Source organism: Agrobacterium sp. DE0009 (assembly GCF_007680755.1).
Lineage (GTDB): Bacteria > Pseudomonadota > Alphaproteobacteria > Rhizobiales > Rhizobiaceae > Agrobacterium > Agrobacterium tumefaciens_B.
Genome location: NZ_VEIU01000002.1, coordinates 172,045 through 286,838 on the forward strand (window position 1 = coordinate 172,045; position 114,794 = coordinate 286,838).

At 59.0% G+C, this 114,794-nt stretch carries 104 protein-coding genes and 1 tRNA gene (2 of these 105 only partly in view); 52 read left to right on the forward strand and 53 right to left on the reverse strand.

All coding sequences use genetic code 11. The features are described from left to right. The 3 genes from FS804_RS10250 to FS804_RS10260 all read right to left on the reverse strand — a co-directional run. Window positions 1–171 carry the 5' end (the start) of a CHASE3 domain-containing protein gene (locus FS804_RS10250; RefSeq protein ID WP_144576505.1) on the reverse strand. Its footprint begins 1,284 nt before the window's first position, so the window shows 171 of its 1,455 coding nt (coding positions 1–171); it begins with the start codon at window positions 169–171; its stop codon lies beyond the left edge, outside the window. Between the two features lie 222 nt (window positions 172–393). After that, on the reverse strand, window positions 394–1,419 hold the full coding sequence (locus FS804_RS10255; RefSeq protein WP_144576506.1) for a cyclopropane-fatty-acyl-phospholipid synthase family protein: 1,026 nt from the start codon (window positions 1,417–1,419) through the stop codon (window positions 394–396). Continuing rightward, window positions 1,416–2,171, reverse strand: a complete 756-nt coding sequence (locus tag FS804_RS10260; protein WP_246665869.1) for a DUF1295 domain-containing protein — start codon at window positions 2,169–2,171, stop codon at window positions 1,416–1,418. The genes FS804_RS10255 and FS804_RS10260 overlap by 4 nt, the downstream gene beginning before the upstream one ends. A 225-nt stretch (window positions 2,172–2,396) precedes the next feature. On the opposite strand from FS804_RS10260, the gene FS804_RS10265 reads away from it, so the two are divergent. The 8 genes from FS804_RS10265 to FS804_RS10300 all read left to right on the forward strand — a co-directional run bounded on the left by FS804_RS10265 (window position 2,397) and on the right by FS804_RS10300 (window position 8,610). After that, window positions 2,397–3,770, forward strand: a complete 1,374-nt coding sequence (locus FS804_RS10265) for an NAD(P)/FAD-dependent oxidoreductase (protein ID WP_144576508.1) — start codon at window positions 2,397–2,399, stop codon at window positions 3,768–3,770. Further along, window positions 3,767–4,585 (forward strand): DUF1365 domain-containing protein, encoded by an 819-nt coding sequence (locus FS804_RS10270; RefSeq protein WP_144576509.1) that lies wholly within the window; start codon window positions 3,767–3,769, stop codon window positions 4,583–4,585. The genes FS804_RS10265 and FS804_RS10270 overlap by 4 nt, the downstream gene beginning before the upstream one ends. Then, window positions 4,572–5,804: a cyclopropane-fatty-acyl-phospholipid synthase family protein gene (locus tag FS804_RS10275; RefSeq protein ID WP_144576510.1), complete on the forward strand. Its 1,233-nt coding sequence runs from the start codon at window positions 4,572–4,574 to the stop codon at window positions 5,802–5,804. The genes FS804_RS10270 and FS804_RS10275 overlap by 14 nt, the downstream gene beginning before the upstream one ends. A 25-nt stretch (window positions 5,805–5,829) precedes the next feature. After that, on the forward strand, window positions 5,830–6,207 hold the full coding sequence (locus FS804_RS10280) for a DUF2147 domain-containing protein (RefSeq protein ID WP_144576511.1): 378 nt from the start codon (window positions 5,830–5,832) through the stop codon (window positions 6,205–6,207). 90 nt (window positions 6,208–6,297) lie between these two features. Beyond that, window positions 6,298–6,729 (forward strand): DUF2177 family protein, encoded by a 432-nt coding sequence (locus FS804_RS10285; protein ID WP_063946888.1) that lies wholly within the window; start codon window positions 6,298–6,300, stop codon window positions 6,727–6,729. A 122-nt stretch (window positions 6,730–6,851) separates the two neighbouring features. Next, on the forward strand, window positions 6,852–7,394 hold the full coding sequence (locus tag FS804_RS10290; RefSeq protein WP_144576512.1) for a sigma-70 family RNA polymerase sigma factor: 543 nt from the start codon (window positions 6,852–6,854) through the stop codon (window positions 7,392–7,394). Continuing rightward, the gene (locus FS804_RS10295) at window positions 7,391–8,101 is read left to right on the forward strand and encodes an anti-sigma factor domain-containing protein (protein ID WP_144576513.1); all 711 of its coding nucleotides are present in this window, start codon (window positions 7,391–7,393) and stop codon (window positions 8,099–8,101) included. The genes FS804_RS10290 and FS804_RS10295 overlap by 4 nt, the downstream gene beginning before the upstream one ends. Window positions 8,102–8,277: 176 nt before the next feature. Further along, window positions 8,278–8,610: a hypothetical protein gene (locus FS804_RS10300; protein ID WP_144576514.1), complete on the forward strand. Its 333-nt coding sequence runs from the start codon at window positions 8,278–8,280 to the stop codon at window positions 8,608–8,610. A gap of 25 nt (window positions 8,611–8,635) precedes the next feature. Here FS804_RS10300 and pbpC read toward each other — a convergent pair whose 3' ends face one another. The 6 genes from pbpC to FS804_RS10330 form a co-directional block, all read right to left on the reverse strand. Continuing rightward, window positions 8,636–10,714, reverse strand: coding sequence for a penicillin-binding protein 1C (pbpC, locus tag FS804_RS10305; protein WP_144576515.1), 2,079 nt, complete (start codon window positions 10,712–10,714; stop codon window positions 8,636–8,638). Beyond that, window positions 10,711–16,167 (reverse strand): alpha-2-macroglobulin family protein, encoded by a 5,457-nt coding sequence (locus FS804_RS10310; RefSeq protein ID WP_144576516.1) that lies wholly within the window; start codon window positions 16,165–16,167, stop codon window positions 10,711–10,713. Before FS804_RS10310 ends, pbpC begins: the two co-directional genes overlap by 4 nt. 118 nt (window positions 16,168–16,285) lie before the next feature. Continuing rightward, entirely contained in the window at window positions 16,286–16,474 is a 189-nt protein-coding gene (locus FS804_RS10315) for a Trm112 family protein (protein ID WP_144576517.1), read from the reverse strand. An 11-nt stretch (window positions 16,475–16,485) separates the two neighbouring features. Continuing rightward, window positions 16,486–17,157, reverse strand: coding sequence for an LON peptidase substrate-binding domain-containing protein (locus FS804_RS10320; RefSeq protein ID WP_186376758.1), 672 nt, complete (start codon window positions 17,155–17,157; stop codon window positions 16,486–16,488). A gap of 68 nt (window positions 17,158–17,225) precedes the next feature. Continuing rightward, window positions 17,226–18,194, reverse strand: coding sequence for a thioredoxin (gene trxA, locus FS804_RS10325; RefSeq protein WP_144576518.1), 969 nt, complete (start codon window positions 18,192–18,194; stop codon window positions 17,226–17,228). A gap of 53 nt (window positions 18,195–18,247) precedes the next feature. Beyond that, a complete protein-coding gene (locus FS804_RS10330; protein WP_144576519.1) occupies window positions 18,248–18,757 on the reverse strand; it encodes a prolyl-tRNA synthetase associated domain-containing protein in 510 nt (169 codons plus the stop codon). Window positions 18,758–19,010: 253 nt separating this feature from the next. Here FS804_RS10330 and FS804_RS10335 point away from each other — a divergent pair. Next, window positions 19,011–19,085 (forward strand) — tRNA-Gly (locus FS804_RS10335). A gap of 793 nt (window positions 19,086–19,878) precedes the next feature. Further along, the gene (locus FS804_RS10340; RefSeq protein ID WP_144576520.1) at window positions 19,879–20,394 is read left to right on the forward strand and encodes a disulfide bond formation protein B; all 516 of its coding nucleotides are present in this window, start codon (window positions 19,879–19,881) and stop codon (window positions 20,392–20,394) included. Window positions 20,395–20,423: 29 nt separating this feature from the next. Here FS804_RS10340 and FS804_RS10345 read toward each other — a convergent pair whose 3' ends face one another. After that, entirely contained in the window at window positions 20,424–20,981 is a 558-nt protein-coding gene (locus tag FS804_RS10345) for an HNH endonuclease (RefSeq protein ID WP_063946877.1), read from the reverse strand. Between the two features lie 412 nt (window positions 20,982–21,393). Here FS804_RS10345 and FS804_RS10350 point away from each other — a divergent pair, with 412 nt between their 5' ends. Then, a complete protein-coding gene (locus FS804_RS10350; protein ID WP_144576521.1) occupies window positions 21,394–22,185 on the forward strand; it encodes a metallophosphoesterase family protein in 792 nt (263 codons plus the stop codon). A gap of 45 nt (window positions 22,186–22,230) precedes the next feature. On the opposite strand, the gene greA is transcribed toward FS804_RS10350, so the two are convergent. Next, window positions 22,231–22,713 carry a transcription elongation factor GreA gene (gene greA, locus FS804_RS10355; protein ID WP_144576522.1) on the reverse strand — a complete coding sequence of 161 codons (483 nt, stop codon included), beginning with the start codon at window positions 22,711–22,713 and terminating at the stop codon, window positions 22,231–22,233. 262 nt (window positions 22,714–22,975) lie between these two features. On the opposite strand from greA, the gene FS804_RS10360 reads away from it, so the two are divergent. Further along, complete coding sequence (locus FS804_RS10360) at window positions 22,976–24,373, forward strand: family 16 glycosylhydrolase (RefSeq protein ID WP_144576523.1); 1,398 nt, start codon at window positions 22,976–22,978, stop codon at window positions 24,371–24,373. Between the two features lie 363 nt (window positions 24,374–24,736). On the opposite strand, the gene FS804_RS10365 is transcribed toward FS804_RS10360, so the two are convergent. Together FS804_RS10365 and FS804_RS10370 are read right to left on the reverse strand one after the other, a co-directional pair. Then, entirely contained in the window at window positions 24,737–25,057 is a 321-nt protein-coding gene (locus FS804_RS10365) for a hypothetical protein (RefSeq protein WP_144576524.1), read from the reverse strand. A 146-nt stretch (window positions 25,058–25,203) separates the two neighbouring features. Next, window positions 25,204–25,695, reverse strand: coding sequence for a hypothetical protein (locus FS804_RS10370; protein ID WP_063946872.1), 492 nt, complete (start codon window positions 25,693–25,695; stop codon window positions 25,204–25,206). 207 nt (window positions 25,696–25,902) lie between these two features. Here FS804_RS10370 and FS804_RS10375 point away from each other — a divergent pair, with 207 nt between their 5' ends. The 7 genes from FS804_RS10375 (at window position 25,903) to FS804_RS10405 (ending at window position 32,241) form a co-directional block, all read left to right on the forward strand. Next, on the forward strand, window positions 25,903–27,831 hold the full coding sequence (locus FS804_RS10375) for a BTAD domain-containing putative transcriptional regulator (protein ID WP_144576525.1): 1,929 nt from the start codon (window positions 25,903–25,905) through the stop codon (window positions 27,829–27,831). 8 nt (window positions 27,832–27,839) lie between these two features. Beyond that, window positions 27,840–28,268 (forward strand): hypothetical protein, encoded by a 429-nt coding sequence (locus FS804_RS10380; protein ID WP_144576526.1) that lies wholly within the window; start codon window positions 27,840–27,842, stop codon window positions 28,266–28,268. Between the two features lie 16 nt (window positions 28,269–28,284). After that, window positions 28,285–29,502 (forward strand): YcaO-like family protein, encoded by a 1,218-nt coding sequence (locus FS804_RS10385; RefSeq protein ID WP_246665870.1) that lies wholly within the window; start codon window positions 28,285–28,287, stop codon window positions 29,500–29,502. Then, on the forward strand, window positions 29,502–30,215 hold the full coding sequence (locus FS804_RS10390; RefSeq protein ID WP_144576528.1) for a TfuA-like protein: 714 nt from the start codon (window positions 29,502–29,504) through the stop codon (window positions 30,213–30,215). The genes FS804_RS10385 and FS804_RS10390 overlap by 1 nt, the downstream gene beginning before the upstream one ends. Then, entirely contained in the window at window positions 30,212–31,348 is a 1,137-nt protein-coding gene (locus tag FS804_RS10395; protein WP_144576529.1) for a hypothetical protein, read from the forward strand. The genes FS804_RS10390 and FS804_RS10395 overlap by 4 nt, the downstream gene beginning before the upstream one ends. Window positions 31,349–31,476: 128 nt before the next feature. Further along, entirely contained in the window at window positions 31,477–31,914 is a 438-nt protein-coding gene (locus FS804_RS10400) for a helix-turn-helix domain-containing protein (protein WP_144576530.1), read from the forward strand. Window positions 31,915–32,007: 93 nt separating this feature from the next. Continuing rightward, a complete protein-coding gene (locus FS804_RS10405) occupies window positions 32,008–32,241 on the forward strand; it encodes a hypothetical protein (protein WP_063947040.1) in 234 nt (77 codons plus the stop codon). Between the two features lie 185 nt (window positions 32,242–32,426). Here FS804_RS10405 and FS804_RS10410 read toward each other — a convergent pair whose 3' ends face one another. The 3 genes from FS804_RS10410 to xylF all read right to left on the reverse strand — a co-directional run bounded on the left by FS804_RS10410 (window position 32,427) and on the right by xylF (window position 35,662). Continuing rightward, on the reverse strand, window positions 32,427–33,209 hold the full coding sequence (locus FS804_RS10410; RefSeq protein WP_144576531.1) for an ATP-binding cassette domain-containing protein: 783 nt from the start codon (window positions 33,207–33,209) through the stop codon (window positions 32,427–32,429). 18 nt (window positions 33,210–33,227) lie between these two features. Continuing rightward, a complete protein-coding gene (locus tag FS804_RS10415; RefSeq protein ID WP_063946866.1) occupies window positions 33,228–34,541 on the reverse strand; it encodes a sugar ABC transporter permease in 1,314 nt (437 codons plus the stop codon). A gap of 80 nt (window positions 34,542–34,621) precedes the next feature. After that, a complete protein-coding gene (xylF, locus tag FS804_RS10420) occupies window positions 34,622–35,662 on the reverse strand; it encodes a D-xylose ABC transporter substrate-binding protein (protein ID WP_063946865.1) in 1,041 nt (346 codons plus the stop codon). Window positions 35,663–35,905: 243 nt separating this feature from the next. On the opposite strand from xylF, the gene FS804_RS10425 reads away from it, so the two are divergent. Then, the gene (locus tag FS804_RS10425) at window positions 35,906–37,138 is read left to right on the forward strand and encodes an ROK family transcriptional regulator (RefSeq protein ID WP_186376760.1); all 1,233 of its coding nucleotides are present in this window, start codon (window positions 35,906–35,908) and stop codon (window positions 37,136–37,138) included. A 19-nt stretch (window positions 37,139–37,157) separates the two neighbouring features. Here FS804_RS10425 and FS804_RS10430 read toward each other — a convergent pair whose 3' ends face one another. The 7 genes from FS804_RS10430 to FS804_RS10460 all read right to left on the reverse strand — a co-directional run bounded on the left by FS804_RS10430 (window position 37,158) and on the right by FS804_RS10460 (window position 46,545). Then, complete coding sequence (locus FS804_RS10430; RefSeq protein ID WP_144576533.1) at window positions 37,158–38,702, reverse strand: glycerol-3-phosphate dehydrogenase; 1,545 nt, start codon at window positions 38,700–38,702, stop codon at window positions 37,158–37,160. 166 nt (window positions 38,703–38,868) lie between these two features. Beyond that, on the reverse strand, window positions 38,869–39,285 hold the full coding sequence (gene mce / locus FS804_RS10435; RefSeq protein ID WP_144576534.1) for a methylmalonyl-CoA epimerase: 417 nt from the start codon (window positions 39,283–39,285) through the stop codon (window positions 38,869–38,871). Between the two features lie 13 nt (window positions 39,286–39,298). Further along, window positions 39,299–41,440, reverse strand: a complete 2,142-nt coding sequence (gene scpA / locus FS804_RS10440; RefSeq protein ID WP_144576535.1) for a methylmalonyl-CoA mutase — start codon at window positions 41,438–41,440, stop codon at window positions 39,299–39,301. A gap of 126 nt (window positions 41,441–41,566) precedes the next feature. Then, on the reverse strand, window positions 41,567–43,570 hold the full coding sequence (locus tag FS804_RS10445) for an acetyl/propionyl/methylcrotonyl-CoA carboxylase subunit alpha (protein WP_144576536.1): 2,004 nt from the start codon (window positions 43,568–43,570) through the stop codon (window positions 41,567–41,569). 44 nt (window positions 43,571–43,614) lie between these two features. Next, a complete protein-coding gene (locus FS804_RS10450) occupies window positions 43,615–43,992 on the reverse strand; it encodes a hypothetical protein (RefSeq protein WP_063946859.1) in 378 nt (125 codons plus the stop codon). A 21-nt stretch (window positions 43,993–44,013) separates the two neighbouring features. Beyond that, window positions 44,014–44,910 carry a glutathione-dependent disulfide-bond oxidoreductase gene (gene yghU / locus FS804_RS10455; RefSeq protein ID WP_144576537.1) on the reverse strand — a complete coding sequence of 299 codons (897 nt, stop codon included), beginning with the start codon at window positions 44,908–44,910 and terminating at the stop codon, window positions 44,014–44,016. A gap of 102 nt (window positions 44,911–45,012) precedes the next feature. Further along, window positions 45,013–46,545: an acyl-CoA carboxylase subunit beta gene (locus FS804_RS10460; protein WP_144576538.1), complete on the reverse strand. Its 1,533-nt coding sequence runs from the start codon at window positions 46,543–46,545 to the stop codon at window positions 45,013–45,015. Window positions 46,546–46,663: 118 nt separating this feature from the next. On the opposite strand from FS804_RS10460, the gene FS804_RS10465 reads away from it, so the two are divergent. Beyond that, on the forward strand, window positions 46,664–48,082 hold the full coding sequence (locus FS804_RS10465) for a short-chain fatty acyl-CoA regulator family protein (protein WP_144576539.1): 1,419 nt from the start codon (window positions 46,664–46,666) through the stop codon (window positions 48,080–48,082). 15 nt (window positions 48,083–48,097) lie between these two features. On the opposite strand, the gene FS804_RS10470 is transcribed toward FS804_RS10465, so the two are convergent. After that, window positions 48,098–48,754, reverse strand: a complete 657-nt coding sequence (locus FS804_RS10470; RefSeq protein ID WP_186376761.1) for a DNA-3-methyladenine glycosylase — start codon at window positions 48,752–48,754, stop codon at window positions 48,098–48,100. Between the two features lie 39 nt (window positions 48,755–48,793). Here FS804_RS10470 and gluQRS point away from each other — a divergent pair, with 39 nt between their 5' ends. Beyond that, window positions 48,794–49,693, forward strand: a complete 900-nt coding sequence (gluQRS, locus tag FS804_RS10475) for a tRNA glutamyl-Q(34) synthetase GluQRS (protein WP_144576540.1) — start codon at window positions 48,794–48,796, stop codon at window positions 49,691–49,693. Here the strand turns inward: gluQRS and FS804_RS10480 are convergent. Next, window positions 49,661–50,578: a YihY/virulence factor BrkB family protein gene (locus FS804_RS10480; RefSeq protein ID WP_144576541.1), complete on the reverse strand. Its 918-nt coding sequence runs from the start codon at window positions 50,576–50,578 to the stop codon at window positions 49,661–49,663. The two genes, gluQRS and FS804_RS10480, sit on opposite strands and share 33 nt — an antisense overlap. 176 nt (window positions 50,579–50,754) lie before the next feature. Between FS804_RS10480 and FS804_RS10485 the strand changes: the two genes are divergently transcribed. From FS804_RS10485 to FS804_RS10515, 7 genes are all read left to right on the forward strand, one after another. Beyond that, window positions 50,755–51,588, forward strand: coding sequence for an SDR family oxidoreductase (locus FS804_RS10485; RefSeq protein ID WP_144576542.1), 834 nt, complete (start codon window positions 50,755–50,757; stop codon window positions 51,586–51,588). Between the two features lie 17 nt (window positions 51,589–51,605). Beyond that, a complete protein-coding gene (locus FS804_RS10490; protein ID WP_003497428.1) occupies window positions 51,606–51,803 on the forward strand; it encodes a twin transmembrane helix small protein in 198 nt (65 codons plus the stop codon). 1 nt (window position 51,804) lies between these two features. After that, entirely contained in the window at window positions 51,805–52,383 is a 579-nt protein-coding gene (locus tag FS804_RS10495; RefSeq protein WP_144576543.1) for a cob(I)yrinic acid a,c-diamide adenosyltransferase, read from the forward strand. A gap of 31 nt (window positions 52,384–52,414) precedes the next feature. Further along, window positions 52,415–53,188, forward strand: coding sequence for a rhomboid family intramembrane serine protease (locus tag FS804_RS10500; protein ID WP_144576544.1), 774 nt, complete (start codon window positions 52,415–52,417; stop codon window positions 53,186–53,188). A 182-nt stretch (window positions 53,189–53,370) separates the two neighbouring features. Further along, window positions 53,371–54,117, forward strand: a complete 747-nt coding sequence (locus tag FS804_RS10505; protein ID WP_144576545.1) for an electron transfer flavoprotein subunit beta/FixA family protein — start codon at window positions 53,371–53,373, stop codon at window positions 54,115–54,117. Window positions 54,118–54,141: 24 nt separating this feature from the next. Then, entirely contained in the window at window positions 54,142–55,071 is a 930-nt protein-coding gene (locus FS804_RS10510; RefSeq protein WP_144576546.1) for an electron transfer flavoprotein subunit alpha/FixB family protein, read from the forward strand. Between the two features lie 114 nt (window positions 55,072–55,185). Further along, window positions 55,186–56,067, forward strand: a complete 882-nt coding sequence (locus FS804_RS10515; RefSeq protein ID WP_063949214.1) for a 3-hydroxybutyryl-CoA dehydrogenase — start codon at window positions 55,186–55,188, stop codon at window positions 56,065–56,067. Window positions 56,068–56,112: 45 nt separating this feature from the next. On the opposite strand, the gene FS804_RS10520 is transcribed toward FS804_RS10515, so the two are convergent. After that, a complete protein-coding gene (locus FS804_RS10520; protein ID WP_144576547.1) occupies window positions 56,113–56,781 on the reverse strand; it encodes a TlpA disulfide reductase family protein in 669 nt (222 codons plus the stop codon). A gap of 22 nt (window positions 56,782–56,803) precedes the next feature. Here FS804_RS10520 and argH point away from each other — a divergent pair, with 22 nt between their 5' ends. The 4 genes from argH to FS804_RS10540 all read left to right on the forward strand — a co-directional run bounded on the left by argH (window position 56,804) and on the right by FS804_RS10540 (window position 62,659). Beyond that, a complete protein-coding gene (gene argH, locus FS804_RS10525; protein WP_144576548.1) occupies window positions 56,804–58,204 on the forward strand; it encodes an argininosuccinate lyase in 1,401 nt (466 codons plus the stop codon). Window positions 58,205–58,298: 94 nt separating this feature from the next. Next, the gene (locus FS804_RS10530; protein ID WP_144576549.1) at window positions 58,299–58,502 is read left to right on the forward strand and encodes a lipoprotein; all 204 of its coding nucleotides are present in this window, start codon (window positions 58,299–58,301) and stop codon (window positions 58,500–58,502) included. A 13-nt stretch (window positions 58,503–58,515) separates the two neighbouring features. Continuing rightward, window positions 58,516–59,784, forward strand: coding sequence for a diaminopimelate decarboxylase (gene lysA, locus FS804_RS10535; RefSeq protein ID WP_144576550.1), 1,269 nt, complete (start codon window positions 58,516–58,518; stop codon window positions 59,782–59,784). A gap of 178 nt (window positions 59,785–59,962) precedes the next feature. Further along, window positions 59,963–62,659, forward strand: coding sequence for a TIGR02302 family protein (locus FS804_RS10540; RefSeq protein ID WP_144576551.1), 2,697 nt, complete (start codon window positions 59,963–59,965; stop codon window positions 62,657–62,659). 251 nt (window positions 62,660–62,910) lie between these two features. On the opposite strand, the gene FS804_RS10545 is transcribed toward FS804_RS10540, so the two are convergent. The 3 genes from FS804_RS10545 to FS804_RS10555 all read right to left on the reverse strand — a co-directional run bounded on the left by FS804_RS10545 (window position 62,911) and on the right by FS804_RS10555 (window position 64,694). After that, the gene (locus FS804_RS10545) at window positions 62,911–63,270 is read right to left on the reverse strand and encodes a response regulator (RefSeq protein WP_004445642.1); all 360 of its coding nucleotides are present in this window, start codon (window positions 63,268–63,270) and stop codon (window positions 62,911–62,913) included. Between the two features lie 141 nt (window positions 63,271–63,411). Further along, the gene (hpt, locus tag FS804_RS10550; RefSeq protein WP_063949207.1) at window positions 63,412–63,954 is read right to left on the reverse strand and encodes a hypoxanthine phosphoribosyltransferase; all 543 of its coding nucleotides are present in this window, start codon (window positions 63,952–63,954) and stop codon (window positions 63,412–63,414) included. 68 nt (window positions 63,955–64,022) lie between these two features. Then, the gene (locus FS804_RS10555) at window positions 64,023–64,694 is read right to left on the reverse strand and encodes a DUF3426 domain-containing protein (RefSeq protein ID WP_144576552.1); all 672 of its coding nucleotides are present in this window, start codon (window positions 64,692–64,694) and stop codon (window positions 64,023–64,025) included. Between the two features lie 198 nt (window positions 64,695–64,892). On the opposite strand from FS804_RS10555, the gene ftsE reads away from it, so the two are divergent. The 4 genes from ftsE to FS804_RS10575 all read left to right on the forward strand — a co-directional run bounded on the left by ftsE (window position 64,893) and on the right by FS804_RS10575 (window position 68,308). Next, window positions 64,893–65,552, forward strand: coding sequence for a cell division ATP-binding protein FtsE (gene ftsE, locus FS804_RS10560; protein WP_063949205.1), 660 nt, complete (start codon window positions 64,893–64,895; stop codon window positions 65,550–65,552). After that, a complete protein-coding gene (locus FS804_RS10565) occupies window positions 65,545–66,552 on the forward strand; it encodes an ABC transporter permease (protein ID WP_144576553.1) in 1,008 nt (335 codons plus the stop codon). The genes ftsE and FS804_RS10565 overlap by 8 nt, the downstream gene beginning before the upstream one ends. Before the next feature lie 126 nt (window positions 66,553–66,678). Further along, a complete protein-coding gene (locus tag FS804_RS10570) occupies window positions 66,679–67,395 on the forward strand; it encodes a YdcF family protein (protein WP_186376783.1) in 717 nt (238 codons plus the stop codon). Between the two features lie 115 nt (window positions 67,396–67,510). After that, window positions 67,511–68,308 (forward strand): 1-acyl-sn-glycerol-3-phosphate acyltransferase, encoded by a 798-nt coding sequence (locus FS804_RS10575; protein WP_144576555.1) that lies wholly within the window; start codon window positions 67,511–67,513, stop codon window positions 68,306–68,308. Here the strand turns inward: FS804_RS10575 and FS804_RS10580 are convergent. Beyond that, entirely contained in the window at window positions 68,281–68,832 is a 552-nt protein-coding gene (locus tag FS804_RS10580) for a gamma-glutamylcyclotransferase (RefSeq protein WP_144576556.1), read from the reverse strand. The genes FS804_RS10575 and FS804_RS10580 overlap by 28 nt on opposite strands. 49 nt (window positions 68,833–68,881) lie before the next feature. On the opposite strand from FS804_RS10580, the gene FS804_RS10585 reads away from it, so the two are divergent. Continuing rightward, the gene (locus FS804_RS10585; protein WP_144576557.1) at window positions 68,882–69,883 is read left to right on the forward strand and encodes a DUF2125 domain-containing protein; all 1,002 of its coding nucleotides are present in this window, start codon (window positions 68,882–68,884) and stop codon (window positions 69,881–69,883) included. Window positions 69,884–69,964: 81 nt separating this feature from the next. Here the strand turns inward: FS804_RS10585 and rhaI are convergent, their stop codons facing one another. Together rhaI and FS804_RS10595 are read right to left on the reverse strand one after the other, a co-directional pair. Beyond that, window positions 69,965–71,257 carry an L-rhamnose catabolism isomerase gene (rhaI, locus tag FS804_RS10590; protein ID WP_144576558.1) on the reverse strand — a complete coding sequence of 431 codons (1,293 nt, stop codon included), beginning with the start codon at window positions 71,255–71,257 and terminating at the stop codon, window positions 69,965–69,967. Between the two features lie 189 nt (window positions 71,258–71,446). Continuing rightward, window positions 71,447–73,543, reverse strand: a complete 2,097-nt coding sequence (locus FS804_RS10595) for a bifunctional rhamnulose-1-phosphate aldolase/short-chain dehydrogenase (RefSeq protein ID WP_144576559.1) — start codon at window positions 73,541–73,543, stop codon at window positions 71,447–71,449. Between the two features lie 200 nt (window positions 73,544–73,743). Here FS804_RS10595 and FS804_RS10600 point away from each other — a divergent pair, with 200 nt between their 5' ends. The 7 genes from FS804_RS10600 (at window position 73,744) to FS804_RS10635 (ending at window position 81,115) form a co-directional block, all read left to right on the forward strand. Continuing rightward, a complete protein-coding gene (locus FS804_RS10600) occupies window positions 73,744–74,568 on the forward strand; it encodes a DeoR/GlpR family DNA-binding transcription regulator (protein ID WP_144576560.1) in 825 nt (274 codons plus the stop codon). A 47-nt stretch (window positions 74,569–74,615) separates the two neighbouring features. Then, complete coding sequence (gene rhaS / locus FS804_RS10605; RefSeq protein ID WP_144576561.1) at window positions 74,616–75,626, forward strand: rhamnose ABC transporter substrate-binding protein; 1,011 nt, start codon at window positions 74,616–74,618, stop codon at window positions 75,624–75,626. Window positions 75,627–75,850: 224 nt separating this feature from the next. Further along, window positions 75,851–77,386, forward strand: coding sequence for a sugar ABC transporter ATP-binding protein (locus tag FS804_RS10615; protein ID WP_186376762.1), 1,536 nt, complete (start codon window positions 75,851–75,853; stop codon window positions 77,384–77,386). Between the two features lie 14 nt (window positions 77,387–77,400). Next, window positions 77,401–78,402, forward strand: a complete 1,002-nt coding sequence (locus FS804_RS10620; RefSeq protein ID WP_063949195.1) for an ABC transporter permease — start codon at window positions 77,401–77,403, stop codon at window positions 78,400–78,402. Continuing rightward, window positions 78,399–79,409 (forward strand): ABC transporter permease, encoded by a 1,011-nt coding sequence (locus FS804_RS10625; protein WP_144576563.1) that lies wholly within the window; start codon window positions 78,399–78,401, stop codon window positions 79,407–79,409. Before FS804_RS10620 ends, FS804_RS10625 begins: the two co-directional genes overlap by 4 nt. A 3-nt stretch (window positions 79,410–79,412) precedes the next feature. After that, on the forward strand, window positions 79,413–79,736 hold the full coding sequence (rhaM, locus tag FS804_RS10630; protein ID WP_144576564.1) for an L-rhamnose mutarotase: 324 nt from the start codon (window positions 79,413–79,415) through the stop codon (window positions 79,734–79,736). Beyond that, the gene (locus tag FS804_RS10635; RefSeq protein ID WP_144576565.1) at window positions 79,733–81,115 is read left to right on the forward strand and encodes an FGGY-family carbohydrate kinase; all 1,383 of its coding nucleotides are present in this window, start codon (window positions 79,733–79,735) and stop codon (window positions 81,113–81,115) included. Before rhaM ends, FS804_RS10635 begins: the two co-directional genes overlap by 4 nt. A 53-nt stretch (window positions 81,116–81,168) precedes the next feature. Here FS804_RS10635 and FS804_RS10640 read toward each other — a convergent pair whose 3' ends face one another. The 4 genes from FS804_RS10640 to FS804_RS10655 all read right to left on the reverse strand — a co-directional run bounded on the left by FS804_RS10640 (window position 81,169) and on the right by FS804_RS10655 (window position 85,584). Beyond that, on the reverse strand, window positions 81,169–82,005 hold the full coding sequence (locus tag FS804_RS10640) for an alpha/beta fold hydrolase (RefSeq protein ID WP_144576566.1): 837 nt from the start codon (window positions 82,003–82,005) through the stop codon (window positions 81,169–81,171). A gap of 317 nt (window positions 82,006–82,322) precedes the next feature. After that, window positions 82,323–83,018 (reverse strand): FkbM family methyltransferase, encoded by a 696-nt coding sequence (locus FS804_RS10645; RefSeq protein WP_144576567.1) that lies wholly within the window; start codon window positions 83,016–83,018, stop codon window positions 82,323–82,325. 115 nt (window positions 83,019–83,133) lie between these two features. After that, window positions 83,134–85,056: a bifunctional diguanylate cyclase/phosphodiesterase gene (locus tag FS804_RS10650; protein WP_246665872.1), complete on the reverse strand. Its 1,923-nt coding sequence runs from the start codon at window positions 85,054–85,056 to the stop codon at window positions 83,134–83,136. Window positions 85,057–85,077: 21 nt separating this feature from the next. Continuing rightward, window positions 85,078–85,584, reverse strand: a complete 507-nt coding sequence (locus tag FS804_RS10655) for a molybdopterin-dependent oxidoreductase (RefSeq protein ID WP_063949188.1) — start codon at window positions 85,582–85,584, stop codon at window positions 85,078–85,080. 602 nt (window positions 85,585–86,186) lie between these two features. Between FS804_RS10655 and FS804_RS10660 the strand changes: the two genes are divergently transcribed. Further along, the gene (locus FS804_RS10660; protein WP_144576936.1) at window positions 86,187–87,623 is read left to right on the forward strand and encodes an NAD-dependent succinate-semialdehyde dehydrogenase; all 1,437 of its coding nucleotides are present in this window, start codon (window positions 86,187–86,189) and stop codon (window positions 87,621–87,623) included. Window positions 87,624–87,715: 92 nt separating this feature from the next. Here FS804_RS10660 and queE read toward each other — a convergent pair whose 3' ends face one another. The 11 genes from queE to FS804_RS10715 form a co-directional block, all read right to left on the reverse strand. Next, window positions 87,716–88,471 carry a 7-carboxy-7-deazaguanine synthase QueE gene (gene queE, locus FS804_RS10665; protein ID WP_144576569.1) on the reverse strand — a complete coding sequence of 252 codons (756 nt, stop codon included), beginning with the start codon at window positions 88,469–88,471 and terminating at the stop codon, window positions 87,716–87,718. Then, window positions 88,468–88,824: a 6-carboxytetrahydropterin synthase QueD gene (gene queD / locus FS804_RS10670; RefSeq protein ID WP_144576570.1), complete on the reverse strand. Its 357-nt coding sequence runs from the start codon at window positions 88,822–88,824 to the stop codon at window positions 88,468–88,470. Before queD ends, queE begins: the two co-directional genes overlap by 4 nt. Further along, the gene (gene queC / locus FS804_RS10675; protein WP_144576571.1) at window positions 88,824–89,534 is read right to left on the reverse strand and encodes a 7-cyano-7-deazaguanine synthase QueC; all 711 of its coding nucleotides are present in this window, start codon (window positions 89,532–89,534) and stop codon (window positions 88,824–88,826) included. The genes queD and queC overlap by 1 nt, the downstream gene beginning before the upstream one ends. Window positions 89,535–89,680: 146 nt before the next feature. Next, window positions 89,681–90,814 (reverse strand): Gfo/Idh/MocA family protein, encoded by a 1,134-nt coding sequence (locus FS804_RS10680; protein WP_144576572.1) that lies wholly within the window; start codon window positions 90,812–90,814, stop codon window positions 89,681–89,683. A 22-nt stretch (window positions 90,815–90,836) separates the two neighbouring features. Beyond that, window positions 90,837–91,601, reverse strand: coding sequence for a sugar phosphate isomerase/epimerase (locus FS804_RS10685; protein ID WP_144576573.1), 765 nt, complete (start codon window positions 91,599–91,601; stop codon window positions 90,837–90,839). Window positions 91,602–91,655: 54 nt separating this feature from the next. Beyond that, window positions 91,656–92,744, reverse strand: a complete 1,089-nt coding sequence (locus tag FS804_RS10690) for an ABC transporter ATP-binding protein (protein ID WP_144576574.1) — start codon at window positions 92,742–92,744, stop codon at window positions 91,656–91,658. Window positions 92,745–92,749: 5 nt separating this feature from the next. Continuing rightward, window positions 92,750–93,691: a carbohydrate ABC transporter permease gene (locus FS804_RS10695; protein WP_063949180.1), complete on the reverse strand. Its 942-nt coding sequence runs from the start codon at window positions 93,689–93,691 to the stop codon at window positions 92,750–92,752. Next, window positions 93,684–94,586 carry a carbohydrate ABC transporter permease gene (locus FS804_RS10700; protein WP_063949179.1) on the reverse strand — a complete coding sequence of 301 codons (903 nt, stop codon included), beginning with the start codon at window positions 94,584–94,586 and terminating at the stop codon, window positions 93,684–93,686. Before FS804_RS10700 ends, FS804_RS10695 begins: the two co-directional genes overlap by 8 nt. 141 nt (window positions 94,587–94,727) lie before the next feature. After that, complete coding sequence (locus FS804_RS10705; RefSeq protein WP_144576575.1) at window positions 94,728–95,960, reverse strand: ABC transporter substrate-binding protein; 1,233 nt, start codon at window positions 95,958–95,960, stop codon at window positions 94,728–94,730. A gap of 290 nt (window positions 95,961–96,250) precedes the next feature. Beyond that, entirely contained in the window at window positions 96,251–97,681 is a 1,431-nt protein-coding gene (locus FS804_RS10710; protein WP_144576576.1) for a mannose-1-phosphate guanylyltransferase/mannose-6-phosphate isomerase, read from the reverse strand. A 275-nt stretch (window positions 97,682–97,956) separates the two neighbouring features. Further along, complete coding sequence (locus FS804_RS10715) at window positions 97,957–100,386, reverse strand: glucose/quinate/shikimate family membrane-bound PQQ-dependent dehydrogenase (RefSeq protein WP_186376763.1); 2,430 nt, start codon at window positions 100,384–100,386, stop codon at window positions 97,957–97,959. A 399-nt stretch (window positions 100,387–100,785) separates the two neighbouring features. On the opposite strand from FS804_RS10715, the gene FS804_RS10720 reads away from it, so the two are divergent. Together FS804_RS10720 and FS804_RS10725 are read left to right on the forward strand one after the other, a co-directional pair. Further along, on the forward strand, window positions 100,786–101,685 hold the full coding sequence (locus FS804_RS10720; RefSeq protein WP_144576577.1) for a LysR family transcriptional regulator: 900 nt from the start codon (window positions 100,786–100,788) through the stop codon (window positions 101,683–101,685). Between the two features lie 159 nt (window positions 101,686–101,844). Beyond that, the gene (locus tag FS804_RS10725; protein ID WP_063949173.1) at window positions 101,845–104,133 is read left to right on the forward strand and encodes an NADP-dependent malic enzyme; all 2,289 of its coding nucleotides are present in this window, start codon (window positions 101,845–101,847) and stop codon (window positions 104,131–104,133) included. A 158-nt stretch (window positions 104,134–104,291) separates the two neighbouring features. Here the strand turns inward: FS804_RS10725 and FS804_RS10730 are convergent, their stop codons facing one another. Beyond that, the gene (locus tag FS804_RS10730) at window positions 104,292–106,025 is read right to left on the reverse strand and encodes a PAS domain-containing methyl-accepting chemotaxis protein (protein ID WP_144576578.1); all 1,734 of its coding nucleotides are present in this window, start codon (window positions 106,023–106,025) and stop codon (window positions 104,292–104,294) included. Window positions 106,026–106,312: 287 nt separating this feature from the next. Here FS804_RS10730 and FS804_RS10735 point away from each other — a divergent pair, with 287 nt between their 5' ends. Further along, window positions 106,313–107,566 carry an FAD-binding oxidoreductase gene (locus FS804_RS10735; RefSeq protein WP_144576579.1) on the forward strand — a complete coding sequence of 418 codons (1,254 nt, stop codon included), beginning with the start codon at window positions 106,313–106,315 and terminating at the stop codon, window positions 107,564–107,566. A 12-nt stretch (window positions 107,567–107,578) separates the two neighbouring features. Here FS804_RS10735 and FS804_RS10740 read toward each other — a convergent pair whose 3' ends face one another. Together FS804_RS10740 and FS804_RS10745 are read right to left on the reverse strand one after the other, a co-directional pair. Beyond that, window positions 107,579–108,112 (reverse strand): hypothetical protein, encoded by a 534-nt coding sequence (locus FS804_RS10740; RefSeq protein WP_186376764.1) that lies wholly within the window; start codon window positions 108,110–108,112, stop codon window positions 107,579–107,581. Between the two features lie 66 nt (window positions 108,113–108,178). Then, window positions 108,179–108,403: an aa3-type cytochrome c oxidase subunit IV gene (locus tag FS804_RS10745; RefSeq protein ID WP_063949169.1), complete on the reverse strand. Its 225-nt coding sequence runs from the start codon at window positions 108,401–108,403 to the stop codon at window positions 108,179–108,181. Window positions 108,404–108,794: 391 nt separating this feature from the next. Between FS804_RS10745 and FS804_RS10750 the strand changes: the two genes are divergently transcribed. After that, window positions 108,795–109,334 carry a TRAP transporter small permease subunit gene (locus FS804_RS10750; protein ID WP_144576581.1) on the forward strand — a complete coding sequence of 180 codons (540 nt, stop codon included), beginning with the start codon at window positions 108,795–108,797 and terminating at the stop codon, window positions 109,332–109,334. A 32-nt stretch (window positions 109,335–109,366) separates the two neighbouring features. Continuing rightward, window positions 109,367–110,848 carry a TRAP transporter large permease subunit gene (locus FS804_RS10755; RefSeq protein WP_063949167.1) on the forward strand — a complete coding sequence of 494 codons (1,482 nt, stop codon included), beginning with the start codon at window positions 109,367–109,369 and terminating at the stop codon, window positions 110,846–110,848. Window positions 110,849–111,210: 362 nt separating this feature from the next. Here FS804_RS10755 and FS804_RS10760 read toward each other — a convergent pair whose 3' ends face one another. Continuing rightward, window positions 111,211–112,308, reverse strand: a complete 1,098-nt coding sequence (locus FS804_RS10760) for a TRAP transporter substrate-binding protein (RefSeq protein ID WP_144576582.1) — start codon at window positions 112,306–112,308, stop codon at window positions 111,211–111,213. 290 nt (window positions 112,309–112,598) lie between these two features. Between FS804_RS10760 and FS804_RS10765 the strand changes: the two genes are divergently transcribed. Next, complete coding sequence (locus FS804_RS10765; RefSeq protein WP_144576583.1) at window positions 112,599–113,354, forward strand: gamma-glutamyl-gamma-aminobutyrate hydrolase family protein; 756 nt, start codon at window positions 112,599–112,601, stop codon at window positions 113,352–113,354. 96 nt (window positions 113,355–113,450) lie between these two features. On the opposite strand, the gene FS804_RS10770 is transcribed toward FS804_RS10765, so the two are convergent. Together FS804_RS10770 and FS804_RS10775 are read right to left on the reverse strand one after the other, a co-directional pair. Further along, the gene (locus FS804_RS10770) at window positions 113,451–114,479 is read right to left on the reverse strand and encodes an ABC transporter permease (RefSeq protein WP_063949164.1); all 1,029 of its coding nucleotides are present in this window, start codon (window positions 114,477–114,479) and stop codon (window positions 113,451–113,453) included. A 32-nt stretch (window positions 114,480–114,511) separates the two neighbouring features. Beyond that, window positions 114,512–114,794, reverse strand: the final stretch of a protein-coding gene (locus FS804_RS10775) for a sugar ABC transporter ATP-binding protein (protein WP_144576584.1). 1,259 nt of this gene lie beyond the right edge of the window; 283 of the gene's 1,542 nt are visible here — the last part of the coding sequence; its start codon lies off the right edge, out of view; its stop codon occupies window positions 114,512–114,514.

The following is a 114,794-nucleotide window of genomic DNA, read 5'->3' on the forward strand; positions in this document are numbered from 1 at the left end:
ATATCCGCGCTGCCCGGTTTCGATGTCCTGCATCGTCGTCAGCACGTCCAGAATTGCGGCACGCACACGGCGCAACTGGGCCGTCTCCTGGGAGTAATGATTGTTCACCTGCACGAGCCACAACGATGTGGAGACCATGCCAATCAAAATCGCAACGCCGACAGCAAGCATCAAAAGGCTTCGCTGGGCAAACGGTGAAAAACCAGTCACAGCAACAACATTCCCGGTAGGCAGCTAATTCGCGGGCCAACCTAGAGTACAGGAGCGCTTGAAGCGAACGATTTATTTTTATGCGCTAATGGAACCGACTGACGATCCAGCCATTATTTGACTCCGCCCTCACTCATCAAAGGCGCGCCAAACAGATTCATCAAGCTGACAGCGATACGGTTATCACGCCTTCGCCATCAGATAATGACCTACGCCCCAGATATTTCCATCATCATGGCCGAAAAGCCCTGCGGTTGCCAGAAAGAACAGTCGCCACCGTCGTTCCCAAAGGCGGGCCTCATTGCCATAAACGCGCTTCAGGATGGGTCTGATATTTTCGATTTCGCGGTCGAAGTTGGCTAGCCAATCGAGAGCCGTGCGCCGATAATGCAACCCGGACCAGCGCCACTCGCGCTCAACGGTAAAAACACCATCAAACCGGCGGGGGAGATCGAAAGCGGGCATGATGCCGCCCGTGAAGAAATGCTGCGCAATCCAATCCGCGGAATTATTGTGATCGAAACGATACGACCTGTTGTGATGGTTGAACACATGCAGGAAAAATCTGCCGTCGGGCTTTAGCCAGGAATGCACGCGCGCGAATAATGTGCTCCAGTTCGACATATGCTCGAACATTTCAACCGACACGACACGGTCAAACAGCGCGTCGGCCGCGAAATCATTCATATCCGCCGTTATGACCGACAGGTTGGAAAATCCGCGCTCTTGCGCACGCGCCATGATGTATTCGCGTTGCGATGCGGAATTCGAGACGGACGTGATCCTGGCGCTCGGATAGCGGCCGGCCATGTAAAGCGACAGCGAACCCCAACCGCAGCCGAGTTCGAGAATGTCCATGCCGTCCTCCAGGTCGGCGTGCTCCACGGTTTCAGCCAGAGCGACATCCTCAGCCTCGTCGAGCGTCGTCCTGGCGTTTGGGTAATAGCAGCATGAGTATTTACGCTGCGCGCCGAGGACCAGCGAGAAGAACTCTGCGGGCACCTCATAATGCTGCTTGTTCGCCTCATCGGTATGACTTGCGACCGGAAAATTCGGCATATTCGCCACGAAGTCGAGTTCGGCATTGGTCGGAATTTTCGCAAGCCGTCGCTTGGTTCGCCCACAGAGCATGTCAATCCCAGCGAGCGTGAGGCTATCGGCGAGCGGTGCACGCTCGGCGGCGTTGATGGCGACGGCAAGCATATTCATGGTGTTTCCTCGATTTTGCGTGGGCCGGGGAAGAAAGCGTTGACGCGCTTCTGCAATGCGCGGAATTTTTCGCCGCGAGATTTCAACATGTGGTCTTCAAGTGGCGGAATGCCTGACACGTGAACGAGCAGCCAGTACATCATGGCAGGCGCGGCGAGCGACGCCCATGAGACAGCCTGACCGTGAATGGCGAGGAGCGGGAAACTGCACCAGAAAAGCCACTCGAAGAAGTAATTGGGATGACGGGAGTAACGCCAAAGGCCGGTTTCACAGACGCCGGTCTTGGCTTCGGGACTTTTTCGAAACGCCGAAAGCTGCGCGTCCGAGATCGCCTCACCCAGAAGCGCGCCTAGCGCGATGACGATCGCGAGACAATCGACGAGGCGCGGAAACCCGGTGACGTTACCGGCGGCAAGATAGACCGCAAGGACGAGCACGAAGGCAGCGACTGCTTGAATCTGCAGAAATACGAAGAGCCGAAAAGAAGCGGCGCTGCCCCATTCCTCGATAAGCTTTGCATAACGGGGGTCTTCGCCGCCACCGCGCGTGCGCAAGCCAATGTGTCCCGCCAGCCGTAACGACCAGACGAGGACGAGAGCCGCAACGGCGACACGACGATGAGCATCGCCCGCAGCCAGAATGACGGCTGTAATACCCCCCACGCCGACGCTCGCTGACCAAACGGTATCGATCCAGCCGCTTGAGCCTGTCGCCCTTTGCAATGCCCAGGCACCAGCCATAAGCAAAGACATCAGAACGGCCAGCATGATTATCACAGAAAATGTCACTGCTCCGGTCACCGTGCTTTGAAGGTTGGGGCCAGGTTTGGTGACAGCAAATACGACCGAACCACCGAAAGAGTTTCAGGTTTCAGAAAAAAATTCAAAAAAACATTGGCCGCCTGAAACTTATCAGGCCACTCGCCCGTATCTGCCGGCAGACGCAGACAAATTTTTAAAATGCAACGGCGAGGAAAGATGAGCGGCACTGAAGCAAGACAACAGGTAGGCCAGCGCCGGATCGCCGTGGTGGGCACGGGCATTTCGGGCCTGTCGGCGGCGTGGCTTCTGTCGCAGCGACACGATGTGACGGTTTTCGAAGCATCTGACCGTATTGGCGGCCATACCAATACCGTCACCTTCGACACTGATAATGGACCTGTTCACGTCGATACCGGTTTCATCGTTTATAACGAGGTGACCTACCCCAACCTCACCGCACTTTTCAAAGTCCTCGGCGTGCCAACGGCCGCATCCAACATGTCTTTCGCGGTGTCTCTCGATAATGGCAGCTTCGAGTATTCCGGCGGAACCGGATTTGGCCTTCTCGCACAGAAATCCAATCTCATCAGGCCGCGTTTCTGGTCCATGCTTGCCGACGTCCTGCGATTTTACCGCAACGCCCCTCGCGATCTGCCCACCATGGGCGACATCTCGCTCGATGACTATCTGACCCGCAACCACTATGGCCCGGCGTTCCGTGACGACCACCTCTACCCGATGGCAGCGGCGATCTGGTCAACGCCGGCGATGGAAGTCGGCCGGTACCCGGCGGCACATTTCATAAAGTTCTGCCGCAATCATGGGCTGCTTCTTTTGCGCAACCGACCGATCTGGCGCACGGTTGTTGGTGGCTCGCGGGAATATGTCAAACGCATCACCGCACCTTTCGATGACCGCGTTCACCTTTCCACTCCCGTGACGCGCATCAACCGCCTGCCCGATGGCGTGGAGATAGTGAGTGGAAATGGAAAAGTCGAACGTTACGATGACGTTGTGATCGCGGCCCACGCCGATCAGGCCCTGGATATGCTGGCCGATGCTACGCCCCATGAGCGGCGCATTCTCGGCGCATTTGCCTATACGCAAAACCGAGCTGTTTTACACACCGACAGCAGCTTCATGCCGCGCCGTCGCGCCGCATGGTCCAGTTGGAACTATGTGACAGACACGAAAAGGTATGCCGGACAGCCGAGCATCACCTACTGGATGAACAGGCTTCAGCCTCTCGGAGAGACCGTCGACACTTTCGTAACGCTAAACCCGTTACGCGAGCCGGAGCAGGGAAAGATAATCGCAGAGGAAACCTATCAGCACCCGGTTTTCGACGCCGGCACCGAACAGATGCGCCAGCAGCTCTGGGCGTTGCAGGGTCTTCGAAACACCTGGTTCTGTGGGGCCTATTTCGGCTCCGGCTTTCATGAAGACGGGCTTCAGGCGGGCCTCGCTGTCGCCGAGGACCTCGGTGGTGTCAAACGACCTTGGCAGGTTGCCGACGAAAGCGGCCGGATAGTCCGGCTGGATCTGTCAACGATCGCGAAAGACGAAAAACCGATGGAGGCTGTTGCATGACGCCTCCCCTCGCCTCTGCACTTTTTCCAGGCCATGTGACCCATGCGCGCTTCAAGCCCAAAAGTCACAAGCTGGCCTACCGGATTTACTCTCTGCTTCTCGATCTCGACGAGCTGGACCTTCTCCACCGAAAACTGCGATTTTTCTCCGTGGACCGGTTTAACCTGTTTTCTTTCCATCGCAAGGATCGGGGCAACGGGAGCACGGCAGATCTTCGTCGGCAGATCGAAACAGCAATGATCGCGGCGGGCATCGTCGCGGACGGAGGACCGATTCGACTGCTCACCATGCCGCGTCTGCTCGGCTGGGCCTTCAATCCTCTCAGCGTGTTCTTCTGCTACGGCCGCGACATGTCGTTGAAGGCTATCCTCTGGGAAGTCGATAATACTTTTGGTGAGAGACATTCCTATCTCATCCCGGCCGAAATGTGTGAAGACGATGAGGTCGTCCAGCGGTGCGACAAGGCGTTTTACGTCTCGCCCTTTATGGACATGGAACTGCGCTATGTTTTCCGCGTCGCGCCCCCTGCCGATACGCTGAAGATCGTCATTCAGACTTGCGACAGGGACGGCATCGTCTTGACCGCGCGGCATCTTGCCCGACGCGCGGAGCTCACCGACCGTGCGCTTCTCCAAGCCTTCGTTAGCATACCGTTTCTGACACTCAAGGTCGTCCTGGGCATCCATTGGGAAGCCCTGAAAATCTGGCTGAAAGGCGTCAACCTTCGAAAACGCCCGCCGCCGCCTGCCGAGCCTATCTCCTTCATCCCACCATTATCGTCGCAAATCGAGGCCAAGATACATGACCCCGTTTGACAATCTGTCGGAACTTCCGGTGCAAAATGCCAGCCTGAACCGTGGCCCGCGCTTGGGCATCTGGCTCATCAACCGGCTCTTGAACAATATCGAGCGTGGCCGAATCCGTATCACCCTCCCAGGCGGTACAACGCTGGAACGATCGGGCGAGACCGATGGCACCGAGGCGGTCCTCGTACTGCACAACTGGCGGGCGATCCGCAGGCTTCTCGTCAACGGTGATATCGGCTTTGCCGAGGGCTATATGGAAAATGATTGGTCGACGCCCGACCTGACCGCACTTATCCGTTTTGCCGCGCAAAACCGCGAGGCCTTCGAAAATTCGACGCGGGGAAGTTTGCCGATGCGTTTCGTCAACCGGATCGCACATGCGTTGAACGCCAACACAAAACGCGGCAGCCGTCGCAACATCGAAGCTCATTACGATCTCGGCAACGAGTTCTACCGGCAATGGCTCGATTCCTCGATGCTCTATTCTTCGGCAATCTTCGATGACACGACAAAAACGCTCGAAACTGCGCAGCTCAGGAAACTGGATCGCATTGCCGAAAAGCTGCAACTGACCGGCGGCGAAAGCGTGTTGGAGATCGGCTGCGGCTGGGGAGCGCTGGCAATCCATCTCGCGACACATAGCGGCTCCAACGTCACCGGCATCACGCTCTCTCCCTCACAATTGCAATGGGCGACATCAGCGGTCGTAAAAGCAGAGAAAACAGCTTCCATCGATCTGAGGCTGCAGGATTACCGGGACGTGAATGGACAATTTGATCGTATCGTCTCGATCGAAATGTTCGAGGCTGTCGGAGAGGCCTACTGGCCCAGCTATTTCGAAGCGCTGAAGCGGTGCCTGAAACCTGGCGGCCGCGCAGTCCTCCAGATTATTTCGATCGATGAGGACCGCTTCGATACCTATCGGCGAAAGGCCGATTTCATCCAGAAATATGTTTTCCCGGGTGGCTTCCTTCCGTCCGACAGCGCACTTGAAAAGGCGGTCGGCAAAGCCGGCATGAAGCTCACCGACAAGGAGCTCTTCGGACAGTCCTATGCCCGCACCCTTGCGGATTGGCGACACCGTTTCCATGCGAAGTGGCAGACGATTTCGCTGCTGGGCTTTGACGAGCGCTTCCGCAGGCTCTGGGATTATTACCTGTGTTATTGCGAGGCCGGCTTCATTGAGGGGACCATCAATGTCGGCTTCTACACGATCGAACATCCATGAGGCGCGACGAACTCGGAGATAAGCAATGCGCATCAAAAGGTTGAACATCGCATTCGCGCTGGTCCCTCTGCTCGCCGCATTCAGCGCTACGGCAGCGGATATCGAGGGCAATTGGGCGCGCGGTGACGGCAAGGCGAAAGTGGTCATTGCTCCCTGCGGGCAAAACATGTGCGCCACCAATACCTGGATAAAGCCGGGCACGCCGAAGGAAAAGACTGGCGACCGGCTGATCATGACCATCAAGGAAAGCGGGGCTGGAAGCTATTCCGGCACCGCCTTCGACCCGCAGCGCGACAAGTCCTACAAGCTAACGGTGACGGTGGCGGGTAACAGCATGACCACGAAAGGCTGCATTGTCGCCGGCCTCCTTTGCAAAGGCATCGATTGGACCAGGATCGACTAAGATTCTCCTCGGCTGTCCCATCGATCCGATTGATTAAACCGCTTCAACACCAACCTCGCATTCTCTCATGTCCTGAAAGGGAAAGTACCGATGAAGACCTATATCGCCGCCTATGTCCTGACCCTCGTCGCCTTTCTGGTGATCGATTTCATCTGGCTGAGCACGATGGCATCGCGCCTTTACCGACCCGCCATCGGCGAGCTCCTGGCTGACAATTTCAGGGCTGCGCCGGCGATCATCTTCTATCTCATCTACGCTGCGGGGCTGACGTTCCTCGCGGTCCGGCCTGCCCTGCTCTCGGGAGAATGGACGTCCGCGCTCCTCTATGGCGCAGTTGTTGGCTTCATGGCCTATGCCACCTACGATCTGACCAACCAGGCAACGTTGAAGACCTGGCCAACGACCCTTACCATTGCCGATCTGGTGTGGGGAACATTTGTTTCCGCCGCCGCGGCGACCATTGGTTATCTCGTTACCGTGCGTCTGCTTGGCCCACTTGAAAATTCGGCGGGCGTCTCATGACAGCCTGTTCATTCACCACTCTATCGCCCTCGGTTCTGCCATGGCGCGAACTTCCTGTCTGGCGTCTCTTGTTTTCCTGCGAAAGACAACCCTATAAAGGGCGAGCAGCAAGGAAGGTTCGAATGCAGGGCACAGAGATCGCTACCCTTATCAACCGTGTCGGCATGGGTGATCGTTCAGCATTCGTCTCGCTTTATCAGGCAACCAGCCCGAAGCTTTTCGGCATCTGCATGAAAATCCTGCGCGACAGAACCGACGCCGAAGAGGCCCTGCAGGAAATCTATATCAAGGTCTGGCAGCGAGCCCGGACTTTCGCCACAACCGCCGGCAAGCCGACCACCTGGCTTGCGGCAATCGCCCGCAATCATGCAATCGACACGATCCGGGCACGCAAACCGATTGGCGACGACCTTGATGAGGCCTACGATCTGGCTGACGAGTCCGTCCGCGACCCCGAACAGCAGGTCGTTCTGACAGATGAAGGCCGCAGGATCGACGATTGCATGAAGCAACTGGAGACGGTTCATGCACAGGCGGTCCGCCGGGCCTATGTCGAAGGTTTGAGCTATATCGAACTCGCAGAAGAGCTGCGCGTGCCGTTAAATACCATCAGAACATGGCTGCGGCGCAGTCTTCTCAAACTTAGAGAGTGCATGCAGCGATGACAACGGGCGACCAGAGCGGAGGAAAGCACTCGCGCGATGAAATACTCGCCGGCGAATATGTGCTTGGCGTTTTACCGCTCGAAAAGCGCCGCGAACTGGAACGGCGGATTGAAGACGACACGGCTTTCGCGCAACTCGTGCAGCGCTGGGAAGCCGAGTTTTCCGACTTTAATGCCGAATATGCGGAACAGGTGCCAAGCGCCACTGTTTTTGCCCGTATTGAAGAGCGCCTGTTCGGCGGCAAGGCTGCCAACAACAACGGCAGCCTTTGGAATTCGGCATCGTTCTGGCGCTGGATTTCAGTCGCGACGAGTGCGGCGGCGGTGGCAGCCATTGTCTACGCAGCGCTGCCCGATAACCGGCAGGGCACCGCACCGCTTGTGGCTGAGCTTGCCACCACGGACAGCCAAGTCAATCTGCTCGCATCTTACGATGCGGAATCGGGACGAATGCATATCGTCCCTGTTGCGACCGGCAAGAGCGACGAGAAGTCACTGGAACTGTGGCTTGTGATGGATGGCGGCAAGACGCGTTCGCTGGGCGTATTCCAGCCGGGGGCGACGGGTGACCTGATCATCCCCGCCAACATGCGCCAAGAGATAACGGCGGGCACGACCTTCGCCATCAGTGTGGAACCCTTCGGCGGATCGCCCACCGGTCAAGCGACCGGTCCGGTCATCGCGGTCGGCACGGCGCGGTCTTCATAGCCGCGCTTCGCCGCGCCTCAGGAGAGATTCTCTGGCTGGGAGGGCGGCAAGATCACGTTCGGACACAGAAAATTCAACGCCCGCGCCGGGAACGTTGAAAGCCTGCAATCTCTTCTTATGTCCTGTCAGGATGTATATCCGCGTTTGGAAACGCTGCGGAGAAGGAAGGAGATTTGATGATCGACGAATATGGCCCATACGTGCAGATGTCCACGCTGGGCGAACGGATGGCGGCCTGCTACCAAACGGACAATAATCTGGCGCTCGAACCGCATCTGGCTCACTATATGGACGAGGTGGAGGTTAATATCGCCGCCGATCGCTTCGATCATCTTGGTTTTCTGAACAGGATCAGCAGCCGCTTGCAGGTGACGCTGGCGGCGACGACCAACGGGCGGCGGCGGGAGTTTCTGGAGGCCGTCATCGCGTCATTGAAAGACCGTATCGATAGCCATTCTCTCAAAGCGGCTCAACAAGGGCAGGACGCCACGGATCTGGCGGAGCCTTGAAAACCGGCGCGAATCGCCACTCCGCTCATTCAACGAACACGCGAACACTCGACGCCCGGCCGTCAGCGTCTATGACCGTGAGTGTCGAAAAGCCTTGTCCCTCCGGCCGCCACTCGCTGTTGCGGCGATGAGATGGGTCTGGCAGCGGTCGGCCGTTGGCAAGCCAGCGGAAGGGTGCGCGCCCGCCCTGGAGCTTGAGCACGAGCGGCGAAATGCCAGACTGACTGGAAAGCTCTACCCGCGCGCCCTCCGGCGGGTAGACGATGCGGGGTGCGCTCTCTCGCCTTGACGCCGACAGCAACCCGCTTGCCGTGGTCGTGAAACGGCGCTGGTTGGCTGGAAGGTCCGCCACCGAAAGGCGCGCCACGCCCGATGGCGCCGCAGGCATGGGCGTGATGGCGACGCCGGATTTCGCGAAAGCGTCGAACAGGATCGGGGCTGCCGTCGCATAGCCGGCAATTCCGGGGACGGAACCATTATCGGCGCGGCCAACCCACACACCGATGACATGCCGCCCGTCGTAACCCACCGACCAGGCATCGCGATAGCCATAGCTGGTGCCGGTCTTATAGGCGATGCCCCGCTGCTTCATCCCAAGCGGCGGCAACACGCCGGAGAGCGTGTCAGAGATATTCCAGATGGCGGCATCCGAAAACAGCCGGTCGCCCTCCATCCGTTCAGGCGAGGAACGTATGCCGTCTCCAAGACGAACCGGCTCCCCGCCACCGGCAAGCCCGGCGTAAAGCTGGACCAGATCAACCAGAGAAATCCCTGCGCCACCGAGCGCGATGGCAAGGCCCGGCGCTTCATTGGCGGGAAGCACAAGCTTGACGCCCGCCCGCCGGAACCGGACCATCAGCGCAGCCGGGCTGACCGCATCCAAAAGCTTGACTGCCGGGACGTTGAGCGACAGTTGCAGCGCTTGACGGACGCTGACATCGCCTTGATAATGCATGTCGAAATTGCGTGGCCGGTAACCTGAAAAATCGGCAGGCCGATCTTCAATAATGGTTTCCTGTCCGACAAGGCCGTCTTCAAAGGCGAGCCCGTAGATAAAGGGCTTGAGCGTCGAACCTGGTGAGCGGATGGCGCGGCTCATCTCCACGAAGCCGCGTCTTGCCGTATCGAGATAGTCCGCGGAGCCAACTTCTGCCAGAATATCACCGGTCTGTGCATCCGCCATCACGATGGCAACAGAGACCTTGTCACCGATTTTTTCGGCCGCATGCCGGGCAACAGCTTCCAACTCCCGCTGAATCGTCAAATTTAGCGTCGAACGGACATTGGCAGCATTTGGATACCGGGCGCGGGCGGCGACTGCCATATGTGGCGCAAAGGCGGGCAAGTCCTGCCGGTTCAGAGGCACTGCCGCGGTTGAAGCCCGCTCCGCCTCTCCCTCTCCCACCACGCGCTCCACGGCAAGCCGTTGCAGGACCCGTTCGCGCGCCTGTTTCGCCGCGTCCGGAAAACGGTCCGGGCGGCGTTTTTCCGGCAATTGCGGCAGCGCTACCAGAAGCGCCGCTTGCGCCGTGTCCAGCCGGGTCGGCTCCTTGCCGAACCAGGCGAGGCTTGCAGCTCTAACCCCCTCGAGATTACCGCCATAAGGGGCAATATTCAGATAGAGATCAAGAATCTCGGCCTTATTAAGCCTTCTCTCGATCTGGAGTGCGCGCGCGGCTTGCAGCAATTTCGCCGAAAAAGATCGGTCGGCGCGCGGCTCGATCAGCCGCGCCACCTGCATGGACAGCGTCGAGGCGCCGGAGACGATCCGCCCGTTGCTCGCCAGTTGCCAGGCGGAGCGCAACAATGCCCAGGGGTCGACGCCGTGATGATCGTAAAAGCGCTGGTCTTCGTAGGCGACCAGCATGCGCAGGAATTGCGGATCGACCTCGCCGGCCGTGGTCCTCAACCGCCAGCGGCCATCCGGTGTCGCGAAGGCGCGCAACAGTTTACCGTCGCGGTCCAGCACCTCGAAGGATCGCTGCCGTGCAGCCTCCAGCGGCGGCGGATAGGCCTTGTCGAGCGCATCAAGACCAAAGGCCGCGCCGCCGATAAGCAGCGCGGCCGTAACGATGCCGACGATAACAGCCTTTTTCCGCCTCATGGGGTTGCCGAGCGCACCTCCATGCGGCCGGTTGCCGTGCGGGCGGCGAATTGCGGCCGGTACATATCCTCAACCGAGGCTGCCGGGTGATCATAGGTGCCCGGGGTGACGGCGCGGACCACATAAGCGAAAGCAATCTCCGAACTGTCGCCGGCCGATCGATCAAAGGCCGCGACGAAACGGTCGTAGCGGAATTCGGTATGTGCCGCTTCCGTTTCCGGCAACCAGTCGAAATTCGAAAGCGCCGCCGAATTGACGAGGCTCGGATTGTCGATTTCGAAACCGGACGGCAAAAGATCGGTCACCAGAATACGCGACTGCCAGTTATTTTGCGGCACCACGTTCAGGACCACCACATAACGCTCGTTCTGCGTGACCTCGCTCGGGTTCACCTCTTCACCGTCCATGGAATAATAGGTGCGGGTGATGGTGAAGCCTTCGCCGCCGGCGGCAAGCGGCTGCGCCGGGGGCGCCACGGTGGTGACAACAGCCGTAACCGGATCGGCCGAGGCATTGGCGATCTTCAAGGGAGATGCCAGCAATTCATCGCCGCTCATCCGCTTGCCGAAACCGCCGGTCTGCAGATCGCCGTTCACATCGAGACGGATATCCTTGTCCTCGCCTTTGACGGCGCGGGCGGCCAGCAGCATCCATGCCTGCTCCTGCGTGCTGGTATAGGGCTTCTTTTCCCACTCCTTGGCCACGGCACCTGCAAGCTGCGGCACGACGGCCGGAACAGGACGGCTTTCAGCCGCAAGCGCTAGCGTTGCCGCACCATCACGAAGGGCAGAACCATAATCGGCGCGGGCGAAGCTGACATTGGTTGCACGGCTTGCCATATCGAGCGAAGCGCCGAACACACTCTTCGAACGGGTCTGGTCGCCATAAAGCGAAAGGGCAGCGGCAACCTGCGCCTTGGCAAGCGGCGTCGGGAAATCGGCAAGCGCCGTATCGGCGTAATAACGCAGATCGTTGATCGCCGCCTTGCGGTTGCGCGCCAGCACATAAAGCGAATAGGCGATCTCGTTGCCGCGATCCTTGACATTGCTGTCATAGGAAAGACCATTCTGCAGGTTGTTCAGCGCCTGCACCATGGCCGCTTCGGGAACGTCGTAATTCTGCTCACGCGCCCTTGTCAGGAAGTCGGTGATATAGGCATCGAGCCACAGATCGCCGTACCCTGGCGACCAGAGGCCGAAACTGCCGGAGCTCGACTGGAAGGACAGCACGCGGTAAATCGCCTCCTGCACCCGCTTGCGGGTATCGGGATCCTCAGCCATGCCGCTGTCCTTGGTCAGTTCCGAGACATAGAGCAGCGGCAAAGCGCGGCTCGTCGTCTGCTCGGCGCAGCCATAAGGATATTTATCCAGCATCATCACCAGCGCCGGAATATCGAAGGCGGGTGAGCGCGTGACGTTGATGGCGACGGAGGAACCGAGCAGCATGCTGTCGGCCAGAAGATCACCGTTGATCGTCAGGCTGCTATTCGGCGCGATCTTGATTTCGCGTCGCGTGGTCACCGGCAGAACGGCCGGGCGGACCGGAACATTCAGCACCTGCTCCAGCGAAACGCCTGATGCATTGGAAACCTTGATGGTGATCGCACCGTTGCCGGGCTGTTCACCCGTCAGCGGAACGGTCAGTGAAGACTTGCCGCCTTTTTGAAGCGCCAATGTCTGCGACATCTCGCCCTGATCAACCGTCAAGGCCGTATTGCTCGTCACATCCAGTCGGTAATCACCGGCCTCACCATCTGTATTGGCGATATCGAGCCGCAATTGCGAGACATCGCCGGGGGCGAGGAATTTCGGCGCGCTGGCCGTCACCACGACGGGATCGCGAATGATGGTATCGGAGACCGCATGGCCAACACCCGTCTTCGTCCAGGCCACAGCCATGATGCGCGCTGTGCCGTTGAACTGCGGAATATCGAAACTGACAGTCGCCTTGCCGCTAGCGTCAAGTTCGACCGGGCCGGCAAAGAAGGCCACCAGCTTTTCGGTGGGCGGACTGCCTTGAAGGGCTGCCTGCGCCCCGTCACCACCGGTGCGCAGCCGGCCGGTGGCGCCAAGCGAGCCGTCGATCAGGCGGCCATAGAGGTCGCGGATTTCAAGCCCCAGCCGACGCTGGCCGAAATACCACTCATCCGGCTTCGGCGGCTCATAGCGGGTGAGGTTCAGGATGCCCACATCCACCGCAGCAACGATGGCATAGGCTTTCTCACCGACGCCAGCACCGGCGACGGTGATCGGAATTTCAAGCGGCTGGCGCGGCAGCGTCTTCTGCGGCGCGCCGAGCGTGACAGCAAGCTTGCGCTCGGCCGGATCGACGGCAAGCCACTTGATGCCGATGGCGCGCATCGGCATACGGCTTTCCTGCGCATCGCCGGGCCGGAACAGCGTCGCCGTCACATAAGCGCCCGCCCCCCATTCCTCGGTGACCGGAATGTCGATCTCGCCACCATTCTCACCAATCTCGGCGTTCTGAACGGAAATCAGCTTCTCGGAACCGGACGTGATCATCAGCTCGCCGGCAAAACGCGAGGAAACCTTGAGTTTGGCCGTATCGCCGATCTTGTAGCTCTGCTTATCCAGTGCGATTTCCAGCGCATCCGGCGTTTCGGTCGAGCTTGCCTCGACATAGAAACCTGCATCGAATTCGACGCTCGAAACCGGTGCGCCATTGCCCGCGCCTTCCACTTCCAGCCGGTAGCGGCCCCAGGTGACGGGCACGGAAATCTCGCCGCCGTTGGCATCGACCGAAAGCGTACCCGCTTCCTGCTGCTTGGTGTATTCCACCGGCTCGTAACGCCAGGAATTGCCCTGACGATACCATTGATAGTTCCGCTCGACCTTGATGAGCTTCCAGTTGAGGCCGCTCATCGCCTGTTTGACACCATCGGCGCTGACGCCGATAATATGGAAACGACCGACGGAATTCTGGGCGAGATCGCCGGAAAATTGCGGCTTTATACCGATGAGAGGCGCTTTCGCCTTGATGGGTAGCGTCAGCGAGCGCTCCACGGCACGTCCGCCCGCCTCCTGCATGCGCACGGTAATATTGGCGGAAAGAAGCTGTGTGGTAGAGGGTAGATCGGTCAGATCAACATTGAAGCTCGCCTTGCCCTCTTCATCCAGCACCGGCATATCGGAAAGTGTCGTGCGGTTTTCTTCTTCGCTCTCCTCATCGGCCAGACCGAAGAAATAACCTTCGAAATCGGCGCTGGTGCGTGTCGGCTTGATGGCGATCTCGCCTTCCAGCGTCAGGCCGGCGGCCGGGGCGCCATAGAGATAGCGGCCATCCACATCGATTGCCGTTTCCGCGCCCGGATCGATCTGCTTTGCCTTGCTAGAAAGGTCGAATTCGGTGCGATCAGGCACGAAATCATCGACGAGGAAGCTCTTTTCGCTGATCGCAGCCGTCTTCGGGTCGGTATGGATGCGCAATGTCCAAGTGCCACGCATGGCATTTGCCTGCAACGGCAGATCAACCGCATGGCCGCCCAGTGCCTTGCCGTCGCTGACGAAACGTCGATCCTCGACACCGTCAGGGCGCGAGAAGATGAAGGTGAGCGGCAAATCCTCGATTGCCTTGCCGTCGACATCGCGGGCAAGCGCTGCGGCATGTACGGTCTCTCCGGCGCGGTAGATACCGCGTTCCGTCCAACTGAAAACGTCGATTGCGCCGGGTGCTGCACGTCCCGTCACGCCGCGATCCGAAAGATCGAAGCCGGCGCGGGTCATATCGAGGAACACGTAGTCCTTATCGCCGTTGCGCGCCGTCAAGATAGCGGGCGCCTGCGCCGCCGTGCCGCGCATCAGGCCGGCAGAAAAGACGGCGCGGCCATCCGCATCAGTCTTCGTGGTACCCAACACCTCGTTGTTTTTGGCAAGCAACTGCAAATCCACGTCGGCAAGCGGCTTGGCGCTGCCGAGTGCGCGCACGAACACGTTCAAACCGTCGGTTCCGGCATAGGTGGTGATGCCGGTATCGGATACGAGGAACCATTGCGTGGCGCGGGAATCCCATGTTTCCGGCGCCGTGCCAGGCGGAACGGCGGTCAGTACATAGATGCCGGGTTTGCGCTCCGGCAGGGCTTCATCCACCGGGAAGCTCGTCACCACATCCTTGTTGAGGTCGGGCTGGATATCGATTGATCCCTGCCAGACGAGTTCGCCAATCTCGTTTTCAATACGGTCGGCGTTGTAACCGTCCATCTGTGTCAGGAACTGCGAATTGGTGAGAAGCGCGGTGATGTTGCGGTCGCCAACGCGGTAGAGCTTCAGGTCTGCCTTGTCGGCATTAACGGAAACGATCGGAATCCCACGGCGCGCCATACCCGGCAGCACGAAGTTTTCCCCGGTGAACCGCACAGTTGCGCTCCGGTCACGCACATAGATATCAAGATCAACCTGCTTTTCCAGCGGCTCTTCCACCGAGGACGGCAGGCCGGCGCGCAACGCGATCTTGTAGCGCTGGCCGTGGGTGAGGCCTTCGACGCAGATCTCACTGCCCTTCGCTTCGATGGCCTTGGGAGCGGCGCCGTCCAGCGTGACGAAGGAGGAATAATCGACACCGTTCTTCACCAGCGGTTCGGAAAACTGGACGCAGGCCCGCGGGCTGACGCTATCCGTATCCACTGTGTTGTTGATGACGCGGAAACCCTGACGCGTGCGCAGGTCGGCATAGGCGGCTTTTGTCTGCGCATTATCCGTGAGCGCAAGGCTCTCCTTATAGGCATTGAGCGCCGCGCGATAATTCTGGGTTCTTTCGAAAGCCTTCGCCAGCCGATTCAAGGCCTCAGTGCGCGCCGCCACCGTGCGGCTCAGTTGATAGGCATTGATGGCAGCGGAAGCGGCCTGTCCGGCAATAGAATAATTGTCGGTGACTTGCGCGGCCTTTTCGGAAAGCTCCGCCCAAAGTGCGCCGTCATCAGGTGTGATGGCGAGCGCCTGCTTATAAGTGGTGACGGCATCCGGAATATTGCCAGCGGCAGCCTGTTGCCGTGCCGTTTCGACAAGTATTTCCACGCCCTGCTGCGCCTCAGCCTCATCGACAGCAAGACCCGCTTTTAGCCGGCGCGCTTCCTGCTGCAGGCTGTCAGTGACGAATGACAGGCGCTGCGGCGCGCCGATATCTGGCTCTGTAGCCACTTCGACAATCTTGCCGGCGACAGCGCCCGGGAAGGCGTTCAGCTGATTGAAATCCGATTTGAGGAAGCACCATTTCACCTTTGGATTGTAGGTGAAGGCCTTGCAGGACGCGTCGCCCACGCAAATCTCACCGCACTGCTCCAACGACACGTTCTGCTCGGTTCGCAGATCGAAGCCGAAATAATCGCCATTCTGAGTCGTAACCACCTTCCGCGAAGGTTCTGCTGCCGTGACTGGCGAAAAAATGAGGGCAGTCGAGACCGCAACCAACGAAATCCGGACGAGCGCGCGCAACGACATCAATATCCTCCCGCATCAGATATGTCGGGCGGAACTCTGGTCAAATCCACGCATGGTTGTCAACGCATCTTCGTCAATTAGCGACAGGCGATACGCACGGACGCATACCTTTGCGCCCCTAGTCCTCGATTTTGCGCGCTTCCGAGATCAGCATGATCGGCACCCCGTCACGGATCGGATAAGCAAGCCTTGCGCTTTCGGAGGTGAGTTCGTTTCGAGCGCGATCATAGGAAAGACGACCCTTGGTCAGAGGGCACACCAGAAGCTCCAAAAGCTTCGGGTCGACATTGCTTAACCGGTCGTCCATGGCACCCGATCCTATTGCAGCACCGTTCCGCCTTCGCCGGAGCCCTGAGCAAGGACAATCTCGGTAATGGCAATCAGCGTTTCGGCGCGTGTCTTGAGATCGGGCGCTTCCAGAAGGGCCTGTTTTTCGGCCGGTCCGAACGGAGACATCATGGAAAGCGAATTGACGAGGACGCGGTTTCCCGCCCGCTCAACGCTCTCCCAGTCTGCCTCCAGCTGATTGGCATCGAGGAACGCGCGGAAAACCCGCAGCAGGTTCTCCCGGTCGACAGCCTCCTCGTCATATTCACCCGAAAGATCGGCGATGAAAGGCGCCTGCCGGAAGCTGCGATAGGGCTCAGCCGATGCCACTTCTTCCAAAAGACGGAAGCGGCATACACCCGTCAGCGAGATGATATAACGGCCATCACCTGTTTCAGAAAATGACGTGATGCGACCGAGGCAACCGACCGCGCTCAGCGGCCCACCCTCAAGTCCCGACTCGATAACGTGCAGCGCCGGCTGCACCATGCCTATGAGGCGGTGGGTCGCAAGGGCCGTGTCGATCATGGCAAGATAGCGCGGCTCAAAAATATTGAGCGGAAGATGGCCCTCCGGCAGCAGCAGTGCGCCGGGCAGCGGAAAGACCGGCACGGTTTCCGGGAAGTCATCGTTCTTCACATATCTCGCATTTCCGACATGCATGGGATCAAGCCCCCTGTTCACTGCTGCCCGGACTGCGGCAGAGCCGCCACGTCCGGGATACGTCCGTTTTACGAAAACAGTATCGCCGAAAGCTTCCTGCGGCCTGCAACCGTTGCGGGATCCTTGAAGCCCCAGGCCTCGAAAAACTCCAGGAGCTGGCGGCGCGCGCCGTCATCGTCGAAGGTGCGGTCCTTGCGCATGACGTAGAGCAGATGGTCGGCCGCCTCATCACGCCGTCCCTGTGCGTTCAGGACCTTGGCAAGTTTCACGCGCGCCTCGTGATCATCGGGATTTTGCGCGAGATCACGTTCGAGCGCGACCGGATCGCCAATTTTACGAGCCTCCTCATATTGCGCTATCTTTTTAGAAACGAGCTGAATGGCGGCATCATCATTGAGTTCGGCGGGAAGAGAGGAAAGCAGCTCGCTCGCCCGCTGATATTGCCCGGCGGCGATCATGCATTCGGCGATACCGGCAATCGCTGCGGGGCTTTCCGGGTCGGCCTGCATGACGGCACCGAAGATCTGTGCGGCGCCATTGAAATCACCATCGGCGAGAAGCTGCTTCGCCTCGGTCAGAGCCGCCTCGATTTCAGCCTTCGGATCACCCGCATCCGGACCGGCAAGCTTGTCGATAAACTGCTTGATCTGGCTTTCCGGTACCGCACCCATGAAGCCATCTACCGGCCGACCATCGACAAAAGCAACGATCGCGGGAATGGATTGGATACCGAGCTGGCCGGGAATGGACGGATGATCGTCAATGTTCAGCTTCACAAGCTTCACACGACCGTTAGCCTCATTGACCACCTTTTCGAGGGTCGGCGTCAGTTGCTTGCAAGGTCCACACCAGGGCGCCCAGAAATCCACCAAAACCGGCTGGCGGCGCGATTCTTCCATGACGTCCTTGGAAAACCCAGCCGTCGTGGTGTCCTTGATGTGGCCGGAGGAAGCGCCGTTCAGTTCGCCATTGTGATGGACACTCGCGGTCATCTGCCCGCCATAAGAACCGCCGTAAGGATTATTGTCGCCGCTCATGCCGGCCTCCCGAAAACTCTGTCATCTGTCTTGCTTGAAGCAAAGATCGTATCTCACTCGCTGACTTTCAAGACAAGCGGCGTGTGCCCGGTCGCCTCAAGAAAGCGAATGAGATCCTTTGACGCGATTGTTGTGGTCTGGTCATTGGAAAGGGGATGGCCGTTGACCAACTCGTTTTTCAGTAGATCGCTGTCGAGCACGAAAGTTACCTGCCCGCCCGTGTCGTTTATCGCGCCGAAAACCGTTACCGATCCCGGCACGACCCCCAGATATTCAAGCATTTTTTCCGGCCGACCGAAGGAAACCCGGCTTGCCGCACCAATGACCTTGTGAACGCTTTTGAGATCGACGGCCGCATTTTCCTCCACGGTCAGCACGAAATACTGATCCTTTTTGTCTTTTACGAAGAGGTTCTTCGTGTGGCCGCCGGGAATGAGATCGCGCAACGACTGGGATTCCGCGACAGTAAACACAGGCTCATGCTGCCTGGTGGTGTGGGAAATGCCGAGCCCGTCCAGAAACTCGAACAGCTCCTTCGCAGTTTTCTGAGAATTTTCCGCCATAGTTTATCGCATGCCCCTGCCGATGATGTTGTCACTCCTTTCTGATTAAGGCGGCAACACACCATTGGCAACGCAGGAATATTGGCCAGAATGAAAAAATATCAATCATTTCCGCCGCTTGTCGCATTCACGAGAGAAATTTTCGCGTTTTTGTCATTTCCCTGTTGCATTCCAAAATCGATTGAGCGATATAGCGCCCGTCGCCACTTGGTGGCCCACGGTTCAGCCAACTACCCCGGACCGGCGGATTTGAGCGGGTGTAGCTCAGGGGTAGAGCACAACCTTGCCAAGGTTGGGGTCGAGGGTTCAAATCCCTTCGCCCGCTCCAAATTTCCCTAAACTCTTGGACAGTCCATGCTCTATATTGTGCGATCTTCTTATCGCATGATGTCGCATCATTCCCGGAATGTCCTTTACCGCGCCACTGAAATCTCAAAAATTCTTGGGCAGGCGGAACTTCTGTCCCAGACAGCAGTTATCTCCGCGAGGCTCCTAACCTCAGTTCCCCTCGATTGCCCGCCGTGAGCGGGCATTTTTTTGTGTGAACATCTTGCCGCCCCCGGCAGGATCGGCACGTGAAGAGCTCACGGCGCTACTGCTCGCCAATAGCTCGACAATGGGAGCAGCCCGACGCAACAATACACAGCCTTGATCTTGCCATAATTAATTCAATGTGCTTTTGTGCAGGCGCCCTTGTGGGAGGGGGTAAAGGTTGAGACCCGCTTGTTGCAGTTTTGCAGTGAGCGGGTTTCCCTTTTTCTGGGCCTACGCCAAGTGCGCTTTAGCGAATTGGATTTCCGGCTCTTGCCCCAAACGCGAGGAAGATGACAATGCGTCGGCGGCCTGGGTTTAACCAGTCTACCTGCGTCCCTTTCCATTTCGATGGACTACGGCGTCACAACAGGCGGGCATGGAACTCGGCTACCCCACGGAAACGCGCGCGCGGGTCACATTCATCCCCACTTGAACATTGCCGGACTTTCATTTGCAAGATCAAGCGGACTTGATTAGACGAATCCCTCTATATCGTGAGAACGGCGACTTAATTTCGCCATCACGCCTGCCTTTTTGAAAACCCATCCGGGAAATCTGCTTCTTCATGAAGTTCGAGGAACAACAACATGGCCAACGCGACCACCGCCGACAATAGCCGCACGCTTGCTGCTCTTGGTGTCACGGCGGGAATGATTTTCACCGTGGGCTCTGCCCTCGGCTTTCAGCATATCGGCGGTTACACACCCTGCGCACTCTGCCTGTTGCAGCGGGATCCCTATTATTACGCCATTCCGCTAGGCATACTCGCGATTGCGACCACCGTTTTCAAGTTACCGGTTCAGATTACCCGGCTGCTTCTGGCGCTTATCGGCGTGGCGATGCTGATTGGGGCGGGGCTCGGCGTCTATCATGCCGGCGTGGAATGGGGTTTCTGGGCGGGCCCAGTCACCTGCGCGACCGGCGCCCCCTCCATCACGACCAACGCCGGCGATCTCCTTGGCAATCTGAACGCCATCAAGGCACCTTCCTGCAACGACGCGGCCTTGCGCGTGCTCGGCCTGTCCTTTGCTGGCTGGAACGTCATCGCAAGTGTCGCACTCGCGGCGATCGCTTTTTATGGCGCGAGCCGTAAAAGCCGTTAGGCGGAAAACCGTTTGCAGTCCTGAAAGGATCAGGGCTGCAGCTCGGTGTCCCAGTAAAGATAGTCCATCCAGCTTTCGTGCAGATAGTTAGGCGGGAACAGCCGCCCATTATTGTGCAGATCCTGAACCGTGGGCTGGAAGGGCTTCTGCGACGGGAACATGCCCGCCTGTTTGGGAAGTTTACTGCCTTTTTTCAGATTGCAGGGAGAGCACGCCGCAACGACGTTGTGCCAGGTCGTTTCACCGCCATGCGCGCGGGGAATCACATGATCGAAGGTCAAGTCGTCCCGCGCACCACAATACTGGCACTCAAACTTGTCCCGAAGGAAGACGTTGAAGCGTGTAAAGGCAGGATTGCGGGTGGGCTGCACGTAGGTCTTGAGGCTGACCACACTCGGCAGCCGCATGGAAAAGCTGGGCGATGATACCGCGTGATCATATTCTGCAATGATGTTCACACGGTCTAGAAAGACAGCCTTGATCGCGTCCTGCCAGGACCATAACGACAAGGGATAATAACTCAGCGGCCTATAGTCTGCGTTCAAAACGAGCGCCGGCAGGGCCTGTGGTGAAACTGCAATCGTCAAGGGCTTCTCCTGAGCGATTCGGCATCTGCACTTGTATATTAGGTCCGTTGTTACAGGATTGTGAAGCCTATAAATGCAGCGGCAAAGAGCTTAATTTTCAAGCCCGGAAAAGACCGTTTTATCATCCCTGACGCTCAGACGGCACAGTGGCGCCGCGTGGCGGAAATGACGCCGCTCGCTGACGCGGCCGGGAGGCGCTTCGGCCCGATCAAGGCAGAAAACATTCTCGCACCGGATGCACGATCGGTGATAGGATAATCGCCGACGGACACGGCTACTCTCATGCCAGGGCGCCATGGCAAATGTGCGGCGACATCATCCATTATTATTCAGCCGGAGAGACCTTTGGCCGGGATGCGGAAGCAACCTCCAAAATTCTTGACCTTGTGAAAAGGAGACAGTAACCGCAACTATGCCCAAGGTGCTGAACTGGATTCGCGGTCGTAAACAACCAGCCCTCCGCGACGACCGGAGGCGGCGCAGGATTGATCTTGGCGACAGGCCAATCTCCTTCCCGATCTATGCGATCGGTGACATCCATGGCAGTCTCGACCTCCTGTTGCAGGCGGAACGAAGGATCGTTACCGATATGGGGCCCGCACCCTCCCCGGCGCTAATGGTTCTCCTTGGCGACTATGTCGACCGCGGACGCGATTCACGGGGCGTTCTGGAACACTTGCTGCAACCGCCACCAGCGCCGCTTCGCCGCATCGCACTTTGCGGCAACCACGAGCAGCTTTTCCACGACTTCCTCGATAATCCGCAGGAGAATTTGAAGTGGCTCGACCTCGGTGGCCGAGAAACGCTTTTGTCCTATGGGATCGACATCGGCCACTTCATGCAAAAAGGCCGCCTTCGGCTCCAACCGCTTAAGGATGCACTGTTGGGCGCCATCCCGCAGACCCACCGCCGGCTTCTGGCCAGCCTGCCGGTCTATACACGGATAGGCTCCTATATCTTCGTCCATGCGGGCTTCAGACCGGGTCTGCCGCTGGAGGCGCAGACTGATGAAGACATGCTCTGGATCAGGGAGCCCTTCCTGTCGCAGGGTGCAGGGCTGGACCTCGTTGTCATCCACGGCCACACGCCGGTCACTGAGCCTGAGGCCGGCCCGCAACGCATCGGTATCGACACGCATGCTTTCAAAACGGGCAGGCTGACGGTTCTTAGAGTGTCTGATCAAGGTCTGCACCTGATCGGCTAAGCGATCAGCGCCTAGCGCCTATTGGACACTGTCCTGCATTACCCGTTACTCGACCGCGAGGATTTCGATCTCCCGGCCAGCCACGATAACGACATCACCGGCCGTTTTACCCGTCAACGCCCTTGCGACAGGTGACACGTAGGACATGGTCCCCGCAGCGGGATCCGCTTCGTCTTCTCCGACGATACGAAACCTCTGCGTTCGCCCGTCATCGCGGCTGAATGTCACAAGGCTACCGAAGGCAACGATCCCGTTTGACGGCGGGTCGGGCATCAGCTGCGCAGTGCGAAGGCGTTCGGACAGGTATCGCAGATCACGCAACGGGCTCGCCAGAAGGCGCCGTCTTTCATTGACGTCGTCAGTGGTATTGGCGGCTTCACAGGCCTCACGCGCAAGCCGCAACTCCTCCTCCAGCGACTTCAGCCCCGCCCGCGTCACCAAATTGGGGTGCGGCGAGATTGGTCGGTCCGGCAAAACGGTTTCGGCAGCGGTCTCCGCGCTGTCTTCCTTGGTAAAGGCTACGCTCAATCCAGACACTCCGTTTTCAAGATATCACGCTTGCTCCCGGCCAGATCCGCCATGGCTTTCGGCCCCTAACAATATCAAGCGGCGTTTGTTCAAACCCAACATTTAACAGGTGAAACCGGTTGATGACAACGCTCACCCGCCGGCATTCCTTGCAACCACAGCGGAATATACCCCTTATATCTTAGCCTAACAGCAGGCGTTTTACCCTGTTAGGGTGTGCATCAGGAGGAGCGAGGACACACGAACGGACAGGAGATTGGTCATGGCCCGGACAGTCGTGAATGCGCTTGACGACACACTCTATTACAGCGGCAGCTCAACTGGATTTTTTTCCGCAACCGGCTCCGGTCCGCTGCTCAACGGGACTGCCGGCAATGATTCCATGTGGGGCGACAGCGCCGTCAATGTGACCATGGCAGGGGGGACTGGAGACGATATCTATTATCTCTATTCCGGCATCAACCGCGCGATCGAAAATGCCGGAGAGGGCGTCGACACCATCGATACCTGGATGAGCTATACCCTGCCTGAACATTTTGAAAACCTGCGGGTGACGGGCGATGGGCGATACGCTTTCGGCAACGCGCTCGATAATATCATCACCGGCGGATCGGGCAGCCAGACGATCGACGGCGGGGCGGGAAACGACGTGCTGATCGGGGGTGGCGGGGCCGATACCTTTGTTTTCACGAGCGGCAACGGAACCGATCTTGTCATGGATTTCAGCGCCAATGACACGATCCGTCTCAATGGCTACGGCGTCACATCGTTCGACCAGCTGGTCGCCAGCGCCACCCAGCAGGGTGATAACCTCTGGCTCAATTTTTCGAATGGCGAGGCCGTTGTTCTCGCAGGAACGACCATCAACGACCTTCACGCCGACCAGTTCGAACTCAGCCTCGACCGATCGGCGCTCAGCCAGACTTTCGCCGATGAATTCGATTCGCTATCGTTGCGTAGCGGCGGCCAGGGCAACTGGGACGCCAAATATTGGTGGGCGCCTGAGAAGGGAAGCTCGCTGACGACGAATGGCGAGGCACAATGGTACGTCAACCCCGGCTATGCCGGAACGTCGGCAGTGAACCCCTTCAGCGTCGAAAACGGTATCCTCACCATACATGCCGAAAAAACCGCACAATCGATCGCCGATGAAGTCGAAGGTTACGATTACACATCGGGCATGCTGAACACTTATTCGTCGTTCAGCCAGACCTACGGCTACTTTGAAATCCGCGCCGATATGCCAACCGACCGGGGCGCCTGGCCGGCCTTCTGGCTTCTGCCGACGAATGGATCCTGGCCCCCGGAACTCGACGTCATCGAAATGCGCGGGCAGAACGCCAATACCCTCATCATGTCCACCCACTCCAACGCCGCTGGCGAGCCAACCTCGGTCATCAACAACGTCAGCGTGCCGAGCACAGAGGGCTTTCACACTTACGGCGTCCTGTGGGATGCCGAACACATCACGTGGTACTTCGACGATGTGGCGGTGGCACAGACGGACACCCCTGACGACATGCATGATCCCATGTACATGGTCGTCAACCTTGCGGTCGGTGGAATGGCAGGAACGCCGTCTGACACCGACTTCAGCGACGGGTCGCAGATGATGATCGATTACATCAGAGCCTATTCTCTCTCGGACTGGGCAGCGTAAAAAACCAACCGAGCGGCATATTCAGGTTCCCAGTACCCAGCGAAGCGTTTTCCTGAGGAGAAGGCGGATGACATAAACCCCGGTACGGCCGAAGAAATCATGCACGTGGCGATGGCCGGCAACGCAGCCACGGCTCGAAGCTGGTGACAGACATCAAGCCCGCGGTAGGCCGATCCGAGGTAAGCGTGACTGAAATCGCTCACAGCCACATCAGTGCATGCCTCGCAGCCTTCACCGTTCCTGCGACTTCTGAAGGCGTATGACGATATTGGTGGGTGTCACCCCTTACTTTCAGATGGCCTGCCATGCCGATGTGGTTTCGATGGCATCCCGCTCTTAGCCAAATGCCACACCACGAAATGCCTAGCCGAGATTGTGGACCATGAAATAGATGAGTCCGCAATGTGCGATTGCCAGTACGACCCAGCCCCATTTGGCGAGCCTGATATCGGCATCGATAACTGTATTGCGGATTTCTCTCGTGTTTGCCGCCAGTTCGGGCCCAGCAGACGGGGTCTGCTTGACCACTTCTTCCACAAGGTGGAGCCGGTCATGATGCGGAATTCGGGGCTGAAAATCCCTGGCGCTCGCCCCATCGGAAAGCGCGCCCTCGCCAGCCGTGGCGCTCGCCGCCGCGAACTGCGGCGATATCCCCCTGTTACGCAGATTACCTGAATTCGGCATCGTAATGGTCCACACAATAAATAAAGAAATATGGTCGCAGCAGGCAAGGACGCGCCTTGCCTGCTTGCGGCGTCAGATCCGGCCCCCGCCGCGCGATCCAACGCTTTAACCCCCGTTACTGCGGCGCCCTTGCGACAATGATCGCCTTAAGGAGCCAGTCCCACTGGCAAGCTACGCCTGCCCGTATAAGGTTTTGCTTCCCGCTGGAGCAGAAAGACAGATTTTTCCACCGGCAACGGTTCCACCGTTGTGTATCGCTGGAACCGCTTGGAAAACTCGAACCGGATGAGCCTGCCGTCGAACTTTCCCGCCAGAACACGGTAGCCGTTAACGACTTCATTCATGATTTCGAGCTCTTCGCCCCACGCCCAGCCGCCATAGGACGTGCCTTCATTCGAGCGCAGCACGATCTCGAAAAAATGCCCGCCTGCGACCATCGGCATACGAAAGAGAATATCGAGATTGTCCTCGTCATCCTCATCCCCTCTTTCTGCCGATAACCGCGCATGCGCTACTCTCGCCTGCACCAGGGCCGACACTGGATAAAATGGGCGGCCTTTGAACCACATAAATTCACTGACCGCGTATCCGACGTCGTCGGCTCGCTGGTAGGGTTCGATGCGTGGCTCAAACGCCATGTAGCTTCCGTTAAACGCTATCACTTTCGCAATTCCCGATGCCCGCCTGCCCACACCCGCGTGCCCCATGCCTGCCGTGTTGCACCACTCTTGATGCTTCTGACCACGACAATAGGCATGCCGCGTCACACCAGCGTCAAATGAAGGCTGTGGTGGCTTTCAATTTCGCGGCCACGTTGTTAGATGATAGGGGGACAAGGGGAAAAAATGGCTGGAAACGCTGATTTGATACCGATCCGGCTTTTTGGCACACCGCGCTGTGATGCGGTGCGGGAAGCGTTTTTTCCGTCCAAGGGCTTCGCCCTCACCGCCGCCCTCATCCTGGCGCCGAATCAGTCCCTTTCGCGCCAGCACGCCGCATCACTACTGTGGGAAAACGTCGAGCAGAAAAGAGCGCTTGGTAATCTGCGGCAACTGATCCTGCGCCTGCAGAAGCTTGCCGATGACGATGAAGCCCTCCTTCTCATCGAAGGAAACGATCTAAAGGCGGGCAAGCTTTCGCAGCGTACCGACCTTGCCATTTTCCTTGCCGGCGCAAGGGCAGACGACCTGATGCAGCGCCTCAATGCACTGCTTGAATTTGGCGGCGAATTGCTGGAGGGGCTGGAGGCCGGGCAGGATCATCTCTACCTCTGGCTGCTTTCGGAGCGCCGTCGCCTGAGGGATCTGTTCTTTTCCAGTTACACCCAGCTTCTGGAAGAGTTGACGCGGTTTGGCCGTGCGAGTTCAAACGATATCGCAAGGCTTGCCGAATGCGCTCGCAGGATAGAACCCGAGCGCGAAGAAACCTACCGTGCTGCCATGGCGGCCTATGCGCGCATCGGAAACATCAGCGCCTGCGACAATATTCACGAGTTGCTGCTCGATCAATTGCGTCAGGAGGGTCGCGCGCCCGAGGCTGAAACCGTCGCGCTGAGGCGCAGGATACAAAGCCTCACCGCCACGATAACGGCTCATGCGGAAGCGGAAATCGGGAAGCTTGCAAAATCCGCCACCAAACCGCGGGTCGCTTTCGCCCTCCCCGCAAAGGTCGACGGTCAACCGGTTTCTCCCGTCATGCAGGCCTTTGTCGAGGATGTCGCCAACAGCCTTGTCCGGTATCGGACCTTTACCGTGCTTTCACCGCACAGCACTTTCGCGCTGGCGCATCAGCGGGCTGACGACAGCTATGCCATGCTGCGTGCGGATTACCGGGTCATATCGACAGTGTTTGACGACAGCCGCATGTCCGTCGCGCTGATTGAAGAGGCAAGCGGTGAAATCGTCTGGTCGCTGGAAGCTGTTTTGACCCCGCGGCAAATCCATGCTGCCTTTCGCCTGCTCTCGAAACAGGTCGCGGCAGCACTTGCGCGCGAAATCGAGCGGCTTCAGGTGGAACCCGACCGCAACCATAACGGCGAGGCCTACCGGCAATTGCTCGAGGGTCAACAGCTTCTGCGGGGCAAATGTGATCTGCCGCTGCTGCGAAGAGCCCGCTCCATGTTCCGCAAGGCCGTCGATCTCGACCATAGCCTGGCGGTGGCACGCGCACGCGTGGCGCAGAGCCTGCAACTGGAATGGCTGATGCTCGGCGGCAACGACCCGCACCTGCTGCACCGCGCCAAGGCAGAAGCCGATTCTTCAATCGATATCGATCCGGCGCTTGGCGTCGGCCACTGGATGTGCGCCGTGGTTGCACTCTACCAGCGGGATTTCGACACATCTGCCGAAAAATTCTTCGAGGCTGAGGCGCTGGCGCCCAACTCCGCCGATCTTCTGCTTCAGCATGCGGATGCGCTTGCCCATTTCGGAGATGCGGAAATCGCCTGGGAAAAGTTTCAGCAGGCGATCGATCTCAATCCTTTGGCGCCTGACATCTACTGGTGGGCCGGCGCCAGCATCGCATTCAAGCGCGAGGACTACGGTACCGCGGTCGAATTGTGCGGGCGAATGGAAAATGACGAGCCGGCCCTGCGTGTCCTCACCGCCAGCCATGCGCTGCACGGCGATCTCGTTGCAGCCAGGGAAAGTGGGAGCAGGCTTCAGGAAAACTATCCGGGCATGACGGCAAGGGAGATCAGCAGCCTGTCTCCCGACCGCGACCCGGTAGCGAATGAGAGATTTTATCAAGCGCTTCGATTAGCTGGAATTAAATAGGAGATATTATGTCCTCGCATTTCTTCATTGTTGGAAAAAAGGATTTCGGTGTTCTTTTCATCCGCACCGCACCGCTCCGGGTCGCATCCGTCTCGCACGAGACAATTGCCGCTTATGAAGCCGCTCATCCCGGCGTGGACGGCTATGCCCGCGTCGCTGCCGCCGCAAAGTCCATGCTTGTCCGCCAGAACGGTGAGCCGGATGCGGAGTTGGATCAGGCCCAGATCCAGGGCATCGAAGCCTTGGTCGCCGGCGGCGCCGTGGTCTCTGAGGCCGATTTCGCCTTTATCGGCGAGGTGAATGATGCCGGCTGGGACTTCAACCGCATGGTCCAGGCACCCATCGAAGCAGCCCTGAAGGCTGTCGGTCCTGCCGCGTCCGTCACCGGCGAGCTGTACGATGCCATCCTCTCCGACGACACCGGCGTGTCCCGCTGATCTTGGTTCCGCTGCCTTGACAGACGACGGCGCGTCCAATCCCGCGGCAACAGCGTCAAGGCAAGCCGACGCCTGGTTCTCGGATCCCGGGCTGCTTCGGCGGTTCGGGATTTCCCGCGTCGGCGACGTAACCGGCCTTGATGTTATAGGCGTTCCCGTCTGGTTTGCGGTTCGTCCCAATTCCCGCGGACTGTCTGTCTCGCAGGGAAAGGGACTTATTGTAGAACAGGCTCGGATTTCGGCCGTCATGGAAGCGATCGAGGGCGCCGTTGCCGAAGAAACCCGCCAACACGTCGCGGCTTTCGGGTCGCTGCTGGACATGCGGGATAAAGGCGTTCCCATTATCCCCCTCGAAAGGGTCGGCAGGGTCGACATGGATGTTCTCGATCCGCGAAAAGAACGCGGCTGGGTTAAGGGTTTGTCGATCCGCCAGGAAGGGGACGTTTTTGCACCTTACGAACTTGTCGGCATGGATTTCCGCGTGGATTTCCCATGGGACCGGCAGGCCTTTCGCATGAGCTCCCAGGGGCTAGCAGCGGGTTTCGATTACGACCATGCCGTCCTCCACGCCCTGCTTGAACTCATCGAAAATGACGCCAGTGTCCTCCTCGACACGTTCGAAACCCGCGCGATAGCTCCGCAGCCTGCTTTCATCGCGGCGGGGACCGACCGATACCTCGACAGCCTCGTACAGCGCCTGACGAATATCGGCATGACACCGTCTTTCTTCGACCTTACGAATGGACTTGACGTGCCCGTGGTCATGGCAACCCTGCCCCGCCCTCTTCAGGCGCAGGATGGGCCGACCAGCAGACATGCCGCGGGTGCCGCCTGCCGCCCTGATTTCCACGGCGCGGCACTCGCAGCCCTGCTGGAAGCCATCCAGTCCCGCCTGACGGATATCAGTGGCGCGAGAGACGATCTCGCTCCTCTGCGCTATCAAAGAGACAGAGCAGTTGCGGAACCCTTGAGTCACAGCATGTGGCCGGTGAAAAATGTGCCGTCTGATCTGTATTTCGCCAAAGGCACCGGGTCCGCGCCGCCATGGCGGCAACTCGCAAGCCACCTTTTCGCGCGCGGTATCGATGATATCTTTGTCTTCCCCCTGCAAACGATGGTTTCCGGCCTTTACGTCGTGCGGGTTCTTGCGAGCGGCCTTGCCCCTGCCGGCAGCGGATTGCAAAACATATCGCAGCGCGGCCTGGATCATCTGCTGACGTTGGGAGGGTTTTAATGAAGCCGGTGGTTTTTGCAGGACCATCCATCTACGGCATGGCCAGAGAATCCATCCCGGACCTCGACCTTCGCGGACCGGCGGTCTGCGGCGATATTTTCGACGCCACCCGCAAAGGCGCCAAGGTCATCGGCTTGATCGATGGTCTTTACGGCGATTGTGCCGCCGTTTGGCATAAGGAAATTCTTTACGCTCTATCAAATGGCGTCACCCTCTATGGCGCCGCCAGCATGGGGGCGCTCAGGGCCGCGGAATGCGCTTCCTTTGGCATGATCGGTATTGGCGAGATTTTCGAGGCCTATCGGGACGGACAACGTTTCTCCGACGCGGATGTGGCTGTGAACCACGCACCCGTTGAACTCGACTACCGTCCGCTGACCATCGCCCTGGTCGATGCCGAGGCAACCCTTAAAGCTTGCCGCAACACGATCACGCGTGAGGATTATAACCGACTCATGCGCGCTGCCGCTAATCTGCATTTCAGCCGCAGGACCTGGCGCTCCATAGCAACCGAGGCAGGCTTCGGCTCCCCAATGGCGGATATGCTCGCGGCCAATGCCATCTCGATCAAGCGGAACGATGCGGCGTGCCTATTGGCAGCAGTCACCGGCGATAACGTCAAAACATCACCGCCGCCATCTTGGAAATTCCAAGACACCATGTTCTTTCAGCAGTTGATAGCGCGGCAGACCGCAGCGGGAAAGAAAACGTGAGCGCGGTCCCGCACCCGCAAATGCTCACGGATTGCGGTGGGCTTATCGACACGATAGCCTTTGCCCTGCCTGGATCGTTTTTTGCTGAGAAGGCGGCCTCGGACGACGTTTCTCCGCTCATTCCTATCGGCAACCTACTCTCTGCCCTGCCCGCAGATGTCAACGCTGCTATTGTTGTTGGTCGCGCAAGCCTTACGCCGGCACAAAGCTGGCTGGGCGGACGGCAGCTCAAATGTTCTGCCGCGTTGATCCCTCTCGCCGGTCAGGATGACGTCCCGCATCCATGGGTTCAGGATATGCTCCTTGTGCGCGTTGACGAAGGGGACGCCGTGGCGTCTTTCGTTACCGTCACGGCGAATGCCGTTGGCGCCAGTCTGGCTGCTTTCATCGGAGCGACGGTCACGCCCCCTGATGTCTTACTCCATGGCGGCAACCATCTCGTCGGGCCAAATTTCCGGCTGGTGGGTCAATCCAGCCTGCAGGGGGACCGAGGTGTCGGCACTCATCCGCAACGATGGCAAGAGATCCGGGCTTTCGATACGAAAGACCTCTTCAGCTTCGGATACAGGCCAGACGATCTCGGCAACGGCCATCCTTTACGCGGAGCCGGCGTGACCGAAAGTGGTGGAGCGGATGCTGCCCAAAAAAACATTCACCAATGCGGCTTCCACGTCGACCAGTTCGTCTCCGTGACGGGTATGACCAGAAGTGGTCGACCTTTATTGCTCGTCGCCGATCCGATTGCGCATGGCGGATGTGACCGCGTCGCAAATGATCTGAAACGAAAGCTGGATGCCTCTGTCCTCTCGCTTGCCCGGCAAGGATTTGAGATCGCCCGAAACCCCATTGCCGTGTCACCGGCGATCGACAGCAACAAATGCATGCCAAGGCTCTATAACAACGTCATTCTTGAAAACGTCACACGTCCCGGACAGGAACGGCCATTTGTCTGGGTGCCCTGTTTCGGCGACGCAGAGCCGCTCGCAGAATTCGACGTAATGAACTGCAATATTTGGGAAGAACTGGGCTTCAAGCCTGTCCCTGTCAGTGGATGGAGCCATCTTTCGAGCCGCAACGGTGCGTTGCGTTGCGCGACAAAAATTGTAAAAAGGAGTCCGAATATAAAAGTATGAACAGAAAAACGTCTTATTCCGTCAATAAAGCTTCGCAATACCCGTGGAAATTGTGTTGAATGTATACCTTCAACAATATTAATAGACAATTCTCGGATTAAAAGCCTCACAACTGGAGGAAAGTGGAAATGCAGGCCAAACTACCCAGCCCGATCGATGTGCACGTCGGCGCACAAATCAGAATGCGCCGCAAGTCGCTCGGCATGAGCCAGAGCGCTCTGGCGGGGCGATTGGGCATTACCTTCCAGCAGGTGCAGAAATACGAGAAGGGCGCCAATCGCGTCGGCGCTTCCCGGCTGCAGGCCATTGCGTCGATCCTTGGCGTGGACGTCAGCTCGCTGTTTGCCAACGCCACACCGGACGTCGGCTCCAACAGCGCCGCACTTGGCACGATCAACGCCATGCAGTCGTTCGTGGCATCGAACGAAGGTTTTGCGCTCAATCAGGCCTTCTCCCGCATCAAGAGCGCGACCGTTCGCAGAAGCATTGTTGCGCTTGTGACATCGCTTGCGGTTTCCGAAACGACAGAAAATAACGCCGCATCCATGGATAAGACCGACGATTGACGCGGGTGTGACGCTCGCGTGACGCTCGACATGGAAGATGATGAACAACGCGGGATCAGCGCGTTTCACATCGTCGACTGTCGAGAGGAAATCATGGTGGCGTCTACCACAGCAATACTTGAACAGGACAATGGAGACGAGATACTGGCGCTCGGGCGTATGGTATCCTATCTCTGCCAGCGCTCAAAAGCTCTGGAACTGGGCATGTCGACTTATTTTCTGGAAATGGCACTGCTATCGCTTGCTCAGGACATCAGTCAGCAGGAGCTGCCGCTGGTCAGCGCAGAGCTGAACGCAGCCGCTTTCTCGCAGACCGATCTTCATTGACATGACACTCAGCGAGGGTGCACGACTTGCACCCTTTCAGGCTGGCGCGGTTGCGACATCAGCAGCGTTTGGCAAGGCATGACAACAAAGGCCCGGTCTCACGCCGGGCCTTTGATATTTTAAGATGTCTGGACGACCATCTTATCGGAACAACAACCGTTTCTAAAGGCCCTACCGCGCCGTCGTCAGAACGGCACCGCGCCGGGACCCGCCACAGCACCCGGTGGCACCTTGCCGAGAATGATCATGCCGAGCACTTCGTCCTTGGTAACATCTTCGGTCCGCGCGTGACCCACGACCTTGCCGTTTTTCATGACAAAAACCCGGTCAGCCAGATCGAAGACATCGTGGATATCATGGCTGATGAGGAAGATTCCGATGCCCTGTCGTTTCAGTTCCTTGACGAGGTCGCCCACCTGCGCCGTTTCCTGCGGCCCGAGGGCGGCAGTCGGCTCATCCATGATGAGGATGCGGGCGTCGAACAGAATGGCGCGTGCAATGGCGACTGACTGGCGCTGACCGCCCGAGAGCGCCTTCACCGGTTCCTTGAACCGTCGGAAATTGGGGTTGAGACGCCCCATCACCTCACGGGCCGAGGCTTCCATGGCGACATCATCGAGCGTACCCCATTTCGTTTTCAGCTCGCGTCCGAGATAAAGATTCGCCGCCGCATCGACATTATCCGCCACCGCCAGCGTCTGGTAAATCGTTTCGATGCCGTACTTCTTCGCATCGCGCGGATTGCGGATATCCGCATCCTCGCCATTGATGAGGATTTCACCCCCATCCCGCCGGTATGCACCCGACAATATCTTGATGAGCGTCGATTTGCCTGCGCCATTGTGGCCGAGAAGGGCGACAACCTCGCCGGGGAAAAGATCGACTGAGGCGTTTTCCACCGCGTGGATACCGCCGAAGGAAATGGAAATATTGCGCATTTCCACGAGGGGCGTGACTTGTTCCGTCATTGGGGTTCTCCTCGGTTCTTACTTGGCGCGGGCGCGGTAGATGGTGTCGAGCCAGACGGCGACGACCAGGACCACACCGACGACGATGCGCTGGAAGGGCGTATCGATGCCCACCAGCACCATGCCGGATTGCAGCGATTGCATGACGAGTGCGCCGAGCATCGCACCCGCTATGGTGCCGACGCCGCCGGCAAGCGAGGTGCCGCCTATGACCGCAGCCGCGATGGTGTAAAGCTCGTCGAGTTCACCCTGCGCATTGGTGGCCGCGTTGAGGCGGGCCGTCGAGATTGCCGCCGCGATGGCGCAGAGAACGCCCATCAGCGTAAAAATCTTCACCGTGACCCAGCGCGTCTTGATGCCGGCGAGTTCCGCCGCTTCCGGGTTGCCACCGATGGCGAAGACATAGCGGCCGAAGCGCAGTCTTGTCGCGATGAAGGTCATGACGGCACCGACGGCAAGCGCCATCAGCACCGGGACGGCAATGCCATGCGGAATGAACAGACCGCCATCCGGCCATGCGATACCATTGGCATCGGCATAATTGCGGGCAATATTGACCGGCCAGGGGTAGCTGTTGACGACGGCAACGAAACCGATGACAACAAGGCAGCCGAGCGCCACCAGGAAATATTCCGCCCAGACCGGCCGCAGCGGGAAACCGAAACGGCGGCGCTGATGGCGGGAATTGAGGATAGCAGCAACGATCGCGACACAGGCGATGACGGCAGCGATCCAACTCCACGTCGCGCCGATCGAACCGCTGGTGCCGCCGCCCATCAGGCGGAAGGTGGAATCCATCGGCGCCACGGTGCGGCCGCTGGTGACGAACCAGGTGCCGCCGCGCCAGACCAGCAGGCCGCCAAGCGTGACGATGAAGGACGGCACATTCAGAAAGGCGATGATCGATCCCTGCAGCATGCCGATAGCGCCACCGACGAGGATGCCGACCAGAAGCGTGACGATCCATGTCGCCCAATGTTCGAAACCGAGGATTTGCGGCAGGATTTCCGCCTGCATGACGCCCATGATCATGCCGGAAAAACCAAGAATGGACCCCACTGACAGATCGATATTGCGGGTGACGATGACAAGCACCATGCCCGTCGCCATCACAGCCACTGAGGCGGTCTGCACCGAGAGGTTCCAGAGGTTTCGCGGCGTCAGGAACAGGCCGCCGGACAGGATATGAAATCCGATCCAGATCAGAAGAAGCGCGCCCACCATGCCGAGCAGCCGGGTGTCCAGTTCGGTCGCGCTGATGAAGCGCGAAATCGAGCCCGCCTTTTCAGCCTTGGGGGACGCTGTGGAATTGGATTGTGTCATGTCGGCCATGGACTGCCGGTCCTCCTTACATCTGAAAGGCGCCGCGCCACCTGATCGTGACGCGGCGCCCAAACATCAACCTACCGGTCTCAGTTGCAGGCCTTGACGGATCCGGCCTTCACACCCTGGCAGGCTGTTTCCTTCTTGATCCAGCCGGCGTCGATGACAGTGCCGAGATTGTCCTTGGTGATGGCGATCGGCTTGAGGAAGACCGACTGCATGGTGACCTTCTTCGGCCCGCCATCAAAGGTGGTGACGCCCTTGATCTCGGTCATCTTCTTGCCACCGGCCAGTTCCAGCGCAATGCCCGCCGCTTCCTTGCCCAGTTCACGGCTGTCCTTCCAGACGGATACCGTCTGCGTGCCAAGCGCAACGCGGTTGAGCGCGGCGAAATCGGCGTCCTGACCGGAAACGGGAACCGAACCGGCCATTCCCTGTGCGGCAAGAGCGGCGATGGCGCCGCCAGCCGTGCCGTCATTCGAGGCGACGACCGCATCGACCTTGTTGTTATTTTTGGTCAGGAACTGTTCCATGTTCTTCTGGGCGTTTTCCGGCTTCCAGCCATCGGTATAGGCCTCGCCGACATTCTTGATCTTGCCGCCGTCAATGGCCGCCTTCAGCACTTCCTGCTGACCGGCGAACAGGAAATCCGCATTCGGATCGGAAGACGAGCCCTTGATGAAGACGTAGTTGCCTTCCGGCTTGACCTTGAAGACTTCGGCAGCCTGCAGGCGACCGACTTCCTTGTTGTCGAAGGTGATGTAGAAGGCATTCTTGTTTTCGATCAGACGGTCATAACCGACGACCGGAATACCCTCGGCCACGGCCTTCTCCACAGCCGGGCCAATCGCATCACTGTCCTGCGCCAGGATAATCAGCGCGTTGGCGCCCTGGGAAATCAGCGATTCCACGTCGGTGAGCTGCTTTGCGGCAGAGGACTGCGCGTCGGCGGAAATGTATTTCGCACCGGCCTTGTCGAGCGCTGCCTTGATGGCCGCCTCATCCGTCTTCCAGCGCTCCTCCTGGAAATTCGACCAGGAAACGCCAACGACGAGATCAGCCGCGATGGCGGCGGTGTGCAGGGAAACGAGTACGGCTGTACCCGCCAAGAGCTTGGCAAATGAATTCATGATGTCCTCCCGGTAAGAGCGCTGCCCCACACCTCCATGCGGGGAAAAACGCCCGAAAAAGCTGCCGGTCTCTGTGGTTTCACAATTTTCTCGACAGTCGAGAAAATTAATGTCAGAGATTTCCGATGCTGTCAACAACGGCTGGAGACAGCATCCGGGTGCCTTGATCTTGCTTTCGGCATGCGCCATCAGAGCGAAAAAGCACGACAGGAAAAAAGCCGTTCAGGGAGCATGCCCCAGCCCATGTCCGCCATTGCAAGCACGGAACTGGTGCGCCAGAAAAACAGCCTGTCGGTAATGGCAGCGCTGCGCCTGCACGGCAGTCTGTCCCACACCGACATGTCGACGTTCACCGGGCTTGCCTCCGCAACAGTCTCGGCCATCACCACGGAACTGGAGCGGGCCGGAATCATCCTACGCAAGGAACAGATCGCGGCCGCAGGGCGCGGGCGGCCGCGCATTCTCTTTGCACCTCAAGGTGCCTTTTGTCATGTCGCCATCGTCATCATCTCGTCCGACAGCGTGCAATATTCGCTGGTCGATTATGCCGGGAAGCTGGTGGATCGCTTTACCGAACAGAGAGTGACGACTGAGAAAGGCAGGTTCGGTGGGGCGATCCGTGCTGGCCTCGCAAGGCTTGCCGATCGCTCGCGCATAGACCGACATGATATCCTGCAGGTCTCGATCAGCAGCAAGGGGCTGGTGGATGCAGCGACGGCAACGCTTCTCTGGTCGCCGGTCCTCGGTGATGAAAAGATCGATTTCCAGCAGCTGGTGTCTGCGGATCAGCCTACGCGCGTGACGCTGAACAATGAAACGCTGCTTGCCGCCAAAGCCATCTGGATGCGGGAGCAGGCGAAGGACGGTAGTGCAACAGATTCCCTTGTCACGCTGTCACTCGGTCACAGCATCGGCCTCGGTATTGCCCGCTCCACCGGCGGCGCAATCGAGGTCAGCGCCCCCAATTTCGGCCATATGCTGCATCTCGCCGACGGCGCTTTATGCCGCTGCGGCGCCAGAGGCTGTATCGAAGCCTATTCGGGTTTCTACGCCATCCTGCGCTCGGCCTTCGAAGCACCGCCGCAGGCAGAGCCGGCAAAATTCGTTCCTGTCGCCGAGGTGGACAAGATCGCCGCCTCCGCCCGCGCCGGCGCGCGCATGGCCCGCTTCGCCTTCCGCACCGCCGGCCTTGCGCTCGGCAACGGCCTTTCGCGCCTTTTCAGCCTGCACGGCCATATGCCGGTTTTCATCACCGGACCCGGCACACGCTATTTCGACCTTCTGGAAAGCGGCCTGCGCGACGGCCTTGCGCAATCCCAAGCCGTCCGTTTCGGCGGCATGCCAAAAATGGCCATTGCCCCCAACGAGCCGGAACTGGTGTTCGAGGGCCATATGGAACACGCGCTTTCCGCTGCCGACGATTATATTCTGAGCGCCGAAGGTGCTCAGAAACCGGTGCGTAATTCGGCAGGCTGAGAAGGCAGCCGACGGGTGTTCAGGCCCGCTGCGCCATCGCTTCCGGATTTTCTCTGACGCCTGTCAGCTCGGCCAAGAATTCGTCCAGCGCGGCCGCCTCGTCCTTGCTCAAACGCAGGCCCTGTTTCGTGCGCCGCCAGAGAATGTCCTCGGCCGAAAAAGCCCATTCATTTTCCACCAGCCAACGCACCTCGCACTCATAAAGCGTGCCGCCGAAATGCCGGCCAAGGCCGGAGACATCGGTGGCGGATCCGAGCAGGTCCACTGCCTTCGTGCCGTAGTTTTTGACGAGCCGTTCGGCATGGCGTTCATCCAGGAAGGAATAACGCGAGAGCAGCGTCTTCACCTGCGCGTCAAATCGCTGCGCACCAAAATCGCCGCCCGGCAGGTGGGAGCCGGCCGTCCAAGGCTTGCCCTTTGCACCGATTGCGGCACCGATCTTTTCCAGCGCATGTTCCGCCAGCCGCCGATAGGTGGTCAGCTTGCCGCCGAAGATGTTGAGGAGCGGCGCTTCGCCCTCTGCCTCTTCCACCTTCAGCACGTAATCGCGGGTGGCCTCCTGCGCCTTCGAGGCGCCGTCGTCAAAGAGCGGTCGCACGCCGGAATAGGTCCAGACGATATCTTCCGGGCGCACCGGCTCGCTGAAATAGTCGCTGGCCGCGTTGCAGAGATAGGAAATCTCTTCCTCGGAAATGCGCACCTTGGCCGGATCGCCCTTGTAGTCGCGATCCGTTGTACCGATCAGCGTGAAATCCCGCTCATAGGGAATGGCGAAGATGATGCGATTATCAGGATTCTGGAAGAAATAGGCGCGCGGATCGGAAAACTTTTTGCGCACGATAATATGGCTGCCCTGCACGAGCCTGACATTATGAACATCGTTGCGCCCGAAGACACCGGACAGAACATTGTCCACCCAGGGACCGGCGGCATTGACCAGCATGCGCGCCCTGTATGTGGCCGCCCGGCCGTTTTTTTCGTCCAGCGTCTCGATGAGCCAAAGCCCGCCTTCACGCCGCGCCGAAACGACCCGCGTGCGGTTCATGATCGTTGCGCCGCGATTTGCGGCATCGCGCGCGTTAAGAACCACGAAACGGGCATCATCCACCCAGCCGTCGGAATATTCGAACGCCTTGGCGAAAACGGGCTTCAGCGGCTTTCCGGCCGGGTCCTTGCGAAGATCGAGCGTGCGCGTCGGCGGTAACAGCTTCCGTCCGCCGAGGTTGTCATAAAGAAACAGGCCGAGCCGAACCATCCATGACGGACGCACGCCGCCTTTCTGCATGGGCAGAACGAAACGCATGGGCCAGATGACATGCGGCGCCATGGCCCAAAGGATTTCCCGCTCCATCAGCGCCTCGCGCACAAGGCGGAATTCGTAATGTTCGAGATAACGCAAGCCACCATGAATGAGCTTGGTGGCGGCAGAAGACGTGCCGGAAGCGAAGTCGCCTTTTTCCGCAAGCGCCACGGAATACCCTCTGCCCACCGCATCGCGGGCAATACCGCAGCCATTAACGCCGCCGCCGATGACAAAAAGATCAAAAATGTTTTCGCCGGACATGGAGCCTCCGCGACAATGCAAGGGAAACACCCTTTATGGAAAGACAACCACATAAAAACGAAAACAAAACGAATGTCAAAAGAAAATAAACGAACCAAAGAGGCGCACGTGAAAGCATGCCCGCGAGTGGTGCCTCACAGGGTGAGCCTCCTAGGAGATTTATGTTTCAACCGTGTGTCTGAGAAACCTGCTCGAGTTCGTAAAGCACCCCGCCCATATCCTTCGGATGCAAGAAAAGAACAGGATTGCCGTGCGCGCCGATCTTGGGCGTGCCATCGCCGAGAATACGGACGCCTTTTTGGATAAGGTCGTCGCGCGCCGCCAGAATATCCGGCACCTCGAAGCAGAGATGATGCGTGCCACCCCCCGGATTGCGTTCGAGAAAAGCGGCCATCGGCGAGTTTTCCCCGAGCGGGTGAAGAAGTTCGATCTTGGTATTATCAGCCTGAATGAACACCACCGTCACACCATGTTCCGGCAGCGATTGCGGCTCGGAAACCCGTGCGCCGAGCGCCCTGTATCGCGAAACGGCGGCATTGAGATCAGGCACCGCAAGGGCGACGTGGTTCAATCTTCCGAACATGCTTGCCGTCCCCTCACGCATTTCGCCTGATGCCCTCGAGCAGGTCGAGCACCTTGTTGGCCGCATCCATGACATTGGTGCCGGGGCCGAAGATAGCGGCGACACCGTGATCAAGCAGGAACTGATAATCCTGGCGCGGAATGACGCCGCCGACAACGACGATGATATCTTCCGCCCCCTTCTGTTTCAGCGCCTCGACCAGCTGCGGCGCAAGGGTCTTGTGCCCGGCAGCGAGCGACGACATGCCGACCACATGCACCTTGTTATGAACGGCGAGATCGGCCGCTTCCGCTGGCGTCTGGAACAGCGGTCCAGCCAGCACATCAAACCCGATATCGCCGAAGGCAGAAGCGATGACCTTTGCGCCACGATCATGCCCGTCCTGCCCGAGCTTGGCGACCATGATGCGCGGTTTTGTGCCTATCCGTTCAGCCACACCTGAAAGGCGGGCGGCAAGCGTAGCGAGTTCCGGCTCATCCTTATAAGCCTCGCCGTAGATATCGCTCACCACCTCAGGCACGGCGGCGTGGTCGCCGAAGGCCACGCGCAACGCATCGGAGATCTCGCCGACGGTGGCGCGTGCACGGGCCGCGACAACGGCGGCTTCGAGAATATTTCCCTTGCCGCTGCGGGCCACCTCCGAGAGCGCCTGCAAAGCGGCGGTTACGTCCTTGCCATCGCGACGACGGCGCGTGTCTTCGATGCGGCGGATTTGCGCGGCACGCACGGCGGCGTTGTCGATATCGAGAACATCGATATCCTTTTCCGTTTCCAGCCGGTAACGGTTGACGCCGACGATCACCTCCTCGCCCTTGTCCACCGCCGCCTGCCGGCGTGTCGCCGCCTCTTCGATCAGCCTTTTCGGCAGGCCTTCCGCCACCGCCTTGGTCATGCCGCCAAGCCCCTCGAGCTCCTCGATCAGCGCCCAGGCCTTCTCAGCCAGCTCATTCGTCAGGCTTTCGACATAATAGGAACCGGCCAAGGGATCCACGACCCTTGTGACGCCGGTCTCATGCTGGAGGATCAGCTGGGTATTGCGGGCAATGCGGGCGGAAAACTCCGTGGGCAGGGCAATCGCCTCATCGAAAGAATTGGTGTGCAGCGACTGCGTGCCGCCGAGCACGGCGGACATCGCCTCGAAAGCGGTGCGGACGATGTTGTTATAGGGATCCTGCTCTTGAAGCGACACGCCCGATGTCTGGCAATGGGTGCGCAGCATCAGCGACGAGGCCTTTTGCGGCTTGAACTCCTCCATGATGCGCGACCAGAGCAGGCGCGCGGCGCGCAGCTTGGCCGCCTCCATGAAGAAATTCATGCCGATGGCGAAAAAGAACGACAGACGGCCGGCGAAATCATCGACATTCAGGCCTTTTGCCAAAGCAGCCCGCACATATTCCCGGCCGTCCGCCAGGGTGAAGGCCAGCTCCTGCACCAGCGTCGCGCCGGCCTCCTGCATGTGATAGCCGGATATCGAGATGGAGTTGAATTTCGGCATCTCCTTCGCCGTATATGCGATGATGTCCGCGATGATCCGCATCGAGGGCTCGGGCGGATAGATATAGGTGTTGCGGACCATGAACTCCTTGAGGATGTCGTTCTGGATGGTGCCGGAAAGCGCTGCACGCGGAACGCCCTGCTCCTCCCCCGCAACGATGAAATTGGCGAGCACGGGAACGACCGCGCCGTTCATCGTCATGGACACCGAGACCTTATCGAGCGGAATGCCGTCGAACAGGATTTTCATGTCCTCGACGCTATCGATCGCAACGCCCGCCTTTCCGACATCGCCCTCCACGCGTGGATGGTCGCTGTCATAACCGCGGTGGGTGGCGAGATCGAAAGCGACGGAAACGCCCTGCTGGCCGGCGGCGAGCGCCTTGCGGTAAAAGGCATTGGAGGCTTCCGCGGTGGAGAAACCGGCATATTGACGGATGGTCCAGGGCCGTCCGGCATACATGGTGGCGCGCGGACCGCGGGTAAAAGGGGCAAATCCCGGCAGGCTGTTAAGATGGGAAACATGTTGCAGGTCGTCTGCCGTATAGAGCGGCTTGACCTCGATACCCTCAGGGGTGTGCCAGACGAGTGTGTCCGGTGAGCGCTTCAGCTCCTTTTCAGCAAGGTGAAGCCAATCCCGCACCGTTTTTTCACCCGACATGCATCTCTCCCCTTTTTGCATTTCGCTTCAGCATTCTGGCGGGTGATCATGACGAAAATCGAACGATCTACCCCGTGCCCATAAACCGCTGCGGCCCGCTTGCGTTCCGAAGAAACGGCAGCAGCGTTACTCGAACTCGAGAATGACCTCGTCCACCGCGAGGCTGTCGCCCGGTTTTGCCGCCACTCTCACAACACGGCCGCGTTTTTCCGCGCGCAGTACGTTTTCCATTTTCATGGCCTCCACCGTCGCCAGCGCCTGCCCGGCCTCCACCTCGTCACCCTCACCCACCGAGATACCGGTAATGACACCGGGCATGGGGCAGAGCAGCAGTTTCGAGGTATCCGGCGGCAGTTTTTCCGGCATCAGCAGCGCCAGTTCCGCCACGCGCGGGCTGCGCACGCGGGCGAGAACATCCATGCCGCGCCAGCGCAGGCGAACCGCTGCACCCGCAAGATCGACCTTGGCAGCGATGACCTCGCCTGCCACCGTAAACAGCCCAAGGCTTTGGCCAGGACGCCAGCCGGTATCGATGGTCAGCGCCATCCCATCCTCAAAACGCACCGCCGTACCATCCGCACCGGTTTCGACGCTGATCCCGTAGCGGAACGCGCCAAACGAAACCACCCAGTCACCACCGACAATGCGGCGGTGATTGCCGATGGTGCCGGAGATTTCAACCGCGCGGTTTTGCAGGCGCTGATTGACGATGGCGGCAATGGCGGAAAGCTTGCGCGCGGCGGCATCATCCGCTTCAACGCCGGAAAAGCCTTCCGGAAACTCTTCTGCTATGAAGCCGGTCGTCAGCCTGCCAGAGCGAAAGCGCTCATGCTGCATGACGGCGGAGAGAAACGGCAGATTGTGGCCGATGCCTTCAACCTCAAAACGATCCAATGCCTCTCCCATGGCATCGATGGCTGTCGCCCGATCCTTGCCCCAGCTGCACAGCTTGGCGATCATCGGATCGTAATACATCGAGATTTCGCCGCCTTCGAAGACGCCGGTATCGTTGCGAAGAATGGTGCCGTTCTCCTGCGCACCCTCCTGCGGCGGGCGATATCGCGTCAGTCGGCCAATAGAGGGCAGGAAGTTGCGATAGGGGTCTTCGGCATAAAGCCGGCTTTCAATCGCCCAGCCGTTCAGCTTCACATCCGCCTGCCCGAAGGACAGTTTTTCACCTGATGCCACACGGATCATCTGTTCGACCAGATCGATACCCGTGACCAGTTCCGTCACCGGATGTTCCACCTGCAAACGGGTGTTCATTTCGAGGAAATAAAAGTTGCGGTCGCCATCGACAATGAACTCGACCGTGCCGGCCGAGTGGTAATCGACCGCTCTCGCCAGCGCCACGGCCTGCTCGCCCATGGCCTTCCGCGTTGCCTCGTCCAGAAAGGGCGACGGCGCTTCCTCGATGACTTTCTGGTTGCGGCGCTGGATGGAGCATTCGCGCTCCCCGAGATAAAGGATATTCCCGTGCTTGTCGCCAAGCACCTGAATTTCGATATGGCGCGGCTGGGTGACGAATTTTTCGATGAAAATGCGATCGTCACCAAAGGAGGATTTCGCCTCGTTTTTTGAGGACTGGAAACCCTCGCGCGCCTCGGCGTCGTTGAAGGCAATGCGCATGCCCTTGCCGCCGCCGCCGGCAGAGGCCTTGATCATGACGGGATAACCGATCTGCGAGGCGATCTTCACCGCCTCATCCGCATCCTCGATCAGCCCCATATGGCCGGGAACGGTGGAAACGCCGGCTTTCGCCGCCAGTTTCTTCGAAGTAATCTTGTCACCCATGGCCTCGATCGCGCCAACGGGCGGACCGATAAAAACGACACCCGCCTTTTCCAGCGCCTGCGCGAAGGCGGCGTTTTCCGACAGGAAGCCGTAGCCGGGATGGACAGCATCCGCCCCGGTCTTCTTGATCGCTTCGAGAATCTTCTCAATGACGATATAGGACTGTGACGAGGGAGCAGGGCCAATGTGGACGGCCTCATCCGCTTGTCTCACATGCAGCGCATTGGCATCCGCATCCGAATAAACCGCAACGGTGGCGATGCCCATCTTCTTCGCCGTCTTGATGACCCGGCAGGCAATCTCGCCGCGATTGGCGATAAGGATTTTCTTGATCATGCGGCTATGCCCCTCTTCCCTCAGCACGAACCCTTAAACAGTCCTCAAATCTCGAAGAAATTCTCGAAGGACTCCGGGAAGTTCTGCCGCGCGACGCGTTCGTCTATGACGAGCATCGCCTGGTAGGAAACAGGGTCGAAATTCTTCTCCGCCGGCACCACCTCACGGCCGAAAAGCAGGTTAAGGCGGGCGGCGTCGAGATTGCCGCGCTCGAAGGGCTCAGGACCAAAATGGTGCCAGAGCGAGTGCAGGAAGGCAGCATCGATGCGATGCTCCTTGGTGTCGTTGCGCGCCCGCCGGGGTATCATCTTGATCGGTGTTACCCCTTTGGGATTGGCGCGGCGGATGGTGAACTGGACGCCCGTGCTCGGCATGCCGGAGGGAAAACCCTTGTGTTTGGTCATTTCGGGCAGGTTCGCCATCTCTAATCCTTCTCTTTGTTCTTACGCCTTGCCGATCTTGTCCTGCGTCTTCGTGTCGAAGTCGGAGGCATCGTGGCGTTCATGCAATTGTTCGGACGGATCGCCCGAGGTCTTGTTGACGATCACGCCGCGTTTTACCGCCGGGCGTTCGCCGACTTCAAGCGTCCAGCGCATGACATTCTTGTAGCCATCGGCTTCAAGGAAAGCACCGGCATCGCCATAGGCCTGGCCGAGCGCGATCTTGCCATACCATGGCCAGACGGCCATATCGGCAATCGTGTATTCGGAGCCGGCGAGATATTGGTTTTCAGCAAGGTGGCGGTCGAGCACGTCGAGCTGGCGTTTAACTTCCATGGCGTAACGATCGATCGCATATTTGATCTTGATCGGCGCATAGGCGTAGAAATGACCGAAACCACCGCCGAGGAAGGGCGCGGAGCCCATCTGCCAGAACAGCCAGTTCAGCGCCTGCGTGCGGGCATTGCCCTCCTTCGGCAGGAACGCGCCGAATTTCTCCGCAAGGTAAACGAGGATCGAGCCGCTTTCGAAAACGCGTGTCGGCTGAGGCGTCGAATGATCCATCAGCGCCGGGATTTTGGAATTGGGATTGACACCAACAAACCCGGAACCGAACTGGTCGCCTTCGCCGATCTTGATCAGCCACGCATCATAGTCTGCGCCCTTGTGGCCGGCAGCCAGCAATTCTTCCAGCATGATGGTGACCTTCTGGCCGTTCGGCGTGGCCAGCGAATAAAGCTGCAGCGGATGTTTGCCGACAGGCAACTCCTTGTCATGGGTGGGACCGGCGATCGGGCGGTTGATGTTGGCGAACTGGCCGCCATTGCCCTTTTCCCAGGTCCAGACCTTGGGCACTTCATATCCGGCGGGGAAATTATCAGCAGATGAATTTTCGGCCATGAAAATGGGTCCTTGTGCGTTTTGGGAGGACATCCGGACATCCGGGCGCCTGAACACCCATATAGTAAGGTGGCCGAAGCATTTTTCCAGCCCTGCTGCTCATCAGAGGGGAATGGTATCGTGTTTCTTCCAGCGGGTTTCCACGTTCTTGTTGCGCAGCGACGCAAATGCGCGGGCGATGCGGCGGCGCGAGGAATGCGGCATGATGACCTCATCGATGAAACCGCGTTCCGCCGCAACGAAGGGATTGGCGAAACGCTCCTCATATTCTCTTGTTCGCGCAGCGATCTTTTCTGGATCGGAAAGCTCTGAGCGATAGAGAATTTCCGCCGCCCCCTTCGCTCCCATCACGGCGATTTCCGCGGTCGGCCAGGCATAATTCACATCAGCGCCGATATGTTTGGAGGCCATCACGTCATAAGCGCCGCCATAGGCCTTACGGGTGATCAGCGTCACCATCGGCACCGTCGCCTCCGAATAGGCGAAGAGAAGTTTCGCGCCGTGCTTGATGACGCCGCCATATTCCTGCGCCGTACCGGGCAGGAAACCGGGCACATCCACCAAAGTCAGAAGCGGAATATTGAAGGCGTCGCAGAAGCGCACGAAACGCGCCGCCTTGCGCGAACTGTCGATATCGAGGCAGCCGGCCAGCACCATCGGCTGGTTGGCGACGACGCCGACCGTCTGGCCTTCGAGACGGATGAAGCCGGTGATGATGTTGCGGGCAAAGGCCTCCTGCAACTCGAAGAAATCGCCCTCGTCGGCCAGCGCGTGGATCAGCTCCTTCATGTCATAAGGCTTGTTGGAACTGTCGGGGATCAGCGTGTCGAGCCGCGCTTCCAGCCGTGCGGGATCGTCATGGAACGGCCGCACCGGCGGCTTTTCGCGATTGTTAAGCGGCAGGAAATCGAACAGCAGCCGCACATGTTCCAGCGTCTCGATGTCGTTTTCGTAAGCGCCATCGGCGACAGAGGATTTTTTGGTGTGGGTGGAGGCTCCGCCCAGTTCTTCGGCCGTGACGATCTCGTTTGTCACCGTCTTCACTACATCCGGCCCGGTCACGAACATGTAGGATGTGTCACGCACCATGAAAATGAAATCGGTCATGGCCGGTGAATAGACGGCACCGCCTGCGCAAGGCCCCATGATGACGGAGATTTGCGGCACGACGCCGGAGGCGACGACATTGCGCTTGAAGACATCGGCATAACCGCCAAGCGATGCCACGCCCTCCTGAATGCGCGCGCCGCCGCTGTCGTTGAGGCCGATAACGGGCGCGCCGTTGCGGACCGCCATATCCATGATCTTGCAGATTTTCTGGGCGTGGGTTTCCGAGAGCGAACCACCGAGCACGGTAAAATCCTGCGAAAACACATAGACCTGCCGGCCATTGATGGTGCCCCAGCCGGTCACGACGCCGTCGCCCGCCACCTTCTGCTCCGCCATGCCGAAATCCACCGCCCGGTGGGTGACATACATGTCGTATTCTTCGAAGGAACCTTCATCCAGGAGCACGTCGATGCGCTCGCGCGCCGTCAGCTTGCCCTTGGCATGCTGCGCATCGATGCGCTTGACGCCGCCGCCGAGCCGCGCCTCTTGTCGCCGCGTTTCCAATTGCTCCAGAATGCCGGGCATATTTCCTCCATGCGTTTCCTCAAAATCAATAGCTTAGAAAACATTCGCCTAGAAGCCTTGATCGTGCGCGTATGCGTGCCATAAATCTTTGCAATGTTTAATTTTGCAAAGTTGCAATATGGCGACGGAAAAACTCTTCATCGGCCGCAAGGTGCGGGGCCTTCGCGAAAATGCCCGCGCCACGCAGGCGCAATTTGCCGAACGACTCGGCATCTCCGCGAGTTACCTCAACCAGATCGAAAACAACCAGCGCCCCGTTTCGGCCAGCGTTCTGGTGACGCTGGTGGAAAAATTTCAGCTCGACATGGCGGAACTGGCGACAGGCGAGAGCGACCGGCTGGTTTCAGCCCTGCGCGAGGCGCTGAAGGACCCACTGTTCATGAATTACGAACCGGGGCTTCAGGAGTTGAAGCTGATTGCCCAGAACGCACCGGGTTTTGCCCATGCGCTGCTGCGTGCCCACCAGGCCTATCGGCAAAACAGCGAGCAGCTGGTGCAACTGGATGACCGGCTGGGCCGCGGCACCGCACAGGTTGAAAGAACCCCCTATGAGGAGGTCCGCGATTTCTTTCACTTCGTCGACAATTACGTTGCCGAGATTGATCTTCTGGCCGAGGAACTGGCGCAGGAACTGGAGATCGAGGGAGGCGAGACCGACGGCATTCTGGCAGCGCATCTCAGGAACCGTTACGGCATCCATATCACGAGAACCGCGGCGGCAGGCGGGCTGATCCGGCATTTCGATCCTGTCGGCAAAACGCTCGCCCTCAGCTCCTACATGGCCGCATCCACCCGCTGTTTTCAGCTTGCGTTGCAGATCGCCCAGCTTCACGCCGGCGCGACGGTGGACAGGGTGCTGGCTGGCGCCGGTCTCCGCAACACGGAAGCGGCCGAAATCTGTCGTATCGGACTGCACAATTATTTCGCCGCAGCGCTCATCCTGCCCTATGGGCAATTTCACCGGGCAGCGCAGGAGCTACGCCACGATCTCGAACTTCTCGCCGTGCGTTTCGGCGCAAGCCTTGAGCAGGTGGCCCACCGGCTGAGCACCTTGCAGCGACCCGGCATGAAGGGCGTACCCATCTTTTTCGCCAAGATCGACCGCGCCGGCAACATCACCAAACGCCACAGCGCCACGCGGCTGCAATTCGCCCGCTTCGGCGCGGCCTGTCCGCTGTGGAATATCCATCAGGCTTTCGAAAGCTCCGACAGGATCGTGCGGCAGCTGGCGGAAACGCCTGACGGCGTGCGCTATCTTTCCATTGCTACGCAGATCGAAAAGGCTGGCGCCGGTTTCAATACGGAAAGACCGCGTTACGCCATCGCGCTCGGCTGCGAAATTTCCCACGCGCAAAACTTCGTTTATGCCGATACGCTCGATCTCGGCAATGCGGCGTCCTTCAAACCGATCGGCATTTCCTGTCGCGTGTGCGAAAGGGTGGATTGCGTGCAGCGCGCCGTGCCGCCGCTGAAACGAAAATTGCAGTTCGATGATCTATCCCGCGGAGCTCTACCCTATCGGATCGCGGACTTTTAGGGCTCACGCAGCCGATCACGGCAAAGGTGCCATGGCGCGCCGCATGATGTTGGCATAATAGCCCCAGAATAACCGGGCGGCGACAGAACGCCATGGTGACCAGAGAGTTGCGCGTTCCGCCAGCCACTTCGCTTCCGGCCTTACCTCGAGATCAAGTGCATGCGCCACCGCCGATCGCAGCGCCACATCCCCCACCGGAAAGATATCCGGGAGCCCGCCGCAGAACATCAGATAGACCTCCGCCGTCCACGGGCCTATGCCACGAAGCGCCACGAGTTCGGAGAGGGCGGCACTCCCCTCCTTGCGAACTACGCCATCAAGATCGACCTTTCCTTCGGTGACGGCGCGGGCCAGCCCTTCCAGTGTCGTCGCCTTGGCGCGCGACAGGCCGAAGGTGGCGCGCAATTCCTCGGGCGCGGCCAGATAACTCTGCGCCGTGACCGCGCCGCCGGTGCCGGCGATGATTCGCGCCCAGATGGCATTGGCACTGGCGCGCGACACCATCTGCGACACCACGATATGGGCAAGGCCCGCAAAGCCAGGCTCGTGAATGCGCAGTTCCAGCGGACCGGCTATTTCAATGACGGGGCGAAGCGCCGGATCAAGGAGAGCGAGATGTTCCAGCCCTTCGTTGATGTCGTCCATCCCGGTGATGATTTTCATATCGGTCATTCCATTCGCCGCCAGCCCGCTGGCGGGGAGCATTAAAACATGGCAGAAGAAACCATGCCTTCGCCTCGCCGTCAAAAACCGGTTTACCGTTTCGCACCAAGCTCCAACGGCCGGCTGCACCTCGGCCACGCGCTCTCCGCTTTCCTGAACCATGACATGGCGCGGAATAATGACGGCCGCTTTCTATTGCGCATCGAGGATATCGACCAGACTCGCTGCACCCCGGAGTTGGAACAGGCGATCTATGATGACCTCGGCTGGCTAGGCCTCGACTGGGAAGAACCGGTCCGGCGGCAATCACAGCATTTCGATAAATACCGCGCGTCTCTGGACAGGCTGATCAAGGCCGATCTTGTCTATCCCGCCTTCTTGAGCCGTGGCGAAACCAAAGCCCTCGTCCGCGCCTTCGAAGCGGAGGGCAATTTGTGGCCGCGTGATCCCGATGGCGCACCCCTCTACCCTGATATCGACAGGCAAAGACCAAGAGCCGAGCGGGAAGCTCTGCTAGCCTCTGGCAGGCCGCACGCATGGCGCCTCGACATGGAAAAGGCGATCCGTACCACTGCGATTCCCCTTTTTTGGCAGGAAAGCGGCGATGGAGAGACGGGACTAATCGAGGCTCGGCCCGCGCTCTGGGGCGATGTCGTGCTTTCGCGTTCCGATGCGCCCTCCAGCTATCATCTCTCCGTTGTCGTCGACGATGCGCTACAGGGTATTACCCATGTGGTGCGCGGCATGGATCTCTTCCATTCGACCGCGATCCATCGGCTTCTGCAGCAACTGCTGGATTTGCCGCAGCCTGCCTATCATCATCACAGGCTGATCCTTGGCACGGATGGGCGCAAGCTTTCGAAAAGCGAGGGCAGCACCGGCCTTTCTGCCCTTCGTGCCGATGGGGCAACGCCTTCAGATATCCGCCGGATTGTCGGCCTCGTCTAACGCCCGCTCCCGGCGTAAGCCATTGCTGCCGATATTGCGTCGGATAATTTGACGGACCTTGTATTTCATCAGGGCGGCATTTACCTCTGCGCCCAGCATGAAGATGACGCCGACCATGTAAAGGAAGACCAGAACCACCATCACAGACGCAAGCCCGGCATAGGTGGCGGCATAATTGGCGAAGGTGGAGAGGTAATAGGCGAAGATTGCTGCACCGATGACCCAGAAAAGCAGGGTCAGCAGCACGCCCGGCCAGACATCCCAGATGCGCCGCTTGCCGGCGGGCAGCCACAGGTGAGCCGCCACGAGGCCGGCGGTAAGCACCACGATCGTGCCGTAGAGACCAAGGCTGGAGACCGTGTTCAGCAGATCTGTCAGCCACGGGAACCGCGCTTCGGCAAAGGATGCGGCGACAGGCACCGCAACCAGAACGATGCTGATGCCGGCAAAGACCACGACCGCAATCAAAACATAGAGAAGGCTGAGCAGGCGGGTCACATACCACCAGCGCGTCTCGGTGACACGATAGGCGCGGTTCAGCGAAATTCGCAGCGCCTCAACGCCGTTGGACGCAAAATAAGCGGCCGCCAAAACCGAAATTGTCAACAGCCCGCCACGGGGAATGGTCAGAACCTGCTGCACCTGCGCGGCAAGCGGTCCTGCAATGGCGGCTGGCCATGTATCGAAAATGAGATGTACCGCCGTTTCGGAAAACTGGTCGGCGCCGAGAAAACCGGCGAGCGCCGTGCCGAAGATGAGAAACGGAAACAGGGCCAGTAGAATGGAGAGCGCCATGTGGCTCGCCATCGCCCAGCCGTCATCCTCGGCGAAATGGGAATAGGCATCGAAGGCAACCTTGCCTGCCAGGCGCACTGCGGCAACCATGTCACCTCCATTCATCGGCATTTCATTTGTAACTTCGCGCTGAATATGGGAAATCAGCTTCGTTTTGTACAGCGCGCAAGCCCGGCTTTCGGTTCCGTCACTGAAAAGGATTTTGCGCAATTTAATCTCGCCTGCCCCGGAGATGTCCGGGGCAAAAAACCAGCAGCGGAGCGGCTATGTCTGAAAAACCGGTCATCATCATCACCGGCTGTTCCTCTGGCATCGGCGCCTATTGCGCCAGCGCGCTGCAACGGGACGGCTGGCGGGTCTTCGCCACCGTGCGCCGCATCGGCGATATGGCAGCGCTTGAAAATCAGGGTGTCGAGGCCCTGATCATGGATTACACAAAACCCGAAACCATCGCTGCCTTGGTCGAAACCGTCGCAACCCGAACCGGCGGCCGGATTGATGCGCTCTTCAACAATGGCGCTTATGGCCAGCCGGGGGCGGTGGAGGATTTGCCTGTCGAAGCGTTACGCGCGCAGTTCGATACCAATGTTTTCGGCTGGCACGATCTGACACGGCGGGTCATACCCTTCATGCGCGACAGGGGTGTGGGTCGCATCGTGCATTGTTCTTCTATTCTGGGCCTCGTTCCTTATCGCTATCGGGGCGCTTACACGGCATCGAAATTCGCGATCGAAGGGCTGGGTGTGACGCTGCGCATGGAGCTTCAGGGCAGCGGCATTCATGTGAGCCTGATCGAACCGGGTCCGATTACCTCAAAATTCACGGCGACGGCGCTTGCCCACGTCAGGCAACATATCGATCTCGAAAACTCGGCTCATGCCGCGGAATATAAACGGCAACTCGCCCGCATGGATGGCTCCGGCCCGGTCAACCGCCACAAACTCGGCCCCGATGCTGTCTATGCGGTGCTGAAACATGCCCTGACGGCGGCAAAGCCCAGACCGCATTATCCCGTTACTGTTCCAGCCAAACAGGGTCTTATCCTGAAACGGCTCTTGCCTGCCGGACTTTTCTATCGTCTGTTGCGGAGATTCGATTGAGGAGGAGTATCCCCTAAATGTCCGGCTTCACCACTGTTCTGGCCCTTATCGTCATGGGCCTCGTTGTCATCGTGTTGATACGCGGCCTCTTCAACATGCTGAAAGGGCAGGACGCCAACCGCTCAAACAAGCTGATGCAGCTTCGCCTGTTGTTGCAGGCCATCGCCATCGTGCTGATCATGCTCACCCTCTGGCTGACCGGCGGCGGGCGCTGACATGGTCAAGCTGAACAAGATTTATACCCGCACCGGCGACAAGGGCACGACCGCACTGGTTTCCGGCCCGCGCCGCCTGAAGCACGATCTACGCGTCGAGGCCTATGGCACCGTCGACGAGACCAATTCGGCTATCGGCGTCGCGCGGCTTCACACGGTCGGCATGGATAAGCTCGATGCGATGCTTTTCCGAATTCAGAACGATCTCTTCGATCTCGGCGCCGATCTAGCCACGCCCGACGATGGCGAGCCACTCTCCTATGAGCCGCTGCGCATCGTCGAGAGCCAGGTCACCCGACTGGAGACCGAAATCGACGAACTCAACGCCTCTCTTGAGCCGCTTACCTCCTTTGTCCTGCCGGGCGGCAGCGCGGCAGCAGCCAATCTGCACATGGCGCGGACAATCTGCCGGCGGGCGGAGAGGTTGATGGTGGAGCTTTCCGTCGCCGAGAGTGAAATCGTCAGTCCGGCTGCCATCAAGTACGCAAACCGCCTGTCAGATTTCCTTTTCGTGGCCGCCCGTTACGCCAATGATGCGGGCCGGGCCGACATTTTGTGGGTTCCAGGCAAGAACCGCTAGATCGCATCAATCGGGCTAATGAGGGCGTTCCATGTTCATACCGCTGCACGATGCGAACTCCCTCAAACATATCCGGCTGCAATATGTGACAATCGGCCTGATCGTGGTGAATATTCTCGTCTGGCTGTTTACTGGCGTTCTTGCGAGCGATACTGAGGCCAATGCGGCGGCGCTCGGCCTCGGCTTCATCCCCGCGGTGGTGTTCGATTATGCCTATCTGGAACCGGCGCTACAGGTGGTGCCTGATGATCTCACCGTCATCACCTATTCGTTTCTTCACCTCGACTTCTGGCATCTTGCCGGAAACATGCTGTTTCTCTGGGTGTTCGGCGACAATGTCGAGGATGCGCTCGGCCATTTCCGCTTCCTGATCTTCTATATCCTCTGCGCGGTCGCGGGAGCGCTGTTTCACGGCCTAGTGGCTCCCACCTCGGAGGGACCGCTGATCGGCGCTTCAGGCGCGGTGTCCGGAGTGGTTGCGGCCTATTTTCTGCTGCATCCCAAGGTTCGCGTGTGGGTGCTCGTCTTCATGCGCATTCCGCTTCCCCTGCCCGCTTTCATTCCGCTGGCGCTGTGGATTGGCCAGCAGTTCCTGATGCTGGCGCTCGGGCTTGAGGAAAACGTTTCCTGGGGTGCGCATGTCGGCGGCATTTTGGCGGGCGCGATCTTGGTGATTTTCATGCGCAGGCGGGGCGTTTCCCTGTTTGACCGAACGATTGTTCCACCGAGGGCGGCGCAGTTCAAGAATACGTCGCAAACGGCGGGGTTGTCGCAAATCGAACGCGGCTATGACGGCGGTAGATGAGCGTTGCGTAGGAGATAGAGTATTTACGTTAACGTCAACGTAAGATATGCCTGACGTGCATGTGATAATGAAGATTGCTCCGTTGTGTTTGCGGGAAAAATGCTTATCCATGTCGCCACCTGTTTTTGGAGGTCCGCGCGGTCAACTGGCCCAAGCGGACAGGAGTTTGAGGAAGACCGCCGATGAAAATCCTTGTCCCCGTTAAACGAGTCGTCGATTACAACGTGAAGATCCGGGTTAAGCCCGATGGTTCTGGCGTTGAGCTTGCCAACGTCAAGATGTCGATGAACCCCTTCGACGAAATCTCGGTGGAAGAGGCCCTTCGCCTGAAGGAAGCCGGCAAGGCCGAAGAGGTCGTGGTCGTTTCCATCGGACCTGCCAAGGCGGAAGAAACGCTGCGCACCGCGCTCGCCATGGGTGCCGACCGCGCCATCCTGATCGAGACCGACGAAACCGTCGAGCCGCTCGCCGTCGCCAAGCTGCTGAAGGGCGTGGCAGAGGCAGAACAGCCGGGCCTCGTCATCGTCGGCAAGCAGGCGATCGACGACGACTCGAACCAGACCGGCCAGATGCTGGCTGCCCTGCTCGGCTGGGGCCAGGGCACCTTCGCATCCAAGGTCGAGCCGTCGGATGGCAAGGTGGCAGTCACCCGTGAAGTTGATGGCGGCCTGCAGACGATCGAGCTGAAGCTTCCCGCCGTCGTCACCACCGATCTTCGCCTGAACGAACCGCGCTATGCATCGCTGCCGAATATCATGAAGGCCAAGAAGAAGCCGCTCGACAAAAAGGCTCCGGCCGATTTCGGCGTCGACGTCTCGCCGCGCCTGAAGGTGCTGAAGACCGAGGAGCCCGCAGGCCGCAAGGCTGGCATCAAGGTCGCTTCGGTTGGCGAGCTCGTCGAAAAGCTCAAAGCTGACGGCATTCTCTAAGTTTCGGAAAAGGGAGATATTCTCATGGCCATTCTTCTTCTGGCAGAACACGACAACGCAACCCTTTCCGACCTGACCGGCAAGACGCTGACGGCGGCAACGCAAATCGGCGGCGACGTGCATGTGCTTGTCGCCGGTTCGGGCGCCAAGGGTGCCGCCGACGCGGCGGCGAAACTTTCCGGCGTCTCCAAGGTGCTGCTTGCCGACGACGCATCCTACGCCAATTCACTGGCCGAGCCGCTGGCAGCGCTGATCGTTTCGCTGGCGCCCTCGTACGACGTCATCATCGCACCTGCCACCGCTTCGGCCAAGAACGTCATGCCACGCGTTGCGGCCCTGCTCGACGTGGCGCAGGTCTCTGAGATTATCGAAGTCGTATCGCCTGATACCTTCAAGCGCCCGATCTATGCCGGCAACGCTATCCAGACCGTGCAGGCGACCGATGCCAGGAAGGTCATCACCGTGCGTCCCACCGCCTTTGCGGCAGCGGCAGAAGGTGGTTCGGCAGCGGTCGAGACGATCGCGGCCGCTGAAAATCCCGGCGTCTCCTCTTTCGTTTCCGACGCGCTTGCCTCGTCCGACCGTCCGGAACTGACCTCCGCAAAGATCATCATCTCCGGTGGCCGTGCACTTGGCTCTTCAGAAAAATTCAAGGAAGTCATCCTTCCGGTCGCAGACAAGCTCGGTGCTGCCGTTGGCGCATCGCGCGCTGCCGTGGATGCCGGTTATGCACCCAACGACTGGCAGGTTGGCCAGACCGGCAAGGTGGTCGCGCCGCAGCTTTACATCGCGGCGGGCATTTCGGGTGCCATCCAGCATCTGGCCGGCATGAAGGATTCGAAGGTCATCGTCGCCATCAACAAGGATGAAGAAGCGCCGATTTTCCAGGTTGCCGATTACGGTCTCGTTGCAGACCTGTTCGAAGCACTGCCGGAACTGCAAAAAGCCCTTTGATTTTAAATACATGATGAAGGCGGCGCGTTTTTTGAACGCGCCGCCTTCTCTTTTTCGGCGATATGCGTAACATCGCCAGCGAACTTGCAGATAAAGCACATGGGAGAACCGCATATGACCGCCCCCTTTAAGAACATCGGTGTCATCGGAGCCGGTCAGATGGGATGCGGCATAGCGCATGTTTCCGCCATTGCCGGCTACAGGGTCCATATCTACGATCTTTCGAAGGAAGGCATCGAAGCCGGCCTTGCCACGATCAACGGCAATCTCGCCCGCCAGGTCACCAACGGCAAGCTTTCCGACGAGGCCCGCAAGCAGGCACTGACACTCATCAGCGGTTCGACCGACGTCAACGATCTGGCGCCGATGGATCTTGTCATCGAAGCCGCCACGGAAAATGAAGAGATCAAGCGCAAGATCTATGCGCAGGTCTGCCCGGTGCTTAAGCCGGAAGCGCTTCTTGCCACCAATACATCTTCGCTCTCCATCACCCGTCTCGCATCGGCGACAGACCGTCCCGAACAGTTCATGGGCATCCACTTCATGAACCCGGTGCCCGTCATGAAGCTGGTAGAACTGGTGCGCGGCATCGCCACCAATGAAAAGACCTTCGATGCGGCCAAGGACTATGTGCGGACGCTTGAAAAGGCGATCACCGTCGCCGAGGATTTCCCGGCCTTCATCGTCAACCGCATCCTGCTGCCGATGATCAACGAGGCGATCTACACGCTTTATGAGGGCGTCGGCTCGGTGGAAGCCATCGACACCGCCATGCGCCTCGGCGCAAACCACCCGATGGGACCGCTGCAACTCGCAGACTTCATCGGTCTCGACACCTGTTTGTCGATCATGCAGGTGCTGCATGACGGCCTCTCCGACAGCAAATACCGTCCCTGCCCGCTGCTGGTCAAATATGTCGAGGCCGGCTGGCTCGGCCGCAAATCCGGCCGCGGCTTCTATGATTACCGTGGCGAGACACCGGTTCCGACGCGATAGAAACACCAGGGGTCGGGAGGGAAGAATCCCTCGCGCAGCCTCAGTTTACTTCGACGCTGCAGCCGTCACCAAGGCCTTCGCATCTTCGCTGTCCCAAGCGGCCGGCCCGTTCATCGCGCCAAGCAGGCAACCATTTTCATCAAGCAGCAGGGTGGCAGGCAAGCCAAAGGCAAGCCCTTCCTTTTTGAGGACATTGAAAACGCCCATGGAGCTATCGCGGTAGTGCTTCAGGGAATCGATTCTGTATTCATCCATGAAGGCTTTCGGCTTTTCATCGCCACCCGTATCGATGTTGACGGCCACGACTTCAAAGCCGTCACCACCCTTGTCCTTCTCGAGCGCATTGAGGGCCGGCATTTCTTCCCGGCAGGGCACGCACCACGTCGCCCAGAGATTGAGCAGCACTGTCCTGCCCTTGAGATCGGCAAGGCTCATGTCTTTCCCCTCTGGCCCCTTGAAGGAGAGCGGAATGACGCGCGGGGTGTCCGCCGCCGACATGGCGGCCACCTGCCCCTTCAGAAACGGTTTCATCGAGGCAATGCGGTTTGCTGCACCCTCACATAAACCGGCCTCTGCCACCGCTGCCCCTTGAACCGGGCTCTCAGACCCAATATGCCTGAACCAGACCGCGCCCGCACCGGCGAGCACACCGGCAACGGCAGCAATTGCAACCAACTTGGCGGAAGGAAGCCTGAACGGCCTTTTTTCTGTCATCGAATACTCCAGGGCACGACATATGGCTGACGGCACAGATCAGAAATCCTCCAACCAGATGTGGGGCGGGCGTTTCGCTTCCGGGCCATCTGCCATCATGGAAGAGATAAATGCCTCCATCGGCTTCGACAAGAAGCTTTACGCCCAGGATATCCGCGGCTCTATGGCGCATGCCACCATGCTGGCATCTAAAGGCATTATTTCGCCTGAAGATAAAGACAAGATCATTGAGGGTCTGAACACGATCCTGTCAGAGATCGAAGCAGGCAGTTTCGAATTCTCCCGCAAGCTCGAAGATATTCACATGAATATCGAGGCGCGGCTTGCAACTCTGATTGGCCCAGCCGCCGGCCGTCTGCACACCGCCCGCTCGCGCAACGACCAGGTCGCTCTCGATTTCCGCCTTTGGGTCAAGGAAGAGTTGCAGAAGACCGAGGGCATGCTGACCGCCCTCATCGCCGCCTTCCTTGATCGCGCGGAGGAAAATGCCGATACGGTCATGCCCGGCTTCACCCACTTGCAGACGGCGCAGCCCGTCACCTTCGGCCATCATTGCATGGCCTATGTGGAAATGTTCGGCCGTGACCGCGCTCGCGTGCGCCATGCCATCGAGCATTTGGACGAAAGCCCGATCGGCGCAGCAGCCCTTGCCGGCACCGGCTACCCCATCGACCGCCACATGACGGCCAAGGCGCTCGGCTTCCGCGAGCCGACCCGCAACTCCATCGACACCGTCTCCGACCGCGATTTCGCGCTGGAGTTCCTGTCGATCGCCTCGATCTGCGCTACGCATCTGTCGCGGCTCGCAGAAGAAATCGTCATCTGGTCGACCCCCCAATTCGGCTTCATCCGCCTGTCGGACGCCTTCTCCACCGGCTCCTCGATCATGCCGCAGAAGAAGAATCCTGACGCCGCCGAGCTGGTTCGCGCCAAGACCGGCCGCATCAACGGCTCGCTGATCGCCCTTCTGACAGTGATGAAGGGCCTGCCGCTCGCCTATTCCAAGGACATGCAGGAAGACAAGGAGCAGGTTTTCGATGCCGCCGAAAGCCTGGAACTGGCGATTGCCGCCATGACCGGCATGATCCGCGACCTCGAAGTGCGCAAGGACCGCATGCGTGCAGCCGCAGGCTCCGGCTTTTCCACCGCGACCGATCTGGCCGACTGGCTGGTGCGAGAAGCAGGCCTGCCCTTCCGCGATGCTCACCATGTGACCGGCAATGCCGTGGCGCTGGCGGAAAAGAAAGGCTGCGATCTTGCCGATCTTTCGCTGGAAGAATTGCAGGCCATCCACCCCGGCATTACCAGCAGCGTTTTCGATGTTCTTTCGGTGGAAGCCTCGGTCGCCAGTCGCACAAGCTTCGGCGGCACGGCTCCTTCGGAAGTGCGCAAACAAATCGCCTGGTGGCGCGGCCGCAACTGATAACTCTGCGTTAAGCCGCGATCACAAGAAACAGGGTGCACAAGCGCCCTGTTTTTCGTTATCAGAGAGGCACATATTTCCTTTGGACAGGCTCATGCTTTCAAAAACCGCGCGCAAACTCATCCTTCCCATCGGCATGGCGCTCGCCGTCAGCCTTGCTCTCAGTGCCTGCGGCCGTAAGGGCGACATCGATCCGCCGAGCACGCCGGTCGAAATGCGCAACAAACGCGCCGCCGATGGAAGCGAACCGAAGCCGGCAACGGCTGAGCGTCCGTTCATTCTCGACAAGCTTCTCTGACGGGTAAAAAGCCGTGAACCATTTTGGCTATATCGACGGCGTGCTGCACGCCGAAAACGTGCCCGTGCCTGAGATCGCCAAGGCGGTCGGCACGCCCTTTTATGTCTATTCGACCGCAACGCTGGAACGCCACTACAAAGTGTTCGCAGGCGCTTTCGCTGATGTGGACGCCATGGTCTGTTACGCCATGAAGGCCAATTCCAACCAGGCGGTGCTGAAAACGCTGGCAAAGCTCGGCGCCGGTATCGACGTCGTCTCCGGCGGCGAATTGCGTCGTGCATTGGCTGCCGGTGTCCCCGCAAGCCGCATCATGTTCTCCGGCGTCGGCAAGACGGTGGCGGAAATGGATTATGCGCTGAATGTGGGCATTTACTGCTTCAACATCGAATCCGAGCCGGAGCTGGAAGTCCTCAATCTGCGCGCCGTGAAGGCCGGCAAGCGGGCGCATGTCTCCTTCCGTATCAATCCGGATGTCGATGCGCGCACCCACGCCAAGATTTCCACTGGCAAGAAGGAAAACAAGTTCGGCATTTCCTATGAGCGCGCCCGCGCCGTCTATGCCCATGCCGCCACCCTGCCCGGCATCGAAGTCACCGGCATCGACATGCATATCGGCAGCCAGATCACCGAGTTGCAGCCTTTCGAGGACGCCTTCCGGCTGCTGCGCGAACTGGTGGAAGCGCTTCGCGGCGACGGCCATGCGATCAGTCACGTCGATATTGGCGGCGGCCTCGGCATTCCCTATCGCGACGACAACAATCCACCGCCGCTGCCGGATGCCTATGCGCATATCGTCAAGAACGAGTTGAAAAGCCTTAACTGCAAGATCGTCACCGAGCCGGGACGCCTGATCGTCGGCAATGCCGGCATTCTGGTGACGGAAGTGATCTATGTGAAGGATGGCGGCGACAAGACTTTTGTGATTGTCGACGGCGCCATGAACGATCTCATCCGCCCCACACTTTACGAGGCCTATCACGGCATCCGCCCGGTCGTGCAGCCTGCCGAGAATGCGCCGCGTATCAAGGCCGATATCGTCGGCCCTGTCTGCGAAACCGGCGACTATCTGGCGTTGGACCGGGAGATGGCCGCGCCGCAGCCGGGTGATCTGATCGCCGTCAGCTCCGCCGGCGCCTATGGCGCGGTGCAGGCGGGCACCTATAATTCGCGCCTGCTTGTGCCGGAAGTGCTCGTCAAGGGTGACAAATTCCACGTCATTCGTCCGCGTGGCACTTATGAGGAGTTAATCGCGCTCGATTCCGTACCTGCGTGGCTCGACTGACCCCACCCAGTATTGGACATTACTGATCACAATTGAGCGAAGCTGCCTAAAAAATGGGGGTGAGGGCTTAGGTGCCCTCGTCTTCGCCACAAAGAATGTTATCCTTGCCCCAGTGATATGAACAGCTCGCCGTTCCGGGAATGGCGTTCGACGTGGCCAGAACCGGGAGAACGGATTGATGACCACAGCCGGAAAGGACAGCACAGGCAGAAAGCGCCCGACGGGCGCATTCGCGCAGCGGCCGGATCTTGCCCGCCGGGTTGCCGCCAAGCGTTTCTTCGCCAAAATTGTGCTGCTCTGCGAGAAAATCGCGCCGAAAACGCTGCGGCCACTCTCCATCGCTGCCGCCTTTCTGGCGCTTGCCTGGTTCGGCCTTTACCGGCAGATGCCGGATTTCCTGCGGCTCGGCATCGTTTTCGTTCTGGTTTTCGGTTTCATCGCCACGCTTTTGCCGATCCTTCGGCTGAAGTGGCCAACGGATCATGAAGCCTCGCGCCTCCTTGAAGATCGCAACGGCCTGGCGCACCAGCCGGTCGGCGTGCAGGAAGATGAGCCCGCTTTCGACACGCCATTCTCGCGCACGCTCTGGAAAGAACACCAGATCCGTATGGCGGAGCGCATTGCTGCGCTGAATGCCGGCCTGCCGAAACCCGATATTGCCCGCTATGACCGTCTGGCGCTGCGCGCCATTCCGGCACTGCTTCTGGTCACCGCTTTCGGTTTTTCCTACTCAAATGGCGCTGGCACAGTTGCCGATGCGTTCCGCAGCCGGCCAGCCGTCGGCCCACTCAATCCCGATATCCGTCTCGATGCCTGGGTTACACCGCCTGCCTATACCGGCCGCGCGCCGATTTTCCTGACCGGACGTGACGCGACCAACCGCGACGCGGTTTCCGTACCGCAATCTTCCAAACTGACAATCCGCATGACCGGCGGCGATGGCGGAGAGGAAGTGACCTTCGAGCCGGAAACGGCGGGCGCATTGCAAAAGCTTTCGCCTGAGGCGGCCAAAGCCGACAGCGCTAGCGGCGATATCGCCGTCCAGGGCTCTGCCCGCTCTGCCGATCAGCCCGTTACCCCGCGCACTTTTGTGATGGATGTCACCGAAAGCGGCATGATTACCGCCAACGGCGAACAATGGGTGTTCAACGTCATTCCCGACCAGCCGCCCACCATCGCCTTCGACAACATGCCGCGCCGCGCCGTCAATGGCGCGCTGGAAATCGGCTTCACGGCCAAAGACGATTATGGTCTGAAGGAAGCCCATGCCATCATCGAACCTGTGGGCGTTGCGGAAGGCGCGACGGCGCTTTACCCGCCGCCGGATTTCAAGCTCGATCTGCCGCGGCAGAACAATCGTGAGATAAAAGCGCTGACCAGCCGCAACCTGACGGAACATCCGATGGCGGGCAAACGCGTGCGCATCACGCTCGTCGCCACTGACGGCGCCGGCCAGACCGGTCGTAGCCCCGCGCATGAAATGGTGCTGCCGGGCCGCAATTTCTCCGAACCGCTGGCTGCTTCCATTGCCGAACAGCGGCAGATTTTCTCGCTCGACACACGCCAGATGCCGAAGGCGATCGCCTATAACGAGGCGGTTGGAATGCGCCCGGAAGAGACCATTCCCAACACGACGCATTATCTCCTACTGCAATCGGCGCAGACCCGCATGCGGCTCGCCTATAATGAGGAGATGCTGAAGGACACGGCCGACTATCTCTGGGAAATCGCACTCGGCATCGAGGACGGCGATCTTTCGCAGGCGGAAAAGCGCCTGCGCGATGCACAGACCGCCCTTTCCGAGGCGCTTCAGCGCAATGCCTCCGACGAGGAAGTTGCCAAGCTGATGCAGGAGCTGCGCGAGGCGATGCAGCAGTTCATGAACGAGCTTGCACAGCGCATGCAGAACGCGCCGCAGGCTAATATGAATCAACAGGCGCAGAACGTGCTGCGCCAGCGCGATCTGGAAAACATGATGAACCAGATCGAGAACCTTGCCCGTTCTGGCAACCGCGATGCGGCACAGGAAATGCTCTCGCAACTGCAGCGCATGATGAACAATCTGCAGGCTGGCCGTCCACAGCGTCAGGGCCAACAGGGGCAGCAGCAGAGCAGCAAGATGCGCCAGCAGATCGACAAGCTCGGCGAAATCCTGCAACAGCAGCAGAAACTGATGGACGAGACCTTCAAGCTCGATCAGGCGCTGCGCGACCGCATGCAGCGCGGCGACCCGCAGCAGGGCGGCGAAAGTGACGACCAGCAGATGGGCGAAAACGGCCAGCAACCGCAGCAGGGTCAACAAGGCCAACAGGGTGGGAATGACCAACAGGGCGGGCAGCAGCAGACTGATCACATGACCGCCGAGCAATTGCGCGAAGCGCTGAAAAACCTGCGGACCCAGCAGGATGCCCTCGGCAAGCAGCTTGGCGAATTGCAGCAGGGCCTTCGCGATCTCGGTATGGAGCCCGGCGAAAACTTCGGCAAGGCGCAGCAGGAAATGCAGGGTGCCGGCGAAGCGCTGGGCAAAAGCCAGGGCGAACAGGCTGTCGAGGGTCAGGGTAATGCGCTGAATGCGTTGCGCCAGGGCGCTCAGGACATGATGGGGCAGATCATGCAGGCCATGCGCCAACAGGGCCAGCAGCCCGGACAGGGGCAGGAAGGCATGGCAGGCCAAGGCGGGCAGAATGGCCGCGACCCGCTCGGCCGCCCGCGCAACGCCACCGGCCCTGACTTTGGCGATCAGGTGAAGGTGCCTGACGAGATCGACGTTCAGCGTGCACGCGAGATTCTCGACGCCATCCGTGAAAAGCTCGGCAATAATCCGCCGGATGAAATCGAGCGGCGGTATCTGGAGCGGTTACTCGATATCAGGTGAGGGTCCGCAGAGGTAATGGCGCGCGTCGTTACATCCTCAACGCCTTAGACTTTCGTCATGCCGGACTTGATCCGGCATCCAGTTGACGCGCGTCTGCGCTGCGAAAAGAATGCTTTCGGTCCAAGGACTTAGACTGGCTGGATACCGGCTCAAGGCCGGTGTGAAGGAGATGGGCAACTGCGCTGAGCCAGAGGCTGACCAACAAAAAAGGCGGCCCGCAGCCGCCCTTTCGATTTCTGCGAATCTGTCGCTCAGGCCGCAAGCGCCCGCGCCACGGCCTTGCGAATATCCGGAAGCGCAAAGGGTTTGGAAACCACGTCCACGATCTTCGTGGCCAAATCATCGGCGCGTTCACGCTGCTCGGCATAACCGGTCATCAACAAAATGCGCATGGCCGGGAAGCTTTCGGCGGCGCGATGCGCCAGCTCGATGCCATCCATGACCGGCATGCGGATATCCGAAAGAAGAAGATCAAAACTGGTTTCCTGGAGCTTCTCCAGCCCCTGCTCGCCGTCTGCCGCCTCATGGGTCTCGTGACCGTCGAGACGCAAGGCCCGCGCCACGAAAGAACGCAGCGCATCCTCGTCTTCGGTAATCAGAATCTTCGCCATTACTCATTGCTCCTGGGCATCATTTCCAGCCGTGAGCAACATCGCAGGCTCCTCTTTTCAAGAGGTAAACACCCAGCCCTTCGCTGGGTGAATGGTTAATGAGGCGTCTCCGCCCTGTGCCGTTCCGGCACGGCAAAGTATTCAGGCGTCGCCGGTCACCACCCCGACGAAGGGCAGTTCGCGGAAGGCATAGGCCACATCCATGCCGTAACCCACGACGAAATAGTCAGGACATTCGAAACCGACATAATCGGCCTCCAGATCTTCCTTGCGCTTGACCTTCTTGTCGAGCAGCACGGCGATGGTGACGTTGCGGGCGCCACGCTCGTAAAGCAGTTCCTTGGCGAAACGCAGCGTGCGGCCAGACTCGAGAATATCATCGATCAGCAGGACATCGCGGTCCTTCACGTCGCTATCGATATCCTTGACGATCCTGACGCCTTGCGAAACCGTGCCGGTGCCATAGCTCGAGAGCGTGATGAACTCGACTTCAGGTGCAAGGCCGCTGTCATGCAGCGCGCGGATAAGATCGGCCGCGAAAATGAACGATCCCTTGAGCACGGCAATGACCAGCAAATCCTTGGTCGGGCCGCTGGCGATATGCTTGGCCATGTCGCGATTGCGCTCGGCGATCTGCTCGGCGCTGTAAAGCGGCTCGATGTTTTTTCCACGGACGACGGGCATTCTTACTCCTGTGCTGCGCCTTGCCGATTTTACCTTTCAGTAAAAATAGAAGACAGGCGTTAGCACAGTCAGCGTCCGGGCGCACCCGCCTCGACAAAGGAAAGCTTGATCTCGGGCGTTTTTCCACCGGGATGGCGCAGTTTTGCCGAAAAACCGTGGCTCAAACCCGGTTGCATCTGCTTGACCGGCGGTTCGATGACCATGCTGGCGACCAGCTGTCCCTTGGCGGCGAAGAGATCGGCGCGAATGGCGGGCACCTCTTCCAAATCCCCACCATTGTTTTCCACGATGCCGTTGATGAGCAAAATATCCATGCCGCCCGCCTCCTGCGGCGTGATGGTGACATGGGAAATGGCAAGCGGGTTAACCGGGGCGGCGACCGCCGTTTTTTCCGGCACCACGACAGACAGGCCGCCGGAGCAGATGAAGACAAAAATGGCGAGGCCTGCCACCAGCGCCGAATAGGCATCGGCGGACAGGCGCGACAACCTGCGATCCAGCCAGCCGATGAGGGCAAGACCAACCGCGCCCACGGTGACGGGCGTTTTTGCTTTATGCTGCGAAGTCGTTCCACGATTGTCGTTTCCCGGCTGCCGCGCCCGGTTTTCCTTGATGGTGACAAATTCCGCGTCTACGACATCGCGGTCGGGACCTGTCGTCCGCGCTGTCCGGCGCGTGGGCGTTTCCGGCATCAGGAGGTCAAAGTCGAATGCCGCTTGCCGGCGAGATGAACGGAACATAGCCATAGAATTCCTTGGGGTGAGGTTTTCCGGCCCGCAAAACTGGGCATTGCAACGAATCCTGCCAAGTTTTAAATTTAAATGGTTAATGCTTCGCAAAAACCGCTCGCCGGGCGTCCCGAACCGGGCTAGACCGCGCCCGCCGGCTTCACCCCAGCGGCTTGCGAACCACCACGAAACGAAGAGACTGGAAGTCCGTTGATCCATTTCGAAAATGTCGGGTTGCGTTACGGCATGGGACCCGAAATCCTGAGGGACATGACCTTCGATATTCCCAAAGGGTCGTTCCAGTTTCTAACCGGCCCGTCGGGTGCGGGCAAAACGACGCTGCTGCGCCTGCTTTTGATGTCGCTTCAGCCAACGCGCGGCCATATCCGTATGTTCAACCGTGACGTTTCGCGCATTCCGCGTGGCGAACTGCCGATGCTGCGCCGCCGCGTTGGGATCGTGTTCCAGGATTTTCGGCTGCTTGACCATCTGACGACCTATGAGAATGTCGCCCTGCCGCTGCGTGTGCGCGGCAAGGAAGAGAGCGCTTATCGCAACGACGTGATAGAACTCCTGAAATGGGTGGGGCTTGGTGAGCGTATCAATGTGCTACCGGCCATTCTTTCTGGCGGGGAAAAGCAGCGCGCCGCCATTGCCCGAGCGCTGATGGACCAGCCCGAAATCCTGCTGGCCGACGAACCGACCGGCAACGTCGACCCGCCGATGGCAAAGCGCCTCCTCAACCTTTTTCTCGAACTCAACAGGCTGGGTACGGCTGTCGTCATCGCCACCCATGATTTTGCACTGATGGACCAGATCGATGCACGCCGGATGATCCTGACCGAAGGGCGGCTCGATATCTATGAATGAGATCACCCGCAAGCAATTGAAGCCCGAAGCTGCCCAGCCGAAGCGCCCGCCCATGCGCATCCGTCCCATGGCGCCCATCCTGCCGCCCTCCAACATTCAGGGAAATGCGCTGATGGTGGTGATCGCCATCATGGCCTTTCTCGCCTGCCTGACGCTTGGTGCCGTCTCCATGGTGCGCGCCACCGCCGCCACCTGGCAAAGCCAGATTTCCCGGGAAATCACCATCCAGATCAAGCCGGAAGACGGTTTGGACATGAACGCGGCGTTGAACAAGGCGCGCACGCTGGCGCTGACCTTCGTCGGCACGCGCGACGGCACGATCCTTGATGATGCGGCGACGTCACGTTTGCTGGAGCCATGGCTCGGCAGCGGCCTCGACCTTTCCGAACTGCCGGTGCCGCGCCTCGTTGTCATCACCATCGATGAGAGCAATCCGCCCGATTTCCAGGCCATGCGGGATATGCTGAAGACGGAAATCCCGCAGGCCTTTCTGGACGACCACCGCACCTGGGTAGACAGGCTGGTTTCCATGGCCAGAACCACCGTGATGATCGGTGTCGGCGTGCTCATTCTCGTCTTCACCGCCATGGTGCTGACCGTCGTATTCGCCACCCGCGGCGCGCTTTCCGGCAACCGCCATATTGTGGAGGTTCTGCATTTCGTCGGCGCCGAAAGCAGTTTCGTGGCCCGGGAATTTCAGAAACACTTCCTGAAGATCAGCCTCAAGGGGGCCGCCGCCGGCAGCGCGTTGGCAGCAGCGGTGTTTCTCGTGGCCGGCTTCTGGCAGTCAAGCACTGTTGCCACGCCGCAAAGCGATCAGGCGAGCGCGCTTTTCGGTTCATTCTCGGTTGGTTTGGGTGGTTATCTAGGCATTGCCATGACCATGATCATCATCGCCTTGCTCACCACCCTGACGGCACGTGTAACTGTCATCCGCACCATCGACGATATCGACCGCGTTCGTTCGGATCCGTCAAAAAGCGACGGGCTGGCGTCCTGAAATGATCCCGTCATTTTGGGGCAATCCGAACATGTCACAAGCCGCATGTAACCTGCAGGCGGTGGACAAAAACGCCTGTTCCTTGCCTTAATCGGCGAGTATTCAGGAGGAATGTTTGTGAGTCGGATGGACCAGGACCAGACAACGATGCGACCGGCCAGAAAGGGCCTGTTGTCGCGGCGTGGTCCCCTGCGCCGCTTTATTCGTGGTTTTATCCTCCTCTGCCTCATTCTTCTCGGCGTTTTCTCAGGCGGCTTTCTGTGGTTTGCTGATTCCGTCGCCTCCATGCGCCCGCCTGAAAGCGCAAGGGGGGACGCCATCATCGTTCTGACCGGTGGTTACCAGCGCATCGAGCAGGCCGTGGGTCTGCTGAGGGATGGCGTCGGAAAGCGGCTGTTGATCTCTGGCGTCAATCCCGCCACCACCCGTTCGCAAATTCGCAAGATGACGCAGGGCTCATCCGACATGTTCTCCTGCTGCGTCGATATGGGGTACAAGGCGATAGATACGATCGGCAACGCCAATGAAGCGGCGAGCTGGATACGCGATCACAACTATTCCTCCATTGTCGTTGTCACCAACAATTATCACATGCACCGCAGCCTGCATGAGTTGCGCAGCGCAAGTCCGCAGACGGAATTCATCGCTTATCCCGTCATCAGTGCCGATCTTGCGCGCACGAACTGGTTCGTTGAACCGGATGTTGTGAGAACGATGCTGTACGAATATCTGAAATTCGTGGCAGCGGCGGCGCGTGACCTTACCGGCTTCGGAAAAGGTGACGGCCTGCGCAAGGCCCCAACCGAGCACACGGCGCCGAAAGTAACGGCAGCCTCCTCGTAAGCTGCCAGAAACACGCTTGCTGCCGCCCCTTGTTTTCGTGTAGGCGTCTGGCATCGGCATCCGGACCGACGCCTTTGCAAGGCGTCTGAACGGCTGCGCCCCGGGAAGGCTGTTGATGCTCAAGCTGCGCTCTTTTCTTTTCAATACGCTGTTTTACCTCAATCTCATCGTCCGCATGATCGTGTTGACGCCGATATATTTCATTCTGCCGCGCAGGATCGCCTACGAAATCCCCAAGAACTGGGCGCGGTCCAACCATTGGCTGATGAAGGCCATCGTTGGCACGACTTTCGAAATCGAGGGTCTTGAACACATCCCCGAAACAGGCTGCATTTTTGCGCCGAAGCATCAGTCTTTTTGGGACACCTATGCGCTGCTCCCCAACCTGCACGACCCGGTCTACATCCTGAAGCGCGAACTGCTCTGGATACCGCTATTCGGCTGGTACGCGATGAAGCAGCGCATGATTCCGGTCAACCGCGCCGCGCGCGGCAAGGTGATGCTGAAGGTTATGGAACGCGCGAAAGAGGAAATGGCCGCCGGCCGAGAGTTGATAATCTATCCCGAGGGGACGCGCCGACCGCCGGGCGCCGTGCCTGAATATCGCTACGGCATCGCAAGGCTTTATCGTGACCTTCAGGTTCCCGTCATTCCCGTTGCCATGCACCCTGGCCTCTTCTGGCCACGACGGTCCACCATGCGTTACCCAGGTCACTTCAAGGTACGTATCCTGCCTGCCATCGAGCCGGGGCTGGACCCTGACGTTTTCTTCAAGCGTCTGATCGAGGTCACGGAGAAGGCGAGCGACGAGTTGCTGCTGGAAACGGCACGCAACAATCCGAGCCTGCCGCTACCACCGAGCGCCGTCAAGCGGATCGCCGAGCTTCAGGGCCGCGAGAACATCGCCGGCTGAGCGGAAAGCGTATCGACATTCTTCGCGATGTTTTCAAGGAGTGAATCGCGAATGCCCATTTCCTGCAGGTGCCGCACGGTGTTGAAGACGTAATCCGTGTTTGGCCCGGAACGCCCGGTTGCTGCGGCAATGATAACAGCTGATTCGGCGACACCAAGACCGCCGATATATTGCTCATGCGCGGGGTCGGCGACATAAGTGACGGCGGTGGCACGGCGACCTCCAGCGAGCGTCACGGTCACCAGCCGCTCCTTGTAAACGTTCGTCACAAGCTCCCGCTCGCGCAGATAATCCATGACGGGGTCACGGTCCGCGCCGCGCACGCGGAACGCAACGCCGAGGCAGGAACCGCCACGCTCGAGCCCGAGAACGAGGCCGGGCCGTTCCTCCGTGCCTCTGTAGAAATTGGAACTGATGCACAGCGAGCGCCGGTACCCGTGAAGCCGGGCCTGCTGCCTCTCCGCAAAGGCGAAGCCGGGGTTCCACATCAACGAACCGTAGCCAAAGACCCAAAAATCGTCCATATCCCAAGCCAAATCAAAATTCCCTGAAGTCTGTTCATCGGAGATCAATATGGCAGCGTCAAGCCAATCCGGCACGGCCAAGAAATTCCTCTGGCTCGCCATCGCCATTCTGGTGGTTATCGGACTTTATACGGCGGGGTGGTTTTACGCCGCCGAGAAATTGAAGCAGACGGTCCTGAACGTCATCTCCCCGTCGCAGGCCCGCAGCGTCAGCGGCGAATGCGGCGATATCGCCTTCAAGGGTTACCCCTTCCGCATCGGCCTCTTCTGCTCCAAGGTGACGGTGGATGACAGCCAGAATGGCGTGTCGGCGTCCTTCGGCGAACTGCGCTCGGCAGCGCAGGTCTATAATCCCGGCCAGATCGTCTGGGAACTCGATTCGCCGGCTGAAATCCGCTCCGCGCATGGCATGACGGTCTCGGCCGAATGGAAAAACATGCAGTCCAGCATCGTCACCAAACTGAAAGGCATCGACCGCAGCTCGCTCGTGATCGACGGGCTGAAGGCACAGGCGGTTTCTTCCGTCACCGGTCAGACGATCGACTTTGACGCCGTCAAGACGGAGATGCACCTGCGCCAGAACGGCGCAGACCTCGACGGCGCGATCACGCTCACGGATTCGGCCACCGTCATCAAGGATTGGCCGCAGGTGCTTCCGCGACTGGACGCCATTCTTGATGTCACGCTCGCCGGTAAGGCAGGCATGGTGGATGGCACCGACAAATCCGGCCTATACGGCACCAGCGGGGAGCTTCGCCGCCTCGTTGCCGATATCGGCGAAGGCCGCACGATGCGGATCACCGGCCCCTTCTCCTTCGACAACGAAGGTTACCTGTCGGGCCAGTTTAAGCTGGAGATCGAAAAGCTCGGAGCCTGGTCGGACAATGCGAAGCAGGCTTTCCCGCAGTTGCAGTCCACCATCGAAACCGCCCGCAAACTGCTACGCGCGCTCGCCAGTGGCGCCGACCGCGCCTCCGTCGATCTGGTTGTCGACCACGGACGCGCAACGATCAGCGGCTTCATCCCTCTCGGCAAAATCCCCCCGATCTGAGGAGATACGGAGGCAAGGCGATCACATCTAGGTTTCATAAGCCCTGCCCTCCGGCGCTCCTCCACCTAAAGCGCAAGAGGACTACACAATGCCGCCGCTGCCGCCAATGGATGGCGGGCGTTCTGCAGCCACCCGCTTTCGGTAGCCGCTGGCACGATAGGTGGCAATCGGATCAATTGCGCCGCCGGCCTTATGTCGCGCCATGGCGAGAATAGGCTCGACATCGGTACGATAAGCCCGTTTCAACGTATCTGAGGCCATCATCGCATCATTCTCCTGCTGATAGCCATCGAGCGCCATGCGATCCACCAGCAAGGCCTGCGCATAAGCGCGGCGAATTTCATTGGCGCTGGAGATCAGGCTCTCGATCGGGTCCGTCACATTATGCGACTGGTCGATCATATGGGCGGGATGGAAACCCTTCACGCCGCGATGTTCGGCGTCCACCAGTTCGTTAAAGACAAGGAACAGCCGGTAGGGCTCGATCGAGCCGGCATCCAGATCGTCATCGCCATATTTGCTGTCGTTGAAATGGAAACCGCCGAGTTTTCCGAACTGGATGAGCCTGGCGACGATCATCTCGATATTGGTGTTCGGCGCATGATGGCCGAGATCGACGAGGCAGAAGGCCTTTTCGCCGAGCGTATTGGCGATGAGGTAATTGGTGCCCCAGTCCTGCACCACGGTGGAATAGAAGGCCGGCTCGTACATCTTGTGTTCGGAAAAGATGCGCCAGTCATCTGGCAGCGCCTTGTAGATATCCGCCATGGCCGCGAGATAACGCTCGAAACTCCTGGTGAAATTGCTCTGGCCGGGGAAGTTGGATCCATCGCCCACCCACACCGTTAGCGCCTTGGAACCGATGGCATTGCCGATTTCGATGCATTCGATGTTGTGCTCGACGGCCTGCCGGCGCGTGGTGGCATCCGTGTGGCTCAGCGACCCGTATTTGTAGGAATGGCTCTGGCCCGGCGCGTCGGAAAACGTGTTGGAATTCATGGCGTCGAAACCGAGGCCCAGCGCATCGGCATGCGCCTTCAATCGCTTCGGGTCTTCCTTATCCCACGGGATATGCAGGGAAACGTTGGGCGTCGCCCGTGTCAGCTGGTTGATGACGGCGCAATCATCGAGCTTGTCGAAAATGCCGCGCGGCTCGCCCGTGCCGGGAAAACGGGCAAAACGGGTGCCACCGGTACCAACGCCCCAGGAGGGCACGGCGACGAAAAACTCCGCCACCTTGGCGGCGATGGCATCTATATCAATTTTGCGGCGGCCAAGCTGGTTGCCAAGCGCATCGTAATCTTGCGTCAGCGCGACAATGCGTTTTTCGTTTTCAGCCGCGATAACATCAGCGGCGATTTTTGTCTCGGTCATTTCTTCCTCCCCGGAATTGGTCCCGTGCATGCTTAGCTTATAGACCTTATCTCCGTCATACCGGCATTGTGCCGGTGTCAGGTCGACGCGCGTCTGCGCGGCGGGATAAGTTCCTTCAGCCCAAGGACTTGGACTGGCTGGATTCCGGCACAAGGCCGGAATGACGGAAATAAGAAGGCGCCAAACGCCTTATCGCGTAAAACTTTGCGCATTACCGGCATCGACATTGATGATGTTGCCGGTGGACTTTGCGGAAGCGTCGGACGCCAAGAAGTAGATCGCCTCAGCGATATCTTCCGGAAAGACGTTCAGCTTCAGCATCGACCGCTTGCGGTAATGTTCCTCCAGGTCGGTCACCTCGATCTTGGAAGACGCCGCGCGCTGCTCGCGCCATTCGCCGCTCCAGATCTTCGAACCGCGCAGGACGGCATCGGGATTGACAGTGTTGACGCGAATGCCGGCTTCCGCCCCTTCGAGCGCAAGGCAACGGGCGAGATGAATTTCAGCGGCCTTTGCCGTGCAATAGGCCGACGCATTGGGAGAAGAGGCAAGGCCATTCTTGGAAGCGACAAAAACGACGTTGCCGCCGAGATTCTGTCGCCGCAGCAGCCGGAATGCTTCTCGCGAAACGAGGAAATAGCCTGTCGCGAGAATGTCGATATTCTTGTTCCACATGGCAAGCGTCGTCTCTTCCACCGGGGCGGAAGAAGCGATGCCGGCATTGGAAACGAGGATATCCACGCCGCCGAATTCCACGCTCGCTTGCGCAAAGGCCGAAATGACCGCGTCTTCCTGCGTCACATCAAGCTTGACGGTACGGACCGCATCGCCACTGTAACGCTTGGCTAAATCAGCCTTGGCGGCCTCCAGCGCCGCTTCGTCAATATCCGCCAGCACAACGCAGGCGCCCTCGCCTGCCAGCCGTTCCGCGGTTGCCCGGCCGATGCCGCCGGCACCGCCGGTGACGAAGGCGACGCGGCCGGCAAGACTTTTCGGCTTCGGCATGCGTTGCAGCTTTGCTTCTTCCAGCAGCCAATATTCGATATCGAAGGCTTCCTGCTCGGGAAGACCCTGATATTCCGATACGGTGGACGCGCCGCGCATGACGTTGATGGCGTTGACATAAAACTCGCCGGCGATGCGGGCGGTCGCCTTATCTTTCGCGAAAGACAACATACCGACGCCGGGGATCAGGAAAATCACCGGGTTCGGATCGCGCATCTTTGGCGAATTATCGCGGCGGCAGGCTTCGTAATAGCGCGTGTAATCCGCGCGGTAAGCCTCAAGCGCCGCGTCGAGACCGGCGGTAAGCGCGTCCACATCCGGGTTCGCCGTATCTAGATCGAGAATCAGCGGACGGATTTTCGTGCGCAGGAAATGGTCCGGGCAGGATGTCCCGAGGTTCCCAAGCGGCTTCAGGTCTTTCGAATTGACGAATTCCAGAACCGCATCCTGATCATCGAAATGGCCGAGCTTGCGTTCCTCGCGGCCGATGCGGCCACGGATTTCCGGCATCAGCCGGGCGGCAATGGCGCGACGTTCGGCTACCGGCAGGCTCTTGGCCACGGCACCGCCGAAAATCACTTTGCCTTCGGTCTTTTCCGCAAACCACTCGATCGCCTTGTTGATGATGGCGAGCGTCAGTTCGTAGCAAGCCTTGGCGTCGTTATCCCAGGTAAAGAGGCCATGGCTTTCAAGCACCACGCCCTTGGCCCCAGGATTGGCCTTGACGAAAGCCTCCAGATCGAGACCCAACTGGAAACCGGGCCGACGCCAGGGTAGCCAGCCGATTTCATCGCCAAAGATCTGCTGCGTCAGTTCTTTCGAATTCTTCGAGGCGGCAATCGCAATGATCGCATCCGGATGCATATGATCGACATGATCGTAGGGCACGAAACCATGCAGCGTCGTATCGATGGAGGCGGCGCGCGGGTTGAGGTTGAAGGTGCAGTGCGGCAGGAAACCGACCATGCGGTCCTCGTCTTCAACGCCCTTATAAATGCCCTTCAGCGCTTCCAGCTTCTCGAGATAAAGCGTTGCGAAACCGTCAAGCTTGATGGTGCCGACATCGCCGCCGGAGCCTTTGACCCACATAACACGGACCTTTTCGCCGGTCAGCGGATCAGTCTCAAGAACCTTCGCAGACGTATTGCCGCCACCATAATTGGTGATGCGCTTGTCGGCCCCTAAGAGATTGGAGCGATAAAGCAGCTTGCCGGGCTCATCGAGCGTCTTCGCATAGGCGTCGTCCCAACGGCTTTCGAGAAGGCGGGATGTTCCCGTCATGTCTTCCTCCCAATATCTGTCTGCATTCGCGGAGCCGATATCGGCCCGCCTCCTTTGATCGCAGGTATCGCGCATCCAAAAGCACAATGTCAATCAAAAACGATCATAAATTCTCATGCTGCAGCGCGATATTGATTAATTTGATCGTTCTTGATTGACAACGTAAAGAGATTGCGAATAATCACGGTCAGGAGGACCCCATGCACGAACGCGAACGCCATCGCATCATCTTGAGCGCCACACAGGAAAAAGCTGTCGTGACGGTGCAGGATATTGCCGAACTGACGGATGCGTCGGAAGCGACGATCCGCCGGGATATCGCGTCTCTGCATGTTCAGGGCAAGTTGCGCCGCGTGCGCGGCGGGGCGGAAGCGGTGCATCCGCCGCAGCTCGGCAATCTGGCCGCAAGGCCGTTCCGGGTTTCCGAATCGGTCAATATCGACAAGAAACGCGCAATTGCGCGCAAGGCGGTTGATCTCTGCAATGATGGCGACGCAATCATCCTGAATGGCGGCACCACGACATTCCAGATGGTGCATTACATGGCGGCGCGCCGCCTGCAGGTGATGACCAATTCTTTCGCCATTGCCGAGCATCTGGTCAAACATTCCAAATGCAGTGTCAGCGTGCCGGGCGGTGCGATCTATCGCGATCAGAGCCTTATCCTGTCACCTTTCGAGAATGATGCGATCCGCAATTTTTATGCGCGGCGGATATTTCTCGGTGCGCAGGGCGTGGGCGCGCTCGGCATCATGGAATCCGACGCGCTGGTGATCCAGAGCGAACAGAAGCTGATGCGGCAGGCGGAAGAGCTGATCGTGATGGTCGATTCCTCGAAATTCAGAAAACGGTCCAGCCTGATTTTATGCCCGCTCGAAAACGTCACGACCATCATCACCGATGACGGGATTTCGGACGAGGCGGCAAGGATGGTGGGAAATGCCGGCGTCGAATTGCTGATTGCCGGTGCCGTCGGAAAAACATCCGGCCCGCCGGATGAGGAGAATTCTTCTTCGGTCGCATGAGGAGCGCCGGGGAGAAAAACAAGGTTCAAAACGGGAGGAAAAGGGACATGAAACTTACACGCAGAACATTGACCAGCGTCTTGGCACTGAGCGCGGCGCTTTCCGTCGCGGGGCTGGGCGGCGTCGCCCAAGCCGCCGATGTGAAGATCGCGCTCGTCGTCAAATCGCTCGGCAACGGCTTTTTCGAAGCCGCCAACAAGGGCGCACAGGAAGCCGCAAAAGACCTCGGCGGCGTCGAGATCATCTATACCGGCCCGACCAGCACCACGGCGGAAGGCCAGATCGAAGTCATCAATTCGTTGATCGCGCAGGGCGTTGACGCCATCGCGATTTCCGCAAACGATCCTGATGCCGTTGTTCCTGCACTGAAAAAGGCAGCACAGCGCGGTATCAAGGTCATTTCCTGGGATTCCGGCGTAGCACCTGAAGGCCGCATTCTCCAGCTCAACCCCTCGTCCAACGCGCTGATCGGCAAGATGTGCCTGCAGCTGGCTGCGGCACATTTGGAAGGCGGCAAGGGCGATTTCGCCATTCTCTCCGCCACCACCACCTCCACGAACCAGAATGTCTGGATCGGCGAGATGAAAAAGCAGCTGAAGGATTTCCCCGGGCTCAACCTCGTCACCACGGTTTACGGTGACGACCTTGCCGACAAGAGCTATCGCGAAGCGCAGGGACTGCTCTCCTCGCAGCCGAATGTGAAGGTCATCGTCGCACCGACGACGGTTGGCGTTCTCGCCGCTTCGCAGGCCGTGAAGGATGCGGGCAAGATCGGTCAGGTCTTCGTCACCGGCCTTGGCCTGCCGTCCGAAATGGCGGGCGCCATCAAGTCCGGCGCGACAAAGGAATTCGCCATCTGGAACCCGATCGACCTCGGTTATTCCGCCACCCAGATCGCCTATCGCCTGGTGAAGGGCGAAACCGACGGCAAGCCGGGCTCGGAAATCGAAGCTGGGCGCATGGGCAAGATTAAGGTTGGCGAAAACAGCGAAGCGGCGATGGCTGACCCGTTCATCTATGACGCGAAGAATATCGATCAGTTCTCGAAGATTTTCTGATCTGAGAAGCGACGGCAGTGCGTGGAGGGCACCACCCTCTGCCCTGCCGGACATCTCCCCCTCAAGGGGGAAGATCGATATGCGGCGGCCTCTCGGCCATCTCCAACGTTGCGAGTGAGCGACCGTTTTCTTCTGGCCGATCTCCCTCCTTGTGGGGGAGATGCCCGGCAGGGCAGAGGGGGGCATCCCTCGCCGCTCCACTCAAAACTGACCGGTAAGACGGAATGATGCGTGCTGAAACCCAAACCATCAACATGACAGAAGCCCCCAGCCCCACGCCCATTCTCGAAATGCGCGGCATCAGCCAGATATTCCCTGGCGTGAAAGCGCTCGATAGCGTCGATATCGCGCTATACCCCGGCAAGGTTACCGCGCTGATCGGCGAGAACGGCGCGGGCAAATCCACGCTCGTCAAGATCCTCACTGGCATCTATCGCCCGAACGAAGGCGAAATCCTGCTGGATGGCAAGACTGTCCACTTTCACAGCGCACAGGATGCCATCGATGCAGGCGTTACCGCCATTCATCAGGAAACCGTGCTGTTCGATGAGCTTTCGGTCGGCGAAAACATCTTCCTCGGCCATGCGCCAAAAGGCCGTTTCGGCCTGATCGACTGGAAGACCATCAACACGCGCGCCAGAATTTTGCTGGAACAGCTGGAAAGCACCATCGATCCTTCCATTCGGCTGAAAGACCTGTCGATTGCGCAGCGCCATCTGGTCGCAATCGCCAGAGCGCTGTCCGTCGAGGCGCGTATCGTTATCATGGACGAACCGACCGCCGCTCTTTCGCGCAAGGAGATCGATGACCTCTTTCGCATCGTCGAAAACCTCAAGCGGCAGGGCAAGGCGATCCTCTTCATCAGCCACAAGTTCGATGAAGTCTATGAAATCGCCGAGAATTATGCCGTGTTCCGTGACGGAAAAATGGTTGGCGCCGGCGTGCTTGCCACCACCCCGCAAGATGAAATCGTGCGACTGATGGTTGGCCGCGACGTGACGAATGCCTTTCCCAAACAGGCCGTCCCCCTTGGCCCAACGGTTCTTTCAGTCCGCGATTATTCACATCAGACCGAATTCCGCGATATTTGCCTCGATTTGCGCAAGGGTGAAATCCTCGGTCTTTACGGGCTGATCGGCGCCGGGCGCTCTGAACTCTGCCAGTCGCTGTTCGGCATCACCCGCCCGGCTTCGGGAGAGGTGACGCTGAACGGCCAGCCGCTCGCCATCCGCTCGCCAGAAGATGCTATCCGCGCCGGCATCGTTTATGTGCCGGAAGAGCGCGGTCGTCATGGGCTGGCGCTCGATATGCCGATCTACCAGAACATGTCGCTGCCCTCCCTCACGCGCACCTCGCGCAAAGGGTTTCTCGCCGCCGCCAATGAATTCGCGCTGGCGCGCAAATATGCTGCACGGCTCGATCTGCGCGCCGCCGCTCTCTCGGTGCCGGTCGGTACGCTTTCGGGCGGCAACCAGCAGAAGGTGGTGATCGGCAAGTGGCTCGCCACCCAGCCGAAGGTCATCATTCTCGATGAACCGACCAAGGGCATCGATATCGGCTCCAAGGCCGCCGTGCATGCCTTTATCAGCGAGCTTGCCGCCGAAGGCCTGTCCATCATCATGATTTCATCCGAACTTCCCGAAATCCTCGGCATGTCCGACCGCGCCATCGTGATGCGAGAAGGCCTGATGGCGGGCCAGTTCGAACGCGCCGATTTTTCTCCGGAAAAGCTGGTGCGCGCCGCCACCGGCAATGCCTGAGAGGGGCCACGAACATGCAACGTCTACTCAAAAATCGCGAATGGCTGCTGGCGGGCATCATAATCGTCATGATTGCGGGCTTTGCCCTGCGCGCACCCGGCTTCGGCCGGCCCGGCAATCTCGTCAATATATTCAATGATACGTCCATCCTCATCATTCTGGCGCTTGGCCAGATGGCGGTCATTCTCACCAAATCCATCGACCTCTCCGTCGCCGCCAATCTCGCCTTTACCGGCATGGCCGTGGCGATGACCAATGCCGCCTTTCCGGGCATTCCGCTGCCGCTTCTCATTGCCATGGCGGTCGGTATCGGCGCGTTTCTGGGTTCCATCAACGGCATACTCGTCTGGTGGCTCGGCATTCCGCCCATCGTCGTGACGCTCGGCACGCTTACCATCTATCGCGGCATGGCTTTCGTGCTTTCGGGCGGCGGCTGGGTGAATGCGCATCAGTTTTCGCCGACCTTCCTCAATGTGCCGCGCACCATGATCCTCGGCATGCCGGTGCTTTCATGGGTGGCGATCCTCATCATCGCCGGCGCGTGGCTGGTGCTCACGCGCAGCTCCTTCGGTCGCTCTGCTTACGCCGCCGGCGGCAATCCTGGTGCGGCGGTCTATGCCGGCATCGATGTCGGCCGCACCCGCTTCTTCGCCTTCGTGCTCTCGGGCGCGCTCGCCGGTCTCGCCAGCTATCTCTGGGTGTCGCGTTACGCCGTCGCCTATGTGGATATCGCCGCCGGTTTCGAACTGGATAGTGTGGCGGCCAATGTGATCGGCGGCATCTCGATTGCCGGCGGCATCGGCTCGGTGGCCGGAGCGGTGCTTGGCGCGCTGTTCCTCGGCGTCATCAAGAACGCGCTGCCCGTCATCGGCATCTCGCCCTTCGCGCAGATGGCGATATCAGGCGTGGTCATCGTGCTCGCTGTTGTCTTCAACGCCCGCGCTGAGGCCAGGAAGGGCCGCATCATCCTGCGTGACAGGGCCGCCGCAGACCATGGCAAGGAAGCATCCGCATGAGCACGAATTCCCAACCATCGCAGGCGCCGCGCGTCATTCCCGACAAACTCGGCACGCCGCTCAGCCGTATCATGGCCAGTTGGGAAGTGTTGCTGCTTGGCGTCGCGATCCTGATCTTCATCGCCAATTCGCTCGCCTCGCCCTATTTCCTCAATGCCTGGAACCTCTCCGATGCCACCTTCAACTTCACGGAAAAGGCCATCATCGCCTTTGCCATGGCGCTTTTGATCATCGCCGGTGAAATCGACCTGTCGGTCGCCGCGATCATCGCGCTCGCCTCCACCGCCATGGGAGCGGCGGTGCAGATGGGTGTCGGCACGCCCGGCCTCGTCGCCATCGGCATTGGCACCGGGCTTTTCTGCGGCGCCTTCAACGGCTTTCTGGTCGCGGGGCTGAAACTGCCCTCTATCGTCGTCACCATCGGCACCATGAGCCTGTTTCGCGGCATTTCCTACATGGTGCTGGGGGATCAGGCCTATGGCAAATACCCGGCGGACTTTGGCTATTTCGGTCAAGGCTATGTGTTCTGGGTGATCTCCTTCGAATTCGTGCTGTTCATCGTCATGGCCGTCCTCTTCGCCATTTTGCTGCACGCCACCAATTTCGGCCGACAGGTCTATGTCATCGGCACGAACCCCTTCGCCGCCCGTTTTTCCGGCATTCCCGTCGAGCGCGTGAAGTTCATCCTCTTCCTGCTCACCGGCCTGATGAGCGGCATCGCCGCCGTCTGCCTCACCTCGCGGCTCGGCTCTACCCGCCCGTCGATCGCTCAAGGCTGGGAGCTTGAGGTGGTGACCATGGTGGTGCTGGGTGGCGTCTCCATTCTCGGCGGTTCCGGCACAATTGCAGGCGTCGTCATCGCCGCCTTCGTCATGGGCCTCGTCACCTTCGGTCTCGGTCTTTTGAATGTGCCCGGTATCGTCATGTCGATCTTTGTCGGTCTGCTGCTGATCATCACCATCGCCATCCCCATCGTCGTCCGCCGCCTTCGAGCCATGAAAGGCTGAGCCATGCCGGAACTCGAAAAACACGCCTTCAAGATGAAACTCTTCGCCGGTAAGGAGGCCGAATACAAAAAGCGCCACGACGAGATATGGCCTGAACTGGTGGCGCTGCTGCACGAGGCAGGTGTCAGCGACTACTCCATCCATCTCGACCCGGAAACCAACACTCTCTTCGGCGTGCTGACGCGGCCGAAGACCCACGGCATGGCGGCTTTGCCCGATCATCCCGTGATGAAAAAGTGGTGGGCGCATATGGCCGACATCATGGACAGCAATCCCGATAATTCGCCGGTCGCAACAGACCTGGTGACGGTGTTCCATCTGCCATGAGCGAGAGCACCAGACCGAGCCGGGTCGCGGTCATCGATATCGGCAAGACCAATGCCAAAGTGGTCGTCATCGACACCGGCAGCGGCGAGGAAATTGCCGGCGAGAAGCGGACGAACCCCGTTCTTCGCGATGGCCCCTACCCGCATTATGATGTGGAGATGCTCTGGCACTTCATTCTTTCCGCGCTTCAGCGGTTTGGCCGCGAGCCGGGTTTCGACGCGATTTCCATTACCACCCATGGCGCTTCAGCAGCGCTTCTCGATGGAAACGGCAACCTTGCCATGCCGGTGCTCGATTACGAGCATAGCTACCCCAAACCCGTTCAGGAGGCCTATCGCGAGATCAGGCCCGATTTCGCAGAGACCGGCTCGCCGCAGCTTCCTGCAGGACTGAACCTCGGTGCACAAATCCATTTCCAGAAAACCGCCTTTCCGGACGATTTCGCCAAGGTGCGCGACATCGTCACTTACCCGCAATATTGGGCAGGGCGGCTGACCGGCGTTCAGGCAACCGAAACGACCTCGCTTGGTTGCCACACGGACCTTTGGAACCCGCGCCGGAAGAGCTTTTCCTCGCTGGTGGAGCGTCTCGGCATCCAGCATCTGATGGCGCCTGTCCGTTCCGCTTTCGATGTGCTGGGAACGATCCACCCATCGCTGGCGCAGGAAACCGGGCTGTCTGCGACTATGCCGGTCTATTGCGGCATCCATGATTCCAATGCCTCGCTCCTGCCGCACCTTCTTCGCCGCAACGGAGATTTTTCTGTCGTTTCCACCGGCACCTGGGTGGTGAATTTCGCCATTGGCGGCAAGGCGGATGCATTGGATCCCAGCCGCGATACGCTTTTGAATGTCGATGCCCTCGGGCGACCGGTTCCTTCCTCTCGCTTCATGGGCGGCAGGGAATATGAGATGTTGGCGGCGCAATTCGGACCAGCGACGATCCACGAGATTGAAGCCGCGCTCGGGGCGGTTATCGAAAAAGGAATGATGCTGCTGCCGAGCGTTGTCAGCGGCTCCGGCCCCTTTCCGGAAAAGGCGGCACGCTGGATCGCCGATGGCGATGCGACAGGGGCGGAGCGACATGCCACTGCCTCGCTCTATCTCGCCCTGATGACGGAATTCTGCCTTTCGCTTGTTGAACGAAGAGGACCTGTGGTCGTTGAAGGACCCTTCGCCGGAAACACGCTCTATTTGAAGGCACTGGCCGCTTTTGCAGCAACCGACGTCGTTGCCATGGAAGGTTCGACGGGAACCAGTGCGGGTGCTGCGCTCCTTACCGGGATTAAGCCGGTTGCAGGGCGAGAGCGTCATTTCACGGCGGGGGATATCCCCGAGCTGACTTCCTATCGCACCGCCTGGCGAGGCCATTTAACCTAGCCCAAATAAAATGCGGCCGAATGATCGGTCGCATTTTGATAATGGGAAGAGCATTAGCCCTTGATGAAGGCCAGCAGGTCGGCGTTCAGCACATCGGCATTGACGGTCAGCATGCCGTGCGAGAAGCCGGGATAGGTCTTCAGGGTGCCGTTTTTCAGCAGCTTGATCGATTTGTGAGCCGAGTCGGCGATCGGAACGATCTGGTCGTCTTCGCCGTGCAGCACCAGCGTCGGAACGCTGATATTCTTCAGGTCTTCGGTCTGGTCGGTTTCAGAAAAGGCCTTGATGCCGTCGTAGTGGGCCTTTGCGCTGCCCATCATGCCCTGACGCCACCAGTTCTGGATCACGCCTTCATGCACGGTCGCGCCATCGCGGTTGAAACCATAGAACGGGCCAGCCGGCACGTCGCGGAAGAACTGCGCACGGTTTGCGGCAAGCGCCGAGCGGAAGCCGTCAAAAACCTCCATCGGCAGGCCTTCCGGATTGCCTTCGGTCTTGACCATGATCGGCGGTACAGCGGAAACGAGAACGGCCTTGGCAACACGGCCGGCGGGCTCACCATGCTTTGCGACATAACGTGCAACCTCGCCGCCGCCGGTGGAGTGGCCGATATGGACTGCGTTCTTCAGGTCCAGCGCCTCAACGACCGCAAAGGCGTCGGAAGCATAATGATCCATGTCGTGCCCCTCCGAGACCTGCGCCGAGCGGCCGTGGCCACGGCGGTCATGGGCGACGACGCGATATCCCTTGGAGAGGAAGAACAGCATCTGCGCATCCCAGTCATCGGAAGAGAGCGGCCAGCCGTGGTGGAAAACGATCGGCTGGGCATCCTTCGGGCCCCAGTCCTTGTAGAAGATTTCGGTTCCGTCTGTCGTCTTAACAAAGCCCATAATCGTTTCTCCTTCGGTTGCGTTGGCATCTCCGGTGCATCCTGTTGTGCGCCGGTTTGATGGAGGGATAATGACGCAGGAAAACGGCCTCAACAATTACAATAATAATTCGGAATGAATTGCGTTTTTGGCAATAATAATGGAGCCGCCCGCTACCAGATGAATTGTGACACGGGCACTAAACGGCATGAAGCTCCAAAGGTTGCGCCGGATGGCGCAAGCGGCTGGTAAAATGATTGCGGGCAAAACGCTAAGCGCCCTGCCCGCAGTTTAAAACAAACTTTCCAACGTCGCTCTCGGCGTGAGATGCCCGGCTTTCAATCCACCTCGGGATCGTATTCCCTCGGGCCGTCATCCCGGGAAAACAGCACGCAGGGACCGCGAGAGCCGCGCGGATCATAGGCATAACCTTTGGCGGTGAGTGCCTGCATGATGTCGCGGACGCCGGCGAGACCGTAAAGGTGGTCGTGCAGTTCAACGAATATCCGCTCCACGCCGGCAAGCTCGGCCTTGCCGAGCAGATCGCGCTCCGCGCCTTCTATATCCATAACGAGCGCGGTAATGCCCTGCTCCGCAACAAATTCATCGATATTCGCGGAGGAGATTTCGATGCGTTTTTCATAAGGGCCCTGATTTTCGTCCATGGACGACATCCAGAGATCCTTGCGAACATAAAAGGCATAGGAGCTCGGCTCGTCGGCGGTAAGAAGTCCCTGCGAAAACACGACATTGCCGCGGCAATTGGCCTTGATGACCCGCTCCGCGAGCGCGGCCGTGGAGGGATTGGCCTCGAAAGCCCAGACGGATACATCCTCAATGCCGGCGATGATCGAGGTGATGATGCCGATGCCTGATCCCAGCTCGAGAACACGATCGCCTGGTTTGATGGCTTTCAGGACGCTCCGCGCTTCTTTTGCCTCATAGCTGCCGTCGGTCAGCGCCTGCCAGATGACGGGCGAGACCTCATCGGAAGAAAGAGGAAGGGCCACCCCATGCACGTCCAGTATTTCCATTAGTTCATGCCTTTTCATAAAGTCAGCAACGTCAGCGAAGCGGATGCTGCGGTTTGGCAATCAACGATAAATCAAGTAAAAAAGCCATCGCTTTCGCCAGAGAACGGGCATTCGTTCACACAGTACTCCAAGCCACCAGTTCTTTCGCCGGCAGGGGTCTGCTGATGAGATATCCCTGAACCTGATCGCAGCCGAGGCGCCTCACGCACTCATATTGCTCTTCCGTCTCGATACCCTCGGCAATCGTCGTCATCCGCAGACTGCGACCGACGCCAACCACAAACTCTACGATCGCAAGCGCATCGCGGTCGGTGGTTATATCTCGCAGGAAAGAACGATCGATCTTGATCTTGTCGAAGGGGACGCCGCGCAGGTTGGCGAGCGACGAATAGCCGGTACCGAAATCATCCATCGCGATTTTGATGCCGACCGCCTTCAGCCGTGACAGCGTATTGATCGTCTGGTCGCTCTTGTTGAGAAGGATAGATTCCGTAATCTCAAGCTCCAGACGGCTCGGCTCAAGTCCGCTTTTTTCAAGCGCGCCCATGACATTCTGGATGAGACTGGTGCTGTGGAACTGAACGGGCGAAAGATTGACCGCCACCTTCATGTCCTCGTCCCACTGCATGGCCTCCCGGCACGCGGTTTCCATCACCCATTTACCGAGCGAATGAATGAGGCCAGTCCTTTCTGCGACGGGAATGAACACGCTGGGCGGCACGTCACCGCGGATAGGATGTTTCCAGCGCAATAACGCTTCGAAGCCACAGAGCTTGCGGGTCTGGGTTGCCACCTGCGGCTGGTAATACACTTCCAGCTCGTCATTCTGCAGCGCAGTCTGCAGGTCAGCCTCGAAGGACTTTTTTTCGGTCAACTGCTTCTGCATGCGAACCTTGAACACACTCGCCCGGCCGGGGCCGATCGCCTTGGCCTCGTAAAGCGCGAGATCCGCACGCTTGAACAACTCGTCCGCATCGACGGCGCCATGCGAAATGGCGATGCCGATACAGGTCCCGATTTTGACCTCCTGCTCACCCAGCTGGTAGGTGCGGCTGATCTGGTCGATGAGCTTGGAGGCGAGGCGTCGCGCGGCATCTTCGTTGAGATCGTCGGACACCACCGCGAATTCGTCGCCGCCCAGACGGCAGACCATGTCGTAATCACCGCCGATTGCCGAAAGACGCTGCGCCACCGCCTGAAGCAGCGCATCGCCCGCATCGTGGCCAAGCGTATCGTTGACGTCCTTGAACCCGTCGAGATCGAGAAGCAGGATTGCGGTCGTGCCGGTTCCGCCAAAGGATCGGCGTAATCTCTCGATCAATTCCTGCCGGAACAGTGCGCGGTTCGGTAGCCCCGTCAGCGCGTCATGATAGGCGTCATGTTCGAGCCTCACATTTTTCGCCTGCAATTCCAGCGTGGCCGCCCGCAGATCGTCGGTCAGACCACGCATGCTTTTCTGCGCCCGGTTCAGCAGATCGTTCTGGCGAAGCAGCAAGATCACCAGCGCGATGCCGCACAGGATCAGGCCGCCTGCAAGCGCGGTATAGACGATGTGAAGCTTGCGAACATCCTCGTGTGCGGTATCGATGAGATTGACGTCAAAGGCAACCGAGGACGAGGCAAGCGTCGTCATCGGCGCATCCAGCGCGCTCATCGCCGCAATCAGATCCGGAACCTCTGCTGGTTCGAGACTGTTGATCCGCTGCTCCAGCTTGGCCAAAACATCATCGATCTTGGCGACGAGTTCCCGCCACTGCTGCTGTTCGTTGATGAAGGCGCCAAGTTTTCCCTGTTTGAGAAGCTCGAGACGGCTTAGCATGATGTCCAGACGCAGCTGCAACTCATCCCGGTCTACCTTACTGGGAGAGAGCGCAAACATCGCCAGTCTGTTTTGGAGACGCAGGAATTCCGCGACCGTCTGGCTGACGGCCCAGGAATCATTATAACGGGCAAATTTCTGCAGAGCGGTCTGCCGCTCGGCAATGACGAAAGCGATATAGCCCGTTGCCAGGACGAAGCAACAGATAATGACCGCCACAAGTTTTCGCAAACGGCACCTTTATTCCACTATCAATTTGGCAACTTGCCATGCGGACCGTGTGTAATAGGTCTGCTTTTGCAATTCCGGATCGCTGTCATAGGGATATATGACGAACAAAGGGCCCTTTTCGCGAACGGTCATATAATTGCCATTCAGTTTGATCGCCAGGATAACCTTGTATTTCTTAAAGTCGTCGATGGGTATGGTGCTGACGTAATCGTTAAGCGCGACTGCCGTGACGTTGGTGCCCTTTGCACCCACGATATCCATCAATTTAGAGAGCGGGACACCCTCGAAACGAACGCGGCCATCGTGCCAGGGGGTCGTCGTTTCCACCGCCTCCATGCCGAGCGCTTCCAGCATGTCGCGATCAAACTGCGCAGCGCCGTCGGCATTCGTATTGGTGATGTTGCCGGAAATGGTTAATATCGGCTTGCCCTGCGGTTTGGCTATGTCCCCCGCCTCGGCACAGGAAAGCCATATGAGCGACAAGAACGCGCTGAGCAGTACCCGGGCGAAACTCATGGTTTTTCTCCATCGATAGGTTCAGGTCGAGGGTTTTCGCCAACCGTTAAAGGTCAAGGGAACCGACGGTATCAATATATATCAGGAAATGATGTTATATCCTCACTGAGTTTTTGTCCGTATTTTCTCTAGGTTTTGAGTAAACTCTTTTGATAAGTTTTTCGCGCTAATGTAGTTTTTTGATCCCGACGCCCGGTTATGGGTCAAGCAGGAGGCTTTTCCAAGGCGCAGGCCACGGGGGAAAGCCTATATAGCGGCGAGACTGCTCAACGACCTCCTCGGCGGATGCCCTGTGATTCGCGGTAAAATACGGGCCAATCAAACGCCATTCGAAAGGCAAACCGGGAGCATGAGCGCGGGCTGCTTCAGCGAAAAATCCTCACGATTGCCAAAGCGAACGGTTGAAACACCCATCGCAAAACTTAATATAAAGGCTGTCGATTTCGTTTCCGGCGGTTCCTGAACCTCTGCTGGAAATATCCAGACACCTGTCCCGCGCAGCGAAAGCCGCGATGCCGGATATCGTCCGGTCAGGAAAATCTGTTCACGTCTCCGGGTCGGACGGCTACCGCCGTATCGGCCGCATCATGAAGGTAGTCCCTATGCACACCTATCCCGACATCAAACTTCTCATTGATGGCGAATGGCGAGACGCCGTTTCCGGCAAGACGATCGCCGTGTCCGATCCCGCGACCGACGAAATCATCGGCGCGATCGCCCATGCCGAGAAGGAAGACCTTGATCTGGCGCTTGCCGCAGCCGAGCGCGGTTTCAAGCTGTGGCGCGACACCTCGCCCTTTGAGCGTTCGAAGATCATGCGCAAGGCTGCCGATATCCTGCGCGAGCGCAAGGACAAGATCGCCTATATCATGACCCGCGAGCAAGGTAAGCCGCTGGCGCAATCCGCCACCGAGATCATGGGTGCTGCCGACACAATCGACTGGTTTGCCGAAGAAGCCCGCCGCACCTATGGCCAGGTTATCCCTGCCCGCGCGACCGGCGTTTCGCAGCTTGCCATCAAGCTTCCGGTCGGTCCCGTGGCAGCATTCACGCCTTGGAATTTCCCGATCAACCAGATCGTCCGCAAGCTCTCCGCGGCGCTTTCCACCGGTTGCTCCATCATCGTCAAGGCGCCCGAGGAAACCCCGGCATCTCCGGCAGAACTCATCCGCGCCTTCGTCGACGCCGGTGTGCCTGCCGGCGTCATCGGCCTTGTCTATGGTGTTCCTTCGGAAATTTCCGAATACCTGATCCCGCATCCGGTCATCCGCAAGATTTCCTTCACCGGCTCAACCCCGGTCGGCAAACATCTGGCAGCGCTTGCGGGCAAGCATATGAAGCGCGCGACGATGGAACTTGGCGGTCACGCGCCGGTCATGATCTTTGACGATGCCGATATCGACAAGGCGATCGAGGTCACCTCGCTTGCCAAGTTCCGCAATGCCGGTCAGGTCTGCGTCGCGCCCACCCGCTTCCTCGTGCAGGACGGCGTGGCGGATCGTTTCCTCGAAGGTTTCGTGGAAGCCACGAAGGCAATCAAGGTGGGCAATGGTCTGGAAGACGGCGTGGTCATGGGGCCGCTCGCCAATGAGCGCCGCATTCCCGCACTGGAAGGCCTCATCAACGATGCCGTTTCGCACGGCGCCGAACTGAAAACCGGCGGCCGCCGCATCGGCAACAAGGGCAATTTTTTCGAGCCGACGGTTCTCGCCAATGTGCCCACGTCTGCGAAGATCATGAACGACGAGCCCTTTGGCCCGGTCGCGATCATCAACCGCTTCTCGACGTTTGACGATGCCATCACCGAAGCGAACCGCCTGCCCTTCGGCCTTGCATCCTATGCCTTCACCGGCTCGGTCAAGACCGCGCACGCGCTCGGCCAGCAGGTCGAGGCCGGCATGCTGACCATCAACCACAACGGCCTTGCGCTCCCCGAAGTCCCCTTCGGCGGCATCAAGGACTCCGGTTACGGCACGGAAGGCGGCTCGGAAGCAGTTCAAGCCTATCTGGAGACAAAGTTCGTCAGCCAGATGAGCTGAGGCTCAGAAAAGTCGGTTCTGGGCGGAATTCGCCCAGAACTTCCATCGCGACCCCCGATATCCTGGCGCACGGGCACCTGAACGGCAGCCAGTTAAACGCCCCGCTTGTTTCCCCACAAGAGCACATGAAGCTGCGGCAGCACGCGGGCGGAAAACCAGCGGTCTTCACTCACCTTGTCCACCAGCCATAACATCCGGTCCATCACCCCATCGATATCGACACGCGCGTCGTCATCATCCGGGGGCGGCGGGGTGTGGTTGCCGGGTTGAAGATAGACCGCCAGATGCGGAAACCGCGCTGACGCGGCTTTGGCGTAGGCGTAATCAACATCATCGAAAACAACAACCTTCAAGGCCACCTGCGGTCGGGTGCCAGCGACACCGAGACAGTCTGCGAAAGCCGACCAGTCCGTCTCCATGCCGCTCGATGGCGGTTTCGGGCTCAGAACCAGGTAGTCGAGAGAGCCGAACCAGCCCTTGGCGATGCTGCCTTGCGTCTCAAGCGCGAAGCGATAACCTTCGGACTGCCCTTTTGCGATTAATTCGCCAAGTGGCTGGATGGCAGGGTTGCCGCCAGACAACGAGACCGTCAGCGGAACACCCGCGGACAGCCGCCGCACCTCCTGCCAGATTGCGTCGACCGACATGGGTTTCCACGTGTCGCGATAATCGCTATCGACCGCGTGCAGCGTATCGCACCAGGAGCAGCGGTAGTCACAGCCCCCGGTTCGCACAAAAACCGTCGGCGAACCGATCAGCAGACCTTCGCCCTGAATGGTCGGCCCGAAGATTTCGCTGATGCGGATCGTGGTGTCCTTCGCTGCAGTGTTTTGTGCAGCCGCCATCATGGCCGGTATTCCGCCCACGTCTTGGCGGTTTCGCTAACCCGCACGGCGCTGGTTTCCGGCAGACGCTCCTTGCACCAGTCATAAAAATGTTTCGCCAGGCATTCCGCCGTCACCCGGTCATGGCCGAGAACATCATTCAGGTGGCGATGGTCAAACTTGTCGTCAATGTAGTACTTCAGCGGCGCAAGCTCATGGTAATCGCGCACGAAACCGTGCTCGTTGAGCTCTTCGCCTGCAAGCTCGACCTCAACGATATAATTATGGCCATGCAGACGGCTGCACTGGTGGTCGGCGGGCAGGCTTTTCAACTGGTGCGAGGCGGAGAAGTGAAATTCCTTGGTGATGCGGAACATCAACGCACCTCCTGCGCCGCAAAGGCATGGGTGGCCGCCACCCAGAAGTCTGGGTCCTCATAGTCAGTCGGGTCGGTCACGCCAGCCAGATGAAAGGCCTCACGCCGTTCCACGCATGTGCCGCAGCGGCCGCAGTGCGTAAGGCCACCTTTGTAACAGGACCATGTTTCGCCAAACGGCGTACCGTATTTTACGCCATCGGTCACGATGGCCGCCTTGGAAACGGTGACATAGGGCGCGAAAAGTTTCACATCAGCATAGCCTTCAAGCGCGTGCGCCTGCATGGCATTGAAGCTGTCGATGAAGCCCGGCCGGCAGTCGGGGTAGATGAAATGATCGCCCCCGTGAACGGCAATCGCCACTGCATCCGCCTGCTGTGCGGCAGCCAGCCCGAACGCGATGGTGAGCATGATGGCATTGCGGTTCGGCACCACGGTGGAACGCATCGTCTCCTCCGCATAATGCCCGTCCGGCACCTCCACATCATCGGTCAGTGCGGAACCGGTGAGGTAGGCGCCGATGGCTCTGATATCGATGATATGATGCGGCACGCCGAGCCGTCTGGCGCAATCGGCGGCAAAATCCAGTTCCTTCCTGTGGCGCTGGCCATAATCGAAGGATACGAGAGCGAGAAGTTCATGTTCCGCGGCGATTTTATGCGCAAGCGAAACGGAGTCCAATCCGCCGGAGCAGATGACGATGGTTTTCATAGTTCAGGATCCCTTGTTTTGACCGGGTGGGCTGCGACCGGATAAGGCGCGGCTTTAAAGCAAAGCGAGGGGATTGTGAAGAGGTACCGCGAAGAACGGAAAGCGGCGAAGTTTCCTCCGCCGCTTTCCAAGCTATAGTAAAAACCTTAGCGCAGCAGCGCCTGTGCCTCCTCAATGCCGAGAGCTGCCGGCTGCGTGCATGTCGTTGTCATCTCGATGAAGCGGCCTTCTTCACCCGATTTCAGGATCGAGGTCATCACGTCGATACCGTGCAGCGAACGATCCAGCGAGCAGCGGGCGTCGCGACCTTCCAGAATGGCAATCGCCATATCGGCAAGCCCGGCCGTGCGATAGTTGGCGCGAGGGCCGTTCGGGCTTTCCTGATTGGCGATACCGAAGGGATGCGCCCAGTCTTCCAGCGGCTGGATGTTCTTGTCACGGCCGCTCGCCTCCACAACGCCCCCGAAGAAATTCGGGTCTGGCACAAAGATCGAGCCGTCCGTGCCGTAAAGTTCCATGTTCGCGTGGCGATGCGACCAGACATCCCAGCTGGCCGAAAGCGTAATCGTCGCACCATTCACGAATTCCAGCAGGGCGTGGATATTGGTCGGTGTTTCGACGGGGATGATCTCGCCGTTAAGCGGCTGGCTGGTTACGGTGCGGGTGGGGCTTGCCATCGAGGTGAGCGCGCCAACGCGCTTGACCGGGCCGATGAGGTTGATGAGATTGGCGACGTAGTACGGCCCCAGATCGAGGATCGGCCCGCCGCCCTGCAGGAAAAAGAAACCCGGATTGGGGTGCCACATTTCCATGCCGGGGCTCATCACATGGCAGGTGCCCGAGGTGATGCGTCCGACCTTGCCCTCGTCGATATATTTGCGGGCAAGCTGATGCGCGCCGCCGAGGAAGGTATCGGGGGCGCAGCCGACGGAAAGTTTCTTCTCCCGCGAAATGCGCCGCAACTCCTCGCCCTCTTCCAGCGAAAGCACCAGCGGCTTTTCCGAATAGACGTGCTTTCCCGCCTCAAGGGCCGCCTTCGAAACCGGATAATGTGCGGCGGGGATGGTGAGGTTCACCACCACGTCAATTTCCGGGTTGGCGAGCAGATCGTCGATGGACTGCGCGACAACACCGAACTCTTCCGCCCTCAGTTCCGCTGCATTGCGGTTGAGGTCGGCACAGGCCAGCACCTTGATGCCCTTGAAGAGCGGTGCCAGCGAAAAATATGCAGACGAGATATTGCCGCATCCGATGATGCCGACGCCAAGATCTCTGGCCATGATGAAACTCCGAAATTGAGACTTAGTAGGTTTTGAACGATGCGATCGAACGGGTGATCAGCCGGTCGATATCCTTGGGATTGTCATGCTCGACCACGAAATGTTTCGTGGAGGACTTTGCTTTCAATGCGGCGATAAGACTCTTCCAGTCCACCGTGCCATGACCAACATCCGCCCAACCGTCTTCATCCGCGTTTTCGCCCGATGGTGCGATATCCTTCACATGCACGGCAGTGATGCGTTTGCCGTAGCTTTCGATCCAGGCGAGCGGATCGGCATTGCCTCTGACAATCCAGGCGATATCCGCTTCCCACTTCAGGTCCGGGCCACCGGCAAATATTTGTTCCTGCGGCGTGGAGCCATCGGCGAGCGCCTTGAACTCGAAATCATGGTTGTGCCAACCGAAGGTCAGGCCAGCGTCGACAAAAGGTTTGCCAGCCTCCTGCAGACGCTTGCCGAAGGCAAACCAGCCAGCGGCATCTGTCGGGCGCTGGTCGGGCATCAGGTAAGGGCAATAAATCGCCTCCACGCCCAAAACTTTCGCGATGTTCAGCGCCCTGCCCGGATCGCCCTCGAGGAGATCGAGGCCGAAATGGCCGGTGGGCATGGTCAGACCGTTGGCATCAAGTTCAGCGCGCAGGCCCTTCAGGCCGGGCTCATCGAGAGAGGCGTACATGGCGCCATACCCTTCGACTTGGCTGTAGCCCGCCGCTGATAGCTTCTTCAAAATATCGGAAAAGGGCTGAAAATTACGGGCGCTGTAAAGCTGAAAACCGAGTTCTGTCATTGTCTCCTCCATAGAGATCTGGGTCTTGGGATTGTGTGGAACGTGGAAAACGCCTTAAAGCCTGTCCTCGCTCTCAGCGTCGAAAAGGGAGGCCATTGTCATATCAAGACCGAGGCGAACCTTCGTGCCCGGCGAGAACCGTCTATGACCGCCGACGCGCACGGAGAGCGTATGCCCCGCATGTTTCAGCCAGATCAGATTGTCGGCACCCATCGGCTCTTCGATATCGACAACAGCCTCATGCACTTCGCCACTCAGGATATCGGCATCGACGCGCACATGCTCCGGCCGCACGCCAAGGACCACGGCACGCCCTGCGGCAAGCGGTGTTTCGGCATGGTAGCCATCAAGTGAGAACGTAACCCCATTGGTCGTGAAGACGACCTTACCGTCCTTTTCGATCAGCTCACCGCGCAAAAAGTTCATCGATGGCGAACCGATGAAACCGGCAACGAAGAGGTTTCGCGGCTTGTTGTAAATGGTGACGGGATCGGCCAGCTGCTGGATGACCCCGCTCTTCATGATGGCGATGCGGTCCGCCAACGTCAGCGCCTCGATCTGGTCGTGCGTCACGTAGATCATGGTGTTCTTCAACGACTGGTGCAGCCGCTTGATTTCGACACGCAGTTCCGAACGCAGCTTGGCATCGAGGTTGGACAGCGGCTCGTCGAAAAGAAAGACATCCACGTCCCGCACCAGCGCCCGGCCGATCGCCACGCGCTGACGCTGGCCGCCGGAAAGCTCTGCCGGCTTGCGCTTCAGCAAAGGCTCGATCTGCAGGATGCCGGCTGCTCTTTTGACGCGACGGTCAATTTCATCCTTTGGAACCTTGGCGACCTGGAGGCCGAATGACAGGTTCTTCTCCACCGTCATCTGCGGATAAAGCGCATAGGACTGGAACACCATGCCGATGCCGCGATCCTTCGGCTCCTCCCAGGTGACGTTGCGGTCCTTGATGAAGATTTGTCCGTCGGTCGGTTCCAGAAGCCCGGCAATGCAGTTGAGCAGGGTCGACTTGCCGCAACCGGACGAGCCAAGCAGAACGAGAAATTCGCCGTCGTAAATATCGAGATTGAGGTCTTTCAGAACGGTGACGGCACCGAATGACAGAGAAAGATCACGGATGGAAACGCTTTTGTTCATATAACTCAACCTTTCACTGCGCCGGCGGCAATGCCGCGCACGAATAGCCTGCCGGAGATGAAATAAACGATCAGCGGCACGGCACCGGTCAGAAGCGTGGCGGCCATGTTGACGTTGTATTCCTTCACGCCCTGTACGGAGTTGACGATATTATTGAGCTGCACGGTCATCGGGTAATATTCCGGCCGCGTGAACACCACGCCGAACAGGAAGTCGTTCCAGATGCCCGTCACCTGCAGGATCATCGCCACGACGAAGATCGGCAGCGACATCGGCAGCATGATGCGGAAATAAATCTGCCAGAAATTGGCGCCATCGATACGCGCTGCCTTGAAGAGTTCCTCCGGCAGCGAGGCGAAGTAGTTCCGGAACAGCAGCGTCAGGATCGGCATGCCGAAGATGGTGTGGACGATGACGAGACCGGTCAGCGTGCCGTAAATTCCCAGTTCGCGCAGCACGATGACGATCGGATAGATCATCACCTGATAGGGGATGAAGGCGCCGATGATCAGGATCGAGAAAAACAGTTCCGATCCCTTGAACTTCCAGTTCGCCATGGCGTAGCCGCTAACGGAGGCGACGACGATGGAAATGACCACCGATGGCACGAGAATGCGTACGGAGTTCCAGAAACCACGCGAAAGCCCGTCGCAATTGAGGCCGGTGCAAGCATTGGCCCACGCCTTCACCCACGGCTCGAAGGTGATCTCCACCGGTGGCGCGAAGATGTTGCCGAGGCGGATTTCCGGCATGCCCTTCAGCGAGGTGACGACCATCACGTAGAGCGGCAGGAGGTAATAGGCGGCGGCCACGAAGAGCGTGCCGTAGAGGATGATGTTGCGGCGGGAAAAGGTCTTCCTCGGCTTCTTGCCGCGCGGGCCGGAAAGCTTGTCGGCAACCGCGTCGCTGGCGGCAACAACGGTATTCAAGGTGCTGATATTAGCCACGCTTTTTGCCTCCGAATTCGAGGTAGGCCCATGGAATGATGATGATCGCGACGGTGATGAGCATCATGGTGGAGGCGGCAAAACCTTGCCCCAGGTTCTGCGCCTGGAACATGTAGTCGTAGACGTACTTCGCCGGCACTTCAGACGCGATGCCCGGTCCGCCGCTGGTCTGCGCCACGACCAGATCATAGACCTTGACGATGCCACTGGCGATGATGACGAGCGTGGTGATGAAGACGGGGCGCATCATGGGAATGATGATGAGGATATAGGTCTTCCACATCGGGATGCCATCCACGCGCGTCGCCTTCCAGATATCCTCGTCGATGCCACGAAGACCCGCGAGCATCAGGCACATGACAAGCCCGGTTCCCTGCCAGAGCGCCGCAATCAGGATGCCGTAGATGACAATCTGAGAATTATAGAGCGGATCGAATGTAAAGCTTTCCCAGCCGAGCGAGCGGACCACGGACTGGATCCCGAATTCCGGGTTCAACAGCCATTGCCAGACAAGACCTGTCACGATGAAGGACAGGGCGAAGGGATAAAGGAAGATCGTGCGAAAGGTGTTTTCGAAACGAATTTTCTGGTCCATCAGTGCCGCCAGCACGAAGCCGATGACGAGGCTGAAGATCAGCGACAGCACGCCGTAAATCGCCAGGTTCTGGATCGAGACGATCCAGCGTGGCGCGGCCCATAGCCGCTCGTATTGATCGAAACCGACAAAGCTCGCCCGCGGCAGAAGCTTGGAATTGGTGAAGGAATAAACGACCGTCCAGATCGTCCCGCCGAGGAAGATCACCACTGCGGTCAATATCATGGGTATGGAAGCAATCTTGGAATTCAGATTGCGAAAGAGCTGGTTGGGGCGCCCGGAGCGCGCTTGACCCGCCATGTTACCTCCTCCTGTAACGTTACAGTCAACAGCCGAGAAAAATTCTCCGCTGCACGGAACCCCGACAAACAAGATTGTTTTTGTTGTGAGCCGGACGTTGGAAGGGGGAGCGAGCCGCTCCCCCAACCGGAGAAATCACGATCAGTCAGCCGAGCCGATGATATCCGCAAAGCGCTTCTGCGCATCCTCTGCCGACATCGAGCCAGCAAAGAATTCTGCCATCAGGTCTTCCTTCTGCTTCTGCGAGTCCGCGGAAATCAGCTGGTCAACGCTGGTCAGCGCATTGCCCTTGGCCAGAATGGCCAGTCCCTTTTTCATGCAGTCATTCGCTGCATTGAGGTCTACGTCACCGCGGATAGGCAGCGAGCCCTTCTTCAGGTTGAAGGCAACCTGCGTCTTTGGATCGACGATGGTTGCTGCCAGCACGTCCTGCGCCTTGGTTTTTTCCTCGTCTTTAAGAACCGGGAAATAGAAGGCATCCCCGCCCGTGGTCAGATATTCACTCAGGCCGAGACCAGGAAGGCAGGAATAGTCGGTGCCGGCTTTTTGGTTGGCAAGCTGAAATTCACCCTGCGCCCAGTCACCCATGATCTGGCCGCCGGCCTTGCCGGTGATGACCATGTTGGTGGCCTGGTTCCAGTCCTGAACATTGGTGCCCTTTGCCATGTCGCGCGCCTCGACGGCAGCCGCGAAAATCTTCGCCATGTCGGGACCCGCGGCCGCTTCTTCATCCTTGTCGCCATAGACCTTCTGGTACAGATCCTTGCCGCCGATCGAAAGCGTCAGCGTATCGAACAAGCCGTTTGCCTGCCAGGCCTGCCCGCCGAGCGCGAGCGGCTGGATGCCGGCCTTTTTCAGCGCCGGTGCGGCCGCAACAAACTCCGTCCAGTTCTTCGGAACTTCAACGCCTGCCTTTTTGAAGGCCGCATTGGACAGCCAGAGCCATTGCCAGGAATGAATATTGACCGGCGCGCAATAGATCTTCCCATCAATCGTGCAGCTGTCCAGTAGACTGGAGGGCTTGATGACCTCTTTCCAGTTCCCTTTTGCGGCGACATCCGACAGGTCACGCATCAGGCCGGCCTGAACGAGTTCTTCCGCCTGACGGCCGTGGTTGAACTGGGTCGCGCCCATCGGGTCGCCGCCGGTGATGCGGCTGATCATGATCGGCCGGGCCGTACCGCCCGAACCGGCAATCGCGCCGTCCACCCACTTATTGCCGGTCGCATCGAAAGCCTTGGCCAGTTCGGCCACGGCGGCGGCTTCACCACCCGACGTCCACCAATGGGTCACTTCAAGATCGGTGGCACCAGCCACACCCGCCGGAATCATCACACTGGCCAAAAAGGCCGCAGAAATAAGACGCATTCGCATGAGCTCCTCCCTCACTGAAACGTTACAGTTGGAACCTATGCGAAGAATTTTGATTAGGCAACCGCTTAAAATGCGAATCTCGATGTGGCTATTTTAGACACCCTTCTCGACCTGAAATCCGGCAAAATCCGCGCGGGGCTGCATGCTACGTACCGCCGTTCCCACCATTTTTGAAAAGAAGGCCGCTGCTGCATCCGTATTTGAGTAGCAGGTGCTCGCCGTTAAAAACATAAAGGCGAAGCGGAATACCTCCAACTTCGCCCTATCGCGCTATCTTAGAAGGCAATCTACTATTCGCGCTTATAATCATCCTCTATGCGGATCACATCATCCTCGCCGAGATATGCCCCGGTCTGTATTTCAACCAGCTCGAGCGGAATCTGCCCCTCATTGGCGAGACGGTGCGGCTGGCCAATCGGAATATAGACAGACTGGTTCTCCGTCAGCAGCCGGGTTTCCTCGCCGATCGTCACGGTCGCAGTGCCCTTGACGATGATCCAGTGCTCTGAGCGATGATAGTGTCTTTGGAACGAAATGCGGTGGCCGGGATCGACCGTGATGTGGCCGACCCGGTAACGCTCGTCCACGTACATGTGTTCGATATAGCCCCAGGGTCGGTAGACCCGCTTGTGAGTTTCGGTTTGCGGCGCATGTTTGCTGTCCTTGAGCGTCTCAACCAGACCCTTCACATCCTGTACCCGGTTCTTTGGGACGACCAGCACCGCATCCTTGGTGGTTACAACCACCATGTCCTTTGCTCCGACAACCGTCGTCAGCAGCTGTGTGGAGTGAATGAGGCAGCCTTCGGAATCGATGAACACGCCGTTGCCTTCAAGCGCGTTCTCATTGTCATGTTTGTCAGCGATTTCCCAGATCGCATCCCAGCTGCCGATGTCCGACCAGCGGAAATGGCCGTGCACCACCGCCATGCGCTTCGTTTTTTCAATAACCGCATAGTCGATGGAGTTTTTGGGAGAGGCTTCAAAGCTATCCTTATCCAGACGCACAAATCCAAGGTCGCTTTCATATTGGTCAACCGCCTGCGTTACCGCCGCTAGGATCTCCGGCGCGAAAGCCTTGAGTTCGGCAATCATCACATCGGAGCGGAACAGGAAGTTACCGGAATTCCAGAGATAACCTTTTTCCAGATAGGAAATCGCCGTCGATACATCCGGTTTTTCCTTGAAGGCATCGACGGTGCTGAGGTCAGCCTCACCATCAATCGGCTCGCCCGGCTTGATATATCCGTAGGAGGTGCGCGGCTCCGTTGGCACCAGGCCAAAAACAACAATACTGCCCTGATCGGCGGCCTTGGCGCCAAGCTTTACGGCGTCGGAAAATTTATCGGGATCGAGAACCACGTGGTCGGCAGCAAGCGCCAGTACGAGGCAGCCCGGTTCGCGGCGTTCGGCAAGCACGGCAGCGGCAGCCATCGCAGCGGCGCTGTCGCGGCGGGCGGGCTCGAGCACAACGGTCGCGGGCAGATCGATTTCTTCCGCCTGGCGACGGGCAAAGAAGCGAAAATCCTCGTTGGTAATGACCAGGGCTTCCGAATAAAGACGTTTATCACCGACACGTTTCAGCGTCTGTTGATATGTCGAAAGATTGCCAACCAGCGGCTGAAACTGCTTTGGCAACTGATCACGCGATACCGGCCAAAGCCGCGAGCCAGCACCACCAGCGAGAAGAACCGGCGTGATCTTTCGAGATTGTTCGTTCACTACAAAACCTTTCTTACTCAAATTCCCCGATGCGCCGGACAATATAGATATTTCACGACACCGCCATCACCAGTTCAAGCTGTGGATAAGCAAGGGCTGATAATTCCGTCCTCTGAACGCCTGGTGCGCGGCGGTGCGTGGCCGGCAGGCTGTTTTTCCTAACGCCAGGATGATGATGAGGTTCCGCACGAACGGGCGGCATGCCGCACGCAGACAAAGAAAAAACCCCGAAATGATCTTCCGGGGTTTCCTTTCAAAAAACTGAACGACAAGGATCAGTTCGGTAAAGCATACGCGATGACGTAATCGCCACGATCCGGAGACTGCCGAGCGCCGCCGGCCGAGATGACGACATATTGCTTGCCGGTCTTTGGCGACTTGTAGCTCATCGGGCCGCCCTGGCTGCCGACGGGAAGGCGGGCCTTCCAGACTTCCTTGCCGGTTGCCGTGTCGAAGGCGCGCAGATAGTAGTCCTGCGTGCCAGCGATGAAGACGAGGCCGCCCTGAGTGGCAAGCGTGCCGCCAAGCGTCGGCATGCCGATCGGGATGGGCAGGCCCATCTTGATGCCGAGCGGACCCGTATCTTCGACCGTGCCGACCGGCACCTGCCATTTGATCTGCTGCGTCTTCATGTCGATTGCAGTCATGGTGCCGTAAGGCGGAGCCTGGCAGGGAATACCAAGCGCCGAGAGGAAACGGTTCTTGTTGACCGCATAGGGCGTGCCCTTCATGGGAACGACGCCCATTCCGGTGTTGACGCTCTCGCCACCGCTGGCGACAGCTTTGGTCGGCGCAGCTTCTTTCATCTGGATCCAGAGGCCAAGGCGCATGTCATTGACGAAAATGGTGTTCGTCGTGGGGTCTGTGGAAATGCCACCCCAGTTCATGCCGCCGAGCGAGCCCGGGAAAGAAAGCGAGAGGTCTGTACCGGGTGCCGTGTAAAGTCCTTCATAACGCATGCCCTTGAAGGCGATACGGCAAAGAAGCTGGTCAAACGGGGTCGCGCCCCACATGTCCGCTTCCGTCAAGGTCTGCGCACCGATCTGTGGCATGCCGACCGAGCGTGGTTGCGTCGGCGCATAAGGCTCGTTCGGAATATTGGCGGGCTTCACCGGAACTTCTTCAACCTTGGTCAGCGGCTGCCCGGTCGCCCGGTCGAGAACATAGATCTGCGCCGCCTTGGTGCCGAAGACCAATGCCGGCACAGTCGTTCCATCCGCTTTCGGGAAATCGATGAAGCTCGGCTGCATCGGCACGTCGAAGTCCCAGAGGTCGTTATGAACGGTCTGGTAGACCCATTTTTCGCGACCGGTCGTGGCGTCGAGCGCCAGCATGGAGGCACCATATTTATGGTCGAGCGGCGTGCGGGTCGCGCCGTACAAGTCCACCGAAGGGCTGCCGACAGGCATGAAGACCGTGTTCAGGTCCGGATCGTAGGACATGGACGCCCAGACGTTCGGCGTGGAACGCGTATAGGTTTGGCCCGGAGGCGGCAGCTTGGTGATGTCAGGATTACCCGGGTCGAACGCCCAGCGAAGCTCGCCCGTCACCACGTCAAAACCGCGCATCACGCCGCCAGGCATATCGACCTGCACGTTGTCGGCGATACGACCGCCAACAACAACGGTTGTGCCAGCGAGCGTGGGAGCCGAGGTCAGGACATATTGCGGGTCGGGGGCATCTCCCATACCGATCTTCAGATCAACGCGCCCATTGGTGCCGAAGTCAGGGCAAAACGCGCCGGTGTCGGCATCAAGCGCGATGAGTTCCGCATTGATGGTGTTCATCAAGATTCGGCGCTGGCAAAGCGCGCCTTCGGCCACCACCGCCGGCGTGACGGGCGTCGAGCCCGGCGCGGTCGGCTGTTTCAGCGGCGCCTTGGCATCGAAATAGGCAAGGCCGCGGCAACGCATCCAGACCGAGGATTTGGCGTTGATTTCCGTCTTCCACTTTTCAGCACCGGTGTCGGCATCAAGCGCGATGACATTATTGTGCGGGGTGCACAGGAAAACGGTGTCGCCCACCTGCAGCGGCGTTTCCTGATCTTCCGCGCCGTTCGCGCCGGGGCTGATCGGAGTATCGCCCGTGTGATAAGTCCAGGCCACCTCGAGGTTCTTGACGTTGTCGCGGGTGATTTGATCAAGCGCGACAAAGCGGCTGCCGCCGGAAGTATTGCCGTAATGTTCCCAGTTCTTCTGCTCCGCTTCCGGCGTTACGGGCGTCAGCGCGGCCGCCTCGCCATTGAAGGCGACGGTCGGGTGCGCAACGAACATGCCGGCAAAACCGGCGCCGGAGGCGATTGCAAGAACCGCCCCAACCGCAAGAGAAGAGCCCAATGCCGGCGTTTTGCCAGCCGCACGTCGCAGCAGCGGGTACGACAGGGCAACAACGGTTGCGCCGACGCCGATTGCCAGCAGGCGGGAAATCAGCGGCCAGAAATCTAGCCCCACTTCCCATACCGCCCAAACGCCGGTGAGGATGAAAGTGAGACCGAAAACAAGCGCACCCGCAGGCTTGCGCAGCAGAATGAGCAGGCCGGAGACGACGAGCGCGATACCTGCGATGATAAAATAGGGGCTGCCGCCAAGGGCGAGGAGTTGGCCGCCGCCAATGGAGAAGAACAGTCCTGCGGCAATGATGACCGCGCCAAGCACCAACAGCCATAATCTGGCCGGGAGCGACAATGAAGTTGCTGGATTACCCATAATATTTGTCCGGTTAGAAGAGCCGCCCAGAAGGCTTAAGGCCCGATGATCGTTCAGTGTCCCGCAAAGCGCGGACAGTTCGTCGCCGATGCGGCGATACGAAGGTGCGCCGGTGGCGGCGCGGCTGAACGGGGAACAATGGTGGGGAAGACTTCCGTTGTGACTGTCATTTGACCCATTCACTGCAGGTTACCGCCGTCCCCTTGGACGGCAGACAATATGCTTGAACAAATCCTCCCCGGTCCGGATCGCCCTCACCTGCACAGGCGGTAAAGACGCTCACGATCCTGAGCTGCGGTATAACGTCGCCTGCGACAAGATGACAATGCGCGAAAAGGACAATTTTGATAAGCTGCACTTATATCACACGAAGCCTGCCACTATAAAGACCTCTCTGCCATGGACACTCGACAACTTACCATATTCGTGGAGGCCGCAAGGGCCAGGAATTTCCGCGCCGCAGCCCTACAGCTAGGAATTGCCCAGCCGGCCGTTACACAGCGCATCCGACAACTGGAGGAAACGCTTGGCTTCAAACTCTTTCATCGCATCAATCGCGGTGTGGAACTCACGCCGGCGGGGCAATCCATGCTCGTGGAGGCGGAAGAAATCCTCGCCCGCACCAAAAGCGCGATGGACAAGGCGCGGCAGATAAGGCGTGGCCAGCTGGGAACGCTGCGCATAGGTTATGGCACCAGCGTCATGGCCGAGCGGAAACTGCCGGCGCTCATCACCCGCTATGGGGATGAGCACAGGGATGTGACTCTGGAGCTCTTGCCTGGCATGACGATGGAACAACTGATCGAGCAAGTGGAAACGCGCAAGACCGATGTCGCCTTCATCCGCACGCCCCTTCCCCCGCTACCCCAAACCTTGAGGGCGATGCCGTTCGACCGCTCGAAACTATGCGTGGCGGTTTCGGAAGATCATCCGCTTGCCTCCCGCTCCAGACTCTCGGCTGGCGATATCGCGCAGGAAAATCTCCTGCTGCCGATCGACGAGATCGGCCTGGGCCTCAGCAACAGCGCACTGACCCTTTTCGAGGATGCCGGTTGCGAGCCGAAGATCGGCATGCGTATCGCCAATATCAATACGATCCTTGCACTTGTGGAAGCAGGTGCGGGAATTTCCATTCTGCCGGAAAGCACCGTGCGTTCCACACGTGGCATTGCCGCTGTGCCGATCGACAGCGCCGAGGCATGGTCTGACTGCGTGCTCGTCGTCAGGCGTGGCCCACTCGCCCTTCATGTGGACGCCTTCGTAAATATGGCGCTCCGGGCTTACCAACGCGGCCCCTAAGGACAGCAAGTGGACTTAATCGATTAAAACGCCTTTAAATTTCTTTACGCTTAAATTTGCTGCACTGAACAACAATGAAGGCTTGGCAGGCGCGCGAAAAATACAATAACAACGGCTGATATTTTTACATTGTTATCGCCAGGAAAGCACGCTCAGCCCATGTCCGACACGACAAAACCCGCAAGCACCAGAACATCGGTTACGGATCAGGAAGCCCTTGATTTCCATGCACAGGGCAGACCGGGCAAGCTGGAAATCACCCCGACGAAACCGATGGCAACCCAGCGGGACTTGTCGCTCGCCTACTCTCCCGGCGTGGCCGTACCGGTAAAAGCCATCGCCGAAAATCCGGCGACCGCTTACGATTACACGACGCGTGGCAACATGGTCGCCGTCATTTCCAACGGAACTGCGATCCTTGGCCTTGGCAATCTCGGCGCGCTCGCCTCCAAGCCAGTGATGGAAGGCAAGTCAGTTCTCTTCAAGCGCTTCGCCGACGTCGATTCCATCGATCTTGAGGTCGATACCGAAGACGCGGACGAATTCATCAATTGCGTGCGTTATCTCGGCCCCTCCTTCGGCGGTATCAATCTCGAAGACATCAAGGCGCCGGAATGTTTCATCATCGAAAGCCGGCTGCGCGAACTGATGGATATTCCCGTTTTCCATGACGACCAGCACGGCACCGCGATCATCGCCGCCGCAGGCCTCATCAACGCCATCGAACTGACAGGGCGCGATTTCAAGACGACAAAGCTCGTTTGCAACGGTGCAGGCGCCGCCGCGATTGCCTGTATGGACCTGATCAAGGCGATGGGCTTCAACCCGGAAAACATCACCCTCTGCGACACCAAGGGGGTAATTTATCAGGGCCGCACGGAGGGTATGAACCAGTGGAAATCCGCGCACGCGGTGAAAACTGAGAACCGTACCCTGGCGGAGGCAATGAAGGGCGCGGACGTCGTCTTCGGCCTGTCGCAGAAGGGCGCCTTCACCGAGGAGATGATCCGTTCCATGGCGCCGAAGCCGATCATCTTCGCGATGGCCAATCCGGATCCCGAAATCACGCCGGAGGAGGTGTCCCGCATTCGCGACGACGCGATCATGGCGACCGGTCGCTCCGATTATCCGAACCAGGTCAATAACGTCCTTGGCTTCCCCTATATCTTCCGCGGCGCGCTTGACGTTCGCGCCCGCCAGATCAACGACGCGATGAAGATTGCTGCTGCGCAGGCCCTGGCCGATCTCGCCCGCGAGGACGTGCCTGACGATGTGGCGGCCGCCTATCAGGGCAACCGCCCGCGTTTCGGGCCGCAATACATCATTCCGGTGCCTTTCGATCCACGCCTGATTTCGGCCATTCCCGTTGCCGTGGCCAAGGCTGCGATAGAGACCGGAGTCGCCCAACGCGAACTGCCTGATCTCGATGCCTATGCCCGCGAGCTTTCCGCACGCCGCGACCCGATGGCCTCGACGACGCAGCGCCTTTACGAGCGCGTTCGGCGCTCGCCAAAGCGGGTGGTCTTTGCCGAAGCGGAAGAAGAACAGGTCATGCGCGCGGCGATTTCGTTCACCGCTCAAGGGCTTGGCACCGCCATCCTGCTCGGCCGCGACGATATCATCAAGGCCAATGCGGAGCGTGCGGGCATCGATCTCGACCGTGCGAATATCGAAATCACCAATGCCCGTCTCTCCAGCCGCGTCGATGCCTATATCGACTATCTTTACGCTCGGCTGCAACGCGGCGGCTTCCTGCTGCGTGACGTGCAACGCCTGATCCACAACGACCGCAACCACTTCGCCGCCTGCATGGTGGCAATGGGCGACGCTGATGCGGTAGTGACGGGCGTTACACGCAATTATTCCACCGCGCTGGAAGACATCCGCCGCTGCATCAACACCAAGCCGGGGCACCGCGTGATCGGGGTTTCTCTTGTTGTCTCGCGCAACCGCACCGTTTTCGTCGCCGATACCGCCGTCCATGACATGCCGAATGCTGAGGACCTCGCCGATATCGCCGAAGAGGCAGCGGGCCTCGCGCGCCGTTTTGGTTACGAGCCCCGCGTTGCCATGCTCGCTTATTCCACCTTCGGCCAGCCGGTCGGTGAACGCTCCGACAAGGTACGCGAAGCGGTGAAAATCCTCGACAGGCGCAACGTCAACTTCGAGGTCGACGGCGAAATGTCGGCCGACGTCGCGCTGAACCACCAACGCATGCAGAGCCAGTATCCCTTTGCGCGGCTGTCTGGCCCGGCCAATGTTCTGGTCATGCCCGCCATCCATTCCGCCTCTATCTCGACCAAGATGCTGCAGGAACTGGGCGGAGCGACCGTCATCGGTCCGCTGCTCGTTGGCCTCGATAAATCGGTACAGATCACCTCGATGGGTGCCAAAGACAGCGATATCGTCAACATGGCGGCGATAGCGGCCTATAACGCCGGACGATAATGGACCGCCTGCACGGATTGATCCCTGCCGACGGAACACGCCCAGCACGAAGTCGAACCGTTCTCTCAGGAACGCCGCCTTCGCTTTAAACAGAAATGCGGTGGCTGTTTTGCAGCCGCCGCATTTTATCTCGTTAGAGCCTGCCTGCCGAAGCCCCCTCAGGCGGCCCGCGCCGGCCGATGGGACTGCCGCCCGGCATTTGGCCGCGCGGTATGGATTGAAGAGCCATCCTCACGCTGCACGGAGCGGCGGTTGAGCTTGAACAGGCTCACGAGCTGAGACAGAGCCTCTGCCCCTTCTGCAAGTGTCGCGCTGATCGCCGTCGTCCTTGCACTCATCGCGGCATTTTCCTGCGTCATACGGTCGAGCTGGCTGACGGCCCTGTTGATTTCGCCGATGCCGAGAGATTGCTCGTCGGCTGCCTTCGCGATCATGTCGACATTGCTGTCGATATGTTTCACGAGCGCATCGATCTGCTTGAGAGCTTCGCCGGTTTCGCCCACGAGCCGTACCCCTTCCAGCACTTCGGTGCCGGAATTATTGATCAGCGCCTTGATTTCCTTGGCGGCATTGGCGGAACGCTGCGCAAGTTCGCGAACTTCCTGAGCAACAACCGCAAAGCCCTTGCCTGCATCGCCCGCACGCGCCGCTTCCACACCGGCGTTGAGTGCCAAGAGGTTGGTCTGAAAGGCGATTTCATCGATGACGCCGATAATCTGGCTGATCTCCCGCGACGCCGTCTCGATCCGCTGCATGGCATTGACGGTCCGCGCCACCACCTCCGTCGAAATCGATGTCGATTCGCGGGCGCTCTGAACGAGCCTTCGGGTCTCCCTGGTATTTTCAGTGGAGGAATGAACGGTTGCCGTGATTTCCTCCAGCGCGGCGGAGGTTTCTTCAAGCGCCATGGCCTGTTCGCGCGAACGCTCCGCCAGCTGTACCGATGCCTCGCTTACTTCCTGGCTGCTGCGTGTCAGATCACCTGTCTGGCCAAGCACATTTTCCAGCGTCTTCTGAAATTCGGCGATGGACTTGTTGAAATCGCGGCGCAGACCTTCGAATTCGCCGATGAACGGCCGGTCAAGGGTAACGCGGATGTTGCACTGGGAAAGCCGCTCAAGCGCTTCGCCCAGCTCTTCCACGGCACGAACCCGCTCGGTGATGTCAAAAGCGAATTTCACCACCTTGAACACGCGGCCGCGATCATCAAGGATCGGGTTATACGAGGCCTGAATGAAGACGCGTTTCCCGTCCTTGCCAAACCGCATGAACTGGCCGGTGGAGAAACTGCCCGAGCGTAGCTCCTCCCAGAAGGTCCGGTAATCCGCGGATTCAACATAGGATGGCTCGCAGAACATCGAGTGATGTCTGCCGACAATCTCATTCTCCTGATACCCGACCGCCTCCAGAAAATTGGCATTGGCGCAGAGAATGGTTCCGTCAGGGTCAAACTCGATCATGGCCTGCGCGCGAGACAGCGCCGCCAGCTTGCCGTTATCTTCGGCGCTCTTTCGCCTCGTCATGGTAATGTCGCTTGCAATCTTTACGACCTTGTAGGGTTTACCGAAACGGAAAACGGGATTGTAGGAAGCTTCGATCCACAGCTCGTCGCCGTTCTTGGTCAGGCGGCAATATTGCCCTTTGTCGTGTTCACCGCGCGACAGCTTCTCCCAAAAATAACGATATTCGGGAGAGGTGACTTCATCTGGAGAAACAAACATCCGGTGATGCCGACCGACGATCTCCGACTCCGTGTAACCGACAGCCTTGCAGAAATTCTCATTCGCCTTGAGGATGTTACCATTGAGATCGAATTCAATGATGGCTTGGGAGTTGCTGAGGGCGTCTAGAACCGCGCTCGCATCGAAACCGAACTTTGAAAAACGAGACATACTGAAATCCCCATTTTATTGAATACGGACTGCCCGCCGTTCTGAAACCGGTTGCCGGCCTGGCTGCGAGAGAACCTAGTAGACGTGCGTTAAATAGCACTTAATGATGGAGCATAACTATTAATAGCTGAAAGTATTTTTCCTGCCGTTTCCTTGGCGTCGCCTTGTGCCGTCAGCGCTTATTTGCCACACCACTAATATTTCTTCGAAGGCGGCATGAAGCGGCCTTTCATCTGCGAGGCATTCATTGGTATTGCGATCCAAGAAATTGTCTTGCAGGAGCGCCGATGACCAAAACCCTGAAATGCGACGTGCTGGTCATCGGCACCGGCATTATCGGTTCCATGGCGGCGCTTTATCTGCAGAATGCCGGCCGTCATGTGGTGCTGCTGGAGCGCAGCGACATTGCACGGGGCGCAAGCTCCGGTAATGCCGGCATTCTGGCATTTTCCGAAATTATTCCCATCCCCGCCCCAGGCATCATGAAAAAAGCCCCCCGCTGGCTATTCGACCCGCTCGGGCCACTAAGCGTCCCGCCGGCCTATGCGGGCAAGATAGCGCCTTGGCTGTGGCGCTTCTGGCGCGCCAGCGCCGAGCGCAACTTCCGCCATGGCCTGAAGGCACTGACCGACATCAACCGGCTGGCCAGCGTTGAAATGGCCCATGTTGCGGCCATGCCGGAGCTTTCGCACCTCATTTCCAAAACCGGCACGCTCGATCTTTACGACAGCGAGGCAAGCCTTGAAGCTTCGCGGAAGGACTGGGACGAAAAGGAGCGCGCCGGATTTACCTTTCAGCGCGTCGGTCGCCGGGAAATCGAAGAGCTGCAACCCGGACTCGCACCGCAATTTGGCCACGCTTTATTTTCTCCTGATGGCTTGCAGGTTTCGGATCCCTACGATTTCACCCGCGCGATTTTCGATCTCGTCATCGCCCGCGGCGCCAGCTTGCGAAAAGGCGAGGCTGAGCGCATCGACGCCGTCGGGGAAAGTACGATCGTCACGCTGGAAAATGGTGACAAGATCGATGCCGACAGGGTGATTGTCGCCTGCGGCGCGTGGTCCCGGAAGCTCGCGGCATCGCTTGGCAATGTCGTGCCGCTTGAAACGGAGCGTGGCTACAACACCACGCTTCCCGCCAATGCCTTCAACCTGACGCGTCAACTTTATTTCAATGACCACGGTTTCGTCGTCACGCCGCTTGCAAACGGCATTCGTGTCGGCGGGGCGGTGGAGCTTGGCGGTCTGGAACTGCCAGCCAATTTCCGCCGCTCGGAAGCGATGCTGAAAAAGGCGGGACGCTTCCTGCCCGGGCTGAAGCTTGAGGGCGGGACGCAATGGATGGGTTTCCGCCCGTCCATGCCGGATTGTCTTCCCGTCATCGGAACGGCAAGGGCAACGCCTTCTGTTATCTACGCTTTCGGCCATGGCCATCTGGGCCTGACCCAGTCCGCCGCCACCGCGCGGCTGGTGACGCAGCTCGTCAACGCCGAAGACACCACCATTTCCGTCGATCCGTTTCGGGCCGGACGCTTTTCCTGACCGTCAAGCCTGTTACTTTACCGGCTCCATCGATCCTTCGGGGAATTTTACATCGGCAAAGGACGGATAGACCTTGCGCAGAATGCTCACCTGCTGCTGGTCGGTGACCCGCAGAAGATACCAGTCTGCACCATCCAGCATTGCCAGCGTATGGGATTTCGCCTCGATTGTCTGGCCGCCTGTTTCCATGACCGTCTTGGTGGGAACGAGAGCATAGGGCGTACCATCAGGCGTCTGCGCATAGGTGATCGCCTGCTTGTCCATGCTGAATTCGGTGATCTTCACCGCTGCGAGCGCCATCTGCATCTGCGCCGTCAGCGCAGTCCGCAACTGTTCCACAGTGATCCCGGCGTCTTTTGCGATCGACTCGAATATCTTCGGCGGCACGGTTTTGCCGACGAGCTCGAAATCCTGCGCGTTCAACGCAGCGTCGAACCGCTCGATCTGTTTCAGCAGGCTCTTCTGCTCCGCCCCCGACAGGTCACGCGACCATGACGGATGCGAAAGCGCCACCAGCAGAAACAGGCAGTAGAACAGGCGTTTCATGACAGTGCCTCTCCGGCCGTTCGGCAATGTCGGGCTGTCGCCCAAACCGCCTACGAGCGTTTTCGCTCAGCGCAACAGAATGAAGCCTGCGACAGAAAGAACGAGGAAGACGACCAAGCCGCCGAGCAGACCCGCCGATGTGAAGAAGCCTGCAACCATCGCCAGCATCAAGACGCACAGCACCATCGTGCCATACTTCGTCAGGGCCAGGAAACCGTTATAGGTCTTCTCGTGTTCGGCATAATTCATCTCGGCACCAACTTCGACCGGACCTGTGTGGTGTTCGCTCATTCCGCTTCCCCTTTGCTCCATCCACCACGGCCGCGACGCGCGGCTTGCCCCGCAAAATCGATCGAGAGCTCATGCCGGATTCTCCATAGCTTGACGTAACATAAACCCGGCGAAAGACGCAATGCACCGCGCGCGAAAGAAAGGCGCAGTCACAAGAGAGAAGAAATTCTGAGCCTGCGCAACATCCTTTCAGGCCGGGTTGAAAAAAGCGCGTAAAAGCCCCGTTTCCTCGCGGTTTTTGTTGCTTTTCATGTCGCTGGACCATACACGGGAATCTGTGGGGAGGAACACCGGGACCTGTGGAAGCGGAGGCACGTGGAGGCGTGGCCGCGGGGAAAGGCGCCCGGCTTTACTTTCCGCCACAAGCCCGAAAAGGGAAGAGGGGAAAGTCATGAAGTCGCTCTTGAAATTAAGTGCGCTGATAGATCTTGTCAGCGAAGGTCTAGGCAAGGTCGCCGGATATCTCGTACTGATCTGCTGCCTTGTGAGCGCCGGCAACGCCATGGTCCGTTATGCCCTGAACTATAGTTCGAATGGCTGGCTGGAAATCCAGTGGTACATGTTTGCCTTTATCGTGCTGATCGGCGCTTCCTACACACTGCGCATGAATGAACATGTGCGCGTGGACATCATCTACGGCGCGATTTCGGCGCGAAAGCGGATCTGGGTGGATATTGTCGGCATCGTGCTGTTCCTGCTGCCGGGCTGCTTCTACCTCGCCTGGCTGTCCTGGCCGATGTTCACCCTGTCATGGTATCAGAACGAGATGTCGTCCAATGCCGGCGGCCTCATCCGCTGGCCGGTCAAGCTCATCATCTTTGCCGGTTTTGCCCTGCTGGTTCTGCAGGGGTTTTCCGAACTCATCAAGCGCATAGGCGCCCTCAACGGGCTTTATGCGCTCGACACCAAGTACGAAAAGCCCCTGCAATGATCGCGCCGATCTGAACCTTCAGGATATTTCACATGTTTGAATATGGAATTCTTCCACCACTTATGTTCCTCGGCATGATCATCTTCATGCTCTATGGATTTCCGGTCGCTTTCTCGCTCGCCACTGTCGGCCTCGTCTTTGGGGTCATCGGCATCTTCACCGAGCATTTTTCACCGGCCTTCCTTCAGGCTCTGCCGCTGCGCATCTTCGGCATCGTCTCAAACGATCTTCTGCTCGCCATTCCCTTCTTTACCTTTATGGGCGCCATCCTGGAGCGATGTGGGCTCGCGGAAGATTTGCTTGAGGGAACCGGTAAACTCTTCGGCGCCATTCCCGGCGGCCTCGCGTATGCCGTCATCATCGTCGGCGCGATCCTTGGCGCCATTACGGGAACGGTTGCGGCTTCCGTGATCACCATGGGCGTGATCTCGCTGCCGATCATGCTGAAATATGGCTACAATCCGCGCCTTGCCACCGGGGTCATCGCGGCATCTGGAACGATCACGCAGGTCATTCCTCCCTCGCTGGTACTGATCGTGCTGGCCGACCAGCTGGGAAAATCGGTCGGAGACATGTATCTCGGCGCGATCGGCCCATCGATCCTGCAGGTCGCCATCTTCATGCTCTTCATCCTGTTCATGTCGATCGTGCGACCGAAGGACCTCCCGGCACTGCCGCCGGAAGCGCGCGGTGAACTCAACCGGGCGCTGGTGTTTCGTGTGCTCGCGGGCATGATCCCTTCCATCGTGCTGATTTTCCTCGTCCTCGGCACCATCTTTCTGGGGCTGGCCACCCCGACCGAAGCGGGTGCGCTGGGCGTCGTCGGCGCCATGGCTCTCGCCGCTGCCCATCGTCGCCTCACCTGGGACCTCGTCAAGCAGGGTATGCATTCCACCATGCACATCACGTCGATGGTGGTGTTCATTCTGGTCGGCGCGACCTGCTTCTCCCTCGTCTTTCAGGGCATGGACGGTTCACTCTGGATCGAACACATGTTGTCGGGCATTCCCGGCGGCCCCATCGGCTTTCTGATCTTCGTCAACATCTTCATCTTCTTCCTGGCCTTCTTTCTCGATTTCTTCGAGATCGCCTTCATCGTCATTCCGATGCTGGCACCGATCGCCCAGTCGCTAGGCATTGACCTCATCTGGTTCGGTGTCCTGATCTGCATCAACATGCAGACGAGCTTCATGCACCCGCCCTTCGGCTTTGCGCTGTTTTACCTGCGCTCCATTGCGCCGCGCTCCGTCAAGACATCGGATATCTACATGGGCGCCATTCCGTGGCTCGGCATGCAGCTCATCCTTGTCGCCATCGTGATCTTCTGGCCGGAATCCGTCACCTACTGGCTCGATAAAGCGCCGCAGGTCGACCTGAATTCCATCAAGATCGAAATACCAGCCTTCGGCAATCAGGGTGGTAACACGATGCCGAACTTCGGCCTGCCGGGGGGCCAGCCGGGCGGGTTGCCGGGCACGCCGAATCTGGGCGAGCCCCCGAAAATCGGGCCTTGACGACCGACTTACAGATAGATCGGTGCAAAGCTGCTGACAGCAACGTGGAAGGCAAGGTAGAAACTGCCTTCCACCTTTTTTGAAGCGAACCAGGCCATCGCTAACAAGCCTGCCCGGTTCCTCCCGCTGACGAACGACTTGCACGACGTTTTCGAACCCGCGCCCTATGGCAGGTTCGCAGAGGACAGCGTGCTATTTCACCGGCCTACCCCGGCTGTTCACGGGCCGCCGCCTTCGTTCTCAGAGGCGTTATAAATCGCCATCCACTTTTTCGAATCCGCGAAAGTATAAGCAAGCAACAAAAAGCCCCGGAGACCGAAGTCTCCGAGGCCTTTGCCCGGGCCGCCGCCGTTGCCGAATGATCAGAGCTTGCCGTTGCGCTGCTGGATCATCATGAAGGTGTCGAAAGTATATTCAGCGAGCTGCATCCAGAGATATCCCTCGCGCTTGAAGGCTACCTGATCCTCGTAGATTTTCTTGAAGTCAGGATTGGACGCCGAAATATTGGCGTAGACCTCGAGCGCCGATTTATAGCAAGCCTCGAGAATTTCCTGGCTGAACGGCCGCAGCACAGCACCTTCAGACACCAGCTGCTTGATGGCGATCGGGTTCCTGGCGTCGTATTTCGCCATCATATTGGTATTTGCGAAGGCGCAGGCGTCCTGCAGAGCCGTCTGGTAGTGCTTCGGCAGGCTGTTCCACTTGTCTAGATTGACAAAGGAGTGGATGACCGGACCGCCTTCCCAGAAGGCCGGATAATAATAATACTTCGCCACTTTCTGGAAGCCGAGCTTGTGGTCGTCGTAAGGGCCAACCCATTCCGCCGCATCGATGGTGCCCTTTTCGAGCGCCGGGTAAATATCGCCGCCGGCGATCTGCTGCGGCACGACGCCGAGCTTTTCAACCACCTTGCCTGCGAGACCGGCGATACGCATCTTCACGCCCTTGAAGTCATCAACCGTATTGATTTCCTTGCGGAACCAGCCACCCATCTGGGCGCCGGTGTTGCCTGAAATCATGCCGTAAAGATTGTGCTTGGCGTAAAACTCGTTCAGCAATTTGTTGCCGTTGCCCTCATAGAACCAGGAGTTCGTCAGGCGAGCATTGAGGCCGAAGGGTATGGCCGTGCCGATGGCAAAGGTCGGGTCCTTGCCGACATAATAATAGGAGCAGGTGTGGCACATTTCGACGGTGCCTGAAGACACCGCATCGGCCGCCTGCAGACCAGGCACGATTTCCCCGGCGGCAAAGGGCTGAATGGTGAAATTGCCATCCGTCGCTGCGGCCACATGTTTGGAAATATCCTCTGCGCCGCCATAGATCGTGTCGAGTGATTTCGGAAACGATGACGTCAGGCGCCAGGTGATCTTGGTATTCTGCTGCGCAATGGCGGGCGCAGCCAGTGCTGCCGTGGCAGCCCCCGCAAGCGCACCTTTTCTCATAAAGGAACGGCGATCCATCTATATCCTCCCAGATATGAACGCTACCTGCAGCTTTGAATTCCCCTCGTTGCTGTTCAGGCAACGCAAAGTAAGCACGGTTGGAGCCCGGCTGACAAGCGCCTGGGCCGAGAATTAATGGCGGAAGAACCTGTCAGCCGGGGAATTTTCTTCGCGTTTTATTTACAACCGAAAATTCGCGGCATTGCCTTATACTTTAGGTGCATGGACGATTGAGTGCAGGTGTAAGCAGCGCTTGACTTGGCGGACCGGCAGCCCCACAAATTTCGAAAATTCGTCCCGGAGCCATCATGCCAAAACCCATCATCGCCGTTCCCGCCGACATCAGGCATTTTGCCGGAGCCGACTGGCACGCCGCGCAGAACCAGTACCTTTCCGCCGCTCTGAAAGTCGCCGGCGTCATGTCCTTCGTCGTCCCCGCATTCGAGAATGGCAATGAGATCGACGCCATTCTGGACCGGGTGGATGGCCTGCTGGTATCCGGCTCCGCGACCAACGTGCACCCTTCGCTCTACGGAAAAGAGGCACAGGAGAGTGACGGTCCTTTCGATCCCGCCCGCGATGCCACCAGCCTGCCGCTCATTCGCCGCACCATCGAGCGCGGAATTCCAATGCTCGCCATCTGCCGTGGCATTCAGGAGCTGAACGTGGCGCTTGGCGGCACGCTGGCGTCCGAAATCCAGGAACAGCCCGGCACATGGGACCACCGCAAGCCGGAACATGACGATCGCGACGTGGCCTTCGCCATTCGCCAGCCGGTTCATGTGCGCGAAGGCTCCTGCATCGCACAGCATCTCGGCATGTCGGGCGAAATCCAGATCAATTCACTACACCGGCAGGCGATCGCCGAAACCGCACCGCGTCTGCAGGTGGAAGCAACGGCGGCGGACGGCACCATCGAGGCCGTCTCGGTTATAGACGCCAAAGGCTTTGCTGTCGGTGTACAGTGGCATCCGGAATATTGGGCAGAAACGGATGCGCCATCGCGGGCGCTGTTCGAAGCCTTCGGCAAAGCTGTCCACGCCTACCGAGACAACAAGGTCTGATCCCGTTGCGCTGTGGGGAGCAAGCACGCCCCTGTCGTCAGGACATAAAAAAGGGGCAAGCCCTGAAAGCTTGCCCCAGTTCGGGAGGAGGAGGATTTAGCGCTTTGCGCGCTTCTTCTGGCGGTAGACGTCGGCCACCACGGCGGCGACGATGATCAGGCCTTTGACGATCTCCTGATAGTAGGCGTCGACCCTGAGGAATGTGAAGCCGGACGTCATGACACCCAGAATGATCGTGCCGATCACGGTTCCGGTGATACGTCCCGCGCCGCCGGCCAGCGACGTGCCGCCGATAACGGCTGCGGCGATGGCATCGAGCTCATACATCACGCCCATACCGGCCTGTGCGGTCTGCGCACGGGCGGCGGTGACGACACCGGCAAGACCTGCGAGCAGACCGGCAATCGCATAGACCTTGACCAGATGCGCCTCGATATTGATACCGGACACGCGCGCGGCCTGCTGGTTGGCGCCGATCGCATAGGTAAACTTGCCGTAACGCGTATAGCGCAGCGCCACATGGAAGATGACGGCGACGACGAGGAACACGACCACTGGCCAGATGCCAGTGCCGATGAAATTGAAGCCATCGGTGAGGCCGGAGATCGGCTGACCCTTCGTGTACCATTTGGAAAGACCGCGCGCTGTCACCATCATGCCGAGGGTGGCGATGAACGGCGGAATTTTGGTTCGGGCAATAAGCTGGCCGTTAATGAAACCCGCCAATGCACCAGCCAGAACACCGACTGCCAGCGGAATGAAGAAAGGCAGGTCGGTCAAACCAGGATAAAGCGCCCGGGGCCATGTCGACGACTGCCCGACGCTCGCGGACAACATCGCGGTCAGGCCGACAACGGAGCCGGAAGAAAGATCAATGCCGCCGGTGATGATGACCTGCGTCACGCCAACGGCGATGATGCCGATGACAGACACCTGCAGGATCATGATCGTCAGGCGCTGCTGATTCATCAAAAAGCTCTGGCCGATGAAAATCCAGCCGAGGATTTCATAGACCAGCGCAATGCCGATCAGAACGAAGAAAATATTGGCCTCGGGCGGTATGCGCCGGTGCGGCTTGCGCCCGGATTTTGCACCCAACTCCACGTCGGCGGCGTTCGTAGTCATAATAATTCCTCCTCGAGAAATCCCGGCGCGCCTCACCGCGATGCGAGATCCATCACCTTCACCTGCGTGGCTTCACTTCTATCAAGGAAGCCGGTCACCCGACCTTCATGCATGACCATGATGCGGTCGCTCATTCCCAGAACCTCCGGCATTTCGGAGGAAATCATGATGACAGCGACGCCCTGGCGCGCCATCTCGCAAACCAGCTTGTGGATTTCCGCTTTGGCCCCGACATCGATGCCGCGCGTTGGCTCATCCAGAATAAGAATGCGCGGCTTGGTCAGCATCCAGCGGCCGATCAACACCTTTTGCTGG

What these genes read in the sequence shown, in the direction of transcription:
- FS804_RS10655 (WP_063949188.1), bottom strand. Translation starts at nt 85,584, where the DNA reads ATGAGTTTCGCCCGGGTACTGCTCAGCGCGTTCTTGTCGCTCATATGG.
- FS804_RS10760 (WP_144576582.1), bottom strand. Translation starts at nt 112,308, where the DNA reads ATGGATCGCCGTTCCTTTATGAGAAAAGGTGCGCTTGCGGGGGCTGCC.
- FS804_RS10700 (WP_063949179.1), bottom strand. Translation starts at nt 94,586, where the DNA reads ATGGCGGGTCAAGCGCGCTCCGGGCGCCCCAACCAGCTCTTTCGCAAT.
- FS804_RS10425 (WP_186376760.1), top strand. Translation starts at nt 35,906, where the DNA reads ATGTCCGCCATTGCAAGCACGGAACTGGTGCGCCAGAAAAACAGCCTG.
- FS804_RS10315 (WP_144576517.1), bottom strand. Translation starts at nt 16,474, where the DNA reads ATGGACGACCGGTTAAGCAATGTCGACCCGAAGCTTTTGGAGCTTCTG.
- FS804_RS10370 (WP_063946872.1), bottom strand. Translation starts at nt 25,695, where the DNA reads ATGGCGTTTGAGCCACGCATCGAACCCTACCAGCGAGCCGACGACGTC.
- FS804_RS10505 (WP_144576545.1), top strand. Translation starts at nt 53,371, where the DNA reads ATGAAAATCCTTGTCCCCGTTAAACGAGTCGTCGATTACAACGTGAAG.
- FS804_RS10750 (WP_144576581.1), top strand. Translation starts at nt 108,795, where the DNA reads ATGAAGTCGCTCTTGAAATTAAGTGCGCTGATAGATCTTGTCAGCGAA.
- FS804_RS10600 (WP_144576560.1), top strand. Translation starts at nt 73,744, where the DNA reads ATGCACGAACGCGAACGCCATCGCATCATCTTGAGCGCCACACAGGAA.
- yghU (WP_144576537.1), bottom strand. Translation starts at nt 44,910, where the DNA reads ATGGCCGAAAATTCATCTGCTGATAATTTCCCCGCCGGATATGAAGTG.
- hpt (WP_063949207.1), bottom strand. Translation starts at nt 63,954, where the DNA reads ATGCCCGTCGTCCGTGGAAAAAACATCGAGCCGCTTTACAGCGCCGAG.
- FS804_RS10410 (WP_144576531.1), bottom strand. Translation starts at nt 33,209, where the DNA reads ATGACGGAACAAGTCACGCCCCTCGTGGAAATGCGCAATATTTCCATT.
- scpA (WP_144576535.1), bottom strand. Translation starts at nt 41,440, where the DNA reads ATGTCGGGTGAAAAAACGGTGCGGGATTGGCTTCACCTTGCTGAAAAG.
- FS804_RS10265 (WP_144576508.1), top strand. Translation starts at nt 2,397, where the DNA reads ATGAGCGGCACTGAAGCAAGACAACAGGTAGGCCAGCGCCGGATCGCC.
- FS804_RS10380 (WP_144576526.1), top strand. Translation starts at nt 27,840, where the DNA reads ATGTCCTCGCATTTCTTCATTGTTGGAAAAAAGGATTTCGGTGTTCTT.
- FS804_RS10470 (WP_186376761.1), bottom strand. Translation starts at nt 48,754, where the DNA reads ATGACCGATATGAAAATCATCACCGGGATGGACGACATCAACGAAGGG.
- FS804_RS10520 (WP_144576547.1), bottom strand. Translation starts at nt 56,781, where the DNA reads ATGACAGAAAAAAGGCCGTTCAGGCTTCCTTCCGCCAAGTTGGTTGCA.
- FS804_RS10415 (WP_063946866.1), bottom strand. Translation starts at nt 34,541, where the DNA reads ATGGCCGACATGACACAATCCAATTCCACAGCGTCCCCCAAGGCTGAA.
- FS804_RS10375 (WP_144576525.1), top strand. Translation starts at nt 25,903, where the DNA reads ATGGCTGGAAACGCTGATTTGATACCGATCCGGCTTTTTGGCACACCG.
- FS804_RS10480 (WP_144576541.1), bottom strand. Translation starts at nt 50,578, where the DNA reads ATGGTTGCCGCAGTGCGCCTGGCAGGCAAGGTTGCCTTCGATGCCTAT.
- FS804_RS10445 (WP_144576536.1), bottom strand. Translation starts at nt 43,570, where the DNA reads ATGATCAAGAAAATCCTTATCGCCAATCGCGGCGAGATTGCCTGCCGG.
- FS804_RS10310 (WP_144576516.1), bottom strand. Translation starts at nt 16,167, where the DNA reads ATGTCGTTGCGCGCGCTCGTCCGGATTTCGTTGGTTGCGGTCTCGACT.
- FS804_RS10645 (WP_144576567.1), bottom strand. Translation starts at nt 83,018, where the DNA reads ATGGAAATACTGGACGTGCATGGGGTGGCCCTTCCTCTTTCTTCCGAT.
- FS804_RS10350 (WP_144576521.1), top strand. Translation starts at nt 21,394, where the DNA reads ATGCCCAAGGTGCTGAACTGGATTCGCGGTCGTAAACAACCAGCCCTC.
- FS804_RS10735 (WP_144576579.1), top strand. Translation starts at nt 106,313, where the DNA reads ATGACCAAAACCCTGAAATGCGACGTGCTGGTCATCGGCACCGGCATT.
- FS804_RS10300 (WP_144576514.1), top strand. Translation starts at nt 8,278, where the DNA reads ATGATCGACGAATATGGCCCATACGTGCAGATGTCCACGCTGGGCGAA.
- gluQRS (WP_144576540.1), top strand. Translation starts at nt 48,794, where the DNA reads ATGGCAGAAGAAACCATGCCTTCGCCTCGCCGTCAAAAACCGGTTTAC.
- FS804_RS10595 (WP_144576559.1), bottom strand. Translation starts at nt 73,543, where the DNA reads ATGACGGGAACATCCCGCCTTCTCGAAAGCCGTTGGGACGACGCCTAT.
- FS804_RS10580 (WP_144576556.1), bottom strand. Translation starts at nt 68,832, where the DNA reads ATGGACGATTTTTGGGTCTTTGGCTACGGTTCGTTGATGTGGAACCCC.
- FS804_RS10390 (WP_144576528.1), top strand. Translation starts at nt 29,502, where the DNA reads ATGAAGCCGGTGGTTTTTGCAGGACCATCCATCTACGGCATGGCCAGA.
- FS804_RS10485 (WP_144576542.1), top strand. Translation starts at nt 50,755, where the DNA reads ATGTCTGAAAAACCGGTCATCATCATCACCGGCTGTTCCTCTGGCATC.
- FS804_RS10585 (WP_144576557.1), top strand. Translation starts at nt 68,882, where the DNA reads ATGGCAGCGTCAAGCCAATCCGGCACGGCCAAGAAATTCCTCTGGCTC.
- FS804_RS10515 (WP_063949214.1), top strand. Translation starts at nt 55,186, where the DNA reads ATGACCGCCCCCTTTAAGAACATCGGTGTCATCGGAGCCGGTCAGATG.
- queD (WP_144576570.1), bottom strand. Translation starts at nt 88,824, where the DNA reads ATGTTCCGCATCACCAAGGAATTTCACTTCTCCGCCTCGCACCAGTTG.
- rhaS (WP_144576561.1), top strand. Translation starts at nt 74,616, where the DNA reads ATGAAACTTACACGCAGAACATTGACCAGCGTCTTGGCACTGAGCGCG.
- FS804_RS10680 (WP_144576572.1), bottom strand. Translation starts at nt 90,814, where the DNA reads ATGGCCAGAGATCTTGGCGTCGGCATCATCGGATGCGGCAATATCTCG.
- FS804_RS10400 (WP_144576530.1), top strand. Translation starts at nt 31,477, where the DNA reads ATGCAGGCCAAACTACCCAGCCCGATCGATGTGCACGTCGGCGCACAA.
- FS804_RS10540 (WP_144576551.1), top strand. Translation starts at nt 59,963, where the DNA reads ATGACCACAGCCGGAAAGGACAGCACAGGCAGAAAGCGCCCGACGGGC.
- pbpC (WP_144576515.1), bottom strand. Translation starts at nt 10,714, where the DNA reads ATGAGGCGGAAAAAGGCTGTTATCGTCGGCATCGTTACGGCCGCGCTG.
- FS804_RS10740 (WP_186376764.1), bottom strand. Translation starts at nt 108,112, where the DNA reads ATGAAACGCCTGTTCTACTGCCTGTTTCTGCTGGTGGCGCTTTCGCAT.
- queE (WP_144576569.1), bottom strand. Translation starts at nt 88,471, where the DNA reads ATGATGGCGGCTGCACAAAACACTGCAGCGAAGGACACCACGATCCGC.
- FS804_RS10620 (WP_063949195.1), top strand. Translation starts at nt 77,401, where the DNA reads ATGCAACGTCTACTCAAAAATCGCGAATGGCTGCTGGCGGGCATCATA.
- FS804_RS10460 (WP_144576538.1), bottom strand. Translation starts at nt 46,545, where the DNA reads ATGCCCGGCATTCTGGAGCAATTGGAAACGCGGCGACAAGAGGCGCGG.
- FS804_RS10725 (WP_063949173.1), top strand. Translation starts at nt 101,845, where the DNA reads ATGTCCGACACGACAAAACCCGCAAGCACCAGAACATCGGTTACGGAT.
- FS804_RS10685 (WP_144576573.1), bottom strand. Translation starts at nt 91,601, where the DNA reads ATGACAGAACTCGGTTTTCAGCTTTACAGCGCCCGTAATTTTCAGCCC.
- FS804_RS10275 (WP_144576510.1), top strand. Translation starts at nt 4,572, where the DNA reads ATGACCCCGTTTGACAATCTGTCGGAACTTCCGGTGCAAAATGCCAGC.
- mce (WP_144576534.1), bottom strand. Translation starts at nt 39,285, where the DNA reads ATGTTCGGAAGATTGAACCACGTCGCCCTTGCGGTGCCTGATCTCAAT.
- FS804_RS10295 (WP_144576513.1), top strand. Translation starts at nt 7,391, where the DNA reads ATGACAACGGGCGACCAGAGCGGAGGAAAGCACTCGCGCGATGAAATA.
- FS804_RS10450 (WP_063946859.1), bottom strand. Translation starts at nt 43,992, where the DNA reads ATGGCGAACCTGCCCGAAATGACCAAACACAAGGGTTTTCCCTCCGGC.
- rhaM (WP_144576564.1), top strand. Translation starts at nt 79,413, where the DNA reads ATGCCGGAACTCGAAAAACACGCCTTCAAGATGAAACTCTTCGCCGGT.
- FS804_RS10555 (WP_144576552.1), bottom strand. Translation starts at nt 64,694, where the DNA reads ATGTTCCGTTCATCTCGCCGGCAAGCGGCATTCGACTTTGACCTCCTG.
- xylF (WP_063946865.1), bottom strand. Translation starts at nt 35,662, where the DNA reads ATGAATTCATTTGCCAAGCTCTTGGCGGGTACAGCCGTACTCGTTTCC.
- FS804_RS10510 (WP_144576546.1), top strand. Translation starts at nt 54,142, where the DNA reads ATGGCCATTCTTCTTCTGGCAGAACACGACAACGCAACCCTTTCCGAC.
- FS804_RS10615 (WP_186376762.1), top strand. Translation starts at nt 75,851, where the DNA reads ATGATGCGTGCTGAAACCCAAACCATCAACATGACAGAAGCCCCCAGC.
- FS804_RS10320 (WP_186376758.1), bottom strand. Translation starts at nt 17,157, where the DNA reads ATGCATGTCGGAAATGCGAGATATGTGAAGAACGATGACTTCCCGGAA.
- FS804_RS10285 (WP_063946888.1), top strand. Translation starts at nt 6,298, where the DNA reads ATGAAGACCTATATCGCCGCCTATGTCCTGACCCTCGTCGCCTTTCTG.
- FS804_RS10565 (WP_144576553.1), top strand. Translation starts at nt 65,545, where the DNA reads ATGAATGAGATCACCCGCAAGCAATTGAAGCCCGAAGCTGCCCAGCCG.
- FS804_RS10715 (WP_186376763.1), bottom strand. Translation starts at nt 100,386, where the DNA reads ATGGGTAATCCAGCAACTTCATTGTCGCTCCCGGCCAGATTATGGCTG.
- FS804_RS10705 (WP_144576575.1), bottom strand. Translation starts at nt 95,960, where the DNA reads ATGCGAATGCGTCTTATTTCTGCGGCCTTTTTGGCCAGTGTGATGATT.
- FS804_RS10365 (WP_144576524.1), bottom strand. Translation starts at nt 25,057, where the DNA reads ATGCCGAATTCAGGTAATCTGCGTAACAGGGGGATATCGCCGCAGTTC.
- FS804_RS10340 (WP_144576520.1), top strand. Translation starts at nt 19,879, where the DNA reads ATGGCCAACGCGACCACCGCCGACAATAGCCGCACGCTTGCTGCTCTT.
- FS804_RS10690 (WP_144576574.1), bottom strand. Translation starts at nt 92,744, where the DNA reads ATGAACAAAAGCGTTTCCATCCGTGATCTTTCTCTGTCATTCGGTGCC.
- queC (WP_144576571.1), bottom strand. Translation starts at nt 89,534, where the DNA reads ATGAAAACCATCGTCATCTGCTCCGGCGGATTGGACTCCGTTTCGCTT.
- FS804_RS10765 (WP_144576583.1), top strand. Translation starts at nt 112,599, where the DNA reads ATGCCAAAACCCATCATCGCCGTTCCCGCCGACATCAGGCATTTTGCC.
- trxA (WP_144576518.1), bottom strand. Translation starts at nt 18,194, where the DNA reads ATGAGCGGCGACAATAATCCTTACGGCGGTTCTTATGGCGGGCAGATG.
- FS804_RS10500 (WP_144576544.1), top strand. Translation starts at nt 52,415, where the DNA reads ATGTTCATACCGCTGCACGATGCGAACTCCCTCAAACATATCCGGCTG.
- FS804_RS10745 (WP_063949169.1), bottom strand. Translation starts at nt 108,403, where the DNA reads ATGAGCGAACACCACACAGGTCCGGTCGAAGTTGGTGCCGAGATGAAT.
- FS804_RS10290 (WP_144576512.1), top strand. Translation starts at nt 6,852, where the DNA reads ATGCAGGGCACAGAGATCGCTACCCTTATCAACCGTGTCGGCATGGGT.
- FS804_RS10465 (WP_144576539.1), top strand. Translation starts at nt 46,664, where the DNA reads ATGGCGACGGAAAAACTCTTCATCGGCCGCAAGGTGCGGGGCCTTCGC.
- FS804_RS10255 (WP_144576506.1), bottom strand. Translation starts at nt 1,419, where the DNA reads ATGAATATGCTTGCCGTCGCCATCAACGCCGCCGAGCGTGCACCGCTC.
- FS804_RS10730 (WP_144576578.1), bottom strand. Translation starts at nt 106,025, where the DNA reads ATGTCTCGTTTTTCAAAGTTCGGTTTCGATGCGAGCGCGGTTCTAGAC.
- FS804_RS10575 (WP_144576555.1), top strand. Translation starts at nt 67,511, where the DNA reads ATGCTCAAGCTGCGCTCTTTTCTTTTCAATACGCTGTTTTACCTCAAT.
- FS804_RS10625 (WP_144576563.1), top strand. Translation starts at nt 78,399, where the DNA reads ATGAGCACGAATTCCCAACCATCGCAGGCGCCGCGCGTCATTCCCGAC.
- FS804_RS10770 (WP_063949164.1), bottom strand. Translation starts at nt 114,479, where the DNA reads ATGACTACGAACGCCGCCGACGTGGAGTTGGGTGCAAAATCCGGGCGC.
- FS804_RS10280 (WP_144576511.1), top strand. Translation starts at nt 5,830, where the DNA reads ATGCGCATCAAAAGGTTGAACATCGCATTCGCGCTGGTCCCTCTGCTC.
- FS804_RS10660 (WP_144576936.1), top strand. Translation starts at nt 86,187, where the DNA reads ATGCACACCTATCCCGACATCAAACTTCTCATTGATGGCGAATGGCGA.
- rhaI (WP_144576558.1), bottom strand. Translation starts at nt 71,257, where the DNA reads ATGACCGAGACAAAAATCGCCGCTGATGTTATCGCGGCTGAAAACGAA.
- FS804_RS10270 (WP_144576509.1), top strand. Translation starts at nt 3,767, where the DNA reads ATGACGCCTCCCCTCGCCTCTGCACTTTTTCCAGGCCATGTGACCCAT.
- FS804_RS10430 (WP_144576533.1), bottom strand. Translation starts at nt 38,702, where the DNA reads ATGTCCGGCGAAAACATTTTTGATCTTTTTGTCATCGGCGGCGGCGTT.
- FS804_RS10570 (WP_186376783.1), top strand. Translation starts at nt 66,679, where the DNA reads ATGGACCAGGACCAGACAACGATGCGACCGGCCAGAAAGGGCCTGTTG.
- FS804_RS10360 (WP_144576523.1), top strand. Translation starts at nt 22,976, where the DNA reads ATGGCCCGGACAGTCGTGAATGCGCTTGACGACACACTCTATTACAGC.
- FS804_RS10530 (WP_144576549.1), top strand. Translation starts at nt 58,299, where the DNA reads ATGCTTTCAAAAACCGCGCGCAAACTCATCCTTCCCATCGGCATGGCG.
- FS804_RS10640 (WP_144576566.1), bottom strand. Translation starts at nt 82,005, where the DNA reads ATGGGCTTTGTTAAGACGACAGACGGAACCGAAATCTTCTACAAGGAC.
- FS804_RS10545 (WP_004445642.1), bottom strand. Translation starts at nt 63,270, where the DNA reads ATGGCGAAGATTCTGATTACCGAAGACGAGGATGCGCTGCGTTCTTTC.
- FS804_RS10495 (WP_144576543.1), top strand. Translation starts at nt 51,805, where the DNA reads ATGGTCAAGCTGAACAAGATTTATACCCGCACCGGCGACAAGGGCACG.
- FS804_RS10755 (WP_063949167.1), top strand. Translation starts at nt 109,367, where the DNA reads ATGTTTGAATATGGAATTCTTCCACCACTTATGTTCCTCGGCATGATC.
- argH (WP_144576548.1), top strand. Translation starts at nt 56,804, where the DNA reads ATGGCTGACGGCACAGATCAGAAATCCTCCAACCAGATGTGGGGCGGG.
- FS804_RS10635 (WP_144576565.1), top strand. Translation starts at nt 79,733, where the DNA reads ATGAGCGAGAGCACCAGACCGAGCCGGGTCGCGGTCATCGATATCGGC.
- FS804_RS10405 (WP_063947040.1), top strand. Translation starts at nt 32,008, where the DNA reads ATGGTGGCGTCTACCACAGCAATACTTGAACAGGACAATGGAGACGAG.
- FS804_RS10720 (WP_144576577.1), top strand. Translation starts at nt 100,786, where the DNA reads ATGGACACTCGACAACTTACCATATTCGTGGAGGCCGCAAGGGCCAGG.
- FS804_RS10330 (WP_144576519.1), bottom strand. Translation starts at nt 18,757, where the DNA reads ATGGCGGAAAATTCTCAGAAAACTGCGAAGGAGCTGTTCGAGTTTCTG.
- FS804_RS10490 (WP_003497428.1), top strand. Translation starts at nt 51,606, where the DNA reads ATGTCCGGCTTCACCACTGTTCTGGCCCTTATCGTCATGGGCCTCGTT.
- FS804_RS10260 (WP_246665869.1), bottom strand. Translation starts at nt 2,171, where the DNA reads ATGTCTTTGCTTATGGCTGGTGCCTGGGCATTGCAAAGGGCGACAGGC.